Origin of the sequence: Marivita sp. (assembly GCF_020055635.1) — a bacterium.
In the GTDB taxonomy this organism is placed as follows: Bacteria; Pseudomonadota; Alphaproteobacteria; order Rhodobacterales; family Rhodobacteraceae; genus Marivita.
Window position 1 is genome coordinate 57,094 of record NZ_JAIPUT010000001.1, and the last position, 114,951, is coordinate 172,044.

Consider the following 114,951-nt stretch of genomic DNA (forward strand, 5'->3'; position numbering starts at 1 on the left):
GTGAGTCATGGCGAAGCAGCCGATGTTGAAGTTCGTGAAGGTTCAGCGCGACATGCCCACAAAGCGCGACGCAGAGCAGCGCCGTGCGGACTTCCACGAGATTTATGCCGAATACGCCGATGCCAAGGCGCAAGAGCAGTCGAGCCGCTGTTCGCAATGCGGCGTGCCCTATTGCCAGTCGCATTGCCCGCTGCACAACAACATCCCCGACTGGTTGCGACTGACGGCCGAAGGCCGCCTGCAAGAGGCCTACGAGGTCAGCCAGGCGACCAATACCTTTCCCGAGATTTGTGGCCGTATCTGCCCGCAGGACCGTCTGTGCGAAGGCAATTGCGTGATCGAGAAATCCGGCCACGGAACCGTCACCATCGGCGCGGTCGAGAAATACATCACCGACACCGCCTGGGATGAAGGCTGGGTCAAGCCGATCACCCCGGCGCAGGAGCGCAAGGAAAGCGTCGGGATCATCGGCGCCGGACCGGGCGGCCTCGCAGCGGCGGACGTGCTGCGCCGTCAAGGTGTGCAGGTGACCGTATACGATCGCTACGACCGCGCGGGCGGCTTGATGACCTACGGCATCCCCGGCTTCAAACTTGAAAAGCCGGTGGTCATGCGTCGCAACGAACAGCTTGAACTGGGTGGCGTGCGCTTCGTGCTCAATTGCAACGTCGGCGACGACATGTCCTTCGAGGACATCCGCGACCAGCATGACGCGGTAATCATCGCCACCGGTGTCTACAAGTCGCGTGATCTGGGTGGGCCGGGATCCGGGGCCGATGGCATCGTCAGGGCGCTGGATTACCTGACCGCGTCGAACCGCAAGAGCTTTGGTGACGCGGTTCCTGAGTTCGAAAGCGGCGAGTTGAATGCCGAAGGCAAGAAAGTCGTGGTGATCGGCGGCGGCGACACCGCGATGGATTGCGTGCGCACGGCGATCCGCCAGGGCGCCGAGAGCGTCAAATGCCTGTATCGCCGCGACCGCGCCAACATGCCGGGCTCGCAGCGCGAGGTGCAGAATGCCGAGGAAGAAGGTGTTCAGTTCGAATGGCTGACCGCGCCCAAGGGTTTTGCCGGAGACCCGGTCACGGGCGTCATGGTGCAGCGGATGCGTCTGGGTCTGCCCGATGCGACCGGGCGCCAGATGCCCGAGATCATCGAAGGCTCGGACTATGTCGAACCCGCCGACCTGGTGATCAAGGCGCTGGGATTCGAGCCAGAGGAACTGCCGACGCTTTGGGGTGTCCCCGAACTGGAAGTGACCCGCTGGGGCACGGTAAAGGCCGAGTTCACCACGGGCGCGACCGCTTTGCCGGGGGTTTACGCTGTTGGCGACATCGTGCGCGGGGCATCGCTGGTCGTCTGGGCCATTCGGGACGGGCGCGACTGTGCCGATGCGGTGATGCACCAGTTGAACGGCGCAACTGCCGTGGCTGCGGAGTAAGGCGCGTGGGTGTCCGGAGCGGACATTGCCTCTGTGGCGCGGTGACGGTCAGGGGGGACGTGTCCGACACGGCGCAGGCCTGCCATTGCCAGCAGTGCCAGCGCTGGACGGGGGGCGGGCCGCTTTTCGCGGTCCGCGTCCACGACCTCGAGTTGACGGGCGAAGACGCGATCCACGCCTACGATCACAGCAACTGGGGCCGGCGCGCCGTCTGCGGCACATGCGGGTCGACGCTTTACTGGAAGTTGCAGACCGGTCCGGTCGCCTTTGTCGCGCTGGGCCTTCTGGACGACCAGAGTGGCATCACGATTGCCGAAGAGATTTTTATTGATTCACGTCCCGACTGGTTCCCGCCCTTTGCAGGCGCGATCCAGCGGACCGAAGCAGAGATGAAAGCGCAGCTTGCTGCGTTTCTGGAAAAGGAGACAGGCCATGACCACGTATGACGCAAATTGGGTTGCCGCCGAGGAAGCCAAGCGCAAATGGTTGGCGGAAAACGGGCTTTACTCTGAAGAAGACGAGCATTCGTCCTGTGGCGTTGGCCTCGTGGTCAACCTTGACGGCAAGCCGTCGCGCAAGGTGGTCGAGGCCGGGATCGATGCGCTCAAGGCGATCTGGCATCGCGGGGCGGTCGATGCCGATGGCAAGACCGGCGATGGAGCGGGCATCCACGTGCAGATCCCGGCGCCGTTCTTCTATGACCAGATCGAACGCACGGGTCACACCCCGCGCATGGACGAACTGATGGCGATCGGGCAGGTGTTCCTGCCGCGGACCGATTTCGGCGCGCAGGAAACCTGCCGGACCATCGTCGAGACAGAAGTGCTGCGCATGGGCTATTACATCTACGGCTGGCGGCACGTGCCGGTCAGCGTGGATTGCCTTGGCGAAAAGGCCAACGCGACTCGCCCCGAGATCGAGCAGATCATCATCTCGAACGCCAAGGGTGTGGACGAAGAGACCTTCGAGCGGGAACTCTACGTGATCCGGCGTCGCATCGAGAAAGCGGCGGCGCGCGCCGGTGTCGCACAGCTTTACATCGCGTCGCTGTCCTGCCGGTCGATCATCTACAAGGGCATGATGCTGGCCGAGCAGGTGGCCGAGTTCTATCCCGACCTGCAGGACGAGCGGTTCGAGAGCGCCTTCGCGATCTATCACCAGCGCTATTCGACCAACACCTTCCCGCAATGGTGGCTGGCCCAGCCGTTCCGCATGCTGGCGCATAACGGCGAGATCAACACGCTCAAGGGCAACGTCAACTGGATGAAGAGCCACGAGATCCGCATGGCGTCGGCGGCCTTCGGGGACATGGCCGAGGACATCAAGCCGATCATCGCCAATGGTGCGTCGGATTCGGCTGCCCTGGACGCGGTGTTCGAGGTGCTGGTGCGCGCGGGGCGCAACGCGCCGATGGCGAAAACCATGCTGATCCCGGAATCCTGGTCCAAGCAGGCGATCGAACTGCCGCAAGCCTGGCGCGACATGTATTCCTACTGCAACTCGGTCATGGAGCCGTGGGACGGCCCGGCCGCGCTTGCGATGACCGACGGGCGCTGGGTCTGCGCCGGACTGGACCGCAACGGCCTGCGCCCGATGCGCTATGTCGTGACCGGCGACGGCATGCTGATCGCCGGCTCCGAGGCGGGCATGGTGCCGGTCGACGAAGGCACGGTGCGCGAAAAGGGCGCGTTGGGTCCGGGGCAGTTGCTGGCCGTGGATATGTCCGAAGGCAAGCTGTATCACGACGTCGAGATCAAGGACCGGCTGGCCGCCAGCCAACCCTTCGGCGAATGGGTCGGCAAGATCAACGAACTGGACGATGAGCTTGCGAAAGTGACGGAAAAACCGCTGTTCGAGGGCGGGGAACTTCGCCGCCGGCAGATCGCGGCGGGCTACACGATCGAAGAGCTTGAGCAGATCCTCGCGCCAATGGCCGAAGACGGGAAAGAGACACTGGCGTCGATGGGCGATGACACGCCGTCTGCGGTGCTGTCCAAGAAGTACCGTCCGCTGTCGCATTACTTCCGCCAGAACTTCAGCCAGGTGACCAACCCGCCGATCGACAGCCTGCGCGAATTCCGCGTGATGAGCCTCAAGACCCGGTTCGGCAACCTCAAGAACGTTCTGGACGAGTCGAGCGCCCAGACCGAGATCCTCGTGCTGGACAGCCCGTTTGTGGGCAATGCGCAGTTCAAGGAACTGGCCAACCACTTCAATGCGGGCCTGTGCGAGATCGACTGTACCTTCCCGGCAACAGGCGAACAGGGCGCGTTGCAGATCGCGCTGGAGCGGGTCCGGTCCGAGGCCGAAGACGCCGTTCGGTCCGGTGCGGGGCATATCACCCTGACCGACGAGTATTGCGGCGAGGGCAAGGTGGCGATGCCGATGATCCTTGCCACCAGCGCGGTGCACAGCCACCTGACGCGCAAGGGGCTGCGGACCTTCTGTTCGCTCAATGTGCGGTCGGCGGAATGTATCGACCCGCATTATTTTGCCGTTCTGATCGGCGCGGGTGCGACGGTGGTCAACGCCTATCTGGCCGAGGATTCGCTGGCGGACCGGATCAACCGGGGCCTGCTGGACCTGAGCCTGACCGAAGCGGTGGCCAAGTACCGCGAGGCGGTGGATCAGGGCTTGCTCAAGATCATGTCGAAGATGGGCATTTCGGTGATCTCGTCCTATCGCGGCGGCCTGAATTTCGAGGCCGTGGGCCTGAGCCGCGCGATGTGTGCGGAATACTTCCCCGGCATGCTGAGCCGCATTTCCGGCATCGGTCTCAACGGGTTGCAGCGCAAGGCCGAGGAAGTGCACGCGCTGGGTTTTCGGGGCGGTCAGGACGTTCTGCCCATCGGCGGTTTCTACAAGGCGCGCAAATCCGGCGAAACGCATGCCTGGGGCGCGCAGACGATGCACCTCATGCAGATGGCCTGCAACAAGGCGTCCTACGAGATCTGGAAGACCTATTCCAAGGCGATGCAGGCGAACCCGCCGATCCATCTGCGCGACCTTCTGGCGATCAAGCCTCTGGGTGAACCGATCCCGCTGGAGCAGGTGGAATCCATCACCTCGATCCGCAAGCGGTTCGTGACACCGGGCATGTCCCTGGGCGCGCTGTCGCCCGAGGCGCACAAGACGCTGAACGTGGCGATGAACCGGATCGGGGCCAAGTCCGACTCGGGGGAAGGTGGCGAAGACCCGGCGCATTTCGTGCCGGAACCGAACGGCGACAACCCCTCTGCCAAGATCAAGCAGGTGGCGTCGGGCCGCTTCGGCGTGACCGCCGAATACCTGAACCAGTGCGAAGAGCTTGAAATCAAGGTCGCACAGGGTGCCAAGCCCGGTGAGGGTGGTCAGCTTCCGGGGATGAAGGTCACCGACCTGATTGCCCGCCTGCGCCATTCGACCAAGGGTGTGACGCTGATCTCGCCGCCGCCGCACCACGACATCTATTCGATCGAAGACTTGGCGCAGCTGATCTACGATCTCAAGCAGATCAACCCGCGTTGCAAGGTGACGGTCAAGCTGGTGGCGTCGTCGGGCGTCGGCACGATTGCGGCCGGTGTGGCCAAGGCCAAGGCGGACGTCATCCTGATTTCCGGCCATAACGGTGGCACCGGCGCGTCGCCTGCGACCTCGATCAAATATGCCGGTCTGCCGTGGGAGATGGGCCTGACCGAGGCGCACCAGGTCCTGTCGATGAACAAGCTGCGGGATCGCGTGACCTTGCGCACCGATGGCGGTTTGCGCACGGGGCGTGACATCGTCATGGCGGCGATGCTGGGTGCCGAGGAATACGGCATCGGCACAGCGGCGCTGATTGCGATGGGCTGCATCATGGTGCGTCAGTGCCAGTCGAACACCTGCCCGGTCGGTGTCTGTACGCAGGACGACGAATTGAGGGCCAAGTTCACCGGCAATGCCGACAAGGTGGTGAACCTGATCACCTTCTACGCGCAGGAAGTGCGGGACGTCCTGGCCTCCATCGGTGCGCGGTCGCTTGACGAGGTGATCGGGCGGGCGGACCTGCTGAGCCAGGTGTCGCGCGGATCGGATCACCTTGACGATCTGGACCTCAACCCGCTTCTCATCCGTGTCGACGGGTCTGACGACATCGTCTATGACCGCACCCGCCCGCGCAATCCGGTGCTTGATACGCTGGACGCGGAAATCGTGCGCGACGCGGCGCGGTTCCTCGAGGATGGCGAGAAGATGCAGCTGTCCTACGCGGTGCAGAACACGCATCGCACCGTGGGCACCCGCACCTCGAGCCATATCGTCCGCAAGTTCGGCATGCGCAACGCGTTGCAGCCGAACCACCTGACCGTGAAGCTCACCGGCTCTGCCGGGCAGTCGCTGGGGGCGTTTGCCGCTCCGGGGCTGAAACTCGAAGTGTCGGGCGATGCCAATGATTACGTCGGCAAGGGCCTGTCGGGAGGCACGATCGTGGTGCGCCCGCCGATGATGTCGCCGCTGGTTGCGGCTGACAATACGATCATCGGCAACACCGTGCTCTACGGGGCGACCGACGGCTACCTATTTGCAGCCGGTCGCGCGGGCGAACGGTTTGCCGTGCGCAACTCGGGGGCCCGGGTCGTGGTCGAAGGCTGCGGATCGAACGGCTGCGAATACATGACCGGCGGCACCGCGGTGATCCTTGGCGATATCGGGGCCAATTTCGGCGCGGGCATGACCGGCGGCATGGCCTATCTGTACGATCCCGAAGGCAAGGCGCAGGCGCTCATGAACATGGAAAGCCTCGTGACCTGCCCGGTGACGGTCGATCATTGGGTGGATCAACTCAAGGGTCTGATCGAGCGACATGTCGATGAAACCATGAGCCGCAAGGCGCAGGACATTCTGCAACACTGGGACATGGAACTGGGTAATTTCGTGCAGGTCTGCCCGAAAGAGATGCTGGACAAGATCAAGCATCCGCTCGGGATCGAGGAACAGGCCGTTCCGGCGGAGTGATCCGGCTTCGGAGTATGGAAAAGCCCGGCCATCGCGCCGGGCTTTCTCATTTCCAGGATACAGGCGCGCCGGAGTGTCCTTTCGGAGTCCGTGTCAGGGAAGGAATGCCACGACGCTCGTTGCGACTTCGGGGCGCGCCGGCCCGTGACGCCTGTCGTCGCGGCGTGTTTCACGGTTTTGCCACGGCTGCGCCCTGTCGGGACCGGAATGTGCCGGTACGGCAAGAGCTCATTTCATCAGCGAGGGATGTTTTCTTGGATGGCAGTTGGGCCTAATGTGCCTGCGATGGCAGGCGAGAAACCCAAATCGACATCGCAGCAAGGACCTCGGCTGGAAAAGCCGAAGGCGAAGCGTGCGCGCAAGGCGAAGGAACCGGGATTCATCGACCGTATCCTCGCGCCCTATCGCTGGCTGGTGAAGTGGAGTTTTCGCACGGCGCTGGTGTTGATCCTGCTGGTGCTGCTGCTGGTCGGCCTGTTCGGGGTCGTGAACCCGCCGGTCACGCACACGATGTGGTCCGAGGGCCGCCGTCTGGGCGCGCCGGTGGACCGAAGCTGGGTCGATGCAGACGCGGTCGCGCCGGTGATGCTGCGCTCGGTGGTGGCGGCGGAGGATGCCAATTTCTGTCTGCATTGGGGCTTTGATGTCGACGCGATCCGCGCCGCAATCGAAGCGGGCGGCGCGCGCGGGGCGTCGACGATTTCGCAGCAGGTGGTGAAGAACGTCTTCTTGTGGCAGGAGCGGTCCTGGCTGCGGAAGGGCATGGAAGCGGTGCTGACCCCCGTCGTCGAGGCGATGTGGTCCAAGCGGCGGATTCTCGAGCTCTATCTGAACGTCGCCGAATTCGACGAAGGTGTGTTCGGCGTGCAGGCGGCGGCGGTGCATTATTTCGGCGTCGATGCGCGGGATCTGAGCGCCTTGCAGGCGGCACGGCTGGCGGCGGTGTTGCCCTCGCCCAAGACGCGGTCGGCATCGCGCCCCGGCAATTCCGTCGAGCGGCGCGCGCGGTCGATCCGCGGCGGTGCGGAGACCATCAACCAGGACGGGCGCGCAGCCTGTTTCCAGGACTGACCGCAACCGGGTGAGACGAAAACCGCGCGTCCCGGAATTATGCGAAGCCGGGCCATTGTATTGCAAGGCGCTTCACGGCAAGTAGGAGGGGACTGACCCACCCTCTTCCGGACCCGCTTCGCATGGCCAAACTCTATCATGTTCCGTTGTCGCCGTTCTGCCGCAAGGTACGACTGAGCCTTGCGGAAAAGAAGATCGAGTGCGAACTGGTGGAAGAGCGGTACTGGGAGAAAGACCCGGATTTCCTGCGCCGAAACCCCGCGGCCAAGGTGCCGGTTCTCAAGATCGACGGGCGCACGATGGCCGAAAGCGCCGCGATCTGCGAATATCTCGAAGAGAAATATCCCGAACCGCCGCTGATGCCGCGGTCGTCGGAAGCGCGCTACGAGGTGCGCCGACTGGTCGGGTGGTTCGACGACAAGTTTCACAACGAGGTGACGTCGAAACTCCTGTACGAGCGGGTGAACAAGAAGGTCACCAAGCAGGGGTTCCCGGACAGCGGCAACGTCAAGTCCGGGGCGAAGGCGATCAAGTACCATCTTGATTACATGGCGTGGCTGCTGGATCATCGGCGCTGGCTGGCCGGCGATACGATGACGCTCGCCGATTTCGCGGCAGCGGCGCATCTGTCGTCGCTCGACTATATCCGGGATGTGGACTGGAACCGCAGCGAGGCGGTCAAGGACTGGTACGCCAAGATCAAGTCGCGTCCGGCTTTCCGGTCCATTCTCGCCGACCAGGTGCCGGGCTTTCCGCAGCCGCCGCATTATGCCGATCTGGATTTCTGAGGCGGCCCGGGTTCTTCGTCCCGACACTCCGGCATTGGGGGGCCAGCCCCCCAAACCCCCCGGCATATTTGGAAAGAGAAGAAGAGGGAGCCCGCGATGGATCTGACGGCCCGGGTGAAGGCGCAGGCCGTGGCGGAGGGGTTTTCGGCCTGTCGCATCTGTCGGCCGCAAGACGTGCCCGAGGTGCCCGCGCGGCTGCAAGCGTTTCTTGATGCCGGATATCACGGCCAGATGGGCTGGCTCGCGGATCGGGCGCACTGGCGCGGCGCGCCGCAGGTGCTCTGGCCCGAAGCGCGGTCTGTGATCATGCTGGCCGAGAACTATGGCCCCGCGCATGATCCGCTGGACGTGCTGGACCGGCCCGAACAGGCTGCGATTTCGGTCTACGCGCAGAACCGCGACTATCATGACGTGGTCAAGAAGCGGCTCAAGCGGCTGGCGCGCTGGGTGATCGCCGAGGCGGGGGGCGAAGTGAAAGTCTTTGTCGATACCGCGCCCGTGCCGGAAAAGCCGCTTGGACAGGCGGCGGGGCTGGGATGGCAGGGCAAGCACACCAACCTTCTGTCGCGCGATCTCGGGTCGTGGTTCTTTCTCGGGTCGGTGTTCACCACGCTGGACCTGACACCGGATGCGCCGGAGGTAGACCATTGCGGGTCGTGCCGCGCCTGTCTGGACGTCTGTCCCACGGATGCTTTTCCCGCGCCGTACCGGCTGGATGCGCGGCGCTGCATTTCCTATCTGACGATCGAGCATCACGGGCCGGTCGATGAAGAGCTGCGCGCGATGATGGGCAACCGGATTTACGGCTGCGACGATTGTCTTGCGGTCTGTCCCTGGAACAAGTTCGCCAAGCGCGCCTCGGAAGTGAAGTACCATGCCCGCGACGATTTGATGGCGCCGGATCTGGCGGAGCTGGCGGGTCTAGACGATGCCGGGTTCCGGGCGCGGTTCTCGGGCTCGCCGATCAAGCGGATCGGGCGCAACCGGTTCGTGCGCAACGTGCTTTATGCGATCGGCAATTCCGGATCGGCGCGGTTGCGACCTGTGGCGCAGGAATTGGTGGACGATCCGGACGCAACCGTCGCGGATGCCGCCCGCTGGGCCGTGATGCGACTTGCCGATGTCGCAAACACGCGGGCCGCGTCCGGCGACTAGGCTAGGTCCATCCCAGGAGGCGGGTAGATGGCAATTCTCTTGGGTGTGGACACGGGCGGGACCTATACCGACGCGGTGCTGATGCGCGACGAGGAGGTGGTGATCGCCAAGGCCAAGGCGCTGACCACGCGGCAGGATCTCGCGCTGGGCGTGGCTGCGGCGGTGCGGGCGGTGTTGCAGCGTTCGGGCGTCGATCCGGCCGAGATCGCGCTGGCGTCGCTGTCGACCACGCTGGCCACCAATGCGCTGGTCGAGGGGCAGGGCGCGCGGGTTGCGCTGGTCTATATCGGGTTTTCCGAAAAGGATTTGGCCGCACAGGGATTGGCCGAGGCGCTGGGCGGGGATCCGGTGCTGGTCATCGCTGGCGGGCACAGCCATGGCGGTGCGGAAATTGCCGCTCTGGATAGAGCGGCCATCGTCGAATGGGCTGTTGCGCAGGACGTGTCCGCCTTTGCCGTCGCGGCGCAGTTCGGCACGCGCAATCCGGCGCATGAACTGGCGGCGCGGGACGCGATCCGGGCAGCCACCGGCAGACCCGTCACCTGTTCACACGAACTGTCCGCCCGGCTGGGCGGACCGAAACGGGCGCTGACGGCGTTGCTGAACGCGCGCCTGGTGGGGCTGACGCACCGGCTGATCGGCCGGGCCGAAGGCGCGCTGCGTGACCTTGGCATCGATGCGCCGTTGATGGTGGTGCGCGGTGACGGGGCGTTGATGTCGGCGCACCAGGCGCAGGAACGGCCCATCGAGACGATCCTGAGCGGGCCTGCCGCGTCGATCGTGGGCGCGCGCTGGCTGACGCGGGCGGAGCATGCGCTGGTGGCGGATATCGGCGGGACAACGACCGATATCGCCCTGTTGCGCGACGGGCGGCCGGTGATCGACCCCGATGGCGCACGGGTGGGTCCGCACCGCACCATGGTCGAAGCCGTTGCGATGCGCACCCATGGGTTGGGTGGCGACAGCGAGGTGCATGTGTCCGACCAGGGGCTCGAGGCTGGCGTGACGCTGGGCCCGAAACGGGTTCTGCCGATTTCCCTGGTGGCGCAGGATGCGCCGGAGGTGGTGCATCGCGCGTTGGATGCGCAACTGGGCCGGTCGGTGCCGGGCGATCATGATGCCCGCTTCGTGCGCCGGGTGCTCGGGCAGGACGATGTCGGTCTTCCGGAACGGGCGAAGGCCGTATTGGGCCGTGTGACCGAAGCGGTGCAGCCTTTGGCCGATGTGCTGGCGACCCGGCTGGACGGGCAGGCGCTTCGGGTTCTGGTGGCGCGTGGGCTGGTACAGGTGGCGGGGCCGACGCCGACCGATGCGCTGCATGTGCTGGGGCGGTTCGATCATTGGGATGCTTCTGCGTCGGAAAAGGCGATGCTGCTTCTGGCGCGCAGGCGCGGCGGATCTGGGGATCGTCATGCCGAGAACGCCGGGGCCATGGCGCAGCGGATCGTCGATGCGCTGACGCAGGCGACCGGGACGGCGTTGCTCGAAGCAGCCTTTGCCGAAGACGGGTTGGAGGACGCCCCGGCGCTGGCGCGGCATCCGCTCTTGCATCGCGGGTTGCGGGGCGCGCCGGGGCTTGTGCGCATGACGGCGGGACTGTCCGTGCCGGTTGTCGGTCTGGGCGCGTCGGCGCGCGACACCTATCCGGCCGTCGGGGACTGGATCAATGCGGTGACGCTGCTGCCCGAAGACGGCGACGTGGCCAACGCCATCGGGGCGGTGACCGGGCGGATCCGTATGGTGCGTGAAGGCATGGTGACGCACCCGTCGGAGGGGCGGTTCCGGGCGCATCTTCCGGACGCTCCGCAGGATTTCGCGGATGCGGACAGTGCGATGGAGGCGGTCGAGCAGGCGTTACGCGCCCTGGCGGGAGCAGAGGCCGAAGCAGCGGGCGCCGCATCCGTGCATCTGACCGCGCTGCGCGACATCACACGGGTCGAGATCGAGGCGCGCGAGATGTTCGTCGAGGCGCGGATCACGGTCGAGGCGACGGGCCGGCCGCGCATCGCGGCTCACGACGTGGCGAACGCGCTGTAACAGGGGTTGGACTTTGGCCGATCCGCGCCATCTATAGAGACAAGATCACGGACAGGAGGCGATCCATGCCGAAATATGAAAAGAACCCGGACGTCATCGCGACGCTCACGCCAGAGCAGTTCCATGTCACGCAGGAAAGCGGGACCGAACGGCCGGGGACCGGAGACTACCTGGACAACAAGGACCCGGGGATTTACGTCGATATTGTCAGCGGCGAGCCGCTTTTTGCAAGCGCCGACAAGTACGAGTCGGGCTGTGGCTGGCCCAGCTTCACCAAGCCGATCGAACCGGCGCATATCAACGAATTGCGCGACATGAGCCTTGGCATGGTGCGCACCGAGGTGCGGTCGACCCATGGCGACAGCCATCTGGGCCACGTGTTCCCGGACGGCCCGCGCGACCGGGGCGGTCTGCGCTATTGCATCAATTCCGCCAGCCTGCGGTTCATCCATCGCGACGACATGGAGGCCGAAGGCTATGGCGCTTATCTGGATCAAGTGGAGGATGTGGCATGAGCGAACGTGCAGTTCTGGCCGGGGGATGTTTCTGGGGCATGCAGGACCTGATCCGCAAGCTGCCGGGCGTTGAATCGACCCGTGTGGGCTATACCGGCGGGGATGTTCCGAACGCGACCTATCGCAACCACGGGACACATGCGGAAGGGATCGAGGTCATCTTCGATCCGTCGGTGATCTCGTATCGCAAGCTGCTCGAGGTGTTCTTTCAGATACACGATCCCACCACGCTGAACCGGCAGGGAAACGACCGCGGGATGAGCTATCGCTCGGCGATCTATTATGTCGACGAGGACCAGAAAGCGGTGGCCGAGGACACGATTGCCGACGTGAACGCGTCCGGCATCTGGCCCGGCAAGGTGGTGACCGAGGTGGAACCCGTGGGCGACTTCTGGGAAGCGGAACCCGAGCATCAGGATTACCTTGAACGGTTCCCGAACGGCTATACCTGCCATTTCCCGCGCCCGGATTGGGTTCTGCCCAAGCGTGACGCGGCGGAGTAGGGCAGACACGGTCAGAGGCGATGGCGAATGACAAGGGTCGGATCGGTTGGTCTGGCCCTTTTTGCGTCTGCGTCGTCGTCAGGCCTTCGACCCGCCGATCCGGGGTTCGGTGCCGTTCTTCAACCGTCCGAGATTGGCCCGGTGCCGCCACGCGATGAGACCGGCCAGAAACAGGGTCAGAAGAAAGATCTGCCCCTGTCCGACAAGCAGGCAAACCAGCGGAGACCAGGCTGCCGCCACAAGGGCGGAAAGGCTTGAAATGCGGCTGATCAGAGCCGTGGCCAGCCAGACCGCGCAGGCCAGAAGCCCCACGGGCCAGGCCAGCGCAAGCATCAGTCCGAGGAAAGTGGCGACGCCTTTGCCGCCCTTGAACCCAAGCCAGACCGGGAAGCAGTGACCAAGAAACGCCGCCAGGGCCGCAACCTGCGTGGCGTCTTCGCCCGCCATGGCACGCGCCAGCAGAACTGCCAGGGCTCCTTTCGCACCGTCGAGAACAAGGGTGGCCGCCGCGGCGCCCTTGTTCCCGGTGCGCAGCACGTTGGTTGCGCCGATATTTCCCGATCCGATCTCGCGCAGGTTGCCGAGGCCCATTGCCTTAGTGAGCAACAGGCCGAACGGGATGGACCCCAGCAGATAGCCGACGATGGCCCAGAGGCCGAGAAGGGCGATGCTGGTCTCGAATGCTGGCATCAGGTGCTCCGGTAGACCGAGGTTCCGCTGACGAAGGTTTCCAGAACCTTACCCTGCAAGCGGGCCCCGTCAAAGGGCGTGTTCTTGGATTTCGACAGCAATTCGAACCGGTCCAGCACGATGGGTTTGTCGGGATCGAACAGCACCAGGTCGGCAGGCGCGCCCCTGGACAGCCGCCCGCAGTCAAGACCAAGCCGTTTCGCCGGGTTCAGCGACAGCGCCCGGAACAGCGTCGGCAGGTCAAGATCGCCGGAATGGCAGAGCCGCATGAGCACCGGCAGCATGGTTTCCAGCCCCACGGCGCCGCTCGCGGCTTCTTCAAAAGGCAGGCGTTTGCTTTCCTCGTCCTGCGGCGTGTGGAACGATCCGATGACGTCGATCAGCCCCGACTTGACCGCCTCGACCACCGCCTGCCGGTCATCCTCGGACCGCAGCGGCGGCTTGACCTTGAAGAAGGTACGGTAGTCGGCCACGTCATATTCGTTGAGCGTCAGGTGGTGCATCGACACGCCCGCGGTCACGTCGAAGCCGTTGCGCTTGGCGCGTTCCAGCGCGGGCAGTGCGCGGGTCGTGGTGATCTGGTCGGCGTGGTAGCGCACGCCGGTCATTTCTATGAGCGCGATGTCGCGGTCGAGCCCCATGCGCTCGGCCATCGGCGTGACAGAGGGCAAGCCGCGCAGCGATGCGAACTTGCCCGACGTGGTGGCGGCCCCTGCCGAAAGGTTGGGTTCCTGCGGATGGCCGACGATCAACGCGCCAAGCGCGCGGGCATAGGTCATCGCGCGGCTCAGAACCTTGGTGTCGCGCACGACGCGGTCGCAATCGGTGAAGGCGACGGCGCCGGCATCCATCAGGAACCCGATCTCGGTCATCTCGCGCCCGTCGCGCCCCTTGGTGAGCGCCGCCATCGGCAGGACATGCACGGGGGCCGCCTCGTTGGCACGGCGGCGCACGAATTCGAGCGTTTCGGGTGTGTCGATGGCGGGGTTCGTGTCGGGACGGGTGACGATCGTGGTCACGCCACCGGCCGCTGCCGCCTGACCGGCCGAGCCATAGCTTTCCTTGTGCCGTTCGCCGGGTTCACAGATCTTGACCCCGATATCGACGATGCCGGGGGCAAGGCATTTGCCCATCGCGTCGCGGCGGTTGTCCTGCGGTACGGTGTCGGCCCCGATCTCGGGCTTCGGCGTGTCAAAGACCTCGGCGATCAGGCCGTCGCGGATCAGGATCGCGCCGGGGCTGAGAGTGCCTGCTTCGGGGTCGATGAGCCGCGCGTTGGTGATGAGCAGGGTCATGGTCTACGCCGCCTGTTTCTGCCGGGCGGCGTTGATCCGGTCGATCACTGCCCGTGGGTCTGGCTGGTACTTGATGAGGTGCTTGTTGCCTTCGCGGGTGATGATCTGGACCGATCCGGCGATGATGCGCAGCTTGACGATCTCCTCCAGCCGCGCCTTGCGTTCGTAGGGGCCGGTCAGGCTGGAACTGGTCAGTGTCCAGACCTCGTCCATGACCTCGTCGGCAAGGTACCAGCCGCGCAGGGCCACCGCGGCAAGGCCGCCGATCGCGCCGGTCCAGACATGCGGGTTTCCAAGCAGCCACAGGATCGCCATGCCCGCCGCCATCGCGATCGCCGACATGACTGCATGGGCGCGGATGTAAGTGGTCATGTCTGGTTTGAACTCGGTCATATGCGCTTTCGGCGATTCGGGTCAGTTGAGCATGAGCTTGGCAAGGATGATGCCGCCGGCGATCAGAACGAACAGAACCGCGACAAACAAGAGCGCAGACCCGCCTGGCCGTTTTTCGGGAGCAGACGCGCCGCTTCCCGTGCCCCTTGCCGCCGCGCTGCGCACCGGCGCGCCCCGTGTGGCCGGCTCGGGTTCGTTGAACGTGCCGATCCAGCGCAACGGGCTGGAGATGGTCAGGTCCTGCTCGGTCCGGTCAAAGGCCTGAGAGGGCAGGACAAGAACGAAACCGGTCAGGGCATCAAGACGGGGTCGCGTGGTGTCGAACTCGGGCCCGCTGACGTCATGCGCGTTGACCAGGTATTGCGACAGGGGCATTTCACCCAGATCGCGCAGGTCGATCACCTCGACAAAGGCCTGGCGCAGGGATTTGGCGCCAAGCGCGTATTGCAGCGGCCATTCGCCGGTGCCGGCCTGGGTCGTGAAACGCTCGACCGCCTCGCGCGGGAGGTCGACATGAAAGACCCGGACCACGCCGCGTTCGGTGCTCTTGATATGCATGGATGTGCTCACACCATCACGCCTTCTTTCCGTGTCGCACGCCGGTCGCGCAGGGATCGTGCCAGCAGGTCCATCGCCGCCATGCGCACCGCGACGCCCATTTCGACCTGTTCCTGGATCACCGACCGGTTGATGTCATCGGCCAACGTGCCGTCGATTTCAACACCGCGATTCATCGGGCCGGGATGCATGACGATGGCGTCTTCCTTGGCGTGACCCAACTTTTCGGCGTCAAGGCCGTAGCGATGGTAATATTCGCGCTCGGAGGGGATGAAGCCGCCATCCATTCGCTCTTTCTGAAGCCGCAGCATCATCACGACGTCGACATCCTTGAGACCCTCGCGCATGTCCTCGAACACCTCGACACCGAATTCGCCTATGCCCGACGGCATCAGGGTGGGTGGGCCGACAAGACGCACGCGGTTTTCCATCTTGCCAAGCAGCAGGATGTTCGACCGGGCCACGCGGCTATGTGCGATGTCGCCGCAGATGGCGATGGACAAGCGGTGTAGGCGCCCCTTGGCGCGGCGGATGGTGAGCGCATCCAGAAGCGCCTGGGTCGGGTGTTCATGCCTGCCGTCGCCGGCGTTCAGTACGGCGCAATTCACCTTTTGCGACAACAGGTCAACCGCGCCGGAATGCGGATGCCGCACGACCAGCAGGTCGGGATGCATGGCATTGAGCGTCAGCGCCGTGTCGATCAGGGTTTCGCCTTTCTTCACCGACGAGGCCTGCATCGCCATGTTCATCACGTCCGCGCCCAGACGCTTGCCCGCCAGTTCGAAACTGGCCTGCGTCCGGGTCGAATTCTCGAAGAACATGTTGATCTGCGTCATGCCCGCCAAGACGTCGGTGCTGGGGGTCCGCTGGCGATTGCGCTCGGCATATTGGTCGGAAAGGTCCAGAAGCGCGGTGATTTCATCCGGGCGCAGGGGTTCGATCCCGAGCAGGTGTCGTTGTGTGAAATGCATGCTGGGCCTCGGTGCGCGTGTGACACGCTTATAGGGAGACGCTTTCCTGCCAGCAAGCCAAGTCATCGCGCCGGCGGAATGATGCGGAAACACTACATTTGGGGTTTGGGACGTTTTTCGATCTTCATATGGTTGATGTTCGCCATATGCGTGTCTACAAGGTCTGTACTATATCTGTGGGGAAATCATGAAATTTAACAAGATATTGCTTGGCGTCATGCTGAGCGCGGGCGTGGTCCTGTCGGCCTGCGCAGAACAGGCACAGCGCGTCCCGGCCAGCTATATACCCAGCATCATCTATCGCGGTGCGACCTGCCACGAGCTGTACCAGGAACGCGTGACGCTGGCGGGATATGTCCAGCACGTCACGGCGGAGCAACGCAAGGCGGCGCAGTCGGATACCGTCTTTTTCACCGCCAGCGCCCTGATCTTCTGGCCCGCGATCTTTGCCTTGCCGATCAGCGTTGACCAATCGGCGCAGCTTGCCACGGCGCGCGGGCATTACGACGCGTTGTCCAAGGCGATGATCGAACAGGGCTGCGTCAAGGGAGCCGGCCCGGCCTACGCCGCTGGGCAGCCCGCGCAGAAATATTCGGCCCCTGTGCGCACGTATTCCGCGCCGCATCCCGTGCTGCCGAACTGGAAGCGATATCCGGGGCAGTTCCCCCCGCTGTAAGGCAATCGGCAAGGCGGCGTGACAACGCCGCTTTTGTCGCCCCCGCTGCCGGGCTAGGTTGCGGACATGGATTCGCAAATGGACTGGCATGCGGCGCGCGCCGCGCTTGAGTGGCAGCTTGAGATGGGCGTGACCGAGGCGATCTCGGAAACGCCCATCAATCGCTTCGAGCAGGTGGCACCGCCACCCAAGGCGGGCGTTGCCCCCGGCGTCAGTGCGCCTGCCGTACCGGTTCAACCCGTTCCCGAGGTCGATCCTGTCGAAGAGGCAGAAAAGGCCGCGGCCTCCGCTCAGGACCTGGCTGGGCTCAAGGCGGCGATGCAGGCCTATCCGCATTGCGAGTTGCGCAAGGGTGCCCGCAACCTGGTGTTTTGTGACGGAGTGCCCGGATCGCGCGTGATGATCATCGGCGAGGCGCCGGGACGCGAGGAAGACCGGGTCGGAAAGCCTTTCGTGGGCCGCGCGGGGCAGTTGCTCGACCGGATGCTGGCGGCGATCGACCTTGGCCGGGATCGGGAGGGCGCAGGATCGGTCTACATCACCAACGTGTTGCCGTGGCGGCCTCCGCAGAACCGCGACCCGAAACCGGTTGAAATGGCGATGATGATGCCTTTCCTGCTGCGCCATATCGCCTTGGCCAAGCCCGAGCTGCTGGTCGTCATGGGAAACATCTCGTGCCATGCCCTGCTGGGCAAACGCGGTATCACGCGCCTGCGCGGCCAATGGGCCAAGGCCGCAGGCCTGCCGGTGATTCCGATGTTCCACCCCGCGTACCTGTTGCGCAACCCTGCCGCCAAGCGCGAGGCCTGGGCCGATCTGCTTGACCTGCAAGCCCGCTTGCGCACGACCACCTGACCAAGAAAGCCTGAGCCATGAGCCGTATCGACGACAGCAAGGACTTCCTGCCCATCCGCATCGCCGTTCTGACCGTCAGTGACACCCGGTCGCTGGACGAAGACCGGTCCGGCGATACACTTGTGGGGCGAATCGAAGGCGCGAGGCATATCGTGGCCGATCGCAAGATCATCCAGGACGAACGTGACGGGATCGCCGACCAGCTGCGCGCGTGGTGCGACCAGCCCGATATCGACGTGGTGATCTCGACCGGCGGCACAGGGCTGACCGGACGGGATGTCACGGTCGAGGCGCATCGCGATGTCTACGAGAAAGAGATCGACGCCTTCGGCACGGTCTTCACCATGGTGTCGTTCCAGAAGATCGGCACCAGCGCCGTGCAAAGCCGCGCCACGGGCGGTGTGCGCAATGGAACCTACCTTTTTGCGCTGCCCGGCAGTCCGGGGGCGTGCAAGGATGCGTGGGACGAGATCCTGGGCCTTCAGCTCGATTATCGGCACCGGCCTTGTAACTTTGTCGAGATTTTACCGCGATTGGACGAGCATCTGCGACGGAAATGACGTTTACCTGCGTGGATCGCAGAGAAGTGTTATTGGAAAACATCTGGTTTTGGCTATCTGTTCTCCAATGCCGTTGCTAAGGATTTTCGCCGATGCGGTTTCTCCGCCGTAGCCTGACCGGGTTGTTTCTGTTGTCTGTCACGCTTGGACTTCTGGCCTTTGCCGGGGTGCAGGTCAGGGATGCCGTGCAGGATCGCATGGCGCAGGAGCCTCGGTCGTTCGAGGCCCGAGAGCGCATTTTCGCGGTCAACGTGGTTCCGGCCGACTTCGACACGATCACCCCGGTCATGACGGCGTTCGGCCAGATCGAAAGCCGACGCACGCTCGAGATCCGGGCCGCGGTCGGCGGACGCGTGGTCGAGATTGCCCCCGATTTCGTCGAAGGCGGAACCGTGACCGAGGGCCAGATGCTGGTCACGCTTGATCCGACCGATGCGGAATCGGTGCTGGAGCGGGTGCAGAGCGATATCGTCGATGCCGAAGCCGAAAGGCGCGAGGCGGAGCGCGCGCTGGATCTGGCACAGGATGAATTGCAAGCGGCACAGGAGCAGGCGGACTTGCGGGAGCGTGCGTTTCAGCGGCAACGCGACCTTCAGGACCGGGGCGTCGGCACGGCGGCGACCGTCGAAGTGGCCGAACTGGCCGCGGCACAGGCGCGACAGGCCGTCCTGTCCCGGCGTCAGGCGGTGGCACAGGCCGAAGCGCGGATTGATCAGGCCGCAACCCGGCTGTCCCGCGCCCGGATCGCCGAGGCCGAGGCCCGACGGCGGCTTGACGACACGGTGATCACGGCGGATTTTTCCGGCACGTTGTCGGATGTGTCGGTGGTGCAGGGGCGGTTGGTGTCCTCCAACGAACAGCTTGCGCGGCTCATCGACGCCGACGCTCTTGAAGTTGCGTTTCGCCTGTCGACACAGCAATTTGCCCGCCTGCTGGACGAGTCCGGAACGTTGTCGGACGCCGATGTGACTGTGGTGCTGGACGTGTTCGGCACGAACCTGACCGCGACCGGCCGCCTGAGTCGCACCGGCGCCGCGGTGGGTGACGGCCAGACCGGGCGGCTTGTGTTTGCGACGCTGGATGCCGCGCCGGGATTCAAGCCCGGAGACTTCGTGACCGTCCGGATCGAGGAACCGCCGCTGCAACAGGTGGCGCGCCTGCCCGCCTCGGCGCTGAATGCCGCGGAGGAGGTGCTGGTCCTGGCCGAGGACGAGCGGCTCGAAGTGGTGCCGGTCACGCTTCTCAGGCGCCAGGGCGACGATGTGCTGGTGCGCGCCGAGGGGTTGCAGGGGCGCGACGTGGTGGCCCAGCGCACACCGCTTCTGGGGGCTGGGATCAAGGTGCGCCCGTTGCGCGAAAGCGGCGAGGCGGCTCCGCAAGAGCCGGACATGCTCGAACTGACGGAAGAACGTCGCGCCCGCCTGACGGCGTTTGTCGAGGCCAACACCCGGATGCCCGCCGAGGCGCGGCAGCGTATCCTGAACCAGCTGTCGCAGACCTCGGTGCCCGCGCAGGTGGTGACGCGCCTTGAATCCCGGATGGGGGGCTAAGCCGTGGCGCGCGCTCTTTCAGGCCGGGCCGGGGGGATCCTGAGCTATTTCGTGCGTCACCGGACGGTGGCGAACCTGCTGCTGATCCTGCTGATCGCGGCGGGCGCGGTTTCGATCCCCAACATGCGCGCGCAGTTCTTTCCGGATGTCGTCATCGACGATGTCGATGTGTCGGTCACCTGGAGAGGCGCGGGGGCGGAAGACGTGGACCGGGGGATCGTGCAGGTTCTCGAACCCGTGGTCCTGGCGGTCGAAGGGGTCGAAAGCTCCGATGCCGTGTCGCGCGAAGGACGCGCGTCGATCCGGCTTGAATTCGAACCCGGCTGGGACATGTCGCGGGCGGCAGATGACGTCCAGACGGCGGTCGAGTCGGTCACTACCCTGCCCGCGGAGGCCGAGGACCCGGTGGTCCGGCGCGGCGGCTGGCGGGACCGGGTCACGGATGTCGTGATCACCGGCCCGGTCGGGGTCGATCAGCTGGCCCGTTTCGCCGACGAAATGTCGGCGCGGCTTTTTGCCGAAGGGGTGACGCGCACGACGATCCGGGGCCTGTCGGCGCCGCGTACGGTGGTCGAGGTGCCGTCGGCCAACCTGATCGCCTTCGACATTTCCATGCGCGAGATCGCCAATGCCATCGCGGCCGAGGTCGACACCGACCCGGCGGGCGATGTCGGGACCGGCAACACGCGGGTGCGGACCGGCGTGGAAAAACGCAGCGCCGACGAGATCGCCGATATCGTGCTGCGATCGAACGCCGATGGATCGAACCTCACCGTCGGCGATGTGGGCACGATCATTGTCGAGGGGATCGACCGCGAGCGCAGCTATTTCGTGGGCGAAAACCCGGCCATCTCGATCCGGATCGACCGCAGCGACCAGGGCGATGCCATCGCGATCCAGCGCACGGTCCAGGAAGTGGCGTCGGAGTTTGAGGCGTCCTTGCCCGACGGGGTGAGCGTCGATCTGATCCGCACGCGGGCCGAGATGATTTCGGGACGTCTCGACATCCTGCTCGACAACGGGCTGACCGGGCTGGCGCTGGTTCTGGCGCTGCTGTTCCTGTTCCTGAACGTGCGCACCGCGTTCTGGGTCGCGGCGGGCATCCCGGCGGCAATGATGGCGGCGATTGCCTTCATGTACATGGCGGGCATCACGCTCAACATGATTTCGCTCTTTGCACTGATCATCACCCTGGGGATCGTGGTGGATGACGCCATCGTGGTGGGCGAACATGCCGATCACCTGGCGCGCACCGGCCTGCCCCCGGTCGAGGCTGCCGAGCGTGCAGCGCAGCGCATGGCACTGCCGGTCTTTTCGGCCACGCTGACCACGGTCATCGCATTTTTCGGGCTCGTGGCGATTGGCGGGCGGTTCGGCGACCTGATCGCGGATATTCCGCTGACGGTGATCGCCGTCCTGACGGCGTCGCTGGTCGAATGTTTCCTGATCCTGCCGAACCACATGGCGCATGCCATCGCCCACAGCGCCAGGCAGCATTGGTATGACGTCCCGTCGCGGGTGGTGAATCGCGGCTTTCGCTGGGTCCGGGAGACCCTGTTCCGGCCGCTGATGGCGCTGGTCATCCAGGCGCGTTACGCGGTTCTGGCCGGAGCGGTGGTGCTTCTGGCGCTCCAGGCGGCGCAGTTCATCCGGGGCGACGTGCAATGGCGGTTCTTCAATTCGCCCGAACAAAGCTCGGTCACCGGCAACTTTGCCATGGCACCGGGCGCGACGCGCCAGGACACGTTCGAGATGATGCGCATCTTCCAGACCTCGGTCGAGGAGGTCGCCCGCAGCTTCGAGGAACGCCACGGCGTGAACCCCATCGACTACGTGATCGCCGAGGTCGGCGGTAATGCCGGTCGCGGCATTTCGGGCGCCGACACCAAGGACGCGGATCAGCTGGGCGGCATTTCGATCGAACTGATCGACGCCGACCTGCGCCCGTTCTCGAGCGGCGCTTTCGTCAGCGCATTGCAGGACAGTGTGCCGCGCCATCCGATGGTGGAAACCATCAGCTTCCGCAGCTGGGGCAGCGGCCCGTCGAGCGATGCACTGGATGTCGAGTTCTTCGGGGCAAGCGCGGAAACCCTCAAGGCGGCGTCGGAGGACCTGAAAACCGCGCTCTTGCCCTATCCCGAGGTGTCGGCGGTCGAGGATTCGCTGGCCTATGACAAGGAAGAGCTGATCCTCGAACTGACGCCGCAGGGGCAGGCGCTGGGCTTTACCATCGATGGTCTGGGCCAGGTATTGCGCGCGCGGCTGGGCGGCATCGAGGCGGCGACCTATCCGGACGGCCCGCGCAGCGCCGAGATCCGGGTCGAACTGCCGGCGGGGGAACTCACCGCCGATTTCCTGGAGCGGACGCAGATGCGGACGCCCGACGGCGCCTATGTCCAGCTTGCCGATATCGTCAGCGTCGACCGCCGCACCGGCTTTTCGACCGTGCGCCGCGAAAACGGCGTCCGGCTCATTTCGGTGACCGGCGACATTTCCGAAGAGGATCCGGCCCGCGCCAATGACATCATGCTGGCGCTCGAGACCGAGATCCTGCCGACCATCGCCAGCGAACGTCAGGTCGAATACCAGCTGTCGGGCCTCAGCGAGGACGAGGGCGAATTCCTCAACGATGCGCGCACCGGGCTGATCCTGTCGCTGCTGGCGATCTATCTTGTGCTCTCTTGGGTCTTTGCCAGCTGGACGCGGCCGCTGGTGGTCATGGCGGTGATCCCGTTCGGGCTGGTGGGGACGATCTATGGCCACGCGCAATGGGACGTGCCGCTGAGCATGTTCACGGTGGTGGGCCTTCTGGGCATGACCGGGATCATCATCAACGATTCCATCGTGCTGGTGACGACAATCGACGAAAAGGCGGAAGATCGCGGGTTGATCCCGTCGATCATCGACGGCGCGGCGGACCGTCTGCGCCCGGTGTTCCTGACCACGGCCACCACGGTGCTGGGGCTTGTGCCGCTGCTGTATGAGCAATCCAGCCAGGCTCAGTTTCTCAAGCCGACCGTGATCACACTGGTCTACGGGCTTGGGTTCGGCATGTTTCTGGTGCTGCTGATCGTGCCGTCGCTGATCGCCATTCAGGACGATATCGCGCGGCTGACGATGACGGCCCGACGGGGGTTGCGGTTCCGCAACACCGGCGTGCGCGCGGCGATGGTCTCCGCGGGGATGCTGATCGTGGCCTGGCTTGGTGCGACCATGGGGGCTTTTGCGATCACCGGTGGGTTGCCGGACGTTCTGACGACGATGCTGGCGGGAACGCCCTTTGGCGGGCAAGGCACGCTGGCGACGAGCCTCGGTCTGTTCGTATCTGGGTCGGCGATGATCTGTCTGGGGCTGTATGTCGTGGCGGCCATCGCCATGACGGTCCTGCGGTCGCGCCGTCCGGCGTGACGCTCAGGGGGTGCAACCCTGGATATCCACCGCCCGCGAGGCGCCGATAATTGTAAAGCGCAGGTCTGACCGGTCGACAGCAAAGCTGCGGCCCTCCACATGCACCAGGCGGGTGGACGCATGCAGCGTGCCGCCGTCGCGCCGGCTGTCCGGTTCTGCCACCCAAAGGTGCGGATTGCCCGCTTCGACCACCACATGTTCGGTGCCGCCCGTCGCCGGCATGTCGATGGCGCTGTGCAGGATCAGCCCGCCCTTGGCACTGACTTCGAAGCGGCAGGTGACACTGCGGACCCCCGCATCGCCTGCGGTGTAGGGCATGTCGGCCAGGGCCGCCGCGATCACCGGATCGGGACGCGCCGATGCCGGCGGCAGGGTCGCGGTGAAGGACAGGTTGGCCGGGATGCAGATATCCTTGCACAGGCCGATCTGCATTTCACCGGACAGCTGGATGTCCGCCGCGTCGTCACGCGCCGTCAGGTGCAGCGGGATCACCACGCTTCGGGTATATCCGACAGACCGCGCCCCCTGTTCGAAGAACACTTCTGGTGAAGGCCAGTTCGCCGAAACCGCCCCGATGTTGCGCGATCCGGTCCAGTCGAACTGTGGCGGGATGCCGACATCTCCCGGCGCGCGCCAATAGGTCTTCCAGCCCGGTTCGAGCACGATCTGAACGGCCGCCATGTGAGACCCGTCGGCCAACCGCCATCCGGGCAACAGCGCAGCCCGCTCGAGACCGGTGGTTTCGCCCGCCTGCGACGCAAGCGGAGTGAACAGGGACATCGCCAGGGTACAGGCGGTCAGAAATGGCTTGAACTGTGTCATCCCCAAGCAGATGGCCGGTTTCCGGCGCGATGAAAAGTCACAAACAGGCGATCCGACCCGGGCCTGCGGCCTGTGTGCTCTTGCAACCCCTTGCCGCGCTGTCCATGTTTGGACGGTGAGCACATATGACATAATGACCGACCTGACGGGCCAATTGCTGATCGCGATGCCTGGAATGCCCGACCCCCGGTTCGAGCACAGCCTGATCTATATCTGCGCCCATTCCGATGACGGGGCGATGGGTCTGATCGTGAACAAGCCCTCGGCGGACGTGACCTTCGAAAACCTGATCGACCAGTTGCCGATCGAGGAGGCGGGCAACGTGTCCGGCATCCGGGTGCATTTCGGCGGCCCGGTCGAACTGGGCCGGGGCTTTGTCCTGCATTCGCCGGATTTCAGCTCCGAGATGACGACGTTGAACGTCGATGACGGCTTCGCCATGACGGCGACGCTGGATGTGCTGGAAAGCATCGCGCAAGGCGGCGGTCCCGAAAAGCGCCTGATCGTTCTGGGATATGCCGGCTGGGGGCCGGGTCAGCTCGAGAGCGAGCTTGCGGCAAACGGCTGGCTGACCTGCGACGCGAGCAGCGACCTGGTGTTCGACATCGCCGATGGCGACAAGTGGGAAGCCGCGCTGGCAACACTGGGTGTGTCGCCGCTGGCGCTTTCCTCGGAAGGCGGACGCGCCTGACGCGCAGCCCTTCATCCCGGGATATTTCGAAACCGGAGAGGTTCAGGCTTTGGCTTGAAAGAGCCACGCACCCTCATCGCTCAGTCTTCGGGTGGCGCGGCCCTCGTGCCAGAGATGCTGGCAATGCGCCATCGCCTCGACAAGGGCCAGACCGTATTCGGCTTCGCCGATCTTGCGCTTGAACAGCGGCGCAAAGCAGGCGCCTGCCGCCTTGGGCGTGTCGAGATGCGCCTCCAGGCGGCGCAGCGCGCCGTGGTGGTTTTCGATCAACTGATGCAGCCGCAGCGGCAGCCCGGTGAAGGGCAGTTTGTGACCGCCCAGAACCAGGTGATCGTCGCGGGCGATGGTCGACAGGCGCTCGCATGCTTCGAGCCAGTCGGCCACCGGGTCGGCCTCGGGTTCGGTGGCATAGACGCCGATATTCGAACTGATCGACGGCAGGATCTGGTCACCGGCAAGGATGAGATTGTCATCGCGCGACCAGAGCGTGGCATGTTCGGGTGCATGGCCGTTGCCGATATGGATGTCCCAAGTCCGCCCGCCCGCGGTGATCGTGTCGTCCTGCCGGATGCGGGTGTAGCCCAGAGGCAGAGGCGCAACGCAATCGGCGAAATTGAAGGGCCGTTCGGTCTTGCGTTTTTCGAGGATCGCCGGGTCCATGCCGCAGCGCTGCCAGAAGCGAAGCGTTTCGGCACTGGGGGTAGCCTGAACGTCAAGCTGAAGCATCCGCCCCATCAGCCAGGCGGTGCGCGTGGTGATCAGTTCGACGCCGTGCTCGGACTGGAACCAGCCGGCCATGCCGATGTGATCGGGGTGGTGATGGGTGACGATCACCCGCGTGACCGGCTTGCCCTTCAGCGGCCCGTCCATCAACCGGGTCCAGAGCGCCTTGCCATGCTGCGAGGCAAAGCCGGTGTCCACCAAGGTCCAGCCGTCGCCATCGTCCAGCGCGTAGACATTCACGTGATCGAGTTTCATCGGCAGCGGCAGGCGCATCCAGAGGATGCCGTCCGCGACCTCTGTCGCGCTGCCCTCTTCCGGCGGGGTGTCCCACGGATACCGTATGCCGCCTGTGCTCCGGTCCTTCATGCCGCCAGATCATCCAGGCTGAGGGCATAAAGCGCGTCCGCGCCCTGCCGTGCGTGGGCCAGCAGGCCGGCATGCTCGGGCAGCAGGCGGTTGATATAGAAGGTCGCCAACCGCTCATGGGCGCCGCCCTTATCTGCGCGGGCCGCCTTGAGGTGGAAATGCGCTCCCAGCACGCGGGCGAAGCCACGCAGATAGGGCACGGAGCCTGCAAAACGGTCCTGCGCGCCCTGGGCGACCATCCACTCGGTGGTTTCACGCAAGGTCTCGCACGCCTGCCAGACCGCTTCGGCCAGGTCGGGCAGATCGGCGCGGGTCGCTTCAGCCTCGGCCTCCATCTCGTCCAGCAGGTTGTAGGCCGCGTCGCCGCCATCCATCAGCTTGCGTCCGACAAGGTCCATCGACTGGATGCCGTTGGTGCCTTCGTAAATCGCGGTCACGCGCACATCGCGCGAATATTGTGCCGCGCCGGTTTCTTCGATGAATCCCATACCGCCATGCACCTGCACGCCAAGCTCGGCCACGTCAATCCCGGTCTCGGTGCCGAACGCCTTGGTGATCGGTGTCAGAAGGGCGGCGCGCGCGGCCCAGTCGGCATGTCCCGTCGCGGTCTCCATGTCGATCGCCACCGCATTGGCCAGCGCAATCGCACGCGAGGCAAAGGTCTCGGCCTTCATCGTCGCCAGCATCCGGCGCACATCGGCATGATCGGTGATGGAGTTGTTCTCGGTCCGGCCCTGCTTGCGGCCCTCGGCATAGGCCAGCGCGTGCTGATAGGCCCCATCGGCCACGCCGATGCCCTGCACACCGACACCAAGCCGCGCATTGTTCATCATGGTGAACATGGCGCGCATGCCGTCGTGTTCCCCGCCGATCAGCCAGCCGGTCGCGCCGTCATACTCCATCACGGCGGTCGGGCTGCCATGCAGACCCATCTTGTGTTCGAGGCTTACCACCCGGAGACTGTTGGCGACACCGGGCACGCCAGTGTCATCCGGAATGCGCTTGGGCACCAGGAACAGGCTGATCCCCTTGGTGCCGGGCACCGCGTCGGGCAGTCGGGCAAGGACAAGATGGCAGACGTTTTCGGTGAAATCGTTGTCACCCCACGAAATGTATATCTTCTGCCCGGTGATCGCATATGTGCCATCGCCATTCGGCACGGCCCTGGTCGTCAACGCGCCCACGTCGCTGCCCGCCTGCGGTTCGGTGAGGTTCATCGTGCCCATCCATGCGCCGGAAATCAGCTTGGGCAGGTACAGCGCCTTGATCTCGTCGCTGGCATGATTCTCGATCGCCTCGATCTGGCCCTGCGTCATCAGCGGCGCCAACTGGAGCGACAGGCAGGCGGCGCTCATCATGTCGTTGACCGCGGTGGCCATCGCCATCGGCAGGCCCATGCCGCCAAACTCCGGATCGGCGGAAATCGCGATCCAGCCACCCTCGGCAATCGCCCGGTAGCCCTCGTCGAACCCCGGGGAGGTCCGAACAACGCCGTTCTCAAGCCGCGCCGGATGCAGATCACCGGCGCGCCGCAGCGGGGCCAGGACCTCTTCGCACAACTTGGCCGCTTCGCCCAGAACCGCGTCGACGGTTTCGGGTGTCGCCTCGGCAAAGCGGTCGGTCGCTGCCACGTGTTCGAACCCGACCACGTGGTCCAACAGGAAACGGAATTCGGAAAGGGGGGCGCGATAGGTCATGCGTTCGGGTCCTCTGGTGTCTTGGCGACTGTCACGCGGCTTGGCATTCGGGTTCGGGAACGGTAAGCAGCTTGGAAATATGGTGCGACCCTGACGAATGCGGTCCGTGCCATCAACAAAAACGCGGCGTCACGACGGATGAACCTGTCTTCCCCCGAGATCCTGCCGGACACGGCCCAAGGGCACAGCCGTGCCGCAAGGATTCTGAGCACCGGTGGCCTTGTCGCCTTCCCGACCGAGACGGTCTACGGCCTTGGCGGCGATGCCTGCGACGATCGCGCGGTGGCGCGGATCTACGAGGCCAAGGGCCGGCCCAGCTTCAATCCCCTGATCGTGCATTTCGCCGATCTCGACACGCTGAAACAGAACGTGCACTGGACGACCGAGGCCGAGCTCCTGGCCCGGACCTATTGGCCCGGACCGCTGACGCTGGTTCTGAAGAAACGCGCCGACAGCCCGATCTCGCCGCTGGTGTCGGCGGGGCTCGAGACGATCGCGGTGCGGCTTCCGGCCCATGCCACGGCGCGCGCCATTCTCAGGGCGGCTGGATGTGGCGTGGCCGCGCCTTCGGCCAACCGGTCCGGGCAGATCAGCCCGACCCAGGCGGCGCATGTGGTGGCCAGCCTTGGTGATCGGGTGGACGCGGTCGTCGATGGCGGCGCCTGCGCGGTCGGCGTGGAATCGACGATTGTCGGCCTGCTGGACAAGCCCGTTCTGCTGCGCCCCGGAGGCATCACCGAAGAAGACCTCGCCCACACGCTGGGCCGCCACCTGGCCGTCCGGCACAAGGCCGAGGCAATCTCCGCGCCGGGCCAGCTGATGTCGCATTACGCGCCGCATGCCCATGTCCGTCTGAACGCGACCGAATGGCTGCCGGGTGAATTGCGGCTCGGTTTCGGAGAGGTGGACTGCGATCTCAACCTGTCCGAGACGGAGGATCTGGTCGAGGCCGCCGCGCATCTCTTCGACTACCTGCACCAGCTGGACGCCCGCCGGGCCGAGGTGATTGCCGTGTCGCCGATCCCGCATGAAGGGCTGGGCATCGCGATAAACGACCGTCTCAGCCGGGCCGCCGCGCCGCGCGACGATTGACGCCTACGGCCCTGCCATCCAGCGCCCGGCAGGACTCTAGTCGAACTTCCAGAGCGCCGGAACAAAGCTGTAGGCCTCGCCGTCGCGCATGACATGTCCCACGCCGGGGAACGGGAAGTGATAGCCCAGAACGGCCATCCGGTCGGTCGCGGCCATGTCCAGAAGCCGCTTGCGGGTGGCCACGGTCTGATCCCCGTCTGAATCGAAATTGTTGTACCACTCGGGGTGCGCAAAGTTGGTGTAGGCGTGGCTCATTGCGTCGCCAAGCGCGATCAGTTGCTGGCCGCCGCTTTCCACGACCACCGCCATGTGGCCCGGCGTGTGGCCGGGTGTGTCGATCACGCGGACACCGGGAACCACCTCGAACCCGTCCGACATCAGTTCCCAGTCTGCGCCATCGACAGTGATCGAGTTCTGTGCGCCGACAACGAATTGCTGCATCTCGGTCGGCACCTGTGTCGCCAGCCCGTCCTGCATCCAGTAATCATGCTCGGTCTCGCCCAGGAAATAGGCGGCACCCGGGAGGATCGCCTCGTCGAAATCGTCGCGAATACCCCAGATGTGATCCGGGTGTGCGTGGGTGATGACCACATGGGTGATGCCCGACGCGTCGATCCCCGCCGCATCCATATTCGCCCAGAGCCGCCCGGCGGTGTCCATGAACCGATTGCCCGATCCGACATCCACCAGCACCGTGTTGCCGCCAATCTCGACGATCAGGTGATTGGTGTGCGATGTGTTGGTTTCGGTCGACAGGTAATGCTGCGCCAGGAACGCCTTCACCTCGGCGGGGTCTGCGTTTACCCCAAGCCCCTCGGTCGGCAGGGCCAGGTATCCGTCCGACAGGATGGTGATCCTTGCATCTCCCAGCGTGAACCGGAAATGGGCCGGATTGCCGCCCTCCGGTCCGCCCAGTTCGGCCAGGGCCTGCACGCCGGGAAGCGCAAAGGCAGGCATCGCTGCGGCGGTTTTCAGAAAACTGCGGCGTGTCGGGCGCAAAAGCATGGTGTCTCCTCCCAGAGATAAATTCAGATTTGTGAATAACATGGGGGCGATACGCGCTGCAATTGCGATTTGCAAAATCTGCGACGGGGAAGGACCGACAGCAATTCCCACCGATCGCGAAATAGGGCTGAAAGCTCAGGGTCATAGCCCCAAGCCGGTCGCGCCGCAGATGCGAGTCGTTTGCAACCACCGACCCGAAGCCTTACATGACCACCGTGCTGCGGTGCAGCAGTACGCTTTTTCGCTTCAGACAGGAGGCGCAGACCATGGGCTTTTTCAAGACAGCCGCTTTCACCGCCATGCTTGGCATGACCGCAACCGCCGGGATCGCGCAGGAGGTCACGCTGCGCTTTCAGCATTTCGTGTCGCCGAACTCGGCGAACCCGAAATATTTTCTCGATCCCTGGGTCGAAAAGGTCGAAGCCGAATCGAACGACCGGATCAAGATCGAGATCTACCCGTTCATGCAGCTGGGCGGCAAAGCCACCGCGCAATATGACCTGATCCGCGATGGCGTGATCGACGGCGGCTGGGTGATCCCCGGATACACGCCGGGCCGTTTCCCCGAAGCCGAGGCGCTGGAATTGCCCTTCATGGTGACCAAGAGCGCCGAGGAAGCCTCGCGCGCCGCGTGGGCCTATACGCAGCAGCATCTGATGGACGATTTCGCCGACGTGCACCTGATCGCCGCGCACATGCACGGGCCGGGGATCGTGCACAAGACCGGGCCCGCGATTGAGGACCTGACCGATTTCGCCGGTCTCAAGCTGCGTGGCCCGTCGCGGCCGGCGACCTTGCTGCTCGACAAGCTGGGGGCGGAACCCATCGGCCTGCCAGTGCCGCAATTTCCTGAAGCGCTGTCGAAGGGCGTCGTTGATGGCGGTGTGATCACGTGGGAGATGTCGCCCTCGCTCAAGCTCGATGAACTGACAGACAGCCATACGGATGTGGCGGGCGACAAGTCGCTCTACAACCTCTATTTCCTGTGGGCGATGAACAAGGACAGCTACAATGCGCTGCCCGATGACCTCAAGGCGGTGATCGACGCCAATTCGGGGCTTGAAACCTCGGCCATGGCGGGCCGCGCGCATGACATTGGCGACCGCGAGGGGCGGGCGCTCATGGAAGACGCGGGCAACGAGATCGCCACGCTGAACGAGGCCGAAACCGCGCGGATCGTGGCGCTGGGCAATGCGGTCACGCAGGACTGGATCGCCGAGATGACCGAGCGCGGTCTGGATGCGGCGCAACTGGTCGACGACGCCCGCGCGGCGGTCGAGGCGACACGCGACACCGCCACCGATACCGACGGTTAGGCCGGACCGGCAGCCAGGGGCGACGCGGCATCGATGCCGCGTCGTTTTTGCGTCGACGCAAAAACGCCCGCCGCAGATGGCGTTCTCCTGCCCCCCGCGCGACCGGGCGCGTGACGTCAAACGCTATGCGGTCGCCGGCCCGTTCCCAAACCGCAAGACGGTCACGTGAGAATCGCCATAGCGCCGCGTGTCCAGCCGGATGAACCCTTCGGGCGCCAATTGCGGCGCATTTTCCTCCCAGACGATCAATGCCCCATCCGCCAGCCACCCGCCGGCCACCGCCGCCGCCAGCGCCTTTTGCCCCAAGGTCTTGCCGTAAGGCGGATCGAGAAACACCAGCGTCGCGGCGTCCGTGTCGCAGGGCGGCAGCCGCGTGGCATCCCGCGTGACCACCCGCGCCGTGTCGCAGCCCAGACTCTTGATATTGGCCTTGATCAGCGACAGAGCCTTGCGCCCGTCATCCACGAACACCGCCGACGCCGCCCCGCGCGACAGCGCCTCGAGCCCGAGCGCGCCTGTCCCTGCGAACAGGTCGAGCACATGCGCGCCGTCGAACGGATCGCCGAAGCGGCCACCGCCCAGCATGTTGAACAGGCTCTCGCGCACCCGATCTGTCGTCGGCCGCAGATGTGCGCCCGGATCGCCCTTCCCGACACTGGCCAGAACCCGGCCCCGATAAAGCCCCGCGATGATCCTCACGCCTTCAGAAGCGCCTTGAGGTCGGTGCCCGTGTCGCGGATCGCCTCCGGATCGGGGGATTTGCCCATCTCGATCAAACGCTTGCCCACCATGTAGGCGCGCGGATCGTTCATCGCGTCGATTGCCAGCAACCGATCCCCGGCAAAATACCAATGCGACACCACATCGCCGTCGCCCCTGCGGGTCACGATGCGGTCATAGCCGGCGTTCAAACCGGCAATCTGCAACTTGACCTCGTACTGATCCGACCAGAACCACGGCTTGGCATCATAGGCGCGCGCATTGCCCAGGATGTTGTCGGCCACGCATTCGGCCTGATCGATGGCATTGCCGACGCTTTCAAGCCGCATCTGCTGTCCCTGCCACGGAAAGGAGGCGCAATCGCCCGCCGCCCAGATATGCGGATCCGATGTGCGGCCATTGGCGTCGGTCGCGATGCCGTTGTCGATCGTCAGCCCGGCGGCCTCGGCAAGCTGGGTGTTCGGCGCGATGCCCACGCCGACCAGCACGAAATCCACCTGCACCGTGCTGCCATCGCTCAGCACGGCCCCGGTCACGTGGCCCTCCGTGCCGGTGAGGTGATCCAGACCGACGCCTTCGCGCAGGTCGACACCGTGATCCCTGTGCACCTTGCGGAAGAAATCCGATGTCTCGGGCGCGGCCACCCGTTGCAGGATGCGATCGGCCATTTCCACAAGCGTGACCTTCAGCCCCAGCTTTGCCGCAACCGCCGCCGCTTCGAGACCGATATACCCGCCGCCAACGATCAGCACCCGCGCGCCCTTGGCAAAGCGCGCGGCCATGGCATCGACATCGTGCAGGCCGCGCACCACCATCACGCCGTCCAGGTCACCGCCGATCGCGGCGGGCAGACGGCGCGGGGTGGAGCCTGTGGTCAGGACCAGGTCGTCATAGCGCAGCACGTCGTCGCCCACGCGCAGCGTCTGCGCAGCCGGGTCGATGGCGGTCACCGGCGCGCCCAGCTTCAGCGTGATGCCCTGTTCCGCGTAAAAGCTTTCGGGTCGCAGGTAGAGCCGGTCGCGCTCCATCTCGCCCAGCAGGTAGGCCTTGGACAGCGGCGGGCGCTGGTAGGGCGGAAACGGTTCCTCGCCGATCAGCGTGATCTGCCCGTCAAAGCCCTTCGCCCGCAACCGGGCGACACAGGAGGCCCCGGCCTGCCCGGCGCCGACGACAATAACATGTTTCATCGCTGAACCTTTTTGCACGGGGCCATTGGTCTCATCCCGCGCGACCCTATATGGCTGGTCATCATAAATGCAATTCTTCAACGAGGGACGAATCATGACAATTGCACCGGGCGACGCTCTGCCAGAGGCCACACTTGTGAAAATGGGCGCCGACGGCCCCGAATCCGTGAACCTGGCCGAACATGCAAAAGGCAAGAAACTGGCCGTTTTCGCCGTGCCGGGGGCCTTCACCCCGACTTGTCATGCGGCCCATGTGCCCAGCTTCATCCGCACCAAGGACCAGTTCATGGCAAAAGGCGTGGACGAGATCATCTGCGTGTCGGTGAACGATCCCTTCGTGATGAAAGCCTGGGGCGAATCGACCGGCGCGACCGACGCGGGCATCACCATGCTGGGTGACGCGGACAGCAGCTTTACCAAGGCGATGGGTCTCCATTTCGACGCACCGCCTGCCGGTCTGATCGGGCGGTCCAAGCGCTATGCGATGATCGTCGATGACGGCAAGATCACCACCCTGCATGTCGAGGAAAGCCCGGGTGTCTGCGAAGTGTCCGGTGGGGAATCCCTGCTCGCAGAGCTTTGAGCGCGGGGCAATCCTTCGAAGGATTGCCGTGAACTCTTCGAAGAGTTCAGGCCCGGTGGCGGATCACTCTGCGTGCCGGGCCTTGTTGTACGTGGTCCAATCGTTGATTTCCGGATAATACCGCGCGCGCCACGTCTTGACGCGCGGGTTCATCATCGCCCGCCATTTTCGCGGGAACAAGGCAAAGAAGGTCATCACCGGATAGCCGTATGGCAATTGCGGTGCCTCGGTCTCGTCATGGGTCTGCAAGAGCGGAAACCGCCTGTCGGGTTTGTAATGGTGGTCCGAATGGCGTTGCAGGTTGATCAGGAACCAGTTCGACGCGGTGTGCGACGCGTTCCAGCTGTGGCGCGGCTTGACGTGTTCGTATTTGCCCTGGCCGAGGTATTTGCGCGTCAGCCCGTAATGTTCGACATAGTTCACCAGTTCGAGCTGAAAGACCGCCGAGGCCGCCTGCAACACGAAGATGAGCACGCCCAGCCAGCCGCCCAAGGCGAAGGCCAGGGCCAGAAACGCCGCCTGCAGCGCCCCGTAGCGCCAGAACGGATTGCCGAGATGCCACCATTGCAGCCCCTTGCGGGCCAGCATGTCGCGTTCGGCGCGAAACGACGACACGAGGCTTTGCCGCAGCACGCGGGGATAGAACCGCCAGAAGCTTTCGTTGTAGCGCGCCGTCACCGGGTCGCGCGGTGTGCCGACATGACGGTGATGGACCAGCAGGTGCTCGGACCGGAAATGCCCGTAAAGCGCCATGCACATCAGGATGTCGCCTAGCCAGCGCTCCAACTTGTTGCGCTGGTGCATCAACTCATGCGCGTAGACGATGCCGACGCTGCCCGACAGCACCCCCATTCCGACCGTCACGAAATAGATCTCGAGCGGTCCCAGATGATCGGCGCGGGGGATGTACCAGACCAGCCCGAAGATCATCGCGAATTGCAGCAGCGGCCAGATGAGGGTGATCATGCGGTGCCAGTACAGCGCGCTGTCCCTGGTCTCTGGATCGAGGTTGTCGGTGTTCAGCCCGAGCGCTGCATCCAGCGTGGCGAACACACCCCAGGTGGCGATGATCGGCACGATCACCCAGACCCCTCCGATAAGCGCGGCGGACAGGACCAGCGGGATCATCACCAGCGACAGCCAGAACGGCAGCGCGGCCCGCAAGGGCAGACGTGTGGAAGGGGGGCTGGAAAGGCTGTCAGACATGGGACTGCATGCTCGGTTTCTGAGGGCAGCTTAGCAGCGTCTTGCAGGTTTCACCAAGCGCGACGTCGCGAACCCTCATGTGCCCCTGCTCAATGCATAGGCCTTGCGCATGACCGTGGGCAGATCGTCCGGATCAAACGCTTCGGCCTCGACGAAATGCCCCCGGGCCGGTGTGCGGTCCATCGGCACAAGCGCGGTCTTGACGGTCAGTTTCAGGTGGAAATGCGTGAAGGTGTGGCGCGCCTCGGCGGGCAGGGTGCGCCACTCGGCGCGGATCGGCGGGTCCTCGGCCGGTGCGTCGTTCCACTCGCTGCCGGGCCAGCCCAGCATCCCGCCCAACAAGCCGCTGTCGGGGCGTTGCTCCAGCAGCCAGGCGCCATCGACCCGGCGCGCCAGGTAGGCGATGCCCAACCGGGTGGGCTTGCGCTTTTTCGGGGTCTTTTTCGGCAGGTCCTTCGCTGTGCCTTCTGCCCATGCGGCGCAGGATTTGCGCCAGGGGCACAATCCACAGGCCGGGTTGCGCGGGGTGCAGATCGTGGCCCCCAGATCCATCACCGCCTGCGCATAACAACCCGGGCGGTCATTTGGCGTGAGCGCCGAGGCGTAGCCCATGAAGACGGGTTTCGCAGCGGGCAGGGGCGTGTGGTCGTCGTGAAGCCGCGCCATCACCCGTTCCACGTTTCCATCCAGCACGGTTTCCGGCAGGTCGAAGGCGATCGACGCGATTGCGGCGGCCGTGTAAGGCCCGATCCCCGGCAGCACGATCAGCCCGTCATAGCTGTCCGGAAAGACGCCGCCGTGATCCGCATGCACGACGCGGGCGCATTTGAGCAGGTTGCGGGCGCGGGCGTAGTAGCCGAGGCCCGCCCAGGCGGCCATGACATCGGAATCCTCGGCCAAAGCCAGATCGCTGATGGTGGGCCAACGGGTCGTGAACGCCTCGAAATAGCTTTTGACGGCGGCCACGGTGGTCTGTTGCAGCATGATCTCGGACATCCAGACGCGGTACGGGTCCGGGCGTATCCCCTGCGCGCGGGCGGCGGGGCCGACACGCCACGGCATTGTGCGGGCATGCCTGTCGTACCAGTCCAGCAGCAGGATCGGATCGGGCGGATCACGCAGGTCTGACATACCTTTGATTTCGGTTCTCATTTGTGGGCTGGTTGCGGCGGCATCGGATCACTAGAATAGCGTTCGGAAGAGGGAGTCAAACATGCCGCCGCGCTCCGGTTACACAAAAGGCTTCAAACGCACATCGAGCCTCTTGCAGACACAGATCCGCAAGACCTCCGAGACGCGTGGCTTTGCGCAATCGCGGCTTCTGACCCACTGGACCGAGATCGCAGGCGAGGACATTGCCGCCATCAGCCGCCCCGTCGAGGTGCGTTACGGGCGCGGGGGCTTCGGGGCGACGCTGACGCTTCTGACCACCGGGGCCAATGCGCCGATCCTCGAAATGCAGAAGGAAAAGCTGCGCGAGAAGGTGAACGCGGTCTATGGCTACAACGCCATTTCGCGCGTGCGGGTCACGCAGACCGCCTCGACCGGTTTTGCCGAGGGGCAGGTGAGCTTCGACCACCGTCCCAAGGCGCGGGATGACACGCCAGCCGCGATCCTGCCCGAGGCGCAGCAGCTTGCGGGCGGCGTTCAGGATGACGGCTTGCGCGCTGCGCTGGAACGTCTGGCGACAAACGTCTATTCAAAAACGCAAGATCGGACCTAGGTCCACAAGGCACACAGAGCAAAGGGTTTCGCAATGAAACAACGGTTGATGACGATTGCACTGGCAACGACCCTCGTGGCGGGCGGCGGCTGGTGGGTGGCCGGTACAGGCAACACTCCCACAGTGAACGGGCAGGCGATCGCGCTGCCGGGCGCTGCCAATGCGCAGGAAAGCGATGCCGGTGAGGTGACGATCCAGGAAATGACGCTCGGCGCCGAAGACGCGCCGGTCGAGATGATCGAGTATGCGTCCTATACCTGTCCGCATTGCGCGACCTTCCACCAGGGCGTCTTCAAGAACATCAAGGAAGATTACATTGACACCGGCAAGGTCAAGTTCACCTACCGCGAGGTCTATTTCGACAAGTACGGGCTCTGGGGATCGCTGGTTGCCCGCTGTGGCGGTGAAGACCGGTTCTTCGGCATCACCGAGATGATCTACGACACCCAGAGCGACTGGTCCCGCGCCGGGTCCGAGGCGGCTATTGCCGACGAATTGCGCAAGATCGGACGCATCGCCGGGCTTGAGACCGAACAGCTTGAATCCTGCCTGACGAACTCCGACAAGGCGCGCGGCCTGATCGAATGGTACCAGGCGAATGCCGAAGAGCACGGCATCAGTTCGACCCCGTCCTTTGTCATCGACGGCGAGACCTATTCGAACATGAGCTATGGCGAGTTTCAGGAAATCCTGGACGAGAAGCTGGGTAGCTGATCCGGCATCCAGCCTTTGAAACCGAGAAAAGACCGGCCTCCTGAGCCGGTCTTTTTTGTGTCGTCAATGAAAGGTCCGCGCCGGACCCATTGTTTCGCGCGCGAAACATTCGGGCCGATACGGACCTATTAATTTTTGGGGGTGCCCGCAAACTGTGTTGGTTTGTATCTTTTCTGTCTGAACGGACGCCTACGGCACCTGTGTCGCTCAGTCCTTGGTGAACTCCATGCGATAGATCACTTCTTCTCCAGTTGCAGGGTCGATGCCCGGAGCCCCGCTGATGAACAGTCGATTTTCCTCGAGCGTGAAAGGGCGGTCCAGTGCCCCCTGCCAATTCGGGTTCCAAGAGCCATCGACTTCGTGAATGACTCGACCTTCTTCAAGATGGTAGGTGGCGACATACGCCAGCATGTCATCGAACAGCTGCGCTTTCTCCTCAGTCGTCCATGCCCGATCCTTTGGCGGGAAACGATCACGACGGAAAACGGATGCCATCATCCGTCCACAGCGATGGTAAGCAATATAGCCTATCGGCGAAGGGCCCAACGCGTCAGTGGTCACGCCGGTCGCCACCGATGTGCGGGTCCACGCATCCATACGCCACGAACCGATCAATGCCTCGATGTCTGCCATAAACGCGTCCTCCGGCCGATGTTTATCGAGATCATGCACATAGCTTTTGCGTTTGACCAGCGATTGATCCCAGAGCCAATCAGTAATGGGCAAACCTCCCGACATCCTGGTCTTAAAGGCAGGCCAAGTGTGCCAACACGGCTTGCGGACACCCCCTTAACTTTTTGTTAACAGGCCGGATCTCAGCCGGAAACCCGTGGGGCCGATGTCAGGAGCGTCGCCCTTCGCGCAGCCATGCGCCAAGGATCAGCCCGGCGGACAGAAGCAGGACCAGCCAGCCGGGCAGCATTGGCGTCTGCGTCACGTCCATCGTCTCGAACGCTTCGCGCGGCGTGATTCCGAGCCAGCCGCGACCGGCTGCCGGACGGCCTTCGCCCACGGCGCGGATGCCCGGCACGCCGTCTTCCAGACGCCGGACGCCGCCATTGGTGCCATCGACAGCCGGCTCCAGCGCGTCGCCGCTGGCGATGGTTTCCTCGAACTCGCGTGGGGCGGCGGGGCCAAGGCCGACAACGGCGGTCTGGTCGCCTTCGGCCAGGCGGTAAAGCCCGATATCCGGCCCGGTATACAGCGCCTCGAACCGGCCGGGGCTGGATTCCTCGAGGGTGATCTCTTCCTCGGTGCCGTCGGGGCGGGTGACGGTCACCGCGCCGATCTCTTCGTCCAGTGTCCGGCGGATGATCCGCATGGTCTGGCCGGTGGGTTCGGCCCAGAGCGCCTCTTCCTCGAGCTCGGGTTCCTTCATCATCCAGTGCGCCAGGCGGCGCAGCAGATCCAGCTGCGGGCCGCCGCCTTCAAAGCCGCGCGACCAGAGCCAGGCATGATCCGACGCGATGAGCGCGACGCGGCCCTCGCCGATGCGGTCCAGCACCAGAAGCGGCTTGTCGTCGATCCCGCTCAGAACCACATCGCCGCCGATCGGATCGACCTCGATCTGGCGCATCCAGCGGCCCCAGGTTTCGGGACCGGCAAGACCGGCTGTCACCGGATGACGTTCGCCGAGTTCGGTGATGGTGGGCTGAAAGCCGCGTTCAAAGACGCGCGCGGTCGGTTCGGCAGGCAGGATATCGGCCAGCGGCGAGCGGTAGATGCTGTCCGCGCTGGCAAAATCCGGGCCAGCGGCCACAAGCACCGCGCCACCCTGTTCGACATAGCTGCGCACGTTGTCGAGATAGATCGCGGGCAGGATGCCACGCCGCTTGTAGCGGTCGAAGATGATGAGGTCGAAATCCTCGATCTTCTCGAGGAACAGCTCGCGGGTCGGGAAGGCGATCAGCGAGAGTTCGGTCACTGGCACGCCGTCCTGCTTTTCCGGCGGGCGCAGGATGGTGAAATGCACGAGGTCCACCGAACTGTCGGATTTCAGCAGGTTGCGCCAGGTGCGTCCGCCGGCATGCGGCTCGCCACTGACCAGCAGCACGCGCAGACGGTCGCGCACGCCGTTGATCTGCACAAGCGCGGTGTTGTTGCGCTCGGTCAGCTCGTCATCCTCGGTGGGCACGGTGAACTGGATCACGTTCAGCCCGCCATGCGGCAGGGTGATCGGCAGTTCGATGTCTTCGCCGATGGGCATGTCGAATTGCTGTGGCTCTTCGCCATCGACGGAAATGTCGATCACCGTGGAGGCGTCGTCGGGGGCGGCACCGTCATCTTCGACCCGCAGCGTCAGGGTGACGGGTTCACCCAGGATGGCGAAGGCCGGGGCGTTCTGGACGATGAGGCGGCGGTCCCAGTCGGTTTCCTTGCCGGTCAGCAGAAGATGCGTCGGCGCAGGCAGGTCGGGGGTGCGTTCGAGATCGTGCAGGCGTCCGTCGCTGAGCAGGAAGATGCCCGCGATGCGCCCGCTTGGTTCCTCGGCCAGCGCATCGGACACCGCCGACATCAGAAGCGTTCCGGTGTCGCCCTCGCCATCGCCGACCTCGATCCGGCGCACTTCGGTGTTGGGGCGTGTGGACAGGTCGGTGGCGATCGCCGCCGCAGCGTCGGTCGTGACATCAAGCCGGTCCGCCAGCGACTGGCTCGCGCTCTTGTCCTCGACGATCAGCACGATGTCGGACAGCGGTGCGCGGTCTTCGACCTGGTAGGAGGGTTGCGCGAGGGCCGCGAGGACAACCAGGGCGGCCAGCGCCCGCAAGGCCCAGCCCTGCAACCCGCGCCACAGCGCAAGCGCGATGCCCAGCCCGGCCAGCCCGGCAAGCACGGCGATGAAGCCCCAGGGAAGAAGCGGATCGAAAACGATGCTGCCGGTCATTATTGGCCTAACCTGTCAAGAAGCGCAGGCACGTGCACCTGGTCGGATTTGTAGTTTCCGGTCAGCACGTGCATGACCAGATTGACCCCGAAGCGATAGGCGATCTCGCGTTGGCGTTCGCCGGAATAGCCGCGCCCGATCGGGTAAAGCGGATCGCCGCGGGCGTCCATCGCCCAGGCCGCGGCCCAGTCATTGCCCCCGATGATCACCGGCGTGACGTTGTCGTTCAGGTTGCGGAAAGGCATGCCGTCGACCTGTTCGGCGTCGGGCGGGGCGGCTTCGACCCAGACATCATGGCTGTTGTAGCGACCGGGAAAATCCTGGAGCAGGTAGAAGGTGCGGGTCAGGACGTGGTCTTCGGGGATCGGTTCCAGCGGCGGAATGTCGAGCGGTGCCGCCAGTTGTTGCAGCTTGCGCCCGTTCGGGCTTCCGGTGCCGAAATTGGCGATGTCGGCATCCCGCGTGTCGAACAGGATCATGCCGCCCGACCGCAGGTAGGTGTTCAGCTTGGAATACGCTTCGTCCGAAGGCGTCGGCTGATCCGGGGTGATCGGCCAGTAGAGGAACGGAAAGAAGGCAAGCTCGTCTGTTTCGAGGTTCACCGCGACCGGGTCGGCAGGTTCGACCGACGTGCGGAAGAACAGGGTTTCCGACAGGCCGACCAGCCCGGCATGCGCCACCTCGTCGAGCGTTTCGTCACCGGTGACGACATGCGCGAAAGTCACCTCGGCTGTTGCGGCCAGGGCAAAGGCGTCTTCCGTGGATTGGGCCTGGGCCGGTTGGACCGGCATCAGCAGGGCGGCCAGAACGATGCCGGCCGCGGTGGTCGCACGCGGACCCGAAAGGCGCCCCGACAGGAGCAGCGAGGCCAGGATATCGGCCAGAAGAAGCGCGATTGCCAGCGCCAGCAGCCATCCGGCGAGCGGCGTTTCCTCGGACCGGTCGAGCCCTTCGACATTGATGTCGTCGGGCCAGCTGACCGGGGTGAGGGTGCTTTCCGCCGACAGCACGTTGCGCGCCAGCGCGCGGTCCTGGCTCTGGTAGAGGCCGGGGCGCAGGTCGGGGCCGAGCGAGGCATCGACCAGGTCTTCGCCGGCCACACCGGCCAACGTGCTGCCATCGCTGAGCGACCCGAAGGCGTCGAGCACCACATTGGGACGCCAGATCGTGCCGGCCAGGTCTTCGGCACTGGGCTGCGCCGCGTTTCCGGCGGCGATGGCCAGACGTTCCATCATACTCACGAAAAGGCCCGACAGCGGCAGCGAGGACCATTCGGCGTTGGCGGTGACGTGAAACAGGATGATCTGGCCCTGTCCCACCGATTTGCGCGTGACCAGCGGTGTGCCATCGGTCAGTTGCGCGATCACCCGGTCGGCGAGGGCGGGATCGGGCTGCGCCATCACCTGCGCCGTGACGGTCACGTCTTCGGGGATGTCGAGGCCGAAAAACGGGCTGTCTTCGCCGAATTCCGCCAGCGATTTCGGTTCGCCCCAGCTCATGGCGCCACCGACGCTGCGGCCGCCCGCGCGCAGGCGCACCGGCATCAGCGGGTCTTCGCGGTCGCGGCTCACATCACTTGCGGCAAGGCGCGGTCCGGCAAAGCGGAGCAGGATACCGCCCTCCTCAAGCCAGTCGAGAAGGGCCTCTTCCTCGGCCGCGCCAAGGGTTGCCACATCGGCCAGCGCGATCACGTCGGGATTGGCCGGGATCATGTCCATCAGCGAGCCGTCCAGCAGGTCGGCGCTCGGCTCGAGGGCCTTTTCGAGATAGTGCAGCGGCGACAGCAGCTCGAGCCCTTCGCGGTCCTCGAGCCCGGCCATCAGGGCCACTTCGCGGCGGCGCAGGCTGTCGTCGGGCAAGGTCGTGGCCCCGGCGCTGCGGTTGCCTTCGATCTCGAACCGGGTGATCCGGGCGCGCAGTTCCGACGGCAGCGACAGCGCCGTTTCGGCGGTGGCGGCCTCCGGCTCGAAGGCGGCCGTTGCGCGGGCAAGGACGGTCGGGTTGCCGGACGGGTCGCGGCCCTGGGCCAGGATGGTCACATCGCGCGCGCTTGCGGTCTGGGCGCGTCGGGCGGTGAGCACGATGTTGCCCTCTTCAAAGCGCGCCGGGGCGAGACCGAGAATGGTCTGTCCGGCTTCGAACACGGTCACCGTGCCGCGATCCTGAAGCGTGTCGAGAAGCGCCGAGCGGGTGTCGCGGTCAAGCCCGTCGGACATCCAGTAGGTGTCGAACGCGCCCTCGGGCAGGAGCGATGCAGCGCGGTCGACCTGATCGGCGTCGGGTTCCCACGGCTCTGGCGTCAGCCCCACAAGCCGGGTGCGCAGGTCGTCGGCGGTCTGGAAGCTGGTGGGTTCGGGGGCGGTCAGCTTGAGCAGCGCGACGCGGCGGTCATCCCGTGCGGCCTGTGCCAGCAGACCGTCGAGCGCCTGTGTCCGGGCGCGCCAGCTTGCGGCGCTGGCCCAGCTTCCGTCCATCACGACAAGCAGGGGGCCATTGCGGGCGGTCACGTCTTCGTCTTCCGGGTTCAGGATCGGTCCGGACAGCCCGACGATCAGCGCCGCCACCGCCAGCATCCGCAGCAGCAAAAGCCACCACGGCGTGCGGTCGCTGACCTGGTCGTCATCCTTGAGGCCCAGAAGCAGGACCACGCCGGGAAACATCCGCCGGATCGGTGCGGGCGGCACCGCGCGCAGGATCAGCCAGAGGATCGGCAACGCCAGAAGCGTGAGCAGAAGCCAGGGAGTTGCGAAACCGATACCAAAAAGCGTCATCTGTGGGCCCCATCCATAGCCCGGTATATCCAGAGCAGTGCGGATTGCGCGCTGTCGCCGGTGTGGTGGCAAAGATATTGCCAGCCCGTCAGTCGGGATAACTGTTCAAGTCGGTCCTTGCGTTCCGCCAGGCGATCAAGATAGCGCGCGCGCAGATCGCCTGCCTTGAGCGTCTCGTGTACGACACCGCCGCCCATGCTTTGGAAAATCGTACGCCCGTCGAAGGGAAACAGTTCCTCGCTCGGGTCGAGAATCTGCACCAGCGCGCCGCGCACGCCGCGGTCGGCCGCCTTGGTCAGGGCGGCCTCGACCACGGTCGGATCGTTCAGGAAGTCGGAAAAGAAGATCGCGCGCGATTGCGGGATCATGCCGCGCGCCTCGGGTTCGGAGTAATCGTCCGGAGTGTCCACCGACAACAGTTCCGCCAGGCGCGATATCTGTGCCTGTCCGCGGCGCGGCGGCAAGTCGAACCCGGTCAGGCCGACCCGCTCACCGCCGCGGATCAGCAGGATCGCGCTGGCCAGGGCCAGCGTCCGCGCTCGGTCGGCTTTCGTGCTCAGGTTGGCGTCGGAGGCGAACCGCATCGACGCGGCCTGATCGACCCAGAGGATCACGCTTTGCGCGATCTGCCATTCCCGTTCGCGCACGAACTGCGTGTCGCTGCGCGCCGAGCGCCGCCAGTCGATGTCGCGCAGCGCGTCGCCATGCTGCATCGGGCGGTATTGCCAGAAATCGTCGCCCAGCCCGGCGCGCCGGCGGCCGTGTTCGCCCAGCAGGACGGTGCCGGCAAGATGCTCGGCCCGCGCCAGGAGGGCCGGAAGCCGACCGGCTTCCTCTTCCGCGCGTTGTCTGAGGGTGGTGACTGTCGTCACGCAGCCGCCTCGGTCATGACCAGTCGTCTGGCCACGTCGTCGATCAGGTCGCCAAGGTCTTCGCCGCGTGCCCGCGCCGAGAAGGTGAGCGCCATCCGGTGTGTCAGGACCGGCCGCGCCATGTTGATCACGTCCTCGGGCGCCGGGGCGAGCCGACCTTCGAGAAGCGCCCGCGCGCGGACCGTCAGCATCAGAGCCTGCGCGGCGCGCGGACCGGGGCCCCAGGAGACGGTTTCCTTGACGCGCGAGCCGGCCAGTTCATCATGCGGCCGGAAGGCACGCACCAGGTCGAGGATCATCTCGACCACCGCGTCACCCACGGGCATGCGCCGCAGCAATTTCTGCGCCGCGATCAGTTCGGCCGCCGTGAAGACCTCGTAGGCGTCGGCCTCTTCGGCGCCGGTGGTGGCGAGCAGGATGTCCTTTTCCGTCGCTCGATCCGGATATTGCACGTCGATCTGCACCAGAAAGCGGTCAAGCTGCGCTTCGGGAAGCGGGTAGGTGCCCTCCTGTTCGATCGGGTTCTGGGTCGCCAGCACGTGAAAGGGCGCCTCGAGCGGGCGTGTCTCGCCGGCCACCGTGACCACCTTTTCCTGCATCGCCTGCAACAGCGCCGATTGCGTCCGCGGCGAGGCGCGGTTGATTTCGTCGGCCATCAGAAGCTGGCAGAAGATCGGACCCTGGATGAACTTGAACGCCCGGCTGCCATCGGACCCGGTTTCCAGTACCTCCGAGCCGAGGATATCGGCTGGCATCAGGTCGGGGGTGAACTGAACGCGGTTGCCGTTCAGGCCCATCACGGTCGATACGGTCTCGACGAGGCGTGTCTTGCCGAGGCCGGGCAGGCCGATCAACAGCCCGTGACCGCCGCACAGAAGCGCAGCAAGGGTCAGCTCGACAACACGTTCCTGACCGATGAATCTCCGGGTGATCGCCGTTCTGGCCTGTGCCAGCTTGTCTTCCAGCGCTTCGATGTCTGCCACCAAATCTTCGGCTGCGACCATGACGTGTCTCCCTTGCGCATTACATCTCTCTAAGAAACTGTAACGCGCAAAGGGGAAATGGCAAAAGCAATGAGCGCACAAGATCGTGTTATTCCGTCCGCCGAAGGCATCGCTGCCTCTGCGCGGGCAAGCAAGGGCAAGGGCCTGCCGCCGGTGCACAGCTGGAACCCGCCGTTTTGCGGTGATCTCGACATGCGGATCGCCCGCGACGGCACGTGGTTCTATCTTGGCACGCCCATCGGACGGCCCGGCCTCGTCAAGCTGTTCTCATCGATTCTTCGCAAGGACGGGGAGAAGTATTTCCTCGTGACCCCGGTCGAGAAGGTGGGAATCACCGTGGACGACGCGCCGTTCGTCGCCACCGATTTCGAGGTCACCGGAGACGGGGACGACCAGGTGCTGACCTTTACCACCCATGTCGGCGATACGGTGGTGGCCGGGCCGGACCATCCGATCCGGGTCAGCCGCGACCCCGAGACAGGAGAACCGTCGCCCTATGTGCTGGTGCGCGACAATCTCGAGGCGCTGATCGACCGCAAGAGTTTCTACCGGCTGGTCGAGTGCGGCGCGCATCATGACGTGGACGGGCAAAGCTGGTTCGGTGTCTGGTCCGGGGGTCGGTTCTTTTCCATCATCCCGTCAGAAGACCTGCCCGATTGAGCCTGCGCGGAAAGCCGCTTCGAAGCGGCTTTGAAAGCGCCTTCGAAGGCGCTTGGCACCGCCCGGACCCGCGTCGCGCGTCAGTCGCCCAGTTTGGCGTGCACTTCGTCGAGATCGATCTCGCCGATGGGCATCTTGTTGCCCGGGTTCTCGAAGTCGTACTTGAACAGGTCGAAATCCTTTTTGTAGATCTCGTAAACCAGGTGCATGGACAGGTCGTCAAAATACGCCTCGACCGGATGCGCCCGTTTGGGCCCATGACCTTCGCTTTCGTTGAACCGCGGAATCTCGGTGAGGTTGACGCTTTGGCGTGTTTCGACCCTTTCAAGCACCGAAGCCATCCCGTCGTTGAAGTTCTCGGTCCAGAAGATGTTGTCGTAGCGGCCCCCATTGACGATGAAGGTGCTGATATGGCCTGACATCGCGGACCAGTGGATGTCGGGATCCATCGGGCGCCGCCAGCGGATCGTGTCGCGTGCGAAAAGCAGGAACCGACGAAAGCTCTTGACCTGGTCGAACTCCTGCTTGCCATCCTCGCCGCCCACTTCGATCCCGTATTTCTGGGTCAGCAGCGGCACAAGGTTGCCCCGGTAGCGTTTGCCATTGCGCTGGATGCCACAGATCTTGTCGAAGAACGAACTCAGGATCCGGGTGTAGGGGTTGCGGACACAGGTGAAGGAATAGGTATCATGCGACTGGATGCGCTTGGTGATCGCGTCCTTGCTGGCGTCCAGCGCCCATTTGTGCAGGCCTTTCTGCGCATCGTGGATGTCGCCATCGAAGAATTCGCCGTGGTCGGAATAGAACATGATCTGACCAATGGTCGAACACGCGCATTTGGGAACCACGCGATAGACCATGCTCTCGCTCTCGGTCATCCACGTTCCGGGAAATCCCATGATATTCACCGCCTCCAGCCTCGTTCCGGGCTTTTGTCATCCGGTAACGTAAACAAAAAATCAAAGAAAGCCGGTTTATTCAATCTCAGAACGCGCTTATCAAGGTAATAACGAGGCGAAGATAGGGCAGATGATCCACTGAATGGCAAATATTGCCTTCATATTGCTGTGCCACAAGGATCCGGACGCGATCATCCGTCAGGCGCTCAGCCTGACGGCGGTCGGAGATTACATCGCGATCCATTTCGACGCCCGTGCCGATGCCGTGGCGTACCGTACCATCCGAACGGCGCTGTCCGACAACCCGAATGTCACCTTTGCCCGCAAACGCATCAAGTGCGGCTGGGGGGAATGGTCCCTGGTGCAAGCTTCGCTTTACGCGGTGGAGGCGGCGGTCGAGGCGTTCCCCCGCGCCACCCATTTCTACATGCTGTCGGGCGATTGCCAGGCGATCAAGACCGCGGAATACGCACATGCCTACCTTGACCGCTTCGACGCCGATTTCATTGAAAGCTTCGATTTCTTCGCCTCCGACTGGATCAAGACCGGCATGAAGGAAGAACGGCTGATCTACCGCCACTTCCTGAACGAACGAAACAACAAGTGGCTGTTCTACAAGAGCCTCGAGATACAGAAACGCCTCGGTCTGACCCGGCAGGTGCCGGAGGATCTCGAGATCCAGATCGGCAGCCAGTGGTGGTGTCTGCGCCGCCCGACGATGGAGAAAATCCTTGATTTCCTGAAAGCGCGTCCGGATGTGAAGCGGTTCTTCGCCACCACCTGGATCCCGGATGAAACCTGTATCCAGACGCTGGTCCGGCACCTCGTACCGGAATCCGAGATCGAATGCCGGACGCTGACGTTCCTGATGTTCTCGGATTACGGCATGCCGGTGACCTTTTACAACGATCACTATGACCTGCTGCTCAGCCAGGATTTCCTGTTCGCCCGCAAGATCAGCCCCGAAGCGGTGCAACTCAAGGAGCGTCTGGGATCGCTTTATTCCGCCAGGGGCGTCAATTTCGAAATCTCGAACGAAGGCCGGTCGCTCTACAAGTTCCTGACCGGCAAGGGCCGCATCGGACGCCGTTTCGCGCCGCGCTTCTGGGAAACCGAAAGCACGCTGGGCCGCGAACGCGAATTGCTGATCGTGGTGTGCAAGAAATGGCACGTGGCCAAGCGTCTTGTCGCGCGCATCCGGCAGCTGACCAACGTGCCCTGCATCGAGTACCTCTTCAACGAAGAGGATACCGGCCTGCCGGACATGGGCGGCATCCAATCGACGCTGGGCAAGCGCCATCGTCACCGGCGGTCGCTGATGCGGATGCTGTTCGACTATTACGAAACCGATCGCATGGTCATCTGCATGGACCCCGGCAATCTCGACCTGCTCGAGGATTTCTGTCGCGATCGCGCGATGACGCGGCTGCTCGAGGTCGAGTGCAGTTTTTCGGATGACTACCTGATCGGCCATGCAACCCGCGTGGGGCTGGCCGGGGACCGCACGCCGCGCGAAACGCTGGAACGGCTGCTGCCGACGATCCGCAACGATATCGTGCATGAAAGCGACCGGATCCGCGACGCCGAGTTCGAAAACTACGTGCGCATCCGCGAGGAAGACAGCATAGAGGCCAACGCCGCCGCGCTGACCCGGTTCCTGTCCATCACCCCCGACCAGGCGCTCGAGATTTCGCGCACAGATCACCTCTTTTCAGACTGAGGACACACCCATGCCCCATGCCTATGACGACCAGAACATCTTTGCCAGGATCCTGCGTGGCGAGATCCCGAACGACACCGTCATGGAAACCGACCACACGCTGGCGTTCCGCGATATTCAGCCGCAAGCGCCGGTGCATGTGCTGGTGATCCCGAAAGGGCCATATGTCTGCTATGATCATTTTGCCCTCGAGGCCAGCGATGCGGAGATCGCCGATTTCACCCGCGTGATCGGCGAGGTCTGCAAGATGGAGGGCGTGCAGGAGGCCGGCTACCGGATCATCTCGAACGCCGGCGAGGCAGGTGTCCAGGAAGTGCCGCATCTGCATGTGCATGTGCTCGGCGGGCGTGGTCTGGGGCGGATGCTGCAACCCGCGCGGTGAAAGCGCCTTCGAAGGCGCTTGCCAAGCCGCTTCGAAGCGGCTTGCCCGCCTCAGGCCGACCGCGTGAGTGACAGGAACACGTCTTCGAGATCGGCCTGTTCGGTCCGCACGTCGCGGATCCGCACACCGTTGTCGCGCAGCATCGACAGCACGTCCTCGGCCGAGGTCTGTCGCGCGCGGTAAGTGACTGCAAGCGTGCCGTCGTCGCGGGTGGCGACGCCGATCCCGGCCACCTCTGGCAGAGTGCCGACCTCTGCGTCGGGCTGGATCACCATCGTCTTGGCGTCCAGGGCCCCCAAGAGGTTGCGCGTGCTGTCGCGGGCGACCACGGCACCGTGGTTGATGATCGCGATCTCGTCGCACATCTCCTCGGCCTCTTCGAGGTAATGCGTCGTCAGGATGATCGTCATCCCGTTTTCACGGTTCAGCTTGCGCACATTGTTCCAGAGCATCTGGCGCAACTCGATATCGACGCCCGCGGTGGGTTCGTCCAGCACGAGCACATGCGGCCGGTGCACGAGCGCCTTGCCCAGCAGGAGCCGCCGCCGCATCCCTCCGGACAGGGTGCGGGCATAGGCCTCGGCCTTGTCGCTCAGCCCGACCATCTCGAGAATCTCGTCCGACCGGCGTTCGGATTTCGGCACGCCGTACAGACCTGCCTGCACCTCGAGCGCGCTGCGTGGCGTGAAGAACGGATCGAGGTTCAGTTCCTGCGGCATGACCCCGATGGACGCGCGCGACTGGCGTGGGTTCACATCCTGATCCCAGCCCCAGATCGTGACCCGACCGGCGGATTTCGTGACCAGACCCGCCAGAATGTTGATCAAGGTGGATTTACCGGCCCCGTTCGGCCCCAGCAGGCCGAAGACCGATCCGCGCGGAACGGTCAGGTCGATGTCCTTGAGGGCCTCCTTGCCGCCGGTATAGACCTTGCGCAGCCCCTCGATCTGAATGGCGTCCTGTGTCATCGCTGTCTCTTGCTCCTCTGGCCTCGTCGTCCTAAACCGCTCGTAGTGGAAAACGCCAGTGAAGGAAACGCAGCAGATGGCAACGCAAGCGCCCGAAACAAAGATCGTGGACAGCTACCGCATCGCCTGTGACGGCGGCGAGGGGGCCCTGGGTCACCCGCGGGTCTGGCTGCAAATCCCGCATGACACCGGCTGGGTCGAATGCGGCTACTGCGATGCCCGGTTCATCCACAAGGATTTCGCAGACACCCAGGACACCTGACCGCGCAGCAGAGCGAGAACGGCCGAAAGTCCTTGGGCGGCCGGCACGCTCTTGCGCGCTTTTCCCGCAGGGAGTCGTGACCTCGCGGTGAGCTGGCGCAGGTTCCTGCTGGCACAGGCAGGCCGTCCGTGGCAAAGCTTGGCGCAGCACGAAAACAGGGGCGCGCGACATGGCATTCGGCAAAGGACATCACCTTCACCTGATCGACGGCTCGGCCTTCATCTTTCGCGCCTACCACGCGCTGCCGCCGCTATCCCGCAAGTCCGATGGCCTGCCGATTGGTGCGGTCGCGGGCTTCTGCAACATGCTTCAGAAATATGTCGAGGGAAATCACGGCCCCGATGCGCCCACCCATGTGGCGGTGATCTTCGACAAGGGCAGTCACACGTTCCGCAACGACATGTACGATCTGTACAAGGCCAACCGCGACGAGATGCCGGAAGACCTGCGCCCGCAAATCCCGCTGACCCGCCGCGCGACCGAAGCCTTCAACATCGCCTGCGAGGAAAAGGAAGGATTCGAGGCCGACGACATCATCGCGACGCTTGCCTGCCAGGCCCGCGATGCCGGTGGTCGCGTGACGATCATTTCGTCGGACAAGGACCTGATGCAACTGGTCGGCGACGGTGTCGAGATGCTCGACGCGATGAAGAACCGCCGCATCGACCGCGAGGGCGTGTTCGAAAAGTTCGGCGTCTATCCTGACCGCGTCGTCGATGTGCAGGCGCTGGCCGGCGACAGCATCGACAACGTGCCCGGCGCGCCGGGGATCGGCGTCAAGACGGCGGCGCTTCTGATCAACGAGTTCGGGTCGCTGGAAGAGTTGCTCGAGCGTGCCGGGGAGATCAAGCAACCCAAGCGCCGCGAGACCCTGATCGAAAAACGCGCGCAGATCGAGCTTTCGAAAAAGCTGGTTCTGCTGGATGTGAATACGCCGCTTGATTTCACGCTCGACGATCTCGAGGTCCGCGACCCGGACCCCGACAGGCTGATGTCCTTTCTGACGGAAATGGAGTTCCGCACCCTGACCAAGCGTATCGCCGAAGCGCTCGAGGTCGACCCGCCGGTGATCCCCGACAGCACGCCCGAAGGCGCGAACCCGCCCGAGGGGGATGCGCCGGTCTGGCCCGTGATCGACCCCGACACCTATGAATGCGTGCGCGACCTGACCGCGTTGCAGACCTGGATCGACGCGGCCAATGACATGGGCCGTGTGGCCTTCGACACCGAAACCACCGGCCTCAATGACATGACCGCCGACCTGGTCGGCCTGTCGCTCTGCGTTGAACCGGGCAAGGCCTGTTACGTGCCGCTGGCGCATCGGGCCGAAGGCGGAGACGGGCTTTTCGGCTCGGACGACCTGGCCGAGAGTCAGATCGCGATGCAGGATGCGCTGGATGCGCTGAGGCCGCTGCTGGAAGACCCGGCCGTTCTGAAGATCGGTCAGAACATGAAATACGACGCCAAGATCATGTCGCGCTACGGGATCGACCTGAACCCGATCGACGACACGATGCTGATGTCCTACGCGATGAATGCGGGTCTGCATGGGCACGGCATGGACACGCTTGCCGAACGCTATCTTGGCCATACCTGCATCCCGATCAAGGAGCTGATCGGCTCTGGCAAGAGCCAGATCACCTTTGATCGGGTGCCGATCGACCAGGCCACGAAATACGCGGCCGAGGATGCCGAGATCACGCTGCGGCTCTGGCTGACGTTCAAGCCGCAACTGCACCGCGTGCATGTCACCCGTGTCTATGAGAGCATGGAGCGCCCGCTTGTGCCCGTGCTGGCCGACATGGAGCGCGCCGGAATCAAGGTGGACCGGGATACGCTCTCGCGCATGTCGAACGCCTTCAGCCAGAAGATGGCCGCGTTCGAGCACGAGATCTACGAACTCGCAGGCCGCAAGTTCAACGTTGGCTCTCCGAAACAGCTGGGCGAAATCCTGTTCGACGAAATGGGCCTCGACGGCGGCAAGCGCGGCAAGACCGGGGCCTATGCCACCGGCGCGGATGTGCTCGAGGATCTGGCCACCGAACACGAACTGGCGCGCCGCGTGCTGGACTGGCGGCAGCTGTCGAAACTGAAATCAACCTATACCGACGCCTTGCAGGACCACATCAACGCCGATACCGGCCGCGTCCATACCTGCTATTCGATCGCCGGGGCCAACACCGGGCGTCTTGCCTCGACCGATCCGAATTTGCAGAACATCCCGGTGCGCTCCGAGGAAGGCCGCCGCATCCGCGAAGCCTTTGTCGCCGAGCCGGGCAAGACGCTGGTGTCGCTGGATTACAGCCAGATCGAGCTGCGCATCCTGGCGCATGTCGCCGACATCCAGGCGCTCAAGGACGCGTTCAAGGACGGGCAGGACATCCACGCCGCCACCGCATCCGAGATGTTCAACGTGCCGCTGGACGAAATGACGCCGGATGTCCGCCGCCAGGCGAAGGCGATCAATTTCGGGGTGATCTACGGCATTTCGGGCTTCGGCCTTGCCCGCAACCTGCGGATCCCCCGATCAGAGGCGCAGGGCTTCATCGACCGCTATTTCGAACGCTTCCCCGGAATCAAGGCCTACATGGACGCCACCACGGCCTTTGCCAAGGAACACAACCGGGTCGAGACCCTGTTCGGTCGGGTGATCCACACGCCCGAGATCAACGCCAAGGGCCCGCGCGCCGGGTTCGCCAAACGCGCCGCGATCAACGCACCGATCCAGGGCACCGCCGCCGACATCATCCGCCGCGCCATGATCCGGATGCCCGATGCCATCAGCGGCTTGCCGGCCAGGATGCTGTTGCAGGTGCACGACGAACTGCTGTTCGAGGTGGAGGAGGGTGCCGAGGACGCGCTTATCAAGGTGGCGCGCGAGATCATGGAAGGCGCGGCCGATCCGGTCATCAAGCTGTCGGTTCCGCTTGTGGCCGATGCCGGTCAGGGGGCCAACTGGGCCAAGGCGCATTAGGCTTTCGGGGTCTGGCTCGGAACGTTTTGGATGCGCTCCGGTTGACCTGCGGAGAGTTGAAAGAGCCGGAACATGACCGCAACCGACATGATCGACGGCCCGCAGGCCGCCCGTGAGAAAAGCCGGGGCGACAGCAAGACCGCGTCGCTGTACCGGATGGCGATGCCGGGGCACCTTTGCCCGTTCGGCCTCAAGTCCCGGTCGCTTCTGAGGCGCAAGGGGTACAAGATCGACGACAATCTCCTGACCAACCGGGACGAGGTCGATGCCTTTCAGGAGGCGCATGATGTCCCGACCACGCCGATCACCTTCATCGACGGCGAGAGGATCGGCGGCTATTCCGACCTGAAGGAACATTTCGGCTACCGCGTGCTGGGTGAGGATGACACCACCTACATGCCGGTGATCGCCATTTTCGCCTCGACCGCGCTGATCGCACTGGCGATCCTGCTCAACCTCTATGACGGTTTTCCGATCCTCACCTGGCTCAAGTGGTTCTTCGCCCTGTCGATGGCCGCATTGGCGATCCAGAAATTGCAGGATGTCGGAAGCTTCGTGAACGGCTTTCTGGGATATGATCTGCTTGCCCGGCGCTACGTGCCTTATGGCTATGCCTACCCGTTCCTCGAGCTTTATTCCGGTGTCGGGATGATGGCCCTGATCGGCACCCAAAGCCCGCTGATCTGGCTGGTGGCCCCGGTTGCCCTGTTCATCGGGACGGTCGGATCGATCAGCGTGATCAAGGCTGTCTATATCGACAAGCAGGAATTGACCTGCGCCTGTGTGGGCGGCGGGTCGAACGTGCCGCTGGGCGCGATTTCCCTGAGTGAAAATCTCATCATGGCCGGGATGGGCGTCTGGATGCTGCTGCTCTAGACTGCGGTACACCCATCCTGACCCGGAGCCTGCGTGACCCCTCTCAAGATCCCGAACCGCACTGCCCGGCACCTGTGGCTTTGGGTCAATGGGCTGGGCGACACGCCGACCGGCCCGCTGGACCCGGCGGCGCTGATCCGCGGGCTTGGATTTGTGCAGCTTGACACGATCCAGGTCGTGTCGCGCGCGCATCATCACATCCTCTGGAGCCGCAACCAGACCTATCGCGAGCCGATGCTCGACCGGTTGCTGGCCCGAGACCGGGCGGTGTTCGAACATTTTACCCACGATGCGTCGGTCCTGCCGATGGACATGTTGCCGATGTGGCAGCGTCAGTTCCGGCGGATGAAGGACAAGGCCAGCCGGTCGTCGTGGTTCGGCAAGCATCTGGCCGAGGATCACCTTGACGACATTCGGCGCCGCATCGCCGAGGAAGGCCCGCTTTGCACCCATGATTTCGACACCAGGATCGTCGGAAAACGCGAGATGTGGAAACGCCCGCCGCACAAGATCGGGCTGGATTTCCTGTGGTACGCTGGCGAACTGGCGACCTGTCACCGCGACGGGTTCACCAAGTATTACGATCTGGCCGAACGGGTCTTTCCCGAGCATCTGCGCGCACAGAAGGTGCCGGACCGCGACCAGGTCGATTGGCTTTGTGGTGCAGCGCTCGACCGCCTCGGCATCGGCACGCAGGGCGAGATCCGCAAGTTCTGGGACGCGACCGAGGTTTCCGAGGTGTCCGACTGGGCCGATCGCCATGCCCGGGGGCTGGTTCCCGTCGAGATCGAGTCGGCTGAGGGGACATGGACCAAGGCGCTGGCCTGTCCCGATATCGAGGCGCGCCTGACCGCGCTTGCGCCGCCCACGTCACGCCTGCGCATCCTCAACCCGTTCGATCCAGCGATCCGCGATCGTGTTCGGCTGAAACGGCTTTTCGGCTTTGACTACACGGTCGAGATGTTCGTGCCGGCCGCGAAGCGCCAATGGGGATATTACGTCTATCCGCTGCTTGAGGGAGACCGCATCGTCGGCCGGATCGAGGTCAAGGCGGATCGCGCCAGGGACAGGCTGAGCATTCTCAACCTCTGGTGGGAGCCCAAGGTCAAACCGACGGCGCAGCGTCTTCGCAAGCTCGAAAGTGAACTTGGTCGGCTGGCCCGCCTTGCCGGTGTCGCCACCGTGACATGGCAAGGCCCTGCATTCGACGCTGTGCGCTAGAGCGTCGCCCCCTCGGCGCTTGGTTCGGGTCAGAGCAGCCCGGCATTCCTGAACAGCGCTTCAAGATCCGTCTCGGGGCGCGGGCCGATATGCGAGATCACTTCCGCCGCCGCGACACAGCCCATGCGGCCGCTGGTTTCCATGTCCCGCCCCGTTGCCAACCCGAACAGGAACCCGGCGGCGAACTGGTCGCCTGCGCCTGTCGCGTCCACCGGGACCACCTTTTCAACGGGGATATCGATACGGGTGCCATCGTGAATGATCGACACGCCATCGCCCGACCGTGTGCAGACCACCAGCGGGCAGATCGCGGCCACGGCGGCCAGATCGGACTCCAGATCGTTGTTCTGATAAAGCGACATGATCTCGGCCTCGTTGCCGATCACGTAATCCATCTCGTGTTCGATCAGGTTCAGGAAATCGTCGCGGTGCCGTTCGACGCAGAACGGGTCGGAAATGGCGATGCCCGCCTTGCCGCCTGCGGCGCGGCAGGTGCGGGCGGTGCGGATGAAGGCGTCCTTGCCCTTGTCCTTGTCGAAGAGGTAGCCTTCGAGGAACACCACCTCGGCCTGCGACGCCACGTCTTCGGACACGTCCTCGGGGCCTAGTTCGGCAGAGATGCCCAGATAGGTGTTCATCGACCGCTCACCATCGGGCGAGACAAAGATCATCGACCGCGACGTGGGCAATTCCCCACCCGGAACCGGCGCGTTCACGAAATCGGTGCCGTCCTTTTCCATCGCACCCGCATAGAACCGCCCCAAAGCGTCGTCATGCACCCGACCGATAAAGGCGGTGCGCAGCCCCAGGTTGCCCAGACCGGCCAGCGTATTGGCGACCGATCCGCCGGGCGTCTGGGTGCGTTCCTTCATGGCGGCATACAGCGTTTCGCCGCGTTCGCGTTCGACCAGCTGCATGATGCCTTTCTGAATGCCCATCAGGTCCAGAAACGTGTCCTCGGCCCGTGCGATCACATCGACAACGGCGTTGCCGATGCCGACAACCTGGTATTTCTTGCTCATTCGGTCTTGTCCTCGAATTGACAGAGATCGCGGATCACGCAGACGCCGCATTTGGGTTTTCGCGCCACGCAGGTGTAGCGCCCGTGCAGGATCAGCCAGTGATGGGCGTGATGTTGAAAATCGACCGGAATATGGTCTTCGATGGCGCGTTCAACTGCCACCACGTCCTTGCCGGGGCAGATGCCGGTGCGGTTGCCGACGCGAAAAATATGCGTATCGACCGCCTGCGCCGGATAGTGCCACCACATGTTCAGCACCACATTGGCCGTCTTGCGCCCCACGCCGGGCAGGCTTTCCAACGCGGCGCGGGAATTGGGCACTTCGCCGCCGTACTCATCGACCAGAATGCGGCTCAGCTTGATGACGTTCTTGGCCTTGTTCCGGTAAAGACCGATCGTCTTGATATGCTCGGTCACGCCCTCTTCGCCCAGTTCGAGCATCTTTTCCGGCGTATCCGCGATCTTGAACAGGTCGCGCGTGGCCTTGTTCACGCCGATATCCGTGGCCTGCGCCGACAGCGCGACCGCAACGACAAGGGTGTAGGCGTTGACGTGATCAAGCTCCCCCTTGGGTTCGGGGTCCACCGCCTGAAAGCGGGTAAAGATCTCGCGGATCATGTGGTAATCAAGCTGCCTAGCCATTGCACCCCGTATGCCGCGCGACGAATTTGGGGGCAAGCGTGTTGCTTGCGCAGCTTTCGGGTCGAATGCGTCCGTGACATCGGGGTATCACGGGGCAAGCTGACACAAAGAAAGGCCGCTCCGATGCAAAGCCTGACCGAAGACACGCAGGGGTATCATTTCAACGTCATGCGCCGCGCGCTCGACGTGATCGATCAGGCCGGGCCGTCGGTGACGCTCGACGAACTTGCGGCACAGATGAACATGAGCCCGGCGCATTTCCAACGGGTGTTCTCGCGCTGGGTCGGGGTCAGCCCGAAGCGGTACCAGCAATACCTGACGCTGGGCCACGCCAAGGCGCTTCTGTCGGAGCGCTTTACCACGTTGGCGGCCGCGCATGCCTCGGGCCTGTCGGGCAGCGGGCGATTGCACGACCTTTTCATCCGATGGGAGGCGATGAGTCCCGGTGAGTTCGCACGCAAGGGCGACGGGCTGACGATCTACTGGGGCTGGTTCGACAGCCCCTTCGGCCCGGCACTTGTCATGGGCACCGACAAGGGGCTTTGCGGGATCGGCTTTGCCTCCGAGACCGGCACCGCAAATGCTTGGCAGGATTTGGTCGGGCGCTGGCCCAACGCGGTCTATGTCGAAGATGCCGACCGCCTGCGCCCTTGGGTCGACAGCGCGTTCGGCGCAGGCGAGGTCTCGCACGAAACGCCGCTTTTCATGATCGGCGCACCGTTCCAGATCAAGGTCTGGGAAGCGCTGATGCAGATTCCGTCGGGCCATGTGACGACATATTCCGAGATCGCCGATTACATCGGGCATCCCAAGGCGGTGCGTGCCGTGGGAACGGCCGTTGGGCGGAACCCTGTCAGCTACCTGATTCCATGCCACCGGGCGCTGCGCAAATCCGGTGGTCTGGGCGGCTATCACTGGGGTCTGCCGGTCAAGCGCAGCATCCTCGCCTGGGAATCCGCCCGCGTCGAAGCGTGATCGCGTGCGCGGAAACGTGCCGATTTCACCGGACTTAAGGTGTTCGTCCGGGTATGTTATCGCATAGCAACAGCAAGACCCATAGCATTGGGCACAGTCACATGAGGCGAAACACTATGATACTATCCAAATTCTCCATGGCCTTGGCGCTTTCCGGTGCCCTGGTTCTCTCGGCCTGTACGACAGGCACATTCAACGATCCGAACGACCCGAACCGCCAGACCAAGACCGGCGCGCTTGTCGGCGCGGGTGCGGGTGCCGCCATCGGCGCGCTGATGGGCAACGACCCCGAAGAGCGTCGCCGCAATGCCGCGGCAGGCGCGATCATCGGGGGTGGTGGTGGTGCCCTCATCGGCAACCGCCTCGACAGGCAGGAAGCAGACCTGCGCGCACAGATCGGCAATGACAACGTGACGATCCGCAACACGGGTGAACGTCTCATCGTGACCCTGCCGCAGGACATCCTGTTCGCCACGGACAGCGCATCCTTGCGCCCCGATCTGCAACGTGACCTGCGCACGGTGGGGCAGAACCTGTTGGCCTATCCGAACACGTCCGTTCAGGTCATCGGCCACACCGACAACACGGGTGACGCGCAGTACAACCTGAACCTGTCGCGGCAACGCGCGCAATCGGTCGCGAACATCCTGATGAGCGAAGGCGTTCCGTCCTTCCGAATCCAGAGCATCGGCCGCGGCGAAGATCAACCGATCGCCAGCAACCTGACACCGGACGGCCGGGCACAGAACCGCCGGGTCGAGATCGTGATCCTTCCGAACGCCTGATCCCGGATCCCTTGAACACCATGGCCCGCACCTTCCTGGTGCGGGTTTTTTTGCGCGCGTCCCATGGCTTGCGGGTTGTCAGGCTGTGATCGGGGACCAAGTGGCACTGCGATCAACAGGAGACAGACATGGCCACTCTCAAACTGCTGGGACTTTGCGGTTCCTTGCGGAGCGCATCGACCAACAGACTTCTCATGCGCGAAGCTGCGCGCCGGTTCGGACCGTCCGACTTTGTCGAAGCCGATCTGCGCGTTCCGCTTTACGACGGCGATCTTGAAAACGACTCGGGCATTCCCGAGGCGGTGCAAACCCTGTCGGACCAGATCGCCGAAGCAGACGCGGTGATCGTCGCCACACCGGAATACAACAAGGGTATTTCCGGGGTGCTCAAGAACGCGCTCGACTGGGTCAGCCGGACATCGGGAGCGCCCTGGGCCGGAAAACCCGTGGCCCTGATGTCTGCCACGGCAGGCCGCGCCGGCGGCGAGAGGACCCAGAACATGGCGCGGCTCTGCCTCACGCCGTTCCGTCCGCATATCGTTCCCGGTCCGGAAGTCCTTGTCGGGGCCACATTCCAGCAATGGGACGAGGACGGGCGCCTGACAAATGAAATCAATGCCAAAGCGCTTGATGAATTGATGCAGATACTGCGCCGCACCGCAGAGGCGAACCAGGCGGGCTGATCAGCAGCCGGTGCCCTTGGTGACCACGCTCACGGTTTTCCAGATCACCGAAACGTCCTGGGCGAAAGTCACCTTGGACAGGTATTCGGCATCGTAATGCGCGCGTTCGGCAAAGCTGCTCTCGTGGCGGACGGATACCTGCCAGAAGCCGGTCAATCCCGGACGCAGGGCGTAATAGGCAGAGCCGGGGTAGAGCGTCTGCTGATCGACCATCATCGGGCGCGGACCGACCAGCGACATGTCGCCCTTGAGAACGTTCCACAATTGCGGAAGTTCATCCAGCGATGTCTTGCGCAGGATCTGGCCGACTGTCGTGATGCGCGGATCATGGCGAAGCTTCTGGTTGCGATCCCATTCGGCGCGTGCCGCTGGGTTCCGGGCCAGGTGATCTTCAAGCGCCTGGTCGGCATTTGGGACCATGCTGCGCAGCTTCCACAGCTTGAAGGGCTTGCCGAACCGGCCAATGCGGGTCTGGTGGTAGAATGGCGATCCGCCGTCCAGAGCCACGAGCAATGCGCAGACGCCAAGAACCAGCATCACCGGAGCCGCCGCCATCAGCACAAGCAGGATATCGACGCCGCGCTTGAGGTGATCGCGGTAGAGGCTTTTCGGTCCGGATGTCGTGAAGGCCGCATTGACGAGCGATTCAATGTCGGTGCCAGGCAGAGGTTGGCGAATATGCAGTGTCATTTGAACACCCTTTTTACCCTATGTGCTCGGGCCGCATGCCGGATTGCCGATGGCGCGCAAAATCTGTGTGCTTGAAGCGCGGGGCGACAAGCACTGAGACCGGATTTTCACCCGTCAACCAGATTTTCAGACTACATGGCAGACTTCAGCAGACGAACCTTACGCAACTCCCAGATGGAAGCACCAACCCCCCAGTGCCAAACGAAACATGGCAGGAATGTGGTCTGCCAAATCATGACCTCTTTATGGCCTTGCGCCTTAATTGGGTCAACTTTCAGATGGAGGGGAAACTTTCACGGGCATTCCCACCCGGAACTCAATCCTGGGATGTGTTGAAATGCGGCGCATTTTCGCCGATTTATCCACAAGTTCACTTTTTACAAATCGTGCGCAATCAAGGATGCATCCGGCTCCCGGTGCCCGATCTGGCCATTAAACATTCGTAACAAAAGAATCTTTTTCCGGACCGCTTTAATGATGATCCGTGTCAAATGATCGTGCCGGTGCAGATTTGATGCCGATTTTTACCGCAATGCAGCATCAATCAAGCCGATCCTGTCCGGTCTGTTTCAGCAGCGGAAACTGTTGCGGTAACGTGTCCTATGTTTCTGCGCTGGTTCACTGTTCGAGAACTCGCAACAATACGCTTCGCGGAGACCAGGGCAGAGCCGGGGATCGGGGCCTCGCAAGACCCCGGAACGCTCCGAAAAACACCGATCACAAGTTGTAACATATTGTAATATATTGGGCGGAATTACGACAGGTGAAACAAGGCAGTTGCCACATATCGGGTCGAATCATGTCCAGATTGAGAGAATCGGGAAAAACTGAGGCAAAGCCGGACAGGTTGCGCCACAATCTGAGACGGTCTATCTGCCGGTTGTTGCCCCTGACCGAGGAAACTTCCCATGTCCCACAAAGTCTATACCCGCGACCTGCCAGATGGCCTTGACCTTGGGCGGGAGGTTGCCATCGATTGCGAGACGATGGGGCTGCATCCGCACCGCGACAGGCTGTGTGTTGTCCAGCTTTCCGGAGGCGATGGCACGGCGCATCTGGTGCAGATGGAAAAGGGCCAGACCTCGGCTCCCAACCTGGAGCGGCTTCTGACCGATCCGGCTATCCTCAAGCTCTTTCACTTCGGCCGGTTCGACATCGCCGCGCTGCAAAACGCCTTTGGCGTGGTCACGGCACCGGTCTATTGCACGAAGATCGCGAGCCGACTCGTGCGCACCTATACTGACCGGCACGGGTTGAAGGTGCTGTTGCAGGAACACCTGGGGATCGACATCTCGAAACAGCAGCAATCCAGCGATTGGGGCGCAGGGAAGCTGAGCCAGGCACAAATCGAATATGCGGCCTCCGATGTGCTTTACCTGCACCGGCTTCGTGACGCGTTGCAGGCGATGCTCGAACGCGAAGGCCGGGCAGAGCTGGCGCAGGCCTGTTTCGACTTTCTGCCGACACGCGCGAATCTCGATCTTGCAGGCTGGCCGGACACCGACATCTTTGCGCATTCCTGACGCACGGGATCCGGGATGTATTCGCGCCTGATCGCCTGGTTGAAGATCCTGCTGCCGCTGGGTGCGCTGGTGCTTCTGTCGACGATCTTCCTCTATTCGCGGGGCCCCGACCCGATTGCCACGATCCCGCTTCTCACCGGCGGCGCCGACCCCAGCACAAGCGAACAGATCGGCGCGCCGTTCTACGCCGGGACGACACAAAGCGGGCGGGGGCTTACCCTGGCCGCGCGGCAGGCCCGCATCGTGGGCGAAACCGGCGACGACATGATCGCCGATGACGTGAAGGCGGTGATCGATGTCGAAGATGGCAACCGGATCACCATCGACGCCACGGTCGGCCAGATGGAGCAGGGCGAACGCCTGCTCCTGCGCGAGGGCGTGATCCTGGACAGCACGTCGGGCTATACCGTGCGCACCGAAGGGTTGAACTCCGCCATCGACCGGGTCGCCATCCAAAGCACCGGCCCGGTGGATGCCGACGGCCCCGGATTGACGCTGTCGGCGGGAAAGCTCACGGTCGCGGAGACCGCCGAAGAGGATGACATCGAGTTGCTGTTCACGGATGGCGTAAAGCTGATATACACGCCACAACCAAGCGAGGCGGAATGATGATCCGAACAGTGATGACCGTGGCGATGATCTGCCTTGCCTCAGCAGCGTTTGCCCAAGGGGCAGAGGTGGCGTTCGGCACGATCGAACAGGACACGTCGCTTCCCGTCGAGGTCAGCGCCGACGCGCTGTCGGTGTCGCAGAATGACGGCTCCGCGCTGTTCACCGGAAATGTCGTGATCGGTCAGGGCGAAATGCGGCTGTCGGCGCCCCGCGTCCTGGTGTTTTACACCGAGGGACAGACCGGCATCGAGCGTCTCGAAGCGACCGGCGGCGTCACATTGGTGAACGCCGATCAGGCGGCCGAGGCGGACACGGCCGAATACGAGGTGAATCGCGGAACCATCCGGATGGCGGGAAACGTGCTTCTGACGCAGGGCGCGAACACGCTGGTATCGGACACGATGGATGTGGATCTCGAAACCGGCACGGCGCGCATGAGCGGCCGCGTGCGCACGGTGTTTCAGTCGGGGGACGAGTGATGTCCGGCCCGCGCCTTTCCGTGACCGAAGGCCAAAGCGGGCTGATCGTGCGTCACCTGCGCAAGAGCTACAAGAAACGCGTTGTGATCCGCGACGTGTCGCTGGACGTGCAGCGCGGCGAGGTGGTGGCCCTGCTGGGACCGAACGGCAGCGGCAAGACGACCTCCTTCTATGCCATCGCCGGGCTGGTGAATCCCGAAGGTGGCCAGGTCCTGATCGACGGCGAGGACGTCACCTATCTGCCGATGTACCGCCGCGCCCGCATGGGAATCGGCTACCTGCCGCAGGAAATGTCGATCTTCCGCGGCATGAGCGTCGAAGACAATATCACCGCGATCCTCGACATCAGCCAGCCCGATCGCCACAAGCGCCGCGAAAGGCTGGAGGAATTGCTGGGCGAATTCTCCATCGAGCATCTGCGCCGGGCACCAGCGCTGGCCCTGTCGGGTGGTGAACGGCGGCGGGTCGAAATCGCCCGTTGTCTGGCCGCCGATCCCAAGTACCTGCTGCTCGACGAACCTTTCGCTGGGGTCGATCCGATCAGCGTCGGTGACATCCGGCACCTCGTCGCGGACCTCAAGAAGCGCGGAATCGGCGTTCTCATCACGGACCACAACGTCCGGGAAACGCTCGAAATCGTGGATCGCGCCTATATCCTGCATGACGGCAAGGTCCTGATGTCCGGCTCGCCCGAGGAGGTCGTGCGCAACGAAAACGTCCGGCGGGTCTATCTTGGGGACAGTTTCCGCATCGGATAATTCCCGCTGTGTCGGACGGAAATGATTGACACATCGCCGTTGCAGGATTGAAATGGAGACATGGCGTTTGAACCTTCAGACCGTCACCCTTTTCACTGCCTGCCTCAACGGCTGGACGATGGATTACAACGGTCATCACGCCAAATTCCATTTGCACACGAACCGCAGCCGGGCCTTTCCGGCGCTGTTCCTGTGCAAGGCTAGAACAATAAAAAGGATATGCTATGCGTTACCAGATAACCGGCAAGCAGATTGATGTTGGCGAGGCGCTCCAGACGCATGTGAGGACGGAACTGGAGACGATGTTGGGCAAGTATGCGGGGCGACCGACGGACGCGACCGTGATCTTCTCCAAGAGCGGGCATGAATTTGTTTGTGAGACAGTCGTGCACCTGTCGACCGGTTTGAACGCCACGGCCAAGGCGCATGCCACCGAGATCTATGCCGCGTTCGACGGCTGCTGCGAGAAGATGGACAAGCAGTTGCGGCGCTATAAGCGGCGTCTGAAGGATCACCACAAGGATCGCACGGAACCTGTTGAACTCATTGGGGCGTCCTCTTATATCCTCGCCAGCGAAGCGGATACGCAAGACGACGAACCGGAATCGCTGCAACCGATCATCGTGGCCGAGATGGAAACACAGATTCCGTCTCTCACGGTGGGCGAAGCGGTGATGCAAATGGAATTAGCGGGATTGCCAGTTCTGGTGTTCCGGAATGACAAAAAGGACGGAGTGAACGTCGTATATCGCCGGGACGATGGAAACATCGGCTGGATTGATCCGTAGATCCGATATATCGGCGGCTATCGTCCAGAACACGAGCAGCGCATGAAATTTGCCGACCTGTTGAATTCCAAGGCCGTAAAGGCCGTGACAACCGCGTCCAGCAAGAAACGGCTGATGCACGATATCGCCGATGTGGCCCAGTCTGCCTATGGCATCCCTGCAGCAAGGGCGGTCGAAGCACTGCTTGAACGTGAAAGCCTTGGCCCCACAGGTGTGGGCCATGGCGTCGCTCTGCCGCATGCCCGGCTGGAAGGGGTCGATGCGGTTGTCGGGGTGTTCATCCTGCTGGAAAAACCGATCGATTTCGACGCGGTCGACCGCCAGCCGGTGGATGTGGTGTTTGCCCTTTTTGCTCCCGAAGATGCCGGTGTCGAACATCTCAAGGCGCTGGCGCTAGTGGCACGGACCCTGCGCGATCAGGCGTTCTGCACCAAGCTGCGGGCCAACCCGGATCCGTCGACGCTTCACACGATCATCACCGAAGCCCCGACCGTTCAGGCGGCCTGACCGACACCCCGCTCAGGCGGGGTTTTTCGTGCAGAAATCCGAGAACCCGAACATCATGTAATCGCGGGGATATGCCTCGCGGCAAAGTCTTTCCAACTGCGCATCATGGATTTGCGCAAGCCGGTCCGTCTGGCTGCGGTCGCCTTGCGGCACGGGGCCGGCATCGATGCCCATCGTCTGCGCCAGTCTGGGCAGCGCATCGGCCAGCTCTTCCTCGCGGTAGAGGTGATCCGGAAGACAGAATTCCGCCATCCCCTGCAGACAGGTCACCTGACTGGCCCAATGCGCATCGACGCGAAGACTGGTCTGGCCGTTCAGGTTCGACTTGAGAAAGCGCAGGAACCCTTCGAAGGCGGCCCTGTGGGCCTTGAGACCGTAACCCGGATCGGTCGGATCATCGGGAAGCTCGAGGCCGTGAAACTGGCCAAGCTGCTGACGTATTCTGCTGAAACTGCCTGGGCCGGTGTCGAGGATCTTGTCGCAGAACGCGGCATGGGCGCGCGCCAGAGGATGCCGCAGGACGGTGAAGCGCTGATGCCCCGGATTCTCCTGCATCCAGGCGCGCAGGGTCTTCTGGTTGAACTTGCCCAACAGATCGGACGCCGCGCCATCCAGCGCTGCCATCCACCGGATGACCCGATCCTCGGGGCCGGACCGGATCGGCATATAAAGCACCGGATGCGCCGGGCAAGCGACGTAGGAGGGCACCACCGGTCCGCGCCGCGGCTCGAAATTCGGAATGCGCGTCAGGTCGAACCGGTCCAGCCCGCGCAGCGCGACCTGCATCTGGTCGAAATTGGCCACCTTCTCGGACAAGGGCTGCGGGTTCTGCGGCTTCAGGTTGGACTTCAGGCTGTCGGGATCGACCGACACACCCAGCCAGTTTGCCAGACCGCTCAGAATTTCGGTGTCGTGCAGATCGTCATAGCCGATATGGAACGCCGTTTGCCCCGTCACCTGCAACGCACGCATGATGTCCAGCTGGAAGTTCTGCATGCCGGCGACGTGGCGTTCGAATTCGTGAAGATCGAAATGCGCCTGTGCTGCCTTGCGGGTCGTGACGTTGGTCAGCTTCCACTGGTCCGTCGCCTTCGCGATCTTCAGGCTGATATAACTGTCCAGCGGATTGCGCGTCAGGATGATCTTGGCACAGCGGGCATCGGACAGGATGGCCGGCAGGACGCGTGGGTCATGGTCGTGAAAATACCGGAACCCGCCAAGCCCGTCCCGCGTCCGGATGGCCCGCAACAGCCTGTCGGGATTGTCCTCGCGCTGGCGATGCGTGATCCCCAAGAGGTCCTTGCGGTTCGGGTAGCCGATGAAGTTCTGGTTGAAGGCTTCGCCATGGCAGGTGACGCCGTCGATCCGGTTCAGGTAATCCTCAAGCAGGTTCGACCCGGTTCGCATTTCCGCGAAGAGAACGAATGTATCGAAACGGGACGTCACGGACTTTATTTCACCAGGTAGGGGCGCGGGCGCGGTTTGTCGCGTGGGGCGTCCTGCGCAATCGGATCGGCGGGAAAATCGCCCATGAGATAGGGATGCATTCCCTGGTTCTTGAGGTTCTGGAGAAACTGTCCGAACCCGGTCAGATCCACCATCACCGGGGCCGAGGTCAACCGCCGGTTCGGTTGGAACCCGATCTCGTCAACGATGACCTGGATCGACTCCATCGGGCTTTCGATGAACTCGGCCATGGTCCAGATGCGCCGTCGGCACTTCGAGAACGGGGATCGCAGGGCATCGAGCATCTCGGTTTCGATTTTCTGCAACTTGGCGGCTTCGCTGCGCAGTTCGGCGAAGGATCGGTTCGACTGGAACAGCGGAATCGCCCAGGCACCGCTGATCACGGAAACCTGTGCGTTGGGGTCCTTGGCAATGTCCCAGATCACATGCCGCGTGCTGTGCGGCCCCATCTGGAAACACTGACGTTCCCCGCGGGTATTCCACAGCAGGTTGGTCAGGAACATCTTGGGATCGTAGTCCCGCAAGGTTGCGTTGTCCGACAGCGCGCCGTTCATCACGGTCTGCCCGTCGGCGAAATGCGCCCTGTCCGGTGCGAAAAGATGCCCATGCACGCGCGCGCCCGTCACCTGGGCCAGCCAGGGTTCGAAATCTGTGAACAGCTCGGTAAAGCCCTGGAACACCGAATACTTGGCGGCCGTGACGCCGTTTTCCCAATCCTCGTTCGGAAACCGGCTTTGCATGTAAAGGCCCGGGCGGCCGCGCGTACGCCGATCTACTGCCTTGGCGAAGATGCGGTCGATCTTGCCCGGATTTGGCTCCTGCAAGCTCAGTTCTCCTGGCTTCGGGCTCAGGAACGTCTGGTAAAGCCGCTCCGCATTGGGCCAGATCTTGCGCGCCACGAAACAGTCGGACCGGCGCAGCAATTGCAGGTGATCGTCGTAGAAGATGTGCGGCTTGCCCTGAAAATCGAACTTCGACAGGGTCAGCGATCGGCTGACGATATTGGTCGAATAGAGCCTCGCCAATGTCTGGAAATAGCTTTCATCCGGAATCCACACATGCCGGAAATAGCGGTCATGGGTCTTGCGACTGGGATCTTCGAGGATTGACGCCAGGGTTTGCCGGGTCAGGCACCACCACTGGCTGCCCATATGCGGCGTCAGCCCGTCGGGAATCTTGCGCCTGTAGCCGACCTTGCGCTGCAATTCGACGAAGCGGTCGAACAGGTACCGGTTGCGCCGCCACGAGAACGGGAACCGCATGGTGAACCGTTCTTCGTCGAGGCCACCCACCGTCCATGGGACATCCGCTGTGGTCGCGCTTTCGATGTGGTCGGTGCGCGGTCGCGCCTTGAGGTAGTCGATCAGTTCCTGAACCGGACGCAGCGGAAGGCACGCGCCCGAGGTCAGGTAGACATGGCTGACCTCCTCGAACTCGGCCAGCATCAGTTCGCCGGCGTCCTGGCTGGCCGCGACCAGGCCCCAGGTGCCCCAGTCGCAGCGATGCCTGCGGGAAAAGCGGATCATCGGATCGTCGCTCAGCCGTTCGGTAAAGATTTTGTAGCGCCGCTGCGACACGATCTGATCGACATGGATCACCACCGGGCAGCCTGCCTTGGTCCAGTGCCGCGCCACCTCTTCGGCGCGGTGCAGCGCCGTATGCGCCAGCATGATGATCCCGATGCTCATGCCCAATTGCCCATCGACATGAGCCCCAGGATCTCGAGTTGCCGCCAGTTGATGTATTTCTCCGACCACTTGCACCACAGTTCGGGATTGTCCTGAAGCGCGTTGGCATAGGCCACGTATTCAAGGCTCCCGGCGTAATGCTCGCGGCGCTTGAGCTCTTCCATCGCCTTGGCACTGAAGGTGCTGATGAACTTGGTATGCAACAGCGCGCCCGACGCCTTTTCGCCACCCCATTCATCGTAGACGTAATTCAGGCCGCGCGGCAAAAGCATGTGTGTCGAGCTGGCATAGGCATAGCGGTTGTGCCATTTCACCAGCGGGATCTTGTTCAACGCAGGTGCTGCCTCGGGGCGGTCGGCAAAGAACACACGCGCACGCGCGCCGCCCTGAATCCAGAGATTGCCCAGAAGGTGATTGCGCTTGAGCGTGTAATTCCCGGAATCGAACCACGACGCGATCTCGAGCGGGTTCTGCCCGGGCTGATAAGGCATCGCGTCGATGCGGCCCTTGGGATACATGTCCAGCAGCATCGCGCTGAAGGATCGGATCGACGATGCGTCCAGCCAGTCCGTCAGCGCGGGCAAAGGCCGCGAGTCGCAGAACGGATAAACGAAGAATTCGTCCGGATCGACGGTCAGGCACCAATGGTCGTGGCCATATTTGCGCAGCAGCCAATTCATCCAGTCCATTCCGAAACGGGCGCGCTTGTAGCTTTTCCGGCTGTGCCAGACCGACACATCCGGCTGTTCGGCCAAAAGCTCGGCGGTGCCGTCGGTGCTGTCATTGTCGACAAACAGGAAATGGGACACGCCCATGTCGCGGTAATACTTGAGGAAATAGGGCAGGCGCACGCCTTCGTTCCGCAATGTGCAAAAGAGAAGAATGTCGGATTTCCGGATTTGGTCAGTACGATTTGTCACAGGTTTCAGTTCGCGCCGCTTTCGAAGCGCGCGTATCCTCCAGCGTTTCCGCTGAAGCCTGAGGCCATATCGTTGCACAACTCCCAAGAGTCCGCTGCCTGTCAATTAGGTCGCAATACACGTCTGGGTATCAAAGGAGCGTAAACAGCTGGTTGAAATGCGCCTGCCATGTCGGGGCCTGAAAGCCCGTTTCAGAATACTGCTCACCGCCTTGATCCCGACGTCTTTGCGCCAGTTGCTTGATTTTGTTGGCCCAAGCGTAGCGATCTGATTCGGCTGCGTAAATAGGGTATGCGTCAAGCACCTCCTTGAAGATGGGCAAAGAGTTGCAGATGAGCGGCACATTCAGCGCGGCCGCCTCGATTGCGGGATAGCCAAAGCCCTCGGCGCGGCTTGGAAACATCAGCCCGTTGCTTTGCTCAAGCAGCCCCCACATTCGGGGATCGGGCAGGTCGGCCAGTTCATGCACATTTGCAGGGCCCTGGTCGAGCGCGGCGAAAACCGCCTCGTTCATCCAGCCGCGCCGCCCGCACAGGATCAGGTGTGGATCGTCGGGGCCGGCAAAGCCCGTCCACAGATCAAGCAGAAAGCCGATATTCTTGCGGGGCTCGATTGTGCCTATCGCCAGGAAATACGGCTGCCCGGTCCAGGGGCCTTGAGGGGCGGGACCGACCGTCATGTCGGGAAGCCCCGGCCACAGCACATGCAGACGGTCCGGCGCGAGATGTCGGGCGTGGCCCATTATGTCGACCTTTGTCGCCTGGGAATTGCACAGGACCATGTCGGCGCATCGGTCGACCCGGCCAAGGAACTGCCGGAAGGCCAGTCGCGATTGCTGTGTTTGCGTGTCGGGCAGGTCCAGCGGGATCGTGTCATGCAGGTAGACGGCGATCCGGCTTTCGGGGCAGGACCGCACCGCGTGGATGACCCGATCGTTGAAGTTTGTCTGGCCGATATTGAAGTAGACCGTTCCCTTCGGCATGTGACGTCGCAACATCGCTCCCAGCCGAAGATTGGTCGACCGATCCAAGGCGACTTTGCGCAATCCGCTTTCGGTGATCCCTCGCGCCGGAGTCTTCCGCCGCGACAGCCGGGACAGCGCGTCGCTGCCGTGCCAGACAGGGACCTCGCAATGCGCAAGCAAGGCCCGACAGCCCTGCCTGTCCAGCAGCAGAAACCCCAGCCTTGTGCGCAGCAGGCCGAAAAGCGGCGCAGGATCGCGGATCAGATGCGCGAGATACGCCCGTTCGATTCGGTCTATCCCGGTGGGCCGCAGATGCGCGCGGCTGACCGTGCGGGTGACGTCCAGCAGATGGCCCGGCGCCGGGCTACTCGCGGTAGTCTGCAACCTGATGCCACCGCCAGGCGTCTTCGATCATCTGGGGCATGGTCGACTTCTTGGGGTGCCAGTTCAGTTCGTCCTCGGCGCGTTTCGACCCCGAAACAAGCTTGATGGCATCGCCGCCGCGCCGGTCCCCGATGGTAGTCGGGACGTCCCGGTTGGTCACGCGCCGCGCGGACTCGATCACTTCGCGCACCGAAAAGCCTGATCCGGTGCCAAGGTTGAACACCCGGCTTTCCTTGCCATCCAGAAGCCAGCGCAGGCCAAGAACATGCGCATCCACCAGGTCCGATACATGCACGTAATCGCGGATGCAGGTGCCGTCTTCCGTCGGGTAGTCGGTGCCATAGATCGTCACGCCATCGCGGACGCCCGCCACGGCATCCAGGACGATGGGAATGAGATGGGTCTCGGGCCGGTGAAATTCGCCGATATCCGCGTCCGGGTCGGCCCCGGCAACGTTGAAATAGCGGAAAATCACGTGGCGCAGCCCATGCGTCACACCGAAATCCTGTAGAATCCGTTCGACGGCCTGCTTCGAGGCGCCATAGGCATTGAGCGGTTCCTGCGCCGAGGTCTCGTCCAGAACGACATTGTCCTGGTCGCCATAGGTCGCGCAGGTCGAGGAAAAGACGATGTCATGGCACCCATGCGCCACCGCTGCCTCGATCAGGTTAAGCGACCCGAGCGTGTTGTTACGCCAGTAGAGACCGGGGTCGCTCATCGCTTCATCGACGCGGCTCAGCGCGGCGAAGTGCAGGATCGCCTTTGGTGCGTATTCGGCAAACGCCTTGTCGATCGACTCGCGGTCCAGCAGGTCACCCTGCACGAAGGGTCCGAACTTCACGGCATCGCGCCATCCGGTTCTCAGATTGTCGAATGTGACCGGTGTGAATCCGGCCTTCGCCAGCGCCTTGCAGGCATGCGAGCCGATATAGCCCGCGCCCCCCGTTACCAGGATATTCATCGCTTATTCCGCCGCGTTTTCAGTCTGCATGACCGATCCAAGGAATGCGCGCAGATCATCCTTGAGATCGTCTCGCGCCAGCCCGAAGGCCACCGTCGCCTGAAGGAATCCGGCCTTCGATCCGCAGTCGAAACGCTGCCCCCGGAAACGGTAGCCGTAAACGCCGGTTCCGCCGATTTCCTCGGCGATGGCATCGGTCAGCTGGATCTCTCCGCCGGCCCCGGTCTGTTTCTTGTTCAGGTTTCTCAGCACGGACGGGTCAAGGATATACCGCCCGATCACCGCCAGGTTGGAGGGCGCATCGTCGGCAGGGGGCTTTTCGATCATACCCTTGACCGACACCAGCGATCCCATGTCTTCCTCGATATCGAGGATGCCGTAGCTCGAGGTCTTCTCGCGCGGCACTTCCATCGCGGCCACCATGTTGCCGCCGGTTTCGGCATAGGCCTCGACCATCTGCTGAAGGCAGGGCGTATCCGCCGAGATCACGTCATCGGGCAGCATCACCGCAAACGGCTCGTCCCCGATCAGCCGCCGCGCGCACCAGACCGCATGGCCCAGGCCCAGCGCCTTGTGCTGGCGCATATAGGCGATCGCGCCGCTTTCCATGTTGGTCGTCTTGAGCTGTTCGAGGATGTCGGTCTTGCCCTTCTTGCGCAATTCGCGCTCGAGGATGGGGGATTCGTCGAAATAGTCTTCAAGCGCGCTTTTCCCGCGCGAAGTGATGAAAATGAATTCCTTGATCCCCGCCGCACGCGCCTCGTCGATGGCATATTGTACCAGCGGACGGTCCACGAGGGTCATGATTTCTTTGGGGACGGATTTGGTTGCAGGCAGAAAGCGTGTTCCCAGACCCGCCACGGGAAAGACGGCCTTGGTGACTTTTCTACGCATCGTACTGCTCCTTCTTTGGTCGCGTCTTACTGCGCGTCAATGGTTATGGCACAAGTATACAGTCAATTGTATGACATCCTGCGCAACTACTCTTCTCATTTGTCGATTTTGTGGCTTCTAAGCCCTGAAAAGTGGATTTTTTGAGCGGATTCCCGCGATCCGGGCAAGCGTGGTCCGTATACGTTCCTCTCTGGTTGCTTTTTGAAACAGCGGCTCCTCTCGCACTTCCCGGCCAAAGATACCGCCCCGGTGCAACCAGAAGCCATCGTCTGTAAACGCCACCCGGTGATAGCGCGCGTCGGGACGCAGGTCGAACACGGTGACCCGGTTTCCAGCCTGCACCAGCGCCTTGGCCGTCTCGAACACCCTGTTTCCCGTGGCGCGGCGTCGGACAAGGTACAGGTCCTTGCGACCTGCGGCCCGGCACTCGGGGATCGCATCCTCCGCATCCGACAGGCGCAAGCCTTCGACCTCCGTGCGGGTCAGGCCCTCTGCATAGCCCTCGGCCAGTTCACGGATCAGCCGTGCGGCCACATCCGGTGCCAGCGTGCCGCGATGCATGTGCCCAACAAGCCACGCCTTGCGGTCCTCAAGAAAGCCCTGCCGCGCCTCGCACCAAAGCGCCGCCGCGCAGTGTTTGCGGTGGAACACTGCAGCGGAGGCGGCGATTTCGGCCACCTGGCGCGGTGTACGGTCTGCATCGCGAAAGGCGCTTGCGCCGCTGGCATGGTGCACGATGGCCTTGGGGACGAACATCGTGGCACCGCCAGCGCGCGCGATGCGCAGGCTGAGGTCTGTCTCGTCGAGGTAAAAGGCAAATCGCGGGTCGAAGCCGCCATGATCCGCAAGCGCCTGACGGCGGATCGCCATGTTTGTCCCGTGCAGTCGTGGATACCGGTCACCCTCGGAAGCAAGGACCACCGGATCGGTACCAGACACAGCCGCCGCATGCGACTTGCCCATCGCGTCTACCCGCGTCGCCCCGTGCTGAACGGAAATCCCGTTGCGCCCCAGTGTGATGCCGCCAGCCTGCACAACGGCAGGATCGTCGAACACATCGGCAAGATGCGCAAGCCATGTCGGTTCGGGCACCGCGTCGTCGTCGACAAAGGCCAGCACATCTCCCGATGCCCGCGACACCCCCAGATTCCGCGCGACCGAAATGTTGGCCGTATCGAAGTCGCAGACCTTGGCAAAGCCCATGCTGCGCGCCACCTGCGCCCCGCGCGGACAGGCAACAACCACGGTTTCGAACCGGTCATGGTCAAGTTGCCCGATCGCGGTCAGGCAGCGCCGCAAGAGCTCGGGTCTGTGTCGGCTGACCACGATGACACTGATCGGAATGGCCGCCATGACGGACACGTCGTGTCAGGCAGGCGCGAGGTCGATGCCCGGTGCGGTTGCGACAAAGAACGGGTTGGCGAATGTCGGCTTGCCGTAGGTCAGCGTTTGCAGGTCATCCAGACGCAGCACGCGTCCCCCCGCCCCTGTCAGAACGGCATGGCCCGCCGCCGTATCCCACTCCATCGTGCGGCCCAGACGCGGATAGAAATCCGCCTCGCCCGTCGCGACGAGACAGAACTTCAACGATGAACCGGCGCTCTTGCTGTCCTTGACCGCATACTGGTTGATGTAGTCATCCGTCGATTGATCGCGATGCGATTTCGACGCGACCACCATCAATGCGCCGGTGTCCGGGTTCGAGACATGGATCGGAATTTGTGATCCGATCTCGTCCTTGGCCAGCGCACCGGTTTCCTCGACGCTTCGTCCGGCGGCATCAGTATAGAACAGGCGGCCTTTTGCGGGCGCGTAAACCACACCCCGCGTCGGCACGCCGTTTTCCACCAAGGCGATATTCACTGTGAAGTCGCCGCGCCGGTGGATGAATTCCTTGGTCCCATCAAGCGGATCGACGATCAGGAAGTCGCGCACGTCAAGGTCATGCGTGTCCGACTGCTCTTCCGTCACCAAGGCGATATCCGGGAAGGCCGCACGCAAGCCTGCCGAGATCAGCGCGTCCGCCGCTTCGTCGGCTTCGGTCACCGGGCTGTCATCCGACTTGGCGCGAATGTCGAAATCATCGGAATGGTAGATTTCCATGATCCGGTCCCCGGCCTCGAGCGCAAGTCGGCGCATCGTTTGCATCAAAGAATCATAGTCCATGGTCATCTGCCCTCGGGTCGATTGATTTGAAACCGCGTCTCTCTTATCATCGGCTTAACACAAGTCCGCAACAACAGTCAGACCAACTGACGTCAAAAACGCGGGCCGAGGCAAAGGCAGATTAAAGATGTTTCAGAAAACGGTTCCGACGACCCGGGCGGCCTCGGCCGTGAACATCCTCGAACTGATCTACCACGACACGGTCCGCTCGATCCGCAAGACGCATGGAAACGCGTTCATGTCGATCGCGATCAGCGTGTTCCAGTCGCTCATGTTCGTGCTGTTCTTTTATGTCATGTTCACCATCATGGGCATGAAAAGCCTCGCCCTGCGCGGGGATTTCGTGATTTTCCTGCTGACCGGCATCTTTCTCTTCATGACCCACAACAAGGCCGTCGGCGCCGTCCTCGGGAGCGAGGGGCCCGCCAGCCCCATGATGCAGCACGCGCCGATGAACACCTTCATCTCGATCGTGTCGGGCATGCTCTCGACCCTGTATGTCCAGATGCTGGCGGTGTTCTTCATTCTCTTCGTCTATGACGTGGCGATGAATCCCTATGTGCTGACCGAAATCGTGGATCCGGTTCCGGTGATGGGGATGCTGCTGTTGTCGTGGTTCTCGGGCGGCGCGGTCGGCATGGTCTTTCTGGCCCTGAAGCCCTGGTTTCCCGGTCTGACAGGCACGCTGTCGACGCTCTACAAACGCGCCAACATGATCGCGTCCGGCAAGATGTTCGTGGCCAATGCGCTCCCGTCCTTCATGATCTCGATGTTCGACTGGAACCCGCTGTTTCACACCATCGACCAGGCCCGCGGCTTTGCCTTTGTCAACTACGTGCCGCGCAACACCAATTGGGAATACGTGATGTACCTGTCGCTCATCCTGTTGATGATCGGGCTGATGGGCGAATTCTACACCCGCAAACACGCCTCGTCCTCGTGGTCGGCCCGCAGGTGAGCAGGGGCTGATCAGGTCACGACCCGCAAAGTCAGGTTGATGCGCCCGCCCTTGGGCAACAGGGTCGAACTGTTCGGCCGGACGCGGTCGATCCCGTGATAGGCGCGCCGCGCGTCGCCCGCCATCACCACCACGTCGCCGGACCGCAGCCATATCGATTCGGTCTTGCCGCCGCGCGTCGGGTTGCCCATCCGGAAAAGCGCCTCATCCCCCAGCGACACCGACACCACGGGCTGGGTCATGTCCGCCTCGTCGCTGTCCTGGTGCAGACCCATCTTCGCGGCCTCACCGTACCAGTTGATCAGACAGCACTCGGGAAGACGCGCCTCGGGCACGAGGTCGCGCCAGATCTTCAGAATGCGCTCGGGGATCGGCGGCCAGGTCACGCCCGACGGGTGGTGCGGTTCATAGCGATAGCCCCTGGGGTCGCTGATCCACCCGTAATCGCCGGCCGCGCTCATCCGGACCGACATCGGCTTGCCCCGCGGCGTGACCGGCTGGAACAGCGGCGCGCGGGACAGGCACGCGCGCAGATCGGCGACAACACGCTCCTGTTCGGGCAGCGCCAGATAGCCGGAGTGGATGTCGAAGCCGCGAACATGCAAAAGAGCCATGGCATCGAAAATAATGCGTGCCATCCCGAAAGACACACCGAATTTTCAGAAATTCACTGTAGCTGCGGCGCTTGCAGGCATCCGGATGCCTCCTTATATACGCATCGGACCTGCTGGGGGATGGCCCCCGGCGGAACGGAATGCGGGGCGGGATGCCGGAACGGGTCATCGTCTCGTGACATCGCCTTGAGACATGAAGGGATCGAAAAACATGGCAAAAGTGATTGGTATTGACCTCGGGACAACCAACAGCTGCGTCGCGATCATGGACGGCTCTCAGCCGCGCGTGATTGAAAATGCCGAAGGCGCACGCACAACACCGTCCATCGTGGCATTCACCGACGACGAACGCCTCGTCGGGCAGCCGGCAAAACGCCAGGCTGTGACCAACCCGGAAAACACCGTCTTTGGTGTCAAGCGTCTGATCGGTCGTCGCAACGATGACCCGGATCTGGCCAAGGACCGCAAGAACATGCCGTTCGAGGTGATCGACGGCGGCAATGGCGACGCATGGGTGCGCGCCAAGGGTGACAAATACAGCCCGTCGCAGATTTCCGCGTTCATCCTGCAAAAGATGAAGGAAACCGCCGAATCCTATCTTGGCGAAGAAGTGACGCAGGCGGTCATCACCGTCCCGGCCTACTTCAACGACGCCCAGCGTCAGGCGACCAAGGACGCCGGCAAGATCGCCGGTCTCGAAGTGCTGCGGATCATCAACGAACCGACAGCCGCGGCGCTGGCCTACGGCCTCGACAAGAAGGAATCGCGCACCATCGCGGTCTATGACCTTGGTGGCGGTACGTTCGACGTGACCATCCTCGAGATCGACGACGGTCTCTTCGAAGTGAAATCCACCAACGGCGACACGTTCCTTGGTGGTGAAGACTTCGACATGCGGATCGTCAACTACCTTGCTGACGAGTTCAAGAAAGAGAACGGCGTCGACCTGACCCAGGACAAGATGGCGCTCCAGCGTCTCAAGGAAGCTGCGGAAAAGGCCAAGATCGAACTCAGCTCCTCGAGCCAGACCGAAATCAACCAGCCGTTCATTTCCATGGACGGAAAAAGCGGCCAGCCGCTGCACCTGGTGATGAAGCTGACCCGCGCCAAGCTGGAAAGCCTTGTCGGCGATCTGATCAAGGCGTCGATGAAGCCCTGTGGTGCCGCACTGAAAGACGCGGGCCTCTCGACCTCGGACATCGACGAAGTCGTGCTGGTCGGTGGCATGACCCGCATGCCGCGCGTCGTCGAGGAAGTGACCAAATTCTTCGGCAAGGAGCCGCACAAGGGTGTGAACCCGGACGAGGTTGTGGCGCTTGGCGCGGCCATTCAGGCTGGCGTTCTGCAAGGTGACGTCAAGGACGTCGTCCTTCTCGACGTGACCCCGCTGTCGCTGGGCATCGAAACGCTGGGTGGCGTGTTCACCCGCCTGATCGACCGCAACACGACGATCCCGACCAAGAAGTCGCAGATCTTCTCGACCGCCGAAGACAACCAGAACGCCGTGACGATCCGGGTCTTCCAGGGTGAACGCGAGATGGCGTCCGACAACAAGATGCTCGGTCAGTTCAATCTCGAGAACATCCCGCCGGCCCCGCGCGGCATGCCGCAGATCGAGGTGACGTTCGACATCGACGCCAACGGCATCGTCTCCGTGTCCGCCAAGGACAAGGGCACCGGCAAGGAGCAGAAGATCACCATCCAGGCATCCGGCGGTCTGTCCGACGAGGATATCGAGAAGATGGTGCAGGACGCAGAGGCCAACGCGGAATCCGACAAGGAACGCCGCGAAATGGTCGAGGCCCGCAACCAGGCCGAGAGCCTCATCCATTCGACCGAAAAGTCGGTGGAAGAGCATGGCGACAAGGTCGACCCGACCACCGTCGAGGCGATCGAACTGGCCATTGCCGCGCTCAAGGACGATCTGGAAGACGACAAGGTCACAGCCGACAAGATCAAGTCGGGCATCCAGAACGTGACCGAAGCGGCGATGAAGCTGGGCGAGGCGATCTACAAGGCGCAAGCCGACGAGGGCGAATCCGAACCCTCCGCCGCCGACTCGCAGGGCGGCAATGACGATGACACCATCGTCGATGCCGATTTCGAAGATCTCGACGACAACAAGCGCGCCTGACGCTTGTTGGGCGGAACCGATAAGGGGCCGGTCCGGACACCGGGCCGGCCTCTTGCGTTCCGGTGAAGGAGGGCATGATGTCCAAACGTGACTATTACGATGTGCTCGGCCTGTCCAAAGGCGCTTCGGCGGATGAGATCAAGAAAGCCTATCGCGCAAAGGCGAAAGAATTTCACCCCGACCGCAACTCGGACAATCCGGAGGCCGAGAACCAGTTCAAGGAAGCGAACGAAGCTTACGAGGTCCTCAAGGACGCCGACAAGAAGGCGGCCTATGACCGCTATGGCCACGCGGCTTTCGAAGGCGGCATGGGCGGCGGCGGACGGCCCGGCGGCTTTGGCGGAGCGGCGGGGCAGGGCGACTTTGCCAGCGCCTTCTCTGACGTGTTCGACGACCTCTTCGGTGATTTCATGGGTGGCCAGCGCGGCGGTGGACGCCAGCGCGCGTCTCGCGGTGCCGATCTGCGCTACAACCTGCGGATCACGCTCGAAGACGCCTACGCGGGCTTGCAGAAGACCATCCAGGTCCCGACCTCCGTGCAATGCGGGGCCTGTTCGGGTTCCGGTGCCGAGGGCGGCGCAGAACCCACGACCTGTCCGACCTGCTCGGGCATGGGCAAGGTCCGCGCGACCCAGGGCTTCTTTACTGTCGAACGCACCTGCCCGACCTGCTCGGGCCTGGGCCAGACGATCAAGAACCCCTGCAAACAATGCGGCGGGGCCGGTCGCGTCCAGAAGGACCGCGCGCTGTCGGTGAACATCCCGAAAGGTGTGGAAACCGGAACCCGCATTCGTCTGGCCGGCGAAGGCGAAGCCGGCCTGCGCGGTGGCCCGCCGGGCGATCTCTACATCTTCATCGAAGTGACCCGGCACGAGCTTTTCGAACGTGACGGCGCACACCTGCATTGCCGTGTGCCCGTGTCGATGGCGGTGGCCGCCCTTGGCGGCAATATCGAGGTCCCGTCGATCGACGGTGGCCGCAGCCGCGTCGCCATCCCCGCAGGCAGCCAGTCGGGACGCCAGATGCGTCTGCGCGGCAAGGGCATGCCCGCCCTGCGCGGTCAGGGACAAGGCGACATGTTCATCGAACTGGCGGTCGAAACGCCCGTCAACCTGACCGCGAAACAGAAAGAGCTTCTGCGCGAGTTCGAAGATCTCAGCGAAGACAACAACCCGGAATCAAAGAGCTTTTTCAAATCGGTAAAAGGCTTCTGGGATTCCATGAAAGGCTGACACGCCGCACGCGCCCCGAACCTGGTCCGGGGCGCGTGCCTTTCACCGCCGCGATGCGACGGTCTTAGCGTTTCCTTAAGGGTTGATGCGCCATCCTCCCCGAATGACGCTGTCCCGATCTCCTCAACCCTCTCTCTTCGAAGCGGCCGCAATGGCCCCTGCGCCACCGGCAACGACCCCGATAGCGGTCTCTGCCAAACCGAAACAGCCCTCTTACATCACCGGTCATCGGAAACGCCTGCGCGACCGGTTCCGTGTCGGCGGGGCCGATCCGTTGCCGGATTACGAATTGCTCGAACTGCTGCTCTTCCGCAGTCTGAAGAACGGCGATGTGAAACCCGTGGCGCATCGCCTGATCCAAACCTTCGGGGATTTCAACCGCGTGATCTCGGCCCCGATCGAACGGCTGAAAAAGGTCGAAGGCGTCGGTCCCGAAGTGGCGCTCGATCTCAAGCTGGTCGAGGCGTCGGCGCATCGCCTGTCGCAAGGCAAGGTGCTCAGGCGCCCGGTGCTCTCCAGCTGGGGGGCGTTGCTTGATTATTGTCGCGTGGCGATGGCCCACCGCGAGACCGAACAGTTCCGCATCCTGTTCCTTGACCGCAAGAACGTGCTGATCGCCGATGAAATGCAGGCCAGGGGCACGGTTGATCATGTCCCGGTCTACCCGCGCGAAGTCATCAAGCGGGCGCTTGATCTCAACGCATCCGCGCTGATCCTCGTGCACAATCACCCCTCCGGCGATCCGACGCCCTCGACCGCCGATATCGCCATGACCGAAGAGGTTGCCCGCGCCTGCGCAGCCGTGGGCATCACCATTCACGACCACCTGATCGTCGGCAAATCGAAGGAAGTCAGCTTCAAATCCGAAGGCTACCTGTAAACCGGCGCGTCATTGCCTCGCCGGGCACTACCGTACCCACACCTCGACCCGCCGATTGACCTGGCGGCCCCATCGCGTGTCGTCGCAGGCCATCGGCATCGCCTCTCCGAACGCATCGGTGGACAGCCGCACCTGGGACAGGCTCGATGCCTCGACTGCCGCTTCGACCGCCTGCTTGACCGCCTGCGCGCGTTGCAGGGCGATCCGCTGATTTCCCTCGGCCGGGCCGACGCCATCGGAAAACCCGACGAACACCATGTCCCGCCCGTCATAGATCCCGGCCTCCATGGCGCCGGCAAGGTGCTGCACATTCGACCGCGATTGCGCGTCCAGCCGCGCCGCGCCCGGTTCGAACCGGAACGACGTCGACAGGCGGCGTCGGGGCGACAGCGTCTCAACCATCCGCTTGAGCGCATCCAGACCGGGGTCTCCCTCGGCCACCGCGACGGCGTTGGCAACGCGATCGCCCTGCGCGTTTAACGCGATCTCTTCTGGCGCCTGATCCACGAACCCGGCCCGCCGCGTGATGATCTGCGCCGGTCCGGTCCGCGTGTAGGTCAGAAACTCGCGCGCCAGCTTGGGCAGCCGACGCGCCGGAATGTACAGGAACATCGGCGCGGTCAGCGGGTAATCCTCGGTCTTGATCGTCAGCCGGTTGGCCCGAAGCTGAAACCCGCACGGACCGCTCAGCGCAAGCGCCTTGCTGTTGCCGATCTCCGAAAAGCTGGCCACACCGATGGCAAGCTGATCCCGCGCCACCGCCCGCGACAGGGACGCGTTGTCGGCATGGCGGGTGACACTCTCCATCAGCGCCAGCCGGGCAGGCCGCAGCACCCGGTCCTCGACCGCCTGGGCGATGCCGGATTGCGCGTCGCGCAGATGGACCGAGATCGGCGCATCCGGTCCACCCAGCGTGCGCCAATTAGCGATCTCGCCGGACAGCACGCGCGCGAGGTCCGACACCGACAGGGCCGAGACCGGGTTGGTCGGCGACACGATCACCGTCATCGCATCCAGCGCCAGCACACGGCTCCGGTTCACGTCATCCAGCTCACCCAGCCCGACCTCGCGCGCCAGCGCCAGTTCGCCGGGCCGGATCTCGCGCAGCGCCATGACCAGATCGGCCTCGTCAGCCAGAAGATCGGCAAAGCCCTCATCGGTGCTGGACACGCGGAACCGGAAGCGGCCAACCACCGTCGCCGGGTCCGTCCCGGTCGCGGGCTGGCTCAGCACATAGGTGAAATGCGTCTCGTCGTCCTTCAGCCTTTCTGCGGTCAGCCCATTCTGAAGCGCGAACCCCTCGACCAGCGCGGGTATCAGCACCTCGCCGATGGTCGAGGAGCCGGAGATCGAAAGCTCGGCGACGTAATCGGTCAGCGACGGGCATCCCGGCCCCTCGCAAAGCACGCCCGACCCGTCGACGGTCAGTTCGCCATACCGGGTCTCGACCCGGTAAAACTCGCCGTCAAAACCAAGAAGTGTGCCCGACAGCTCGATCGCGCCATCGCGCGACCGCAGCGTGACGTCATCCGCCGAGGCCGAGGCTCCGGTAAACGCAAGGAAAAGTGCGGCCCAAAGCACCGCACGAAGATGTCGCATGAAAAAGCCTTCAGCCCGCTCGCCTAGTTTGCGGCGATTGTCAGGTCTTCGACAATATTTTTCAACATCAGGAAATCGCCCACGGCGTCGCAGCCGGGAATGTCGACGGTCAATTCCTTCGACACAAGCGGCTTGCCGTTGCGCAACTCGAGAGTCTGCGCCTCGACGACCTGTTCGCAATTCGTCGCCAGGATTTCCGCCTCGACGGTCAGGGCCACGGTGCCGGACGTGTCGGTCATGCCGGATGGAAAGGTATATACCTCGGCCAGAAGCGCGCCGGGTGCATCCGTCGTCCCGAGGCGCGTCAGGAAGCCACCCTCACCGGTTGCGGCATGCGCGGGGTCTTCGGCCGCACCCTGCCAGACATGGCCTTCCGAGAAATACTGCGCATCGAATTCGCGGGCGTGCAGTTGCAGCCCTGCATCGCCGCGCCACTGGATCGCGACGCGGTCATAAAACGGAACCGACGTCACGGTCGCATGGGCCAACGCGCCCGCGCCATCCAAGAAGGACGCGATGACAAGCGCATCTTCGGCCAGGGCGGGCACCTCCAGCGTCAGGCTGCCATCCGGCTGCATCATCTCGGTGAACATCAGCCCGTTGTGATGCAACGTCACCCGTTCGCTGCCGTGGCACGGCGCGTTGAGCGTCACCGACATCATCGCGCCCGCGACCGGGGTCGCGGTCATGTCGATCTCGCAGTCAAAGCCGGTTTCTGCCGGCGCGGTCGGAAGCTCGATCGGGGTGTCTTCCTCCGACGTGAAGGCGTTGCTGACCACGGATCCCGGAAGCGGCTCCGTCATCGGACGGTCCTGCGGGATCTCGACGCGTGGCGAGGACGAGACTTCCTGAACATCGGAAAACGTCAGCGGCCCTTCAACCCTTTGCGGTGATCCGGACCAAGGTCCGTACTGCATGACGGCCCCGATCCCAAGCGCTGCGCACAGTGTTCCGGCGGCGACAAGGATGGATGCTTTGCGGTCCATGGCAGACTCCCGATGCGTTGGCTGCATCGGTGTGTCTGCCAGAGGATTCTGGTGGGGCTAGGGCGCGGATTGGACCACTTTGCGTCCGCTTTGTGTCGGTTCCGCCTTATGCCAGCCGGCCATGGCAATGCTTGAATTTCTTGCCCGATCCACAGGGGCACGGATCGTTGCGACCGGGGTTGCCCCATGTCGTCGGATCGGCCTCGTCAAAGCCCTCTGCGGCCGCTTCGGGATGCCCGGGCGCCGGGCCTTCCTCGGCGGTGGCCGTTTCTGCCGCCTTCGACATCGCGGCCTGCTGGGCGGCCAGCTGCTGCAACATGGCCTTCTGTTCTTCTTCCGACATCGGACGGACCTGGCCAAGCTGTTTACTGACATCTTCGCGCAGGCTGTCGAGCATCGATTCGAACAGCTGAAACGCCTCGGACTTGTATTCGTTCAGCGGGTCGCGCTGGGCATAGCCCCGGAACCCCACGACAGACCGCAGATGTTCGAGCGTCAGCAGATGTTCGCGCCATTTGCTGTCGATGGTCTGAAGCAGCACCTGCTTTTCGATCTGGCGCATCGTGTCGGGACCAAAGGCTTCGGCCTTCTTCGCCATCATGTCGTCCGACGCCTCTTCGAGGCGCTCGCGGATCAGATCGGCATCGACACCTTCCTCGTCGCCCCATGCCACAACCGGCGCGTCCACGCCGATCTGGTCCTTGACCGCGGTCTGAAGACCGTCGGTGTCCCACTGATCGGCATAGCTCTTGGGCGGAATATGGGTGTGGACCAGATCGTCGATCACCTGGTGGCGCATGTCCTGCGTGATGTCGGACAGGTCCTGCGCTTCCATGATCTCGCGGCGCTGGCTGAAGATCACCTTGCGCTGGTCATTCATCACGTCGTCGAATTTCAGAAGCTGCTTGCGGATGTCGAAGTTACGACCCTCGACCTTGGCCTGGGCGCGCTCCAGCGACTTGTTCACCCACGGGTGCACGATCGCCTCGCCTTCCTTCATGCCCAGCGTCGACAGCACCTTGTCCAGACGCTCGGACCCGAAGATCCGCATCAGGTCATCGTCCAGCGACAGGAAGAACGACGACCGTCCCGGATCGCCCTGACGCCCCGACCGGCCGCGCAGCTGGTTGTCGATGCGGCGGCTTTCGTGCCGTTCGGTGGCCAGCACATAGAGGCCCCCGGCCTCGATCACGGCCTTTTCGTCGGCCTCGTGCTCGTGTTCGATCCGCGCGCGAATCTCTTCCGGATCGGCTTCGGGATCAGCGGCAATCGCCTCCATGATCTTGAACTCGACATTGCCGCCAAGCTTGATGTCGGTGCCCCGGCCAGCCATGTTCGTCGCGATGGTCACCGCGCCCAGCTTGCCGGCATCCGCCACGATCTGCGCTTCCTGCTCGTGCTGGCGTGCGTTCAGAACGTTGTGCTTCAGTCCCGCCTGGGTCAGAAGCTGGCTCAACATCTCGGATTTTTCGATCGACGTGGTGCCGACGAGGACCGGCTGGCCCTTCTCATGCGCCGCCTTGATCTCGGCGACGATGGCGTCGTATTTTTCCTGCGCCGTGCGGTAGACCTTATCGTCCTCGTCGATCCGCGCGATGGTGCGGTTGGTCGGCACTTCGACCACGCCAAGGCCATAGATCTCGGCGAATTCCGCAGCCTCGGTCACCGCCGTCCCGGTCATGCCCGACAGCTTTTCGTAAAGCCGGAAATAGTTCTGGAACGTCACGCTGGCGAGCGTCACGTTCTCGGGCTGGATCTTGCAGCCTTCCTTGGCCTCGATCGCCTGGTGCAACCCTTCGGACAGACGGCGCCCCTGCATCATCCGCCCGGTGAATTCGTCGATCAGCACGACCTCGCCGTCGCGGACGATATAGTCCTTGTCCCGCTGGAACAGTTTGTGCGCCCGCAGGCCCTGGTTGACATGGTGGATCAGCGTGGTGCTTTCGGGGTCATAGAGCGACTGCCCCTCGGGAAGCTGACCCAGCTCAAGCAGCGTCTGCTCGAGAAACTCGTTACCCTCGTCGGTGAAGGTCACGTTGCGGGTCTTTTCATCCAGCGAGTAATGCTCTTCCGTCAATGACGGAATGACCTTGTCGATGGCGACGTAAAGCTCGCTGCGGTCCTGCGCCGGTCCCGAGATGATCAGCGGGGTCCGCGCCTCGTCGATCAGGATCGAATCGACCTCGTCCACGATGGCGAAGAAATGGTCGCGCTGATACATCTGGTTCAGCTCGGATTTCATGTTGTCGCGCAGGTAATCGAAGCCCAGTTCGTTGTTCGTCGCATAGGTGATGTCGCTGGCATAGGCGGCCTGCTTTTCCGCATCCGGCTGCCGCGGATAGACGACGCCGGTGCTCAGACCAAGCGCGCCATAGACCTTGCTCATCCATTCGCTGTCGCGCTTGGCGAGGTAATCGTTGACCGTCACGATATGCACGCCGCGCCCGGTGAGCGCGTTCAGATAGGCCGGGAAAGTCGCGACCAGCGTCTTGCCTTCGCCGGTCTTCATTTCCGAGATATTGCCCTGGTGCAGGAAGATCCCGCCCATCAACTGCACGTCGAAGGCCCGCAGACCCAGCGCGCGCTTGGCGGCTTCGCGGCAATTGGCGAATGCCTCGGGCAGCAGGTCGTCAAGCGTTTCGCCCTTGGTGTGGCGCGCCTTGAGTTCTGCCGTCTTTTCGATCAGCTGGGCATCGTCCAGCTTTTCGAACTCCGCCTCGAGTGCGTTGATCTTTTCGACCAGCGGGCGTGTCGCCTTCACCTTGCGGTCGTTCGGCGTTCCGAACACCTTGCGCGCGACTTTACCTAATCCCAGCATGCACTCACTTTCAGCTTTGACATCTTCGTGTGCGGCATCTGCTTGCCCGCCTCGCACACAGCCCATATGTCACAGGGGAACGACTGGCCTTGCAGAGCCTTGTGGCGATGTAAGGTCAGGGAAATACACTGTCAATGTCGCCCCGTTGCGCGGGCGGCTCTGGAAGGAACAAACATGACGAATCTCATCACGAAAATGTCTGCAGGCGCGTTCGCCCTGATGCTGGCTCTTCCGGTTCAGGCGCAGGACACGCTGAGTGCCGACTCCGTGGTGGCCACGGTCAACGGCACAGAGATCACGCTGGGTCACATGCTGATGGTGCGGGCGTCGCTGCCGGACCAGTACCAGCAGCTTCCCGACGAAGTCCTGTGGGACGGCATTCTCGACCAGATCGTGCAGCAGACCGTTCTCAGCCAGCAGGACGCAGCCGAAGAAACCCGCCGGATCGAGCTCGCGCTCGACAATGAACGGCGCGCTCTTCTGGCCGCCCAGGTCATCGAAGGCATCGTCGATGACGCCGTGACGGATGAGGCCATCCAGGACTACTACAACGCCAACTATGTCGAAGGCGAAGCCACCGAGGAATACAACGCGTCACATATCCTGGTCGGATCGCAGGATGAAGCCGCCGAAATCATCGAAGTCCTCGAGGGCGGCGCGGATTTCGCCGAGGTTGCAGCCGCGGAATCGACCGGCCCGTCCGGCCCCAATGGTGGTCAGCTTGGCTGGTTCAGCGCGGGCATGATGGTTCCGGAATTCCAGACCGCCGTCGAAGATCTCGAGGTTGGTGAGCTGTCCGAACCTGTCGAGACCCAGTTCGGCTGGCACGTCATCAAGCTGAACGAAAAGCGCACCCAGCAGGCACCCGAGCTTGAAGCCGTGCGCGCGGAAATCGAAAATGCGCTCAGCCAAGAGGTCGTCACCCAGACGATCGAGGATCTGACCAGTTCCGCCGACGTCACGCGGACCGGCCCGGAAGAGGTCGACACGTCCGTCCTCAGCAATCTCGATCTCCTGGAGGACTGACCCTTGGCCAAGATCACATCGGTATCGCCCCTGGCGCCAAAGCAGTTTCCGGACCTGCCCGCCATCAAGGGCGCGCGTTTCGCAACCGCTGCGGCGGGCGTGAAATATGCCGGGCGCACCGACGTGATGCTGGCCGTTCTCGATCCGGGAAGCCGCGTCGCGGGGGCCTTCACCAAATCCGCGACGCGCTCGGCCAACGTGCTGGACTGCCAGTCGAAGATCCGGCTGGGGGACGAGACCGGTGCGGCAATCATCGTCAATTCGGGCAATTCCAACGCCTTCACCGGCAAGGCCGGGGAAGAGTCGGTGCAGGCAATCTGCGCCGAGGTCGCCCGCGTCACCGGATTGCCTGCCACCCGCGTCTTCACAAGTTCCACCGGCGTGATCGGCGAACGCCTTCCGCATGACCGGATCAAGGCCAAGGTGCAGGACCTCTACGACAGCCTCGACGCCGACGCGCTGGCCTCCGCCGCCAAGGCGATCATGACCACCGACACATTCCCAAAGGGCGCGACCACCAGCGTCGATCTGCCGGGCGGAACCGTGACGATCGCGGGCATCGCCAAGGGCTCGGGCATGATCGCGCCCGACATGGCAACGATGCTGGTCTACATCTTTACCGATGCGAAGATCGCGCAGGCCGACCTGCAAACGCTGGTCTCGGACCTGAACGAAAAGACCTTCAACAGCATCACCGTCGACAGCGACACCTCCACCTCCGACACGCTTCTGGTCGGCGCGACCGGCGCATCCGGCGTGTCCGTCACCGCAAGTGACACCGCCTTCCGCGACGGGCTGCACCACGTCATGCAGGACCTCGCGCATCAGGTCGTGCGCGACGGCGAAGGCGCGACCAAGTTCGTGCAGATCACCGTCACCGGGGCCTTGAACGACGCCGATGCCAAGACACACGCCATGTCCATCGCAAACTCGCCGTTGGTCAAAACCGCCATCGCGGGCGAGGATCCGAACTGGGGCCGCGTCGTCATGGCGATCGGCAAATCCGGTGCCCCCGCCGACCGCGACACGCTGAGCATTTCCTTCGGCGATGTGCAGGTCGCCCGGAATGGCTGGGTCGACCCCGACTACCGCGAAGAGCAGGGCGCCGCGATCATGCAGCAGCAGGAAATCGACATGACGGTCGACCTGGGTATGGGAACAGGCGCCGCCACGGTCTGGACCTGTGACCTGACGCATGGTTACATCACGATCAACGCCGACTACCGGTCGTAACTGATGAATATCGTGCTGGTTTCCGCCGTCGCCCTCATCGACCCCGACGGCCGCATCCTTCTGGCGCAACGTCCCGAAGGCAAATCCATGGCGGGCCTGTGGGAATTCCCCGGTGGCAAGGTCGAATCGACCGAAACCCCCGAACAGGCGCTGATCCGCGAATTGCAGGAAGAGCTGGGCATCGACACTTGGGAAAGCTGCCTTGCCCCGCTCACCTTTGCCTCGCACAGCTACGAGACATTCCACCTGCTGATGCCGCTCTTTGCCTGCCGCAAATGGAAAGGCACTCCCGAATCGAAAGAGGGGCAGGCGCTCAAGTGGGTGCGTGCCAACCAGCTCAGGGACTACCCCATGCCACCGGCGGACGTGCCCCTGATACCGATTCTGCGCGACTGGCTCTGACCCGGGTACAACATTCGTGCATTAGCTGTGCCGCACCGCAGTTTTTTTGTGGCAAAGATTTTCGCGACGCCGTATTCAGGGCCAGTCAAAACTTGGGGGAGATTTGGCATGTTGAAAACAATCATCATCGGAAGCTGTATGTCCGTGCAGGGGATTCTGGAAAGAAGCCTGCCTGACGGGCGGATCTGCGTCCGTGTCGGGAATCGAATCTTCACGGGTTTGCCAGTCCTGAAATCCGCGTAAACCACTTACGCGATGGCAAAATGAAAAAGGGCAGCGTCACCGCTGCCCTTTTCTGTTTCCTGTGGTCTGTGCCCGGTGGGGGGCTCAGTCCAGCGCGCGTTCGACTTCCGTGCGCTCGAAGATCTCGATCACGTCGCCTTGACGGATGTCTTCGTAGTTCTCGAAGGCCATGCCGCATTCCTGGCCCGACTGCACCTCGGACACTTCGTCCTTGAAGCGCTTGAGGGTCTTCAGCGTGCCTTCGTGGATCACCACGTTGTCGCGCAGCAGGCGCACACCGGCGCTGCGGCGGGCGATGCCTTCGGTGACCAGACAGCCGGCAACCTTGCCCACGTTCGACACCTTGAAGACGTCCTTGATCTCGGCATAGCCGATGAAGGTCTCCTTGATCTCGGCGCTGAGCAGGCCCGAGGCCGCTGCTTTGACGTCGTCCACAAGATCGTAGATCACGCTGTAATAGCGGATTTCCACGCCCTTCTGGTTGGCGGTGTTCCGGGCCGACGTATTGGCCCGCACGTTGAACCCAAAGACCGGAGCCCCCGACGCTTCGGCCAGGCCGATATCGGTTTCGGTGATCGCGCCCACGCCGGAATGCAGAACCCGCACGCGCACTTCGTCGTTGCCGATCTTCTCCATCGCCTGAACGATGGCTTCGGCCGAGCCCTGCACATCCGCCTTGACCAGGATCGGAAGTTCCGAGACGTTCTCGTCTTCCTTGGCCTTCTGCATCAGCTGTTCCAGCGTCGTCGCCGCACCCGCTGCCGCGCGCTTTTCCTTGGCGACATTGGCGCGGTATTCCGCAATCTCGCGGGCCTGCGCTTCGGTCTCTGTCACGTTCAGGACGTCACCGGCCTCGGGAGTGCCGTTCAGGCCCAGGACCTCGACAGGCACCGACGGTCCCGCTTCCTTGACGCGTTCGCCCTTGTCGTTGATCAGCGCACGGACCTTGCCGTACTGCTCGCCGACGACAAAGATATCGCCCTGACGCAGCGTGCCGTTCTGAACCAGAACCGTCGCCACGGGGCCACGGCCCACGTCCAGCTGCGCTTCGATCACGGCCCCCATGGCGGCCCGGTTCGGGTTCGCCTTGAGTTCCAGGATCTCGGCCTGCAACGCGATCGCTTCCAGCAGTTCGGGCAGGCCCTTGCCGGTCACGGCCGACACTTCGACGTCCTGCACGTCGCCCGACATCTGCTCCACGACAACCTCGTGTTGCAGCAGGTCGGTGCGCACCTTGGTCGGGTTGGCACTTGGCTTGTCGACCTTGTTGATCGCCACGATCATCGGAACCTTGGCCGCCTTGGCATGCGCAATGGCTTCGATGGTCTGCGGCATCACGGCGTCATCCGCCGCAACCACCAGCACGACGATATCCGTCACCTGGGCACCGCGCGACCGCATCGACGTGAACGCCGCGTGGCCCGGAGTGTCGAGGAAGGACAGAACCGCCCCGTCCTTGGTGGTCACCTGGTAGGCGCCGATATGCTGCGTGATCCCGCCCGCCTCGCCAGAGGTGACGTTGGCATCGCGGATCGCATCCAGCAACGAAGTCTTGCCGTGGTCGACGTGTCCCATGATCGTGATGACCGGCGGGCGCGGCAGCAGATCGCTTTCCGCATCCGCGACTTCCTTGATCACGTCCTCCACGTCGGCATCGGACACGCGTGTGAGCGTGTGGCCGAATTCCTCGATGATCAGCTCGGCGGTATCGGCATCGATCGACTGGTTCTGCGTCGCCATGATGCCGTTGTTCATCAGCGCCTTGACGACATCGCCCACGCGTTCGGCCATCCGGTTGGCCAGTTCGGCCACGGTGATCGCCTCGGGCAGCTTGACGTCGCGCACGACCTTTTCGCGCGGCTGGCTTCCGCCCATGGCTTTCTGGCGCGCACGCTCCTGCTTGCGCTTCATCGCGGCCATGGACTTCTGACGTCCACCTTCGCCACCAAGCGCCTGGTTCAGCGTCAGCTTGCCGGACCGGCGACCACTGTCATCACCCTTGCGACGACCGCGATCGTCGCGATCTTTCTCGACCTTGCGGGCCGGGGTCTGCGACGGCTTGGGGCCACCCGAGGGCTGACGCGCGGCAGCCGGCTCGACCGGCGCAGCTGCGGCCTGCTTGGCCGCCTCTGCCGCTTCGCGCGCCTTGCGTTCCTCGTCGTCGGCCTTCTGCCGGGCACGTTCCTCGGCCTCGCGCTGTTCGCGCTCCTTGGCCTCCTTTTCGGCACGCATCCGCTCACGCTCTTCAGCGCGTGCCTTTTCCTCGGCCTCGCGCTGGGCCGCTTCTTCGCTTTCACGGGCCTTCGCAGCCTGTAGCGCCTTCAGACGGCGCTCCATCTCCGCGTCGGAAATGCCTGCCGGACGCTTGCTGCCCGCGGAAGGGGTCCCACCACCGGAAGACCCGCCAGATGCAGGTTTCGATGCGCCGGATTTCGGCACCACCACGCGCTTGCGCTTGGTCTCCACCACGACGTTTTTGGTGCGTCCGTGGCTGAAGCTTTGCTTCACGTTCCCGGATCGGGGACCGCCGCGCAAACCCAAAGTCTTTTTGCCGTCGTTATCGCTCATTTAGCTCTTTTTTCCTTCCCAGCAGCCCCTGCCGCTGTCTTTGCATCAGACGTTCCGATGCGAAAGCCCTTCAATCTTTGGGCTTCCTCTACAACACGTTGCGTGAGTCCACCAGCACCAAGCGCGGCGTGTATCACAGTTTGTCGCCCAAACGCCATTCCAAGCTCATCTGCCGTCAACCATCCGATGTAGTGGCCGTAATGCGGAGTACTGAGCTTGGACTTCCCGCGGCTCGACCCGTCTTCGGCCTGAAGCAGCACCTCGGCGATTTCCTTGGACAGGGAATCCTTGACTTTCTCGTAGCCTGAAACGGCTTGGCCAGATTTACGGCAAAGACTTATCAGATCGACAACACGGCGCGCAAGCTGCTGCTCAAGATCGCTGACAAGGCTGTCGGAAATGCGCAGGTCGGTGCGAGCCGCTCGAACAAACATGTTCTTCTTGACCGCTTTTTCAAGGGCCGCGCGGTCTGCCGTGACCCAAATTCCCCGACCCGGCAATTTGCCGGCCAGGTCGGGAACAAGCTGGGCGTCGGGACCGACGACAAAGCGGATCAATTCGGATTTCGGGCGCACCTCTCCGGTCGCAATGCATTTGCGTTCGGGGCCACTTTCCCGGTCCTTGTCCTTGCCGCCGCGTGTCACGTGTGTCGTCGCTCCCAGTTTTGCAGGTCAGGCCTGCTCTTCTTCCAGACCTTCAAGATCGTCGCCTTCGCCCTCTTCGGCACCTTCTTCGGCATCGTCTTCAAGCTCGGTCGGATCGACCCAGCCCAGAAGGACGCGCGCGGTCATCACCAGATGCTGCGCCTCTTCCAGCGACATTTCGAATGGCTCGAGCAGACCTTCGTCCTTGTGCCGTTCGCCATCCACCGTGGTCCAGCCACCGGCCAGTTCCCAATCCGCGCAGGTGGCGAAATCCTCGAGCGTCTTCACGCCGTCTTTCGCCAGCACCTCGACCATCTGCGGCGTCAGGCCCTCGAATTCGATCAGGCTGTCGTCCGCCCCCAGGGCGCGTGCGTTCTCAAGCGCCGCTTTCGCCTGCGCCTCTAGGTTCTCGCGGGCGCGGGTCTGAAGTTCGGCCGCCGTGCCTTCGTCGACGCCGTCGATCACCAGAAGCTCGTCCAGCTCGACATAGGCGACTTCTTCAAGCGTGGTGAACCCTTCGGCCACCAGCAACTGCGCGAAGAACTCGTCAAGGTCCAGCGTGTCCATGAACAGCTGCGTGCGCTCTTCGAATTCCTTCTGGCGACGCTGCGATTCCTCTTCCTCGGTCATGATGTCGATATCAAGCCCGGTCAGCTGCGACGCGAGACGCACGTTCTGACCACGACGGCCGATCGCCAGCGACAGCTGCTCGTCCGGGACCACGACCTCGATGCGCTCGGCGTCTTCGTCCAGAACCACCTTGCTCACCTCGGCGGGCTGCAATGCGTTCACGAGGAAGGTCGGCACGTCCTCGTTCCACGGGATGATGTCGATCTTTTCGCCCTGAAGCTCGTTCACCACGGCCTGAACCCGGCTGCCGCGCATGCCGACGCAGGCACCCACGGGATCGATCGATCCGTCATAGGAAATCACCGCGATCTTGGCGCGCGATCCCGGATCACGGGCGACCGCCTTGATCTCGATGATGCCGTCATAGATTTCCGGCACTTCCATCTTGAACAGCTCGGCCATGAACTCGGGCGCGGTACGGCTCAGGAAGATCTGCGGACCGCGGGTCTCGCGGCGCACGTCCTTGATGAAGCAGCGGATGCGGTCGCCATTGCGATAGCTTTCGCGGCCGATCTTCTCGTTGCGGCGCAGGATGCCTTCGCCCCGGCCCACATCGACGATGACGTTGCCGTATTCCTCGCGCTTGACCACACCGTTGATGATGGTGCCCGCCCGATCCTTGAATTCCTCGAACTGACGGTCGCGTTCCGCTTCGCGCACCTTCTGCAGGATCACCTGCTTGGCCGATTGCGCGGCGATCCGTCCCATCTCGACGGGGGGCACTTCCTCGACAAAGGTATCCCCGATCTTGGGATCATCCAGGTACTGCTTCGCCTGATCGACGGTCATCTCGGCCTGGTAGTTCTCAAGCTCGTCTTCGTCGACGACGGTGCGCACGCGGGTGAATGTCGCGCGGCCGGTCTTGCGGTCGATCGACACGCGGATGTCCATCTCGCTGCCGTAGCGGGATTTCGCCGCCCGCGCGAGGCTCTCTTCCATCGCTTCGACGACCAGACCGGGGTCGATCATCTTTTCGCGCGCCACCGCTTCGGCGGTCTGCAACAGTTCCAACTGGTTGGCGGAGGTGATTGCCATCGGTGTTACTCCTCTTCGGGCCCTTCGGCCTCGATCACGTCGTCAAAATTGTTTTCGTCAAAGCCTTGGGCCTTGCGCGCCTTCAGCATTTCCTTGATCAGCTCATCCGTCAGCACCAGCTTGGCATCCGACAGCCAGTCGAACCTGAGGCCAACCGTGCCCTCTTCGATATTGATCAGGACCTCGTCGCCCTCGACCCCGGCCAGCACACCCTTGAAGCGCTTCCGGCCGTCGATCATCTCCGAGGTTTCGATCTTGGCCTCATAGCCTTCGAATGTCTCGAAATCCTTGAGACGGGTCAAAGGCCGGTCGATGCCGGGCGATGACACTTCCAGCGTGTAGGTGTCGAGGATCGGATCCTCGACGTCCAGCGTGGCACTCACGGCGGTGCTGATGGCGGCGCATTCGTCCACCTCGATCCCGCCTTCGGGACGTTCGGCCATGATCTGCAATGTGGCCATCTTGCCGCTCATCAACCGGATGCGCACAAGCTCGAAACCCATGTCCTCGATGACAGGGGTGACGATCTCGGCCAGACGTCGGTCCATCGCGGCTTTTGCGATCAGGTCAGACATTGTCGTGTAGAACTCCAGACACAAAAAAACGGGCGCGCGGCCCGTTGAAGAATTCGGTGGGTGCCGACCTAAGCCAACACGCCGCTGTTGAGATGCATATATGGCGCTGATCCCGAGTCTGCAAGGGCTTTCCTCAGCCGCGATGCAGCACCCGTCCCGCGCCGCCAAAAACTGCACGCAGCACCGACGCCCGTGGCGATCACCGCCGACGGCATTGCCATCTGCGCGGGCGTCCCCGTGAAAGCCCGTGCAGGCCCACCTGCCTTCAGTAATCGCGTTCGAAAAACACGCCCACCGACGAATTGCCGGTATTGTCGACGCTGCCGCGAGCGGTGATTTCCGAGGTCACGTCAAGGTTCAGGTTGATCTCGGTCCGCCCGCCGCTTTCCACAACCACGTCGGAATAGACGTTGTCGGAAATATACTTGCCCGCGCGCACCGCCGTGCCGCCATCGTCGGTCTGGCTGACGTCAAGATCATCGAGCCCGAACCCGTCCCGCAGCCGCGACAGGATACCGACGCCGCCGCGCCCGGCCAGCACCGCCACCGCATTCGCCAGTTCCAGCGCCTGCAACGCCGACAGGTTCGACAGGTCGCGCCCGAACAGAAGCTGTGCCAGCACCTCGTCCTCCGGCAGCTCCGGTTCCGAGGTAAAGCTGATATCCGGCGACGACGCCGGGCCATCGAGGATCACCCGCACGGTGATCCCGTTGGCCTCGGTTTCGGCCACGAACCGCAGCACCGGGTTGAAACTGCCGCTCAGCTGGATGCGCCCCTCATTCAGGATGAACCGCTGGTTGAGGATATCCAGCCGACCGCGCACCAGCTCGAAACCGCCCTGTGGAATGATGTTCGAGGTCGGCCCGCTCAGCCGCAGCTCTCCCGCCAGTTCCGCATCGAGCCCGCGGCCGCGCACGAAGACCTGTCCCGGCGCACGCAGCGTCAGGTCAAGCCGGGTCGAGGACGGTCCGCGCCGTGCCTCCGGCGCACCGTTTTCGCCACGCCCGGTGAGTCCGGCACGGTCCAGTGTCCGCATGACGGGCCGCGTCGCACCCAGATGGTCGATCGGCGGAATCTCCCCGATCGACGAAATCCCGGTCGACGGAACCCGGATCTCGGTCTCGTTCAGCCGCAGATCGCCGCTGATCAACAGGTTGCGCCCGATCGGTCCGCTCAGGGAAATCGCGCCGTCGACGCTTGTGTCATAAAGTTCCGGATCGCGGATCCCGAATCGGTTGAGCGTCGCCGTCAGATTGGCGTCGAAACCGCTCAGCCCCAGACGACCGTTGACATCGACCGAACCACCGACATTGCTTTGCGCCGACAGCCCGATCTGTGCCGCGCCATTGTCCAGCCGGATCTGCCCGGTGATCGGCGTCAGGATGATCCCCAACGTCGGCGCGCTGAATTCGGCACCCACCGGAGTGATCGTTCCCGACAGGCTCGACAGGCCAAGCGGCCCGGCCAGCCGCAGGTCAAGATCGGCCCGCCCGTTCAGACGGCGTGGTTCGATGAACACGTTGGCAAGCCCCAGAGGCGCCGACCCGGCGATCCCGAGATTGGCCGTGCCGCCGTTGGCCACACGCCCGTCAATGGCAAGGGTCGTGCCGCCCGGACCGTCAAGGTCGATATCGACGCCAAAGCCGTCGCTGCGCTGCGACACCGTTCCGTCGACCACCAGCGCGCCCTGGAAATCCGGCGCGATCAACCCGACATTCGCCAACCGCGCGGTGATGTCCAGATTGCTCAACGGTCCCGACACCCGTGCCGTGATCTCGGGGTTCTGCACCTCCGCCGAGATGCGGCCCAAGGCGCCGTCCTGACCGGTGGCGCTCACGTCAAACCGCGTCACGCCGCGCAGAAGCTGGTCAACCGTGGCGTTGCCGATCCCAAGCCCGGACCCCTGTCCGCTGGCGCTCACATCGAAATCGCCGCTTGCCGCATAGGTGCCGTCCACGTCGATCGACGCCTGCCCGCGCAGCGGCTGGCCCGCGAGACCCGACAATGGTGCAAGGCTGTCCGCCACCAGCGACAGCGCGAATTGCGCATCTGGCGCGCTCAGCGTCTGTGTCACCATGGCGGACCCGGTCGCTTCGAGAACGCCGGTCTCAAGCTGAATCCGCTGCACCGTCAGGCGTTCGTTCTCCTGCTGCCAGTCGAACATCACCTGCGCCACCGGGTTCGCGCCGACGGCCTGCGAGACCCGCGCATCGGCCAGCCGCAGGCGTGTTCCATCGACCCTGAGATCGCCTCCGGCCGTCACCAGCGCCCCGCTTTCGGCCTGCTGGATCGTGCCATCCCCGACCAGCTCCAGCACACCCGCCGACACCTGGGGCGAGTCCAGATCGCTCAGCCGGATCTCGGCATCCCATGTCCCGTCGGCACCACCCGTGGCGGTGATCTCCACCGCGCCGCTGTCAAGCTGCATGCCCCCCGCGAAGGGCAGGCGCACCGGCTGGTTCTGGTTCGACAGGTCCGCGGTCAGCTCGAGATTGCGCAACTGCGTGCCCGACAGCATCGCCACGCCGTCGATGACAGCCGCCCCGGCGGCCTCACCCGGATACACCCGGTCGAGATTGCTGATCGCGCCGTCAAAGCGCAGCGAGGTGTCCTCGCTGGTGATGTTGCCGGCCGCCTCGATATTTGCCGCGGGCGTCACCACCCGCGCGGTGCGGATGGTCGTGCCGGTCTCGTCGCGCCGCACGTCGATCCGCGCCGACCCGACACCGGACAGCAACCGGTCCACCACGTCCTGCCCGATCGTCAGGTCAAGCGTCGTGCCGTCGATCACGATATCGGCCATACCCGAAACCGGCGCGACGCTGCCGTCGATCTGGACGTCTACCCGCCCGGACAGGTCACGCCCGGCCAGCGCGGAAAACCGTGCGATGTCCTGTGCCACCAGCCGCAGGTCCAGAGTCAGCGGCATCGTGTCTTCCGCAGTCCAGGTCGCGGTTCCGTTCAGCCCGAAATCCTCGCCATTGGCTTCAAGCCCGGTCACCCGCACCGGCTCACCGCTCTGGTAATCGACCCGTGCCGCGCCGGACAGGTCGGTGCCGACGGCCTCGGCCAGCGCCGGATCCACCAGTGCGAGGTCCTCGGCGGCCCAGGTGACGTCGAGCCCAAGCTCGCCGTCCTCGGAAAAGCTCTGCTGGTCGATCTGCCCGCGCCCGGTGATCGTCAATACCTCCAGCGTCGCCGCCGGGTTCTCGAAATCCTCGAGCCGCGCGTCGAAGGTCAGATCGCCGTTCAACGCGGCGTCGAAGGTCACCGAAGACACCTGCGTGTCACCGCCGCCGAACGGCAGAACCACCGGTCCGCCCGCCGGATTGGCGACACGACCCTCCACATCCAGGGTTTCGGGCCATCCGCTTTCCGAAATCACCGCGCTCCCGGTCAGGGACAGGGCGTTCGCGGTCAGGGTGAAGTCGGGCAATTCGGTCCGCCCCGACGCGTCACGCACCACCCGCGCCTGCAGCCCGATATCGTCACCAAAGAACGCGCGGGTCTCTTCCGTCAAAAGCGGTGTCGGATCGCCGTCGATGTCGACACGGATGTCGAATCCGCCGGTCTCTTCCGGCGCCAGAACCTCCACCGTCCCGGTAATGCGCGGCTCGCCTTCCGTGGCGAGCGCGATGTCGGCGGTGAAGTCGTCGATCGGCCCTTCGCCGGTCACGGTCAGCGCCACGGAGGGCGCGCCGGGAATGCCCAGCAACGTCGCCGCCAGCCCGCCTTCGGCTTCCTCGGCGTTCAGGTCGACGGCCAATTGCCGCGACGACGGATCATAGCTTGCGGCCAGCTGGATCTGCGCCTGCTTGCCGTCCACGCGCTCCAAGCCAAGCTGCAGGTCGACACCGCCACCAGCCAGGGTCGCCGACCCGTTGACCGTGAACGCGGCTTCCTCGCCCAGCACCGGCGCGCCAAGCTGCACCGATTGCAGCGCGAATTCCGCGATCCGAACTTCGACCGGCAATTCCGGAATGCTGAACGGTTCGGCCTCGGCGCTGGGCACCTCCGGCCCCGCATCGGGCAGCCGCGACAACTCGACAGTCTCGGCGGTAAAGGACGTCACGTCGACGATTCCCCGAAACAGCGCCGCGCGATTCCAGTCCAGCACCACGTTCTCGGCCCGGAACCATTCGCCCTGATCGTCCGAGATCGCCAGCAGGTCGATCGACGCCTGGCTCGACAGCGCGCCCTGAAACCCCCGGATCCGCACATCGCGCCCGGCGCCCGACAGCGCGTCCTGCAACAGCCCGGCCAGGTAGCCGGGGTCCTCGTCGTCCTGCGCGAACGTGACCAGCGGCCACCAGAGAAAGATCAAGAGGGCGGCGAAAAAGCGCATTTCAGAAAGCCTGACCGATACCGATGTAGAATTGATATTCCTGCCCGGCATCATCGCCGGTCACAGGGGTTGCGACATCCACCCGGATCGGTCCGATCCCGGTATTGTAGCGCAGGCCGATCCCGGCCCCCGCATGCCAGTCGCTGTCTCCGGCAAAGCCGCTCTCCTCGGTGATGAACCCGGCATCGTAAAAGCCGACCAGCCCGATATTCTCGCGCACCGTCGCGCGCAGCTCGGCCGAGATCGCGGCAAAGCTCTGCCCGCCGGTGAATTCGCCATTGCTCGCGGTCACGCCCAGCGACTGGTACGCATGTCCCCGCACCGTGCCGCCGCCGCCCGAATAGAACAGGTAATCCGGCACCGTGTCCTCGATGTCCGGCCCCCAGACCGACCCGAGCTGCGCCCGCCCGGCCAGAACGAACCGGTCCTCGGCGCCAAGCCCCGCATAGGCTCGCGCATCCGACGTGAACCGCACCCCGCTTTCGGTGTCGTCAAGCCCCAGGAACGGCGTGCCGGTGGCCGAGATGTAGAACCCGCCCGTCGGGTTGAGCGTACTGTCGCGCGTGTCATAGGTCGCGCCGAGTGTCGCCGTCAGCAGCTGGAAGGTGCGTTCGCCGAATGCATCGTCCGTGTCGATATAGCGATAGCCCAGCCCGAACGTGCCTGTCAGTTCATCGGAAAACCGATGCGTCAGCCCCGACGAAATGCTGGCCTGGTTGCTGCTGAAACCGGGCTCGTTCAGCTGTTCGATGGTCGCGGTCAGGTAGAACTCGGTATCCGGCGTAAAGGTGGCGGGCCGCCCGTATGTCAGGTTCAGCTTGTAGTCGATTTCCTCGCCATCCATGCCGATGCCCGACACTTCGCCTTCGACCCGCAGCCGCTCCGCCCCCTGGAACAGGTTGCGATGCAGCCAGAAGGCGCTGATCTTGCCGCCATCCTGGGTCGACAGTTCGGCGCCAAAGCCGAACCGGCGCGGTTTCTGCTCGGCCACCTGCAAGGCAAGGTCCAGCGACCCGTCCGCGTTCGGGGTCTCGGCTTCGGAAATCGCCACCGAACTGAAGACCCCCGTCTGGCGCAGACGCCGCTCGGCCTGGGTGATCTCCTCGGGGTCGAACACCTCGCCCTGCGGGATGCCCGCGATTTCACGGATGCGCGTCCGGCGCACCCCCTCGTTGCCGGTCACCACGATATCGCCGAAGCGCAGGCGCGGACCCGGAGCCAGCCGCAAAACAACATCCAGCTCCTGTGCCGGATGGTCCGCCGTGATCTGCTGACTGGCCAGTTCCGCCTTGGCATGACCGGTCTCGCGCCAGCCCCGGATACCGGCCTCGGTCGCTTCGCGGATCGGGGCGGTGCCGGCGCGTGCACCGACGCGGAAGGTTTCGGGAATCTCGGTGCCTTGTGCAAGCGGCGCGATCTCGGCGCGGCCGAACTTGAACCACGGACCCGGTTCGATGTCGACGGCGATGCGCTCGATCGACGCCGGCGCATCGAAGGGCGAAATATTGGCCGCCTCGCGCCCGTCGATCGTGATCGACACCACCGGCCCGAACCGGCCATTGCCGTAAAGCGCGGAAACGATCCGTCCATAATCCGCCTGCGCCGCGGCAAGCAGCGCCTGTGGCGTGCTGTCTTCGCTGTCCAGCAAGCCGACCAGAGACATCGCCCCCCGGACCTCGCTGCGCAGGTCATCCCCCCCGCGGGACAGGTTGACGTCAAGATCCTGTGCTGCGCTTGCGACCGGGGCGACCACCAAACACACGCACAACATCCTGCGTTTCAGTTGGATCATTTCCGCTAAACCTCGTGTTTCACATTCTGACCCTAACAGGGCCTACCCGATTTGCGCAAACGGGTTCCCTGAAAACTGGTGCGCAATCGCGCCGTGTCGACAGGTTTCGCAAAAAGACGCGCATGGTATGGGGACACCATGCGCGCGAGGTGCAGAGCGTCAAAGGACCCATGACGCTCCGTCTGTCCGGCGGCGTTCAGTACCGCGCCAGTGTATATCCCCGATGCCGCAGGCAGGGCAGGGCATAGGCCCGCGCCGTGCCGCGCCGCGTCTCCACATTCATGCGGCAGGCCTTCGGCAGAGACCGCACGCTGATGTTGTTGCGCTCGAGGCACCGCCCCATGATGACGCGGTTGACCCGACCGCCCTCGATCTGCCTGACACAACCCGCCGGAAGCGCCGCGGCCCGGTCGCGATGCGGTTTGCCACGCGGAACGAGTTTCGGCGGCGAACTCTGGTGGTGGTAGACCTTTGGCTTCGGATCGTGCCGTGTCACGACCTTGCGCCGGTCGTCATCATCGTCGTCGTCCCGCGCGTTCTGGATTGCCTTGCCGATGATGAAGATCGTGGCGGCCCCGGCCAGAAGCCGCGCGATATCCTCTTCGGTGGCAGCCCGCGCAGGGGCGGCCGAGAACGCGGCGATTGCGGTTGAAGCAGCAAGGACTGCGGCAATGAATCTGCGTGACATGGTTGGGTTCCTTTCCCTGTCTGAAGCCAGCGATGGCGTGGTTCGGGGCAGGGGCATGACACCGCTGCCTGTGCCCTCCATCTCGGGCGGCCTGGGAAAGTCAGGCAATATCGCCCCCCGGTTATCCGATAGCGGCAGCCGCGTTATTGTATTTCCGCGATCTTCGCCGCAGTTTGACGCCATGAAACACATTGTCCCCCTTCTGGTCTGCGCCGTGCTGGCCTTGCCCGCCACGGCGCAGGCCGCGTGTTACGCCGATTACAAGGCGAAACAGGATTCGCCGCTGCGCCTGCATTACGGCGTGGCCGAGATCTCCGAGCCCTGCACCCCCGCATCCGCACGGCAGCAATTGCAGACGCGGCTTGAACAGGCTGGCTGGACGCTGCTCAATGTGGTGTCGGTCTTCGACGAAACAGGGCTTGCCGAAAGGAAAGACAGTGCCGGACCAAACTTCCTCCGCTACTGACGCGCGCCGCTCCGGCACCCGGATCGTCGTCATCGGCATCAGCGCGATTGTCGCCCTGCTTCTGCTGGCCGGTGTCTTTCTTGTGGTCACGCTGCCCGACGCCAACGCCTTCAACGCCCGGGTCGAACGTATTTTTGTCGAAAACGACAACCTGACCTCGCTGGCCGAGGTCAAGCTGCTCGAGATCCTCGCCCAGTCCGGAACCGCCTTTTCCGACACGCTGGCGGGCTACCGCACGACAATCTTCGTTCTGCTGGTCTTCGCCACCGCCATGTTGATCGCGGCCTTGGTGTTTCTGGTGATGCTGGTCCTGCTGAACCGCCGCATGGCCCAGATCGAACGGTCTGGCATCCAGGTCAACTCCCTGATCGTCAGCCGCGAGGAAAACACCGTCTACCTGAACACGATGGGGTTCAGGCTGACCGATGCGATGATGGAGACCATTGCGATTCTCGCCGAGGCCCGTCTTGACGACGAATTGCTGTCCGGTGCCCAGATCGAGGCGATCATTTCCGGCCGGCTCGAAAGCGATTGCGACGAGGCCGCAGGGGCCACCCGCATCAAGCGCCTGCGCGACGGGTTGGGCAACCAGCTGGTCAGCGAATTGCTGATCAAGAACATTGCCCGCCGGGGATACATGCTTGCCATCGACAAGGACGTGATCGAGGTGCTGTGACCCAACCGGATGTCGCGATGTGCAATCCGTTCCGGGATCGCGGAAATCCCGGAATGTGAGGGCCATTCGGAATCTGCCAAATCTCCGGACCATCCGGGCAGATGATCCGCAGACTCGCCGTCACGCCCGGGAGACCTTTCCGAAGCGTACGGTTGACCCGCATCCGTACGGATCAGCCGTACGCCTCGCGGGGTGCATCCGTACGGGTCTGCGGTGCACCGGACTGACGTGAGGGGGAGCCAGGCCAAAACCACAACATCTGGACAAAAGACGCGGCGATGCCATAGCCAATCGTACGTTTCAGCCCCGCAGCCGTACGAACCGGACGGTTCACTCAGCGATAGACCAGCTGTTCCGCAATCTGCCCGTGCAATTCCGCCCCGGCGCCCAGCACGCCCGCGGTCTGCGGAATCCGGTTGTTGAATCGCAGCGGATATCCATGCCGGTCAGTCACGGTCGCCCCGGCCTCTGACAGGATCAGCGCCCCTGCGGCGATATCCCATTCCCAACTTGGTCGCAGCGTCAACATCGCATCATAGCGCCCTTGTGCCACCAGGCACAGCCGATAGGCGAGCGAGGGGCGATGCGACCGGGCAAAGCCGGGCACGGCATCGCGCCAGTGAATGGGGTCCATGTTCGGCTTGGTGGCCAGAACCCGAGCATCGTCAATTTCCAATACATCAGAAACACTTAGCTGTTCCCCGTTGCAAAACGCACCTTGCGTGATGCTCGAGGAATAGAGCAAATCCATTTCCGGAAGGTAAACGACTCCCGCCGAGACAACGCCGTTTTCGACCATCGCCAGCGAATGCGCCCAGGTTGTTTCGCCGGCGATGAAACTGCGCGTCCCGTCGATCGGATCGACGATGAAAAGCCGGTTCTTGTCCAGACGGTCCGGCGTGTCGCGCGTCTCTTCGCTGAGCCAGCCATACTCCGGCCGCGCCGCCTTGAGCATATCGCGCAACGCCAGGTCCACCGCGTAATCCGCCTGCGTCACCGGCCCCGCATCATCCGGTTTATGCTCTACATTCAAGCCCTTGGCCTTGTGATGCAGGGCAATCTCGCCCGCCTGTCGCGCGGCGTCGATCAGAAGGTCAAGATCACTCTCCGGCAAGCGTCAGCCCTTCAACCAGAAGCGATGGCACAACCCGGCTCAGCCATGGGCGGGCATCATTGGCAGGCCTAATTTTCTTCAACATTTCAATAAGGTTACCCGCAATCGTCACGCCACTGACCGGATAGGCCACTTCGCCGTTCTCGACCCAGAAACCCGCCGCCCCCCGCGAATAATCGCCGGTGTTCGGGTTGATCGTCGACCCGATCATCGACGTCACCACAAGCCCGGTTCCCATCTCAGCGATCAACCCGGCGCGGTCCGTAACCCCCTGAGTCAGAACCACATTCGATACGCTGGGCGATGGCCCGCCCGTGGTGCCGCGCGATGCGTTGCCGGTCGGATCAAGCCCCAGCTTGCGCGCCGTCGCGAGATCAAGCGTCCAGCCCGTCAACACTCCGTCGCGGACGATGTCGCGCTTCTGTGTCGCCAGACCTTCGGCATCGAAGGGACGCGATCCGCCGACCCGCACGCGATGCGGGTCTTCGGTCAGGCTAAGTCCCTGAGGCAGAACCTCTTTTCCCAGCAGGTCCAGTGCCCAGGAAGACCGCCGCGCAATCGAGGCGCCGTTGATCGCCATCAACAGGTGCCCGATCAGCGACGACGAAATCCGTTCGTCGAACAGCACGGGGTAGGCCCCCGTCTTGGGTTTGCGCGGGTTCATCCGCTCGACCGTGCGCTCGGCCGCGGTTTTGCCAATATCCTGTGCCGAGCGCAGATCGGTTTGGAAAATCCGCTGATCCCCGTCGTAATCCCGTTCCATTCCGGTGCCTGTCCCGGCGATGGCGACACAGGACACGGACCGCGAAGACCGTTGATATCCCCCGGAAAATCCGTTGCTTGCCGCCAAGTGGATGGCCTGCGACCCATAGCCCGCCGACGCCGCCGAAACCTGCGTGATGCCGTCTACCGCCAATGCCGCGCTTTCGGCATTGCGCGCGTCCTGCTCCAGGTCCGCAGGTGACGGCTCGGGTGTTGGATCATACATCTCCAGCCACTCGGATGCGCGGTTCGTGGCAAGCTGATCCGGGTCTGCCAAGCCCACATATGGGTCTTCCGGCGCCTCCCGCGCCATCGCGACTGCACGGTCCGCCATGATGGCAAGGCTCTCCTCCCGCACGTCCGAGGATGACACGTTCGCCACGCGCTGGCCGACAAACACCCGCAGTCCGATGTCGGTGGATTCCGACCGTTCGGCCTGTTCCAGAACACCGCCCCGCACGTCGATCGACATGGAATTTCCCTGAACTGCCAGCACATCGGCGGCATCCGCCCCGGCGGCCTTGGCGCGCTGCAACAGGCGTTGCGTCAGGTCATCAAGCGTGTCTGTCATGGGAACTCCGGTGCGTGGTTGGTGCCGCAGAGAGGTAGAGCGGCAGGCGTACCACCGCAACCCTGCTAGCGGTCGACAGGGGCAACCACACCCACAATCGGCCCCAGCCAGCGCCCGAAATCGGATCGGTTCAGCTGCGGGGCATGCAACCGCGACACGCTGCCATCCAGGAAAAGCGCCTGCGGCAGCCCGAGATCGTCGCGGAAAATGCGCCCGAATTCATGAAACGTGACCGGTTGATCCGAGATCACGAACACCACGCGCCTGCCATCCCCTGACGTGCCGACCCCATTGCGAATATGGCGCGATGTGCTGTCGGGCAAAAAACGTGGGTGTAACTCTCCGTCAATGACAAGCATCGGTCCCGACTGCGTGGCATACCGGCAATCGGGCCGCGCGGCCTCGTAAGCCAGCGTTTCGATCACATCGGCACGGCCTTTGCCGATGCAGAACACGCCGTTGGGCAAGAGCCCGAAATTGCCCGGCCCGGCGTTCGGGATCACGCGCATGATTTCCTGGCCGTCTTCGATGTAATGTCCCACCGGCGCACGGTCGTCGTGGTACATCCCGCCATTCATGGCAAAGGCCAGGGTCTTGCCCTCAGCGGTCAATGCCCCGTCAATCTTGGAGAATTGCCCGTATTTGTCGCCCGACGGCGTATCGAGGAACAATCGGAGGTCGTCCACACGCGGATCGACTTCGCACGCGGTATAGGCCAGCCCGTCAAAGCTGCGTTCTTCGCAGACCACCTGTGCCTGCGCCGACACGGCCGGCAAGGCGACCAGACCCAGCGCGGCCAGTGCGATCCTAGCTCTCGATATCACGACGCACATCGTCCTGTTCGAACATGCGGCGGGTGTCGTCCATCCGGTCGAACGTATCGTCCAGCTTGAACCGCAGCTCGGGCGAGAATTTCAACGTGAGGTTCTTGGACACGGCGCGGCGCAATTCGCCGCGATTGCGGTTGAGCAACTCCAGGACATCTTCCTGACCCTTGCCACCCAGCGGCACGACATAGGCGGTCGCCATGCGCAGGTCGGGCGTGGTGCGCACTTCGCCCACGGTGATGGAGTATCGGTTCAGGTCGGGATCGTGAATATCCCCACGCGCCAGCACATCCGCCAACGTCCGGCGGATCAATTCGCCCACGCGCAGCTGTCGCTGGCTTGGGCCTTCAGAGCTTTGAGATCGGTTTTTTGCCATATTCCGCACATAAGCGGTCTGGCGGCCTTTGCCAAGCAGAGGGTCAGCCGCTATTCAGGCGAAAATCCACTTGCGGAGAATGCCATGAGCGAAGAGATCGGGGTCGTCGTCACCGGAGTGTCCGGGCGGATGGGGCAGATGCTGGTGGCAGAGATTGCCAAACATCCAAGGATGCACCTCGCCGGGGCTGTCGAACGCGAAGGCCATGATTGGGTCGGCCGGGATGTTGGTTCAGCGATGGGGGGCGCGCCAGTGGGCGTGATCGTGGCGGATGACCCGCTTGATTGCTTCGCCCGCGCACAAGCGGTGATCGACTTCACCGCACCTGCCGCAACCGTCGCCTTTGCCGAACTGGCAGCACAGGCGCGGGCCGTGCATGTCATTGGCACCACGGGTCTGTCCGAGGATGACCTGACCAAGATCAAGGCCGCCGCACGCCATGCCGTCGTGGTGCGCGCGGGCAACATGAGCCTTGGTGTCAACCTGCTCACCATGCTGACCCGCAAGGTCGCCGCAGCGCTCGATGAAGACTACGACATCGAAGTGATCGAATATCACCACAACCAGAAGGTCGATGCGCCCTCTGGCACCGCCCTGATGCTGGGCGAGGCCGCTGCCGAAGGGCGCGGCGTCGATCTGCGCGATGTGTCGGATCGGGGGCGGGATGGCATCACGGGCGCACGCAAGCGTGGCGATATCGGCTTCAGTGCCATTCGTGGCGGCGATATCGTAGGCGAACATGACGTGCTGTTTGCCGCGGCAGGCGAACGTATCATCCTGCGCCATGTCGCCAGCGACCGCGCGCTCTTTGCCCGCGGCGCGCTCAAGGCAGCGCTCTGGGGACAGGACAAGGCACCGGGCGAATACGACATGCTCGATGTTCTTGGGCTGTCCGACGGCTGATCCGGGGACGGGCGGTGTTTGATCCAATCCTGCATATGTCGCGTATCTTTGACAATGGATATGACCGGAGGATCAGATGTCGAACCGTGTTGCCCTCGTCGCCGCGCTCATCGCTGGTTTCGCGCTGCCGCAAGCCGCCGCTGCCGAGCTGAAGCGAATCGACAGTAAAGCGGAATTCGTCCAGCTGGTGCAGGGCAAGACCCTGTCACGGCCCTTGGTCAGCCTCATGGTGTTTCCGGATGGGCAGATCTCGGGCCGAGGCGTGACATGGGATGTCACCGGGTCATGGACATGGCGAGACGGGTTCTTCTGCCGTGAACTGAACTGGGGTGGTGATGATCTGGGCTACAATTGCCAGGAAGTCCGCGCCAGTGACCGCGAGGTGCGGTTCACCGCCGATCAGGGCGCGGGCGATTCCGCGGATTTCCGTTTGCGTTGAGTATCTGGCCGATCAGAAGTCGATCGCGAGACCGCCCTTTTCCCAGTCGCCATAGCGTACAGGCTCTAGCCCGTCACGGCCGCCCAATTCCTTGGGCAATGGCTGTTGGGCAGCCGCCTTCTTGCGGCGCTCTTCGGCTTCGGCCAAGGCGCGCTGGGCGGCAGGGGGCAGGTCGTTGGGTATCTCAGAACTCATCGCGGTCTTCCATATCTCTTGCCTTTGATATACGCGCGTTCCGGTCCGGGACAACCCCGGCCCGTTACAGGATTTCTTTTTGCCCGCACCCGCTTCACCCCGCCTTGTCGCCCTTGACGGGCTCAGCCAGATCATCGGCGAAGGCCGCATGCTGTCGGACGTGATCAGCGATCCGGTCTGGCAAGACCTGACACCGCCTGAACGCGCCACCGCGCAACGGCTTGTCTCCGAAACGCTGCGCTATCTCGGGCGGGCGGATCATGTGCTGACCCCAAACCTTCAACGCCAACCGCCGCTTCGGGTGATGAATCTGCTGCGCATGGCCACGGTCGAGCTGATGACTGGCGGTGCCGCGCATGGCGTGGTGAACGAGGCGGTGAAACTTGCCGGACGCAACAAGAAAACCGCTCCGATGAAGGGTCTGGTCAACGCGGTTCTGCGCAAGATCACCGCCTTGGACGCGTCCGCATGGGAGCAGGCACCTGATACGATGTTGCCGAAATGGCTCCGCCCAAAGCTGGCGAAGGCCTGGAGCAAACCGGTCGTGGCGCGGATCGAACGCGCCCATGCCGTGCCGCCGCCTGTCGATCTGTCGGTCAAATCCGATGCGGCGGGTTGGGCCGAGAAACTCGACGGGGCGCTGCTTTCCACCGGGTCTGTCCGTCTGTCGGCACGCGGGCAGCTTTCCGCATTGCCGGGGTTCGACAGCGGCGACTGGTGGGTGCAGGACGCGGCAGCGGCCTTGCCTGTCCAACTGCTTGGCGATGTGTCGGGCAAACGCGTGCTCGACATCTGCGCCGCGCCCGGTGGCAAGACGATGCAGCTTGCCGCAAAAGGCGCCGATGTCACCGCGCTGGATATTTCCGAGGCGCGGATGACGCGGCTGAGGGAAAACCTGGCCCGAACCGGGCTGCCCGCGAAGACGGTCGTCGCCGATGCTCTGAGCTACGACGAGGGCCCGTTTGATGCGATCCTGCTGGATGCCCCCTGTTCGGCCACCGGCACGATCCGGCGGCATCCCGACCTGCCATATGTCAAGACGCCGACCGGCATCGACGACCTGGTGAAACTGCAACGCGCGATGCTGACCCGTGCGGTGCAACTCCTTTCGCCGTCCGGGACGCTGGTTTATTGCACCTGCAGCCTGCTGCGCGAAGAGGGCGAGGACCAGATCAAGTGGCTGCTGTCGCAAGGCGACGATCTTGACCTGCAAACGCCCGGCGCCGCTGGCCTTGATCCGGATTGGATCAGCCCCGAAGGCGGCGTGCGGCTGCGCCCCGATTACTGGTCTGACATCGGCGGGATGGACGGGTTTTACATGGCGGTGTTGCAACGCAAGGGCCCCCTGGCGCCTGCCTGACAATTGCGCCGTGACTCGACGCGATCACGAAGGTATGATGTCGGCATAAGAACGCTTGTGCAAACGCAAGCCAGAGGCAGAGCTGATGTTCCGACTGGACGCCGTAACGCGGGCGCAGACCCGGATATTGAACCGTGTGCATGCACGGCTTTCTACGCGCGTCAAACCTGCAACCGCCTTTGTCGGAACCCCAGAGCCACGCACCGTCGGGCAATATGCCCGTGGTCGGCAGTTGACCGCCGGCAACCTTTTGTTCGCCGGTCACCTGGTCGAGGCTCCGGGCGCCATCCTGTGGGACATCACGCCGCCAGATGACGCGTTCCTTGAAGAGATCCACGGGTTTGTCTGGCTCGACGACATGGCGAGCGTCGGTGACCCGGCGGCGCGCAAGGTCGCGCAATCCTGGCTGTTCGAATGGATTGACCGGTACGGCAACGGCAGCGGTCCGGGCTGGACGCCAGAGCTGGCCGGGCGACGGGTGATGCGCTGGTTGCACCATGCCATCTTCGTTCTGGGCGGCTGTACACCAGAGCAGTCGCGTGCCTTCTTCCGGTCAATCGCGCAGCAGACCATCTTTCTCAACCGCCGCTGGAATTCTTCGCCGCCGGGCCTGCCCCGGTTCGAGGCGCTGACGGGGCTGATCTCTGCGGGCCTGTCCCTGCAAGGGATGGAGTCGCAGGCCGATCCCGCAGTCAAGGCGCTGGGACAGGAATGTGTGCGCCAGATCTCCGATGCGGGGGGCATCCCGACGCGCAATCCCGAGGAATTGCTTGAGGTCTGCACGCTTCTGATCTGGGCGCGCGATGCGCTGCACGATGTCGAACGGGCTCCGGATCGGGCGCATGTTCAGGCCATTTCGAAGATCATCCCGACGCTTCGCGCCCTGCGGCATGCCGATGGCGGGCTGGCGCGGTTCCACGGCGGTGGACGTGGCGCCGAGGGACGGCTGGACCTGGCGCTGGCGGCGGCCGGGATCAAGGCGCATGCGGCCCAGGATCTTGCCATGGGCTATGCCCGCCTGTCTGCTGGACGCACCACGATGATCATCGACGCGGCTGCCCCGCCGAACGGCCCGGCGAGCTTCAACGCGCATGCTTCGACCCTGGCGTTCGAACTCACCTCCGGTCGACGGCCCCTGATCGTCAATTGCGGATCGGGCGCGACTTTCGGCGAAGACTGGCGCCGGGCCGGGCGAGCAACGCCGTCGCATTCGACCCTGTGCCTGGATGGCTATTCGAGTTCGCGGCTGGGTGCGACGTCGCGCCGGGGGCCGATCGAACGGGAATTGCTCGACGATGTGCCCAAGGGGGTACCGGTGGAAATGTCCCGCGTGACCGATGGCGTCCGGTTCGAGGGCGGCCATGACGGCTACATCAGGACCCACGGGCTGACGCATGCGCGTATCCTGGAACTCACCTTCGACGGCCGGGGGATCGTCGGTGAGGATCTTCTGGTCGCGCTCGACAACGCCAATGAAGCGCGTTTTGACCAGAAGATCGAGCAAAGCCGCTTGTCGGGCGTGCCGTTCGACATCCGGTTCCATCTTCACCCCGAGGTCGATGCGGCCATCGACATGAATGGCGCGGCGGTATCGATGGCGCTGCGCAGTGGGGAAATCTGGGTTTTCCGCTTTGACGGGTTTTGCGAACTTGCGCTTGAGCCGTCGGTTTATCTTGAAAAAGGCCGTCTTCGGCCGCGCGCGACGAAACAGATCGTTTTAACTGGCCGCGCGATGGAGTATGCGACCCGCGTTCGCTGGTCTCTGGCGAAGGCTCAGGACACCGCCATCGCGGTGCGGGACCTTGTTCAGGACGACGCAACGCTGCTGAACTGAACATCTGGGACCTATCGCTGCCATGACCAACCTTGCCCCTCTTCGCCGTGCGCTTTTGTCTGTCTCGGACAAGACCGGACTTGTCGATCTCGCCAAGGCGCTTGATGCGCGGGGCGTGGAACTGCTGTCCACCGGCGGATCGGCCAAGACCCTGCGTGACGCCGGTATCCCGGTCCGGGACGTGGCCGAGGTGACCGGCTTTCCGGAAATGATGGATGGCCGGGTCAAGACGCTGCACCCGATGGTGCATGGCGGTTTGCTGGCCCTGCGCGACAATGACGATCACGTGGCGGCGATGTTCGAGCATGACATCAAGGCAATCGACCTGCTGGTGGTCAACCTCTACCCGTTCGAGGAAACCGTCGCCAAGGGTGCCGATTATGACACCTGCATTGAAAACATCGACATCGGTGGCCCTGCGATGATTCGCGCCGCAGCCAAGAACCATGCCTTTGTGAGCACGGTTGTGGATGTCGAGGATTACGACGCGCTGCTGGCCGAACTGGACGAGAATGACGGCCAGACCACGCTGGCCTTTCGGCAGCGTCTGGCTCAGATCGCCTATGCCCGCACCGGGGCGTATGACGCAGCGGTGAGCACCTGGATGGCCGGCGCCATCGGCGAACAGACTCCGCGCCGTCGGGTCTTTGCCGGAACGCTGGCGCAACCCCTGCGGTATGGCGAAAACCCGCACCAGACGGCGGCTTTCTACACCGACGGCTCCAACCGTCCGGGCATCGCCATGGCCGAGCAGGTGCAGGGCAAGGACCTCAGCTACAACAACATCAACGACACAGATGCGGCCTTCGAACTGGTGTCGGAATTCCTGCCGCGCCACGGCTTTGCCTGTGCCATCATCAAACACGCCAACCCCTGCGGCGTGGCGACGGGCCGGACCCTGAAAGAGGCGTATCAGAAGGCCTTCGACTGTGACCGCACTTCGGCTTTCGGCGGAATCGTCGCGCTGAACTCGACGCTGGACGGAGAAACCGCCGAGGCGATTGCCGAGATCTTTACCGAGGTCGTCATCGCCCCCGGCGCGCATCAGGACGCCAAGGATGTCTTTGCGCGCAAGAAAAACCTGCGTCTTCTGATGGCCCCCGGCCTGGCGAATACGAAGGCGCCCGGCACGGTCTGGAAGCAGGTCTCCGGGGGCCTTCTGGTGCAGGACCGCGACAACGGACGTCTTGAGGTCGAGGACCTCGAGGTCGTGACCAAGATTGCCCCCACCGACGACCAAATGAAGGATCTGCTGTTCGCCTGGACGGTGGCGAAACACGTCAAGTCCAACGCCATCGTCTATGTCAAGGATGGCGCGACGGTGGGTGTCGGCGCCGGGCAGATGAGCCGCCTTGATTCCGCGTTGATCGCGGCCAGGAAGGCCGAACGCATGGCCGAGGCGCTTGGCCTGCCGGAACCGCTCACCAAGGGCAGTGCCGTGGCGTCGGATGCGTTTTTCCCCTTTGCCGACGGCCTGATGGAGGCCGCCGCTGCGGGTGCCTCCTGCGTGATCCAGCCGGGTGGGTCGATGCGCGATGACGAGGTGATCAAGGCCGCCGATGAGGCAGGGCTTGCGATGGTTCTCACCGGGATGCGCCATTTCCGGCACTGAATTTGACCATCCGGCAAAATTCCGGAGCAGGGCAAGGGAGACAACATGCGTCTGGTGGCCATCGTCGCAGCAGCGGTGTTTGTGATCGATCAGCTCACCAAGTGGTGGGTCGTGCACGTGATGGAGCTTGCCCGCGTTGGTGCGATCGACGTTTTCCCGCCTTACCTGAACTTTCGCATGGCGTGGAACACCGGCATCAATTTCGGGCTGCTGTCGGGGCACGCGGACTGGACACGCTGGATACTGATCTCGGTCGCTCTGGGGATCGTGCTCTTCGTGCTTGTCTGGATGCGCCGCGATCCGCCGGGGCGCACCGGGCTTGTCTTCGCGGGGTTGTTGATCGGAGGCGCTCTGGGCAACGTGGTGGACCGTCTGCTTTATGGCGCGGTCGCGGACTTTCTGAACATGTCCTGTTGCGGCATCGACAACCCGTATGCGTTCAACGTGGCCGATATCTCGGTATTTTTCGGGGCCATCGGGCTGGCGTTGTTTTCCTCGGGCAAAAACGCCTCGTGACGGGCGCGGCCGGATGCGTTAAAGCAGGTGTGAGGCGAATACGGAGGCGGGCAGACCCAATGATGCCGCGCGCACTTTTGATACTGGCACTGATGGCGCTGACCGCATGCGGGACGCGTCAGGATACGGTCGATCGTGACACAAACCTGCGCCAATTGCGCAATCCGTCGGGCACGCCCGAGGAATTCGCGATCGTGCCGCCAAAGCCGCTCGAGGTTCCGGAAACCCTTGCGCAATTGCCTCAACCGACACCCGGCGGGGAAAACCGCACGGACCAGACTCCGCTGAAGGACGCTGTCGCGGCTCTGGGCGGCGCGCCGTCGCGGCTCGACCCGCAGCCGGGTATCGGCGCGGGTGACCAGGCGCTGGTCGCGCAGGTGTCGCGTTTCGGCCGTCAGCCGGACATCCGCGAGGATCTGGCCGTGGCCGATCAGGCGTTCCGGGAACGCCGGTCGCTCTTCAACTGGCGGCTTGTCCCCGAGGATACCTACAACCGCATCTACCGGCCGCAGACGCTTGATCCCTATGCCTCGCTCGAGGCGGCGCGCCGGGCCGGGGCGCTGACCCCGTCCGCACCGCCGGAATAGCCGTTTCCGGGATATCTTCGCCCATTTTACCCAAGGGCCGCTCACGAAACTGTTGAGCGGCTTGAACTTGGGGTGGCGCATCGTACCTTACCTCAAAAGCAAGGAGATTTGCCGATGCATCGTCTCATGGCTCTGGTCGGGGTTTGCGTGATTGCTGCCACGTCCCTCAGCGCCGATACAATCGAAGACAAGGTCACCACATTCCAGCTTGATAACGGCATGGATGTTGTGGTCATCGAAGATCACCGCGCGCCCGCCGCGGTGCACATGCTGTGGTACCGGGCCGGGTCCGCCGATGAAACGCCGGGTGTGTCCGGCGTCGCGCATTTCCTGGAACACCTGCTGTTCAAGGGGACCGAAAAGCTTGAACCCGGCGAGTTCAGCGAGATCGTCAAGGCCAATGGTGGCACCGACAACGCCTTTACCAGCTTCGATTACACCGGCTATTTCCAGCGTGTCGCGGCAGACCGGCTCGGCCTGATGATGGAGATGGAAGCGGACCGGATGAAGAACATCCAGCTGGACCGCGAAGATATTCTGACCGAACGCGATGTGATCATCGAGGAACGCAACCAGCGGGTCGAGAATGATCCCGGTGCCCTGTTCCGCGAACAGCGCATGGCGGCGCAGTACCTCAACCATCCCTACGGCACACCGATCATCGGGTGGCGGCACGAGATGGTGGACCTCGATCTCGACGACGCGATGGCGTATTACGAACAGTTCTACTCGCCCAACAACGCGGTGCTCGTAGTCGCGGGTGACGTCATGCCGGACGAGGTTCTGGCGCTTGCACAGCAGCATTACGGACCGATTCCCCGCAACGAGGCCTTGCCGGAGCGCGAACGCCCGTCCGAACCGCCGCAGATGGCCGAACGTCGGCTGTCGTTCGAGGATCCGCGCGTGGCCCAGCCCTACGTGATGCGGACCTACCTGGCACCGGAGCGCGATTCCGGAGACCAGCGGGCCGCGGCTGCGCTGACCCTGCTGGCCGAAGTTCTGGGCGGATCGCAGACATCCGTTCTGCCGCAGAAGCTTCAGTTCGAAGAAAAGCGCGCCGTGTATGCGGGGGCGTTCTACAGCGGCCTGTCGCTTGATGACACGACCTTCGGGATCGTGAACGTGCCGGCCGAGGGCGTCAGCCTGGAAGAGGCCGAGGCGGACATGGACCGCATCGTCGCTGAATTTCTTGAAAACGGCGTCGATCCCGAACAGCTCGACCGGATCAAGTTCCAGTTGCGTGCGTCGCAGGTCTACGAGCTGGACAGCTCCAATTCGCTGGCCCGTCGCTATGGCGCGGCCCTGACATCGGGGCTGACGGTCGAGGATGTGCATGCGTGGCCGGAGATCCTGCAATCCATCACACCGGAAGAGATCATCGCCGCTGCGGAAGAGGTGTTTGACCGGGACAATGCCGTGACAGGGTTCCTGCGTACGGCGGAAGAGGTGACACAATGAAGTTTCTTGGTGCCCTGGCCGCTTTCATGATGCTGGCAGCGGTTCCGCTGCGGGCGGAAATCGACATCACCGAAGTCACCAGCCCCGGTGGCATCGACGCCTGGCTGGTCGAAGAAGAGTCGATCCCTTTCGTCGCACTGGAGTTGCGCTTCAAGGGCGGGGCGTCGCTTGACGCGCCGGGCAAGCGCGGCGCGACGAACCTGATGGTCGGGCTTCTCGAAGAAGGCGCAGGCGACCTGGAGTCGCGCGAATTCGCCGAACGCGCCGAGGCGCTGGCGGCAAGTTTTGAGTTCGATGTGGGCGATGACGCGGTGTCGATCTCGGCCCGGTTCCTGACCGAAAACCAGGACGAGGCGCTGGCGCTGCTGCGCGACGCGATCACCCAACCGCGCTTCGATCAGACCGCCATCGACCGGGTGAAGGCGCAGATCGTGTCCTCGATCCGGTCCGACGCACAGGACCCCGACAGCATCGTTGGCGAGCAATTCGACCAGATGGTGTTCGGCGACCATCCCTACGGATCTTCGATCGAAGGCACCGAGGAAAGCCTGGCCGCGTTGACCCGCGAGGACCTTCTTGCGGCCCATCAGGGGGCGTTGGCCCGCGACCGGGTGCATGTCGGTGCCGCGGGCGACATTTCGGCGGAAGAACTGGCCGAGGTGTTGGACAAGCTGCTGGCCGATCTGCCCGAGACCGGTGCGCCGCAGCCTGCGGATGTGGATGTCGAGACCGAAGCGGGCGTGACCGTCGTGCCTTTCGACGTGCCGCAATCGGTGGCGATCTTCGGACACGAAGGCATCGCGCGCGACGATCCGGATTTCTTTGCCGCCTATGTGCTGAACGAAATCCTGGGCGGTGGCGGGTTTGAGGCGCGGCTGATGGAAGAGGTGCGTGAAAAGCGCGGCCTGACCTATGGCGTCTACAGCTATCTTGTGCCCAAGGATCACGCGGAGCTTTACCTGGGCCGCGTATCGAGCGCCAATGACCGGATCGCAGAGGCGATCGACGTGATCCGCGACGAGTGGGCGAAGATGGCCGAAAATGGCGTGACCCAGGAAGAACTGGACAGCGCCAAGACCTACCTGACCGGGGCGTATCCGTTGCGCTTTGATGGGAACGGGCCAATCGCGAACATCCTCGTCGGCATGCAGATGGATGATTTGCCGGTGGA

The 114,951-nt window shown here is 63.5% G+C and carries 101 protein-coding genes (1 of these 101 only partly in view); 54 read left to right on the forward strand and 47 right to left on the reverse strand.

Annotation, left to right across the window (positions count from 1 at the left end; translation table 11 throughout):
- The first annotated feature begins 7 nt into the window (after positions 1-7).
- From LCF60_RS00265 to msrA, 9 genes are all read left to right on the forward strand, one after another.
- The gene (locus tag LCF60_RS00265) at positions 8-1,441 is read left to right on the forward strand and encodes an NAD(P)-dependent oxidoreductase (RefSeq protein ID WP_292289000.1); all 1,434 of its coding nucleotides are present in this window, start codon (positions 8-10) and stop codon (positions 1,439-1,441) included.
- Positions 1,442-1,446: 5 nt separating this feature from the next.
- Positions 1,447-1,887, forward strand: a complete 441-nt coding sequence (locus tag LCF60_RS00270) for a GFA family protein (protein ID WP_292289001.1) — start codon at positions 1,447-1,449, stop codon at positions 1,885-1,887.
- The gene (gltB, locus tag LCF60_RS00275) at positions 1,874-6,412 is read left to right on the forward strand and encodes a glutamate synthase large subunit (RefSeq protein ID WP_292289002.1); all 4,539 of its coding nucleotides are present in this window, start codon (positions 1,874-1,876) and stop codon (positions 6,410-6,412) included. Before LCF60_RS00270 ends, gltB begins: the two co-directional genes overlap by 14 nt.
- A 258-nt stretch (positions 6,413-6,670) precedes the next feature.
- On the forward strand, positions 6,671-7,483 hold the full coding sequence (gene mtgA / locus LCF60_RS00280) for a monofunctional biosynthetic peptidoglycan transglycosylase (RefSeq protein WP_292289003.1): 813 nt from the start codon (positions 6,671-6,673) through the stop codon (positions 7,481-7,483).
- Positions 7,484-7,605: 122 nt separating this feature from the next.
- Positions 7,606-8,271, forward strand: a complete 666-nt coding sequence (locus LCF60_RS00285; RefSeq protein ID WP_292289004.1) for a glutathione S-transferase family protein — start codon at positions 7,606-7,608, stop codon at positions 8,269-8,271.
- 96 nt (positions 8,272-8,367) lie between these two features.
- Positions 8,368-9,426 carry a tRNA epoxyqueuosine(34) reductase QueG gene (gene queG / locus LCF60_RS00290; protein ID WP_292289005.1) on the forward strand — a complete coding sequence of 353 codons (1,059 nt, stop codon included), beginning with the start codon at positions 8,368-8,370 and terminating at the stop codon, positions 9,424-9,426.
- 27 nt (positions 9,427-9,453) lie between these two features.
- On the forward strand, positions 9,454-11,463 hold the full coding sequence (locus LCF60_RS00295) for a hydantoinase/oxoprolinase family protein (RefSeq protein WP_292289006.1): 2,010 nt from the start codon (positions 9,454-9,456) through the stop codon (positions 11,461-11,463).
- 65 nt (positions 11,464-11,528) lie between these two features.
- The gene (gene msrB, locus LCF60_RS00300; RefSeq protein ID WP_292289007.1) at positions 11,529-11,978 is read left to right on the forward strand and encodes a peptide-methionine (R)-S-oxide reductase MsrB; all 450 of its coding nucleotides are present in this window, start codon (positions 11,529-11,531) and stop codon (positions 11,976-11,978) included.
- Positions 11,975-12,481 (forward strand): peptide-methionine (S)-S-oxide reductase MsrA, encoded by a 507-nt coding sequence (gene msrA, locus LCF60_RS00305; RefSeq protein ID WP_292289008.1) that lies wholly within the window; start codon positions 11,975-11,977, stop codon positions 12,479-12,481. The genes msrB and msrA overlap by 4 nt, the downstream gene beginning before the upstream one ends.
- A 78-nt stretch (positions 12,482-12,559) precedes the next feature.
- Here the strand turns inward: msrA and plsY are convergent, their stop codons facing one another.
- The 5 genes from plsY to LCF60_RS00330 are packed head-to-tail and all read right to left on the reverse strand — an operon-like array spanning position 12,560 to position 16,388.
- A complete protein-coding gene (gene plsY, locus LCF60_RS00310) occupies positions 12,560-13,171 on the reverse strand; it encodes a glycerol-3-phosphate 1-O-acyltransferase PlsY (RefSeq protein WP_292289009.1) in 612 nt (203 codons plus the stop codon).
- The gene (gene pyrC / locus LCF60_RS00315) at positions 13,171-14,466 is read right to left on the reverse strand and encodes a dihydroorotase (protein ID WP_292289010.1); all 1,296 of its coding nucleotides are present in this window, start codon (positions 14,464-14,466) and stop codon (positions 13,171-13,173) included. The genes plsY and pyrC overlap by 1 nt, the downstream gene beginning before the upstream one ends.
- 3 nt (positions 14,467-14,469) lie before the next feature.
- The gene (locus LCF60_RS00320; RefSeq protein WP_292289011.1) at positions 14,470-14,838 is read right to left on the reverse strand and encodes a hypothetical protein; all 369 of its coding nucleotides are present in this window, start codon (positions 14,836-14,838) and stop codon (positions 14,470-14,472) included.
- A gap of 42 nt (positions 14,839-14,880) precedes the next feature.
- Positions 14,881-15,417 carry an aspartate carbamoyltransferase catalytic subunit gene (locus LCF60_RS00325; protein ID WP_292289012.1) on the reverse strand — a complete coding sequence of 179 codons (537 nt, stop codon included), beginning with the start codon at positions 15,415-15,417 and terminating at the stop codon, positions 14,881-14,883.
- An 8-nt stretch (positions 15,418-15,425) separates the two neighbouring features.
- Positions 15,426-16,388, reverse strand: a complete 963-nt coding sequence (locus LCF60_RS00330) for an aspartate carbamoyltransferase catalytic subunit (protein WP_292289013.1) — start codon at positions 16,386-16,388, stop codon at positions 15,426-15,428.
- A gap of 187 nt (positions 16,389-16,575) precedes the next feature.
- Between LCF60_RS00330 and LCF60_RS00335 the strand changes: the two genes are divergently transcribed.
- The 5 genes from LCF60_RS00335 to LCF60_RS00355 all read left to right on the forward strand — a co-directional run bounded on the left by LCF60_RS00335 (position 16,576) and on the right by LCF60_RS00355 (position 23,437).
- Entirely contained in the window at positions 16,576-17,064 is a 489-nt protein-coding gene (locus tag LCF60_RS00335) for a hypothetical protein (protein ID WP_292289014.1), read from the forward strand.
- Positions 17,065-17,130: 66 nt separating this feature from the next.
- Entirely contained in the window at positions 17,131-17,919 is a 789-nt protein-coding gene (locus LCF60_RS00340) for a uracil-DNA glycosylase (protein ID WP_292289015.1), read from the forward strand.
- A 17-nt stretch (positions 17,920-17,936) separates the two neighbouring features.
- A complete protein-coding gene (gene moaB / locus LCF60_RS00345; RefSeq protein WP_292289016.1) occupies positions 17,937-18,479 on the forward strand; it encodes a molybdenum cofactor biosynthesis protein B in 543 nt (180 codons plus the stop codon).
- 92 nt (positions 18,480-18,571) lie between these two features.
- The gene (locus LCF60_RS00350) at positions 18,572-20,029 is read left to right on the forward strand and encodes an HlyD family efflux transporter periplasmic adaptor subunit (protein WP_292289017.1); all 1,458 of its coding nucleotides are present in this window, start codon (positions 18,572-18,574) and stop codon (positions 20,027-20,029) included.
- A 3-nt stretch (positions 20,030-20,032) separates the two neighbouring features.
- Positions 20,033-23,437, forward strand: a complete 3,405-nt coding sequence (locus tag LCF60_RS00355; RefSeq protein WP_292289018.1) for an efflux RND transporter permease subunit — start codon at positions 20,033-20,035, stop codon at positions 23,435-23,437.
- Positions 23,438-23,440: 3 nt separating this feature from the next.
- On the opposite strand, the gene LCF60_RS00360 is transcribed toward LCF60_RS00355, so the two are convergent.
- Positions 23,441-24,259, reverse strand: coding sequence for a protein-disulfide reductase DsbD domain-containing protein (locus tag LCF60_RS00360; RefSeq protein ID WP_292289019.1), 819 nt, complete (start codon positions 24,257-24,259; stop codon positions 23,441-23,443).
- 133 nt (positions 24,260-24,392) lie between these two features.
- Between LCF60_RS00360 and LCF60_RS00365 the strand changes: the two genes are divergently transcribed.
- Complete coding sequence (locus LCF60_RS00365; RefSeq protein ID WP_292289020.1) at positions 24,393-24,950, forward strand: YqgE/AlgH family protein; 558 nt, start codon at positions 24,393-24,395, stop codon at positions 24,948-24,950.
- Between the two features lie 42 nt (positions 24,951-24,992).
- Here the strand turns inward: LCF60_RS00365 and LCF60_RS00370 are convergent, their stop codons facing one another.
- Both LCF60_RS00370 and LCF60_RS00375 read right to left on the reverse strand, forming a co-directional pair.
- A complete protein-coding gene (locus tag LCF60_RS00370) occupies positions 24,993-26,039 on the reverse strand; it encodes an MBL fold metallo-hydrolase (RefSeq protein WP_292289021.1) in 1,047 nt (348 codons plus the stop codon).
- Positions 26,036-27,736, reverse strand: coding sequence for an acyl-CoA dehydrogenase (locus LCF60_RS00375; protein ID WP_292289022.1), 1,701 nt, complete (start codon positions 27,734-27,736; stop codon positions 26,036-26,038). Before LCF60_RS00375 ends, LCF60_RS00370 begins: the two co-directional genes overlap by 4 nt.
- Before the next feature lie 138 nt (positions 27,737-27,874).
- Between LCF60_RS00375 and LCF60_RS00380 the strand changes: the two genes are divergently transcribed.
- Complete coding sequence (locus LCF60_RS00380; RefSeq protein ID WP_292289023.1) at positions 27,875-28,828, forward strand: L-threonylcarbamoyladenylate synthase; 954 nt, start codon at positions 27,875-27,877, stop codon at positions 28,826-28,828.
- A 36-nt stretch (positions 28,829-28,864) separates the two neighbouring features.
- Here LCF60_RS00380 and LCF60_RS00385 read toward each other — a convergent pair whose 3' ends face one another.
- Positions 28,865-29,833 (reverse strand): MBL fold metallo-hydrolase, encoded by a 969-nt coding sequence (locus tag LCF60_RS00385; RefSeq protein WP_292289024.1) that lies wholly within the window; start codon positions 29,831-29,833, stop codon positions 28,865-28,867.
- 266 nt (positions 29,834-30,099) lie between these two features.
- On the opposite strand from LCF60_RS00385, the gene LCF60_RS00390 reads away from it, so the two are divergent.
- On the forward strand, positions 30,100-31,149 hold the full coding sequence (locus LCF60_RS00390; RefSeq protein WP_292289025.1) for a TRAP transporter substrate-binding protein: 1,050 nt from the start codon (positions 30,100-30,102) through the stop codon (positions 31,147-31,149).
- A gap of 123 nt (positions 31,150-31,272) precedes the next feature.
- Here LCF60_RS00390 and rsmD read toward each other — a convergent pair whose 3' ends face one another.
- Together rsmD and LCF60_RS00400 are read right to left on the reverse strand one after the other, a co-directional pair.
- Positions 31,273-31,848, reverse strand: a complete 576-nt coding sequence (rsmD, locus tag LCF60_RS00395) for a 16S rRNA (guanine(966)-N(2))-methyltransferase RsmD (protein ID WP_292289026.1) — start codon at positions 31,846-31,848, stop codon at positions 31,273-31,275.
- Positions 31,845-33,056, reverse strand: a complete 1,212-nt coding sequence (locus LCF60_RS00400) for an FAD-dependent oxidoreductase (RefSeq protein WP_292289027.1) — start codon at positions 33,054-33,056, stop codon at positions 31,845-31,847. Before LCF60_RS00400 ends, rsmD begins: the two co-directional genes overlap by 4 nt.
- A gap of 94 nt (positions 33,057-33,150) precedes the next feature.
- Here LCF60_RS00400 and LCF60_RS00405 point away from each other — a divergent pair, with 94 nt between their 5' ends.
- Positions 33,151-33,639, forward strand: coding sequence for a peroxiredoxin (locus LCF60_RS00405; protein WP_292289028.1), 489 nt, complete (start codon positions 33,151-33,153; stop codon positions 33,637-33,639).
- Between the two features lie 63 nt (positions 33,640-33,702).
- Here the strand turns inward: LCF60_RS00405 and LCF60_RS00410 are convergent, their stop codons facing one another.
- A complete protein-coding gene (locus LCF60_RS00410; RefSeq protein WP_292289029.1) occupies positions 33,703-34,845 on the reverse strand; it encodes an alkane 1-monooxygenase in 1,143 nt (380 codons plus the stop codon).
- 75 nt (positions 34,846-34,920) lie between these two features.
- Positions 34,921-35,976 (reverse strand): A/G-specific adenine glycosylase, encoded by a 1,056-nt coding sequence (locus LCF60_RS00415; RefSeq protein WP_292289030.1) that lies wholly within the window; start codon positions 35,974-35,976, stop codon positions 34,921-34,923.
- Between the two features lie 82 nt (positions 35,977-36,058).
- Between LCF60_RS00415 and LCF60_RS00420 the strand changes: the two genes are divergently transcribed.
- Positions 36,059-36,568, forward strand: a complete 510-nt coding sequence (locus LCF60_RS00420) for a DciA family protein (RefSeq protein WP_292289031.1) — start codon at positions 36,059-36,061, stop codon at positions 36,566-36,568.
- 33 nt (positions 36,569-36,601) lie between these two features.
- Complete coding sequence (locus LCF60_RS00425; protein ID WP_292289032.1) at positions 36,602-37,282, forward strand: DsbA family protein; 681 nt, start codon at positions 36,602-36,604, stop codon at positions 37,280-37,282.
- Positions 37,283-37,489: 207 nt separating this feature from the next.
- Here the strand turns inward: LCF60_RS00425 and LCF60_RS00430 are convergent, their stop codons facing one another.
- From LCF60_RS00430 to LCF60_RS00450, 5 genes are all read right to left on the reverse strand, one after another.
- Positions 37,490-38,008, reverse strand: a complete 519-nt coding sequence (locus LCF60_RS00430) for a lipocalin-like domain-containing protein (protein ID WP_292289033.1) — start codon at positions 38,006-38,008, stop codon at positions 37,490-37,492.
- Positions 38,009-38,123: 115 nt separating this feature from the next.
- Positions 38,124-40,166 (reverse strand): hypothetical protein, encoded by a 2,043-nt coding sequence (locus LCF60_RS00435; protein WP_292289034.1) that lies wholly within the window; start codon positions 40,164-40,166, stop codon positions 38,124-38,126.
- Entirely contained in the window at positions 40,166-42,937 is a 2,772-nt protein-coding gene (locus LCF60_RS00440) for a DUF4159 domain-containing protein (protein WP_292289035.1), read from the reverse strand. The genes LCF60_RS00435 and LCF60_RS00440 overlap by 1 nt, the downstream gene beginning before the upstream one ends.
- Entirely contained in the window at positions 42,934-43,809 is an 876-nt protein-coding gene (locus LCF60_RS00445) for a DUF58 domain-containing protein (protein ID WP_292289036.1), read from the reverse strand. The genes LCF60_RS00440 and LCF60_RS00445 overlap by 4 nt, the downstream gene beginning before the upstream one ends.
- Entirely contained in the window at positions 43,806-44,813 is a 1,008-nt protein-coding gene (locus LCF60_RS00450) for a MoxR family ATPase (protein WP_292289037.1), read from the reverse strand. The genes LCF60_RS00445 and LCF60_RS00450 overlap by 4 nt, the downstream gene beginning before the upstream one ends.
- A 69-nt stretch (positions 44,814-44,882) precedes the next feature.
- Between LCF60_RS00450 and LCF60_RS00455 the strand changes: the two genes are divergently transcribed.
- Positions 44,883-45,473, forward strand: coding sequence for a DUF1285 domain-containing protein (locus tag LCF60_RS00455; protein WP_292289038.1), 591 nt, complete (start codon positions 44,883-44,885; stop codon positions 45,471-45,473).
- 80 nt (positions 45,474-45,553) lie between these two features.
- On the opposite strand, the gene LCF60_RS00460 is transcribed toward LCF60_RS00455, so the two are convergent.
- Complete coding sequence (locus LCF60_RS00460; RefSeq protein WP_292289039.1) at positions 45,554-46,372, reverse strand: sulfotransferase family protein; 819 nt, start codon at positions 46,370-46,372, stop codon at positions 45,554-45,556.
- A 142-nt stretch (positions 46,373-46,514) separates the two neighbouring features.
- On the opposite strand from LCF60_RS00460, the gene LCF60_RS00465 reads away from it, so the two are divergent.
- Both LCF60_RS00465 and LCF60_RS00470 read left to right on the forward strand, forming a co-directional pair.
- Positions 46,515-48,092, forward strand: a complete 1,578-nt coding sequence (locus LCF60_RS00465; protein ID WP_292289040.1) for a DUF5928 domain-containing protein — start codon at positions 46,515-46,517, stop codon at positions 48,090-48,092.
- 10 nt (positions 48,093-48,102) lie between these two features.
- Complete coding sequence (locus LCF60_RS00470; RefSeq protein ID WP_292289041.1) at positions 48,103-48,474, forward strand: histidine triad nucleotide-binding protein; 372 nt, start codon at positions 48,103-48,105, stop codon at positions 48,472-48,474.
- Between the two features lie 50 nt (positions 48,475-48,524).
- Here LCF60_RS00470 and LCF60_RS00475 read toward each other — a convergent pair whose 3' ends face one another.
- Positions 48,525-49,442, reverse strand: coding sequence for an ABC transporter ATP-binding protein (locus LCF60_RS00475; protein WP_292289042.1), 918 nt, complete (start codon positions 49,440-49,442; stop codon positions 48,525-48,527).
- 76 nt (positions 49,443-49,518) lie between these two features.
- On the opposite strand from LCF60_RS00475, the gene LCF60_RS00480 reads away from it, so the two are divergent.
- The 4 genes from LCF60_RS00480 (at position 49,519) to LCF60_RS00495 (ending at position 54,775) form a co-directional block, all read left to right on the forward strand.
- Positions 49,519-49,704, forward strand: a complete 186-nt coding sequence (locus LCF60_RS00480) for a zinc-finger domain-containing protein (protein ID WP_292289043.1) — start codon at positions 49,519-49,521, stop codon at positions 49,702-49,704.
- Between the two features lie 169 nt (positions 49,705-49,873).
- On the forward strand, positions 49,874-52,678 hold the full coding sequence (gene polA, locus LCF60_RS00485) for a DNA polymerase I (RefSeq protein WP_292289044.1): 2,805 nt from the start codon (positions 49,874-49,876) through the stop codon (positions 52,676-52,678).
- Between the two features lie 72 nt (positions 52,679-52,750).
- Positions 52,751-53,554 (forward strand): glutaredoxin, encoded by an 804-nt coding sequence (locus LCF60_RS00490; RefSeq protein WP_292289045.1) that lies wholly within the window; start codon positions 52,751-52,753, stop codon positions 53,552-53,554.
- A gap of 33 nt (positions 53,555-53,587) precedes the next feature.
- Positions 53,588-54,775, forward strand: a complete 1,188-nt coding sequence (locus LCF60_RS00495) for a crosslink repair DNA glycosylase YcaQ family protein (RefSeq protein WP_292289046.1) — start codon at positions 53,588-53,590, stop codon at positions 54,773-54,775.
- Positions 54,776-54,804: 29 nt separating this feature from the next.
- Here LCF60_RS00495 and LCF60_RS00500 read toward each other — a convergent pair whose 3' ends face one another.
- A complete protein-coding gene (locus LCF60_RS00500; RefSeq protein WP_292289047.1) occupies positions 54,805-55,797 on the reverse strand; it encodes an adenosine kinase in 993 nt (330 codons plus the stop codon).
- Positions 55,794-56,438, reverse strand: a complete 645-nt coding sequence (gene nth / locus LCF60_RS00505) for an endonuclease III (protein ID WP_292289048.1) — start codon at positions 56,436-56,438, stop codon at positions 55,794-55,796. The genes LCF60_RS00500 and nth overlap by 4 nt, the downstream gene beginning before the upstream one ends.
- A 123-nt stretch (positions 56,439-56,561) precedes the next feature.
- Between nth and LCF60_RS00510 the strand changes: the two genes are divergently transcribed.
- The 3 genes from LCF60_RS00510 (at position 56,562) to LCF60_RS00520 (ending at position 58,881) form a co-directional block, all read left to right on the forward strand.
- Positions 56,562-57,413: a bifunctional helix-turn-helix domain-containing protein/methylated-DNA--[protein]-cysteine S-methyltransferase gene (locus LCF60_RS00510; protein ID WP_292289049.1), complete on the forward strand. Its 852-nt coding sequence runs from the start codon at positions 56,562-56,564 to the stop codon at positions 57,411-57,413.
- Between the two features lie 116 nt (positions 57,414-57,529).
- Entirely contained in the window at positions 57,530-58,198 is a 669-nt protein-coding gene (locus LCF60_RS00515; RefSeq protein ID WP_292289050.1) for an OmpA family protein, read from the forward strand.
- Between the two features lie 128 nt (positions 58,199-58,326).
- Positions 58,327-58,881, forward strand: a complete 555-nt coding sequence (locus LCF60_RS00520) for an NAD(P)H-dependent oxidoreductase (RefSeq protein ID WP_292289051.1) — start codon at positions 58,327-58,329, stop codon at positions 58,879-58,881.
- Here LCF60_RS00520 and LCF60_RS00525 read toward each other — a convergent pair whose 3' ends face one another.
- Positions 58,882-59,571 carry a sugar transferase gene (locus LCF60_RS00525; protein ID WP_292289052.1) on the reverse strand — a complete coding sequence of 230 codons (690 nt, stop codon included), beginning with the start codon at positions 59,569-59,571 and terminating at the stop codon, positions 58,882-58,884. It lies immediately after the preceding gene.
- A 908-nt stretch (positions 59,572-60,479) separates the two neighbouring features.
- Here LCF60_RS00525 and LCF60_RS00530 point away from each other — a divergent pair.
- The 6 genes from LCF60_RS00530 (at position 60,480) to LCF60_RS00555 (ending at position 64,238) form a co-directional block, all read left to right on the forward strand.
- Positions 60,480-61,094, forward strand: a complete 615-nt coding sequence (locus LCF60_RS00530) for a ribonuclease H-like domain-containing protein (protein WP_292289053.1) — start codon at positions 60,480-60,482, stop codon at positions 61,092-61,094.
- Between the two features lie 15 nt (positions 61,095-61,109).
- A complete protein-coding gene (locus LCF60_RS00535) occupies positions 61,110-61,703 on the forward strand; it encodes a hypothetical protein (protein ID WP_292289054.1) in 594 nt (197 codons plus the stop codon).
- Positions 61,703-62,185 carry an LptA/OstA family protein gene (locus tag LCF60_RS00540; RefSeq protein WP_292289168.1) on the forward strand — a complete coding sequence of 161 codons (483 nt, stop codon included), beginning with the start codon at positions 61,703-61,705 and terminating at the stop codon, positions 62,183-62,185. The genes LCF60_RS00535 and LCF60_RS00540 overlap by 1 nt, the downstream gene beginning before the upstream one ends.
- Positions 62,185-62,943, forward strand: a complete 759-nt coding sequence (gene lptB / locus LCF60_RS00545; RefSeq protein WP_292289055.1) for an LPS export ABC transporter ATP-binding protein — start codon at positions 62,185-62,187, stop codon at positions 62,941-62,943. The genes LCF60_RS00540 and lptB overlap by 1 nt, the downstream gene beginning before the upstream one ends.
- Before the next feature lie 224 nt (positions 62,944-63,167).
- Positions 63,168-63,731, forward strand: a complete 564-nt coding sequence (raiA, locus tag LCF60_RS00550; RefSeq protein ID WP_292289056.1) for a ribosome-associated translation inhibitor RaiA — start codon at positions 63,168-63,170, stop codon at positions 63,729-63,731.
- 42 nt (positions 63,732-63,773) lie between these two features.
- On the forward strand, positions 63,774-64,238 hold the full coding sequence (locus LCF60_RS00555; protein ID WP_292289057.1) for a PTS sugar transporter subunit IIA: 465 nt from the start codon (positions 63,774-63,776) through the stop codon (positions 64,236-64,238).
- A gap of 12 nt (positions 64,239-64,250) precedes the next feature.
- Here LCF60_RS00555 and LCF60_RS00560 read toward each other — a convergent pair whose 3' ends face one another.
- The 8 genes from LCF60_RS00560 to cysQ form a co-directional block, all read right to left on the reverse strand.
- Entirely contained in the window at positions 64,251-65,684 is a 1,434-nt protein-coding gene (locus tag LCF60_RS00560) for a sulfotransferase family 2 domain-containing protein (protein WP_292289058.1), read from the reverse strand.
- Between the two features lie 5 nt (positions 65,685-65,689).
- Entirely contained in the window at positions 65,690-67,393 is a 1,704-nt protein-coding gene (locus tag LCF60_RS00565) for a beta-1,6-N-acetylglucosaminyltransferase (RefSeq protein ID WP_292289059.1), read from the reverse strand.
- Positions 67,390-68,400 (reverse strand): glycosyltransferase family 2 protein, encoded by a 1,011-nt coding sequence (locus LCF60_RS00570; protein ID WP_292289060.1) that lies wholly within the window; start codon positions 68,398-68,400, stop codon positions 67,390-67,392. The genes LCF60_RS00565 and LCF60_RS00570 overlap by 4 nt, the downstream gene beginning before the upstream one ends.
- A 43-nt stretch (positions 68,401-68,443) precedes the next feature.
- A complete protein-coding gene (locus LCF60_RS00575; protein WP_292289061.1) occupies positions 68,444-69,661 on the reverse strand; it encodes a glycosyltransferase in 1,218 nt (405 codons plus the stop codon).
- Complete coding sequence (gene galE / locus LCF60_RS00580) at positions 69,642-70,622, reverse strand: UDP-glucose 4-epimerase GalE (protein WP_292289062.1); 981 nt, start codon at positions 70,620-70,622, stop codon at positions 69,642-69,644. Before galE ends, LCF60_RS00575 begins: the two co-directional genes overlap by 20 nt.
- A gap of 3 nt (positions 70,623-70,625) precedes the next feature.
- The gene (galU, locus tag LCF60_RS00585; protein WP_292289063.1) at positions 70,626-71,516 is read right to left on the reverse strand and encodes a UTP--glucose-1-phosphate uridylyltransferase GalU; all 891 of its coding nucleotides are present in this window, start codon (positions 71,514-71,516) and stop codon (positions 70,626-70,628) included.
- Positions 71,517-71,633: 117 nt separating this feature from the next.
- Entirely contained in the window at positions 71,634-72,869 is a 1,236-nt protein-coding gene (locus tag LCF60_RS00590; RefSeq protein WP_292289169.1) for a glycosyltransferase family 2 protein, read from the reverse strand.
- Positions 72,870-72,884: 15 nt separating this feature from the next.
- Entirely contained in the window at positions 72,885-73,682 is a 798-nt protein-coding gene (gene cysQ, locus LCF60_RS00595; RefSeq protein ID WP_292289064.1) for a 3'(2'),5'-bisphosphate nucleotidase CysQ, read from the reverse strand.
- A gap of 127 nt (positions 73,683-73,809) precedes the next feature.
- Between cysQ and LCF60_RS00600 the strand changes: the two genes are divergently transcribed.
- Positions 73,810-74,640: an ABC transporter permease gene (locus LCF60_RS00600; RefSeq protein WP_292289065.1), complete on the forward strand. Its 831-nt coding sequence runs from the start codon at positions 73,810-73,812 to the stop codon at positions 74,638-74,640.
- A gap of 11 nt (positions 74,641-74,651) precedes the next feature.
- Here the strand turns inward: LCF60_RS00600 and LCF60_RS00605 are convergent, their stop codons facing one another.
- On the reverse strand, positions 74,652-75,254 hold the full coding sequence (locus LCF60_RS00605; protein ID WP_292289170.1) for an alpha-ketoglutarate-dependent dioxygenase AlkB: 603 nt from the start codon (positions 75,252-75,254) through the stop codon (positions 74,652-74,654).
- 211 nt (positions 75,255-75,465) lie between these two features.
- On the opposite strand from LCF60_RS00605, the gene dnaK reads away from it, so the two are divergent.
- The 3 genes from dnaK to radC all read left to right on the forward strand — a co-directional run bounded on the left by dnaK (position 75,466) and on the right by radC (position 79,500).
- On the forward strand, positions 75,466-77,388 hold the full coding sequence (dnaK, locus tag LCF60_RS00610; RefSeq protein WP_292289066.1) for a molecular chaperone DnaK: 1,923 nt from the start codon (positions 75,466-75,468) through the stop codon (positions 77,386-77,388).
- A gap of 77 nt (positions 77,389-77,465) precedes the next feature.
- On the forward strand, positions 77,466-78,620 hold the full coding sequence (gene dnaJ / locus LCF60_RS00615) for a molecular chaperone DnaJ (RefSeq protein ID WP_292289067.1): 1,155 nt from the start codon (positions 77,466-77,468) through the stop codon (positions 78,618-78,620).
- A 151-nt stretch (positions 78,621-78,771) separates the two neighbouring features.
- The gene (radC, locus tag LCF60_RS00620) at positions 78,772-79,500 is read left to right on the forward strand and encodes a DNA repair protein RadC (protein WP_292289068.1); all 729 of its coding nucleotides are present in this window, start codon (positions 78,772-78,774) and stop codon (positions 79,498-79,500) included.
- Positions 79,501-79,527: 27 nt separating this feature from the next.
- Here radC and LCF60_RS00625 read toward each other — a convergent pair whose 3' ends face one another.
- The 3 genes from LCF60_RS00625 to secA form a co-directional block, all read right to left on the reverse strand.
- Complete coding sequence (locus tag LCF60_RS00625) at positions 79,528-81,099, reverse strand: phosphate ABC transporter substrate-binding/OmpA family protein (RefSeq protein WP_292289069.1); 1,572 nt, start codon at positions 81,097-81,099, stop codon at positions 79,528-79,530.
- A gap of 23 nt (positions 81,100-81,122) precedes the next feature.
- Positions 81,123-82,085, reverse strand: a complete 963-nt coding sequence (locus LCF60_RS00630; RefSeq protein WP_292289070.1) for a translocase — start codon at positions 82,083-82,085, stop codon at positions 81,123-81,125.
- Between the two features lie 106 nt (positions 82,086-82,191).
- Complete coding sequence (gene secA / locus LCF60_RS00635) at positions 82,192-84,903, reverse strand: preprotein translocase subunit SecA (protein WP_292289071.1); 2,712 nt, start codon at positions 84,901-84,903, stop codon at positions 82,192-82,194.
- A 174-nt stretch (positions 84,904-85,077) separates the two neighbouring features.
- Here secA and LCF60_RS00640 point away from each other — a divergent pair, with 174 nt between their 5' ends.
- Genes LCF60_RS00640 through mutT form a run of 3 tightly spaced genes read left to right on the forward strand, consistent with a single transcriptional unit; the run spans position 85,078 to position 87,564 of the window.
- A complete protein-coding gene (locus LCF60_RS00640) occupies positions 85,078-85,929 on the forward strand; it encodes a peptidylprolyl isomerase (RefSeq protein ID WP_292289072.1) in 852 nt (283 codons plus the stop codon).
- A gap of 3 nt (positions 85,930-85,932) precedes the next feature.
- Positions 85,933-87,162 (forward strand): bifunctional glutamate N-acetyltransferase/amino-acid acetyltransferase ArgJ, encoded by a 1,230-nt coding sequence (argJ, locus tag LCF60_RS00645; RefSeq protein WP_292289073.1) that lies wholly within the window; start codon positions 85,933-85,935, stop codon positions 87,160-87,162.
- Positions 87,163-87,165: 3 nt separating this feature from the next.
- The gene (mutT, locus tag LCF60_RS00650) at positions 87,166-87,564 is read left to right on the forward strand and encodes an 8-oxo-dGTP diphosphatase MutT (protein WP_292289074.1); all 399 of its coding nucleotides are present in this window, start codon (positions 87,166-87,168) and stop codon (positions 87,562-87,564) included.
- A 327-nt stretch (positions 87,565-87,891) separates the two neighbouring features.
- On the opposite strand, the gene infB is transcribed toward mutT, so the two are convergent.
- From infB to LCF60_RS00685, 7 genes are all read right to left on the reverse strand, one after another.
- Positions 87,892-90,375: a translation initiation factor IF-2 gene (infB, locus tag LCF60_RS00655; protein ID WP_292289075.1), complete on the reverse strand. Its 2,484-nt coding sequence runs from the start codon at positions 90,373-90,375 to the stop codon at positions 87,892-87,894.
- Complete coding sequence (locus tag LCF60_RS00660) at positions 90,372-91,019, reverse strand: RNA-binding protein (protein ID WP_292289076.1); 648 nt, start codon at positions 91,017-91,019, stop codon at positions 90,372-90,374. Before LCF60_RS00660 ends, infB begins: the two co-directional genes overlap by 4 nt.
- 27 nt (positions 91,020-91,046) lie before the next feature.
- Positions 91,047-92,684 carry a transcription termination factor NusA gene (nusA, locus tag LCF60_RS00665; protein ID WP_292289077.1) on the reverse strand — a complete coding sequence of 546 codons (1,638 nt, stop codon included), beginning with the start codon at positions 92,682-92,684 and terminating at the stop codon, positions 91,047-91,049.
- A gap of 5 nt (positions 92,685-92,689) precedes the next feature.
- Positions 92,690-93,259, reverse strand: coding sequence for a ribosome maturation factor RimP (rimP, locus tag LCF60_RS00670; RefSeq protein ID WP_292289078.1), 570 nt, complete (start codon positions 93,257-93,259; stop codon positions 92,690-92,692).
- A 265-nt stretch (positions 93,260-93,524) separates the two neighbouring features.
- Positions 93,525-97,583, reverse strand: coding sequence for a translocation/assembly module TamB domain-containing protein (locus tag LCF60_RS00675; RefSeq protein ID WP_292289079.1), 4,059 nt, complete (start codon positions 97,581-97,583; stop codon positions 93,525-93,527).
- Positions 97,584-97,605: 22 nt separating this feature from the next.
- Entirely contained in the window at positions 97,606-99,366 is a 1,761-nt protein-coding gene (locus tag LCF60_RS00680; RefSeq protein ID WP_292289080.1) for an autotransporter assembly complex family protein, read from the reverse strand.
- Between the two features lie 226 nt (positions 99,367-99,592).
- A complete protein-coding gene (locus tag LCF60_RS00685) occupies positions 99,593-100,084 on the reverse strand; it encodes a hypothetical protein (protein ID WP_292289081.1) in 492 nt (163 codons plus the stop codon).
- 181 nt (positions 100,085-100,265) lie between these two features.
- Between LCF60_RS00685 and LCF60_RS00690 the strand changes: the two genes are divergently transcribed.
- The gene (locus LCF60_RS00690) at positions 100,266-100,550 is read left to right on the forward strand and encodes a hypothetical protein (protein ID WP_292289082.1); all 285 of its coding nucleotides are present in this window, start codon (positions 100,266-100,268) and stop codon (positions 100,548-100,550) included.
- Positions 100,522-101,226: a hypothetical protein gene (locus LCF60_RS00695; RefSeq protein ID WP_292289083.1), complete on the forward strand. Its 705-nt coding sequence runs from the start codon at positions 100,522-100,524 to the stop codon at positions 101,224-101,226. Before LCF60_RS00690 ends, LCF60_RS00695 begins: the two co-directional genes overlap by 29 nt.
- Before the next feature lie 334 nt (positions 101,227-101,560).
- Here the strand turns inward: LCF60_RS00695 and LCF60_RS00700 are convergent, their stop codons facing one another.
- The 4 genes from LCF60_RS00700 to rbfA form a co-directional block, all read right to left on the reverse strand.
- Complete coding sequence (locus LCF60_RS00700; RefSeq protein ID WP_292289084.1) at positions 101,561-102,340, reverse strand: 3'(2'),5'-bisphosphate nucleotidase CysQ; 780 nt, start codon at positions 102,338-102,340, stop codon at positions 101,561-101,563.
- Positions 102,327-103,673 (reverse strand): TldD/PmbA family protein, encoded by a 1,347-nt coding sequence (locus LCF60_RS00705; protein WP_292289085.1) that lies wholly within the window; start codon positions 103,671-103,673, stop codon positions 102,327-102,329. Before LCF60_RS00705 ends, LCF60_RS00700 begins: the two co-directional genes overlap by 14 nt.
- 65 nt (positions 103,674-103,738) lie before the next feature.
- Positions 103,739-104,440, reverse strand: a complete 702-nt coding sequence (locus LCF60_RS00710; protein WP_292289171.1) for a phosphodiester glycosidase family protein — start codon at positions 104,438-104,440, stop codon at positions 103,739-103,741.
- A 40-nt stretch (positions 104,441-104,480) separates the two neighbouring features.
- Positions 104,481-104,876 (reverse strand): 30S ribosome-binding factor RbfA, encoded by a 396-nt coding sequence (gene rbfA, locus LCF60_RS00715; protein WP_292289086.1) that lies wholly within the window; start codon positions 104,874-104,876, stop codon positions 104,481-104,483.
- A gap of 84 nt (positions 104,877-104,960) precedes the next feature.
- On the opposite strand from rbfA, the gene dapB reads away from it, so the two are divergent.
- Together dapB and LCF60_RS00725 are read left to right on the forward strand one after the other, a co-directional pair.
- Complete coding sequence (dapB, locus tag LCF60_RS00720) at positions 104,961-105,779, forward strand: 4-hydroxy-tetrahydrodipicolinate reductase (protein ID WP_292289087.1); 819 nt, start codon at positions 104,961-104,963, stop codon at positions 105,777-105,779.
- 76 nt (positions 105,780-105,855) lie between these two features.
- Entirely contained in the window at positions 105,856-106,218 is a 363-nt protein-coding gene (locus LCF60_RS00725) for a dihydrodipicolinate reductase (RefSeq protein WP_292289088.1), read from the forward strand.
- A gap of 12 nt (positions 106,219-106,230) precedes the next feature.
- On the opposite strand, the gene LCF60_RS00730 is transcribed toward LCF60_RS00725, so the two are convergent.
- Entirely contained in the window at positions 106,231-106,413 is a 183-nt protein-coding gene (locus LCF60_RS00730; RefSeq protein WP_292289089.1) for a DUF1674 domain-containing protein, read from the reverse strand.
- 79 nt (positions 106,414-106,492) lie between these two features.
- Between LCF60_RS00730 and LCF60_RS00735 the strand changes: the two genes are divergently transcribed.
- The 7 genes from LCF60_RS00735 to LCF60_RS00765 form a co-directional block, all read left to right on the forward strand.
- Entirely contained in the window at positions 106,493-107,773 is a 1,281-nt protein-coding gene (locus tag LCF60_RS00735) for an RsmB/NOP family class I SAM-dependent RNA methyltransferase (RefSeq protein WP_292289090.1), read from the forward strand.
- 85 nt (positions 107,774-107,858) lie between these two features.
- Positions 107,859-109,607, forward strand: coding sequence for a heparinase II/III family protein (locus tag LCF60_RS00740; protein WP_292289091.1), 1,749 nt, complete (start codon positions 107,859-107,861; stop codon positions 109,605-109,607).
- A gap of 22 nt (positions 109,608-109,629) precedes the next feature.
- Positions 109,630-111,219, forward strand: coding sequence for a bifunctional phosphoribosylaminoimidazolecarboxamide formyltransferase/IMP cyclohydrolase (gene purH, locus LCF60_RS00745; protein ID WP_292289092.1), 1,590 nt, complete (start codon positions 109,630-109,632; stop codon positions 111,217-111,219).
- Between the two features lie 45 nt (positions 111,220-111,264).
- On the forward strand, positions 111,265-111,735 hold the full coding sequence (gene lspA / locus LCF60_RS00750) for a signal peptidase II (RefSeq protein ID WP_292289093.1): 471 nt from the start codon (positions 111,265-111,267) through the stop codon (positions 111,733-111,735).
- Between the two features lie 92 nt (positions 111,736-111,827).
- A complete protein-coding gene (locus LCF60_RS00755; RefSeq protein ID WP_292289094.1) occupies positions 111,828-112,322 on the forward strand; it encodes a DUF3035 domain-containing protein in 495 nt (164 codons plus the stop codon).
- Between the two features lie 114 nt (positions 112,323-112,436).
- Entirely contained in the window at positions 112,437-113,780 is a 1,344-nt protein-coding gene (locus tag LCF60_RS00760; protein ID WP_292289095.1) for a pitrilysin family protein, read from the forward strand.
- Positions 113,777-114,951: the 5' portion of a pitrilysin family protein gene (locus LCF60_RS00765; protein WP_292289096.1), read on the forward strand. It continues 133 nt past the right edge of the window; the window shows 1,175 of its 1,308 coding nt (coding positions 1-1,175); its start codon is at positions 113,777-113,779; its stop codon lies off the right edge, out of view. The genes LCF60_RS00760 and LCF60_RS00765 overlap by 4 nt, the downstream gene beginning before the upstream one ends.

What these genes read in the sequence shown, in the direction of transcription:
- cysQ (WP_292289064.1), bottom strand. Translation starts at nt 73,682, where the DNA reads ATGGACTATGATTCTTTGATGCAAACGATGCGCCGACTTGCGCTCGAG.
- LCF60_RS00405 (WP_292289028.1), top strand. Translation starts at nt 33,151, where the DNA reads ATGACAATTGCACCGGGCGACGCTCTGCCAGAGGCCACACTTGTGAAA.
- LCF60_RS00335 (WP_292289014.1), top strand. Translation starts at nt 16,576, where the DNA reads ATGAAATTTAACAAGATATTGCTTGGCGTCATGCTGAGCGCGGGCGTG.
- LCF60_RS00380 (WP_292289023.1), top strand. Translation starts at nt 27,875, where the DNA reads ATGAACCTGTCTTCCCCCGAGATCCTGCCGGACACGGCCCAAGGGCAC.
- lspA (WP_292289093.1), top strand. Translation starts at nt 111,265, where the DNA reads ATGCGTCTGGTGGCCATCGTCGCAGCAGCGGTGTTTGTGATCGATCAG.
- LCF60_RS00285 (WP_292289004.1), top strand. Translation starts at nt 7,606, where the DNA reads ATGGCCAAACTCTATCATGTTCCGTTGTCGCCGTTCTGCCGCAAGGTA.
- secA (WP_292289071.1), bottom strand. Translation starts at nt 84,903, where the DNA reads ATGCTGGGATTAGGTAAAGTCGCGCGCAAGGTGTTCGGAACGCCGAAC.
- LCF60_RS00640 (WP_292289072.1), top strand. Translation starts at nt 85,078, where the DNA reads ATGACGAATCTCATCACGAAAATGTCTGCAGGCGCGTTCGCCCTGATG.
- LCF60_RS00365 (WP_292289020.1), top strand. Translation starts at nt 24,393, where the DNA reads ATGACCGACCTGACGGGCCAATTGCTGATCGCGATGCCTGGAATGCCC.
- LCF60_RS00740 (WP_292289091.1), top strand. Translation starts at nt 107,859, where the DNA reads ATGTTCCGACTGGACGCCGTAACGCGGGCGCAGACCCGGATATTGAAC.
- LCF60_RS00530 (WP_292289053.1), top strand. Translation starts at nt 60,480, where the DNA reads ATGTCCCACAAAGTCTATACCCGCGACCTGCCAGATGGCCTTGACCTT.
- LCF60_RS00705 (WP_292289085.1), bottom strand. Translation starts at nt 103,673, where the DNA reads ATGACAGACACGCTTGATGACCTGACGCAACGCCTGTTGCAGCGCGCC.
- nth (WP_292289048.1), bottom strand. Translation starts at nt 56,438, where the DNA reads ATGGCTAGGCAGCTTGATTACCACATGATCCGCGAGATCTTTACCCGC.
- LCF60_RS00325 (WP_292289012.1), bottom strand. Translation starts at nt 15,417, where the DNA reads ATGCATATCAAGAGCACCGAACGCGGCGTGGTCCGGGTCTTTCATGTC.
- LCF60_RS00455 (WP_292289038.1), top strand. Translation starts at nt 44,883, where the DNA reads ATGAGCGCACAAGATCGTGTTATTCCGTCCGCCGAAGGCATCGCTGCC.
- LCF60_RS00265 (WP_292289000.1), top strand. Translation starts at nt 8, where the DNA reads ATGGCGAAGCAGCCGATGTTGAAGTTCGTGAAGGTTCAGCGCGACATG.
- LCF60_RS00295 (WP_292289006.1), top strand. Translation starts at nt 9,454, where the DNA reads ATGGCAATTCTCTTGGGTGTGGACACGGGCGGGACCTATACCGACGCG.
- LCF60_RS00600 (WP_292289065.1), top strand. Translation starts at nt 73,810, where the DNA reads ATGTTTCAGAAAACGGTTCCGACGACCCGGGCGGCCTCGGCCGTGAAC.
- LCF60_RS00375 (WP_292289022.1), bottom strand. Translation starts at nt 27,736, where the DNA reads ATGACCTATCGCGCCCCCCTTTCCGAATTCCGTTTCCTGTTGGACCAC.
- lptB (WP_292289055.1), top strand. Translation starts at nt 62,185, where the DNA reads ATGTCCGGCCCGCGCCTTTCCGTGACCGAAGGCCAAAGCGGGCTGATC.
- LCF60_RS00690 (WP_292289082.1), top strand. Translation starts at nt 100,266, where the DNA reads ATGAAACACATTGTCCCCCTTCTGGTCTGCGCCGTGCTGGCCTTGCCC.
- galE (WP_292289062.1), bottom strand. Translation starts at nt 70,622, where the DNA reads ATGAATATCCTGGTAACGGGGGGCGCGGGCTATATCGGCTCGCATGCC.
- LCF60_RS00370 (WP_292289021.1), bottom strand. Translation starts at nt 26,039, where the DNA reads ATGAAGGACCGGAGCACAGGCGGCATACGGTATCCGTGGGACACCCCG.
- LCF60_RS00425 (WP_292289032.1), top strand. Translation starts at nt 36,602, where the DNA reads ATGAAACAACGGTTGATGACGATTGCACTGGCAACGACCCTCGTGGCG.
- nusA (WP_292289077.1), bottom strand. Translation starts at nt 92,684, where the DNA reads ATGGCAATCACCTCCGCCAACCAGTTGGAACTGTTGCAGACCGCCGAA.
- LCF60_RS00480 (WP_292289043.1), top strand. Translation starts at nt 49,519, where the DNA reads ATGGCAACGCAAGCGCCCGAAACAAAGATCGTGGACAGCTACCGCATC.
- LCF60_RS00450 (WP_292289037.1), bottom strand. Translation starts at nt 44,813, where the DNA reads ATGGTCGCAGCCGAAGATTTGGTGGCAGACATCGAAGCGCTGGAAGAC.
- LCF60_RS00605 (WP_292289170.1), bottom strand. Translation starts at nt 75,254, where the DNA reads ATGGCTCTTTTGCATGTTCGCGGCTTCGACATCCACTCCGGCTATCTG.
- LCF60_RS00535 (WP_292289054.1), top strand. Translation starts at nt 61,110, where the DNA reads ATGTATTCGCGCCTGATCGCCTGGTTGAAGATCCTGCTGCCGCTGGGT.
- LCF60_RS00685 (WP_292289081.1), bottom strand. Translation starts at nt 100,084, where the DNA reads ATGTCACGCAGATTCATTGCCGCAGTCCTTGCTGCTTCAACCGCAATC.
- LCF60_RS00390 (WP_292289025.1), top strand. Translation starts at nt 30,100, where the DNA reads ATGGGCTTTTTCAAGACAGCCGCTTTCACCGCCATGCTTGGCATGACC.
- gltB (WP_292289002.1), top strand. Translation starts at nt 1,874, where the DNA reads ATGACCACGTATGACGCAAATTGGGTTGCCGCCGAGGAAGCCAAGCGC.
- LCF60_RS00555 (WP_292289057.1), top strand. Translation starts at nt 63,774, where the DNA reads ATGAAATTTGCCGACCTGTTGAATTCCAAGGCCGTAAAGGCCGTGACA.
- mtgA (WP_292289003.1), top strand. Translation starts at nt 6,671, where the DNA reads ATGGCAGTTGGGCCTAATGTGCCTGCGATGGCAGGCGAGAAACCCAAA.
- LCF60_RS00590 (WP_292289169.1), bottom strand. Translation starts at nt 72,869, where the DNA reads ATGGCGGCCATTCCGATCAGTGTCATCGTGGTCAGCCGACACAGACCC.
- LCF60_RS00730 (WP_292289089.1), bottom strand. Translation starts at nt 106,413, where the DNA reads ATGAGTTCTGAGATACCCAACGACCTGCCCCCTGCCGCCCAGCGCGCC.
- LCF60_RS00510 (WP_292289049.1), top strand. Translation starts at nt 56,562, where the DNA reads ATGCAAAGCCTGACCGAAGACACGCAGGGGTATCATTTCAACGTCATG.
- polA (WP_292289044.1), top strand. Translation starts at nt 49,874, where the DNA reads ATGGCATTCGGCAAAGGACATCACCTTCACCTGATCGACGGCTCGGCC.
- dapB (WP_292289087.1), top strand. Translation starts at nt 104,961, where the DNA reads ATGAGCGAAGAGATCGGGGTCGTCGTCACCGGAGTGTCCGGGCGGATG.
- LCF60_RS00470 (WP_292289041.1), top strand. Translation starts at nt 48,103, where the DNA reads ATGCCCCATGCCTATGACGACCAGAACATCTTTGCCAGGATCCTGCGT.
- LCF60_RS00350 (WP_292289017.1), top strand. Translation starts at nt 18,572, where the DNA reads ATGCGGTTTCTCCGCCGTAGCCTGACCGGGTTGTTTCTGTTGTCTGTC.
- LCF60_RS00525 (WP_292289052.1), bottom strand. Translation starts at nt 59,571, where the DNA reads ATGACACTGCATATTCGCCAACCTCTGCCTGGCACCGACATTGAATCG.
- LCF60_RS00410 (WP_292289029.1), bottom strand. Translation starts at nt 34,845, where the DNA reads ATGTCTGACAGCCTTTCCAGCCCCCCTTCCACACGTCTGCCCTTGCGG.
- msrB (WP_292289007.1), top strand. Translation starts at nt 11,529, where the DNA reads ATGCCGAAATATGAAAAGAACCCGGACGTCATCGCGACGCTCACGCCA.
- pyrC (WP_292289010.1), bottom strand. Translation starts at nt 14,466, where the DNA reads ATGACCCTGCTCATCACCAACGCGCGGCTCATCGACCCCGAAGCAGGC.
- LCF60_RS00475 (WP_292289042.1), bottom strand. Translation starts at nt 49,442, where the DNA reads ATGACACAGGACGCCATTCAGATCGAGGGGCTGCGCAAGGTCTATACC.
- LCF60_RS00490 (WP_292289045.1), top strand. Translation starts at nt 52,751, where the DNA reads ATGACCGCAACCGACATGATCGACGGCCCGCAGGCCGCCCGTGAGAAA.
- rbfA (WP_292289086.1), bottom strand. Translation starts at nt 104,876, where the DNA reads ATGGCAAAAAACCGATCTCAAAGCTCTGAAGGCCCAAGCCAGCGACAG.
- LCF60_RS00625 (WP_292289069.1), bottom strand. Translation starts at nt 81,099, where the DNA reads ATGCGACATCTTCGTGCGGTGCTTTGGGCCGCACTTTTCCTTGCGTTT.
- raiA (WP_292289056.1), top strand. Translation starts at nt 63,168, where the DNA reads ATGCGTTACCAGATAACCGGCAAGCAGATTGATGTTGGCGAGGCGCTC.
- LCF60_RS00630 (WP_292289070.1), bottom strand. Translation starts at nt 82,085, where the DNA reads ATGGACCGCAAAGCATCCATCCTTGTCGCCGCCGGAACACTGTGCGCA.
- queG (WP_292289005.1), top strand. Translation starts at nt 8,368, where the DNA reads ATGGATCTGACGGCCCGGGTGAAGGCGCAGGCCGTGGCGGAGGGGTTT.
- LCF60_RS00400 (WP_292289027.1), bottom strand. Translation starts at nt 33,056, where the DNA reads ATGAAACATGTTATTGTCGTCGGCGCCGGGCAGGCCGGGGCCTCCTGT.
- LCF60_RS00465 (WP_292289040.1), top strand. Translation starts at nt 46,515, where the DNA reads ATGGCAAATATTGCCTTCATATTGCTGTGCCACAAGGATCCGGACGCG.
- LCF60_RS00520 (WP_292289051.1), top strand. Translation starts at nt 58,327, where the DNA reads ATGGCCACTCTCAAACTGCTGGGACTTTGCGGTTCCTTGCGGAGCGCA.
- LCF60_RS00435 (WP_292289034.1), bottom strand. Translation starts at nt 40,166, where the DNA reads ATGACCGGCAGCATCGTTTTCGATCCGCTTCTTCCCTGGGGCTTCATC.
- msrA (WP_292289008.1), top strand. Translation starts at nt 11,975, where the DNA reads ATGAGCGAACGTGCAGTTCTGGCCGGGGGATGTTTCTGGGGCATGCAG.
- LCF60_RS00515 (WP_292289050.1), top strand. Translation starts at nt 57,530, where the DNA reads ATGATACTATCCAAATTCTCCATGGCCTTGGCGCTTTCCGGTGCCCTG.
- LCF60_RS00440 (WP_292289035.1), bottom strand. Translation starts at nt 42,937, where the DNA reads ATGACGCTTTTTGGTATCGGTTTCGCAACTCCCTGGCTTCTGCTCACG.
- LCF60_RS00540 (WP_292289168.1), top strand. Translation starts at nt 61,703, where the DNA reads ATGATCCGAACAGTGATGACCGTGGCGATGATCTGCCTTGCCTCAGCA.
- dnaJ (WP_292289067.1), top strand. Translation starts at nt 77,466, where the DNA reads ATGTCCAAACGTGACTATTACGATGTGCTCGGCCTGTCCAAAGGCGCT.
- LCF60_RS00460 (WP_292289039.1), bottom strand. Translation starts at nt 46,372, where the DNA reads ATGGGATTTCCCGGAACGTGGATGACCGAGAGCGAGAGCATGGTCTAT.
- LCF60_RS00755 (WP_292289094.1), top strand. Translation starts at nt 111,828, where the DNA reads ATGGCGCTGACCGCATGCGGGACGCGTCAGGATACGGTCGATCGTGAC.
- LCF60_RS00385 (WP_292289024.1), bottom strand. Translation starts at nt 29,833, where the DNA reads ATGCTTTTGCGCCCGACACGCCGCAGTTTTCTGAAAACCGCCGCAGCG.
- moaB (WP_292289016.1), top strand. Translation starts at nt 17,937, where the DNA reads ATGAGCCGTATCGACGACAGCAAGGACTTCCTGCCCATCCGCATCGCC.
- LCF60_RS00330 (WP_292289013.1), bottom strand. Translation starts at nt 16,388, where the DNA reads ATGCATTTCACACAACGACACCTGCTCGGGATCGAACCCCTGCGCCCG.
- dnaK (WP_292289066.1), top strand. Translation starts at nt 75,466, where the DNA reads ATGGCAAAAGTGATTGGTATTGACCTCGGGACAACCAACAGCTGCGTC.
- LCF60_RS00565 (WP_292289059.1), bottom strand. Translation starts at nt 67,393, where the DNA reads ATGAGCATCGGGATCATCATGCTGGCGCATACGGCGCTGCACCGCGCC.
- mutT (WP_292289074.1), top strand. Translation starts at nt 87,166, where the DNA reads ATGAATATCGTGCTGGTTTCCGCCGTCGCCCTCATCGACCCCGACGGC.
- LCF60_RS00360 (WP_292289019.1), bottom strand. Translation starts at nt 24,259, where the DNA reads ATGACACAGTTCAAGCCATTTCTGACCGCCTGTACCCTGGCGATGTCC.
- LCF60_RS00415 (WP_292289030.1), bottom strand. Translation starts at nt 35,976, where the DNA reads ATGTCAGACCTGCGTGATCCGCCCGATCCGATCCTGCTGCTGGACTGG.
- LCF60_RS00320 (WP_292289011.1), bottom strand. Translation starts at nt 14,838, where the DNA reads ATGACCACTTACATCCGCGCCCATGCAGTCATGTCGGCGATCGCGATG.
- purH (WP_292289092.1), top strand. Translation starts at nt 109,630, where the DNA reads ATGACCAACCTTGCCCCTCTTCGCCGTGCGCTTTTGTCTGTCTCGGAC.
- LCF60_RS00420 (WP_292289031.1), top strand. Translation starts at nt 36,059, where the DNA reads ATGCCGCCGCGCTCCGGTTACACAAAAGGCTTCAAACGCACATCGAGC.
- LCF60_RS00760 (WP_292289095.1), top strand. Translation starts at nt 112,437, where the DNA reads ATGCATCGTCTCATGGCTCTGGTCGGGGTTTGCGTGATTGCTGCCACG.
- LCF60_RS00500 (WP_292289047.1), bottom strand. Translation starts at nt 55,797, where the DNA reads ATGAGCAAGAAATACCAGGTTGTCGGCATCGGCAACGCCGTTGTCGAT.
- plsY (WP_292289009.1), bottom strand. Translation starts at nt 13,171, where the DNA reads ATGCCAGCATTCGAGACCAGCATCGCCCTTCTCGGCCTCTGGGCCATC.
- radC (WP_292289068.1), top strand. Translation starts at nt 78,772, where the DNA reads ATGGCCCCTGCGCCACCGGCAACGACCCCGATAGCGGTCTCTGCCAAA.
- rimP (WP_292289078.1), bottom strand. Translation starts at nt 93,259, where the DNA reads ATGTCTGACCTGATCGCAAAAGCCGCGATGGACCGACGTCTGGCCGAG.
- galU (WP_292289063.1), bottom strand. Translation starts at nt 71,516, where the DNA reads ATGCGTAGAAAAGTCACCAAGGCCGTCTTTCCCGTGGCGGGTCTGGGA.
- LCF60_RS00340 (WP_292289015.1), top strand. Translation starts at nt 17,131, where the DNA reads ATGGATTCGCAAATGGACTGGCATGCGGCGCGCGCCGCGCTTGAGTGG.
- infB (WP_292289075.1), bottom strand. Translation starts at nt 90,375, where the DNA reads ATGAGCGATAACGACGGCAAAAAGACTTTGGGTTTGCGCGGCGGTCCC.
- LCF60_RS00725 (WP_292289088.1), top strand. Translation starts at nt 105,856, where the DNA reads ATGTCGAACCGTGTTGCCCTCGTCGCCGCGCTCATCGCTGGTTTCGCG.